The 115,343-nt window shown below is 55.4% G+C and carries 101 protein-coding genes, 1 tRNA gene and 9 pseudogenes (2 of these 111 only partly in view); 47 read left to right on the forward strand and 64 right to left on the reverse strand.

The genetic code is table 11. From position 1 onward, the window contains the following. The 8 genes from A0U92_RS13515 to A0U92_RS13545 form a co-directional block, all read left to right on the forward strand. On the forward strand, positions 1-168 hold the end of the coding sequence (locus A0U92_RS13515; RefSeq protein ID WP_077813654.1) for an aspartate-semialdehyde dehydrogenase. Its footprint begins 855 nt before the window's first position; only the last 168 of its 1,023 coding nucleotides appear in the window; its start codon lies off the left edge, out of view; it ends in the stop codon at positions 166-168. Positions 169-435: 267 nt separating this feature from the next. Continuing rightward, the gene (gene sdhC, locus A0U92_RS13520; protein ID WP_077813655.1) at positions 436-912 is read left to right on the forward strand and encodes a succinate dehydrogenase, cytochrome b556 subunit; all 477 of its coding nucleotides are present in this window, start codon (positions 436-438) and stop codon (positions 910-912) included. Between the two features lies 1 nt (position 913). Continuing rightward, complete coding sequence (sdhD, locus tag A0U92_RS13525; protein WP_077813656.1) at positions 914-1,333, forward strand: succinate dehydrogenase, hydrophobic membrane anchor protein; 420 nt, start codon at positions 914-916, stop codon at positions 1,331-1,333. 84 nt (positions 1,334-1,417) lie between these two features. After that, positions 1,418-3,229: a succinate dehydrogenase flavoprotein subunit gene (gene sdhA, locus A0U92_RS13530; RefSeq protein ID WP_077813657.1), complete on the forward strand. Its 1,812-nt coding sequence runs from the start codon at positions 1,418-1,420 to the stop codon at positions 3,227-3,229. 27 nt (positions 3,230-3,256) lie between these two features. Continuing rightward, entirely contained in the window at positions 3,257-4,039 is a 783-nt protein-coding gene (locus A0U92_RS13535) for a succinate dehydrogenase iron-sulfur subunit (protein WP_077813658.1), read from the forward strand. Between the two features lie 76 nt (positions 4,040-4,115). Further along, positions 4,116-4,286 (forward strand): hypothetical protein, encoded by a 171-nt coding sequence (locus A0U92_RS18350; protein ID WP_236748149.1) that lies wholly within the window; start codon positions 4,116-4,118, stop codon positions 4,284-4,286. Next, positions 4,255-4,584, forward strand: coding sequence for a hypothetical protein (locus A0U92_RS13540; RefSeq protein WP_236748150.1), 330 nt, complete (start codon positions 4,255-4,257; stop codon positions 4,582-4,584). Before A0U92_RS18350 ends, A0U92_RS13540 begins: the two co-directional genes overlap by 32 nt. 348 nt (positions 4,585-4,932) lie before the next feature. Next, positions 4,933-6,033 (forward strand): acyltransferase family protein, encoded by a 1,101-nt coding sequence (locus A0U92_RS13545; RefSeq protein ID WP_077813659.1) that lies wholly within the window; start codon positions 4,933-4,935, stop codon positions 6,031-6,033. 48 nt (positions 6,034-6,081) lie between these two features. Here the strand turns inward: A0U92_RS13545 and A0U92_RS13550 are convergent, their stop codons facing one another. Together A0U92_RS13550 and A0U92_RS13555 are read right to left on the reverse strand one after the other, a co-directional pair. Next, on the reverse strand, positions 6,082-6,429 hold the full coding sequence (locus A0U92_RS13550; RefSeq protein WP_077813660.1) for a zinc ribbon domain-containing protein YjdM: 348 nt from the start codon (positions 6,427-6,429) through the stop codon (positions 6,082-6,084). 126 nt (positions 6,430-6,555) lie between these two features. Continuing rightward, on the reverse strand, positions 6,556-7,671 hold the full coding sequence (locus A0U92_RS13555; protein WP_077814466.1) for a THUMP domain-containing class I SAM-dependent RNA methyltransferase: 1,116 nt from the start codon (positions 7,669-7,671) through the stop codon (positions 6,556-6,558). Between the two features lie 253 nt (positions 7,672-7,924). Here A0U92_RS13555 and A0U92_RS13560 point away from each other — a divergent pair, with 253 nt between their 5' ends. Both A0U92_RS13560 and A0U92_RS13565 read left to right on the forward strand, forming a co-directional pair. Next, positions 7,925-9,313 (forward strand): sensor histidine kinase, encoded by a 1,389-nt coding sequence (locus A0U92_RS13560; protein WP_077813661.1) that lies wholly within the window; start codon positions 7,925-7,927, stop codon positions 9,311-9,313. 265 nt (positions 9,314-9,578) lie between these two features. Next, entirely contained in the window at positions 9,579-10,241 is a 663-nt protein-coding gene (locus tag A0U92_RS13565; protein ID WP_077813662.1) for a protein-tyrosine phosphatase family protein, read from the forward strand. A gap of 192 nt (positions 10,242-10,433) precedes the next feature. Here A0U92_RS13565 and A0U92_RS13570 read toward each other — a convergent pair whose 3' ends face one another. Beyond that, positions 10,434-12,056, reverse strand: a complete 1,623-nt coding sequence (locus A0U92_RS13570) for an ABC-F family ATP-binding cassette domain-containing protein (protein WP_077813663.1) — start codon at positions 12,054-12,056, stop codon at positions 10,434-10,436. A gap of 364 nt (positions 12,057-12,420) precedes the next feature. On the opposite strand from A0U92_RS13570, the gene glf reads away from it, so the two are divergent. Beyond that, complete coding sequence (glf, locus tag A0U92_RS13580; RefSeq protein WP_077813665.1) at positions 12,421-13,569, forward strand: UDP-galactopyranose mutase; 1,149 nt, start codon at positions 12,421-12,423, stop codon at positions 13,567-13,569. Between the two features lie 153 nt (positions 13,570-13,722). Here glf and A0U92_RS13585 read toward each other — a convergent pair whose 3' ends face one another. Further along, positions 13,723-15,039, reverse strand: a complete 1,317-nt coding sequence (locus A0U92_RS13585; protein WP_077813666.1) for an AI-2E family transporter — start codon at positions 15,037-15,039, stop codon at positions 13,723-13,725. Between the two features lie 192 nt (positions 15,040-15,231). Then, on the reverse strand, positions 15,232-15,837 hold the full coding sequence (locus A0U92_RS13590; RefSeq protein WP_077813667.1) for an NUDIX domain-containing protein: 606 nt from the start codon (positions 15,835-15,837) through the stop codon (positions 15,232-15,234). 149 nt (positions 15,838-15,986) lie between these two features. Between A0U92_RS13590 and A0U92_RS13595 the strand changes: the two genes are divergently transcribed. From A0U92_RS13595 to A0U92_RS13610, 3 genes are all read left to right on the forward strand, one after another. Continuing rightward, complete coding sequence (locus A0U92_RS13595) at positions 15,987-17,195, forward strand: MFS transporter (RefSeq protein WP_077813668.1); 1,209 nt, start codon at positions 15,987-15,989, stop codon at positions 17,193-17,195. Between the two features lie 380 nt (positions 17,196-17,575). After that, positions 17,576-19,009 (forward strand): cryptochrome/photolyase family protein, encoded by a 1,434-nt coding sequence (locus A0U92_RS13605; protein ID WP_077813670.1) that lies wholly within the window; start codon positions 17,576-17,578, stop codon positions 19,007-19,009. 138 nt (positions 19,010-19,147) lie between these two features. Next, positions 19,148-19,849: a pirin family protein gene (locus A0U92_RS13610; protein ID WP_077813671.1), complete on the forward strand. Its 702-nt coding sequence runs from the start codon at positions 19,148-19,150 to the stop codon at positions 19,847-19,849. A 258-nt stretch (positions 19,850-20,107) separates the two neighbouring features. On the opposite strand, the gene A0U92_RS13615 is transcribed toward A0U92_RS13610, so the two are convergent. After that, complete coding sequence (locus tag A0U92_RS13615) at positions 20,108-21,544, reverse strand: glycosyltransferase family 2 protein (protein ID WP_077813672.1); 1,437 nt, start codon at positions 21,542-21,544, stop codon at positions 20,108-20,110. A 309-nt stretch (positions 21,545-21,853) separates the two neighbouring features. On the opposite strand from A0U92_RS13615, the gene A0U92_RS13620 reads away from it, so the two are divergent. Beyond that, positions 21,854-22,660, forward strand: a complete 807-nt coding sequence (locus tag A0U92_RS13620; protein ID WP_077813673.1) for a creatininase family protein — start codon at positions 21,854-21,856, stop codon at positions 22,658-22,660. A 16-nt stretch (positions 22,661-22,676) separates the two neighbouring features. Here A0U92_RS13620 and A0U92_RS13625 read toward each other — a convergent pair whose 3' ends face one another. The 6 genes from A0U92_RS13625 to A0U92_RS13650 all read right to left on the reverse strand — a co-directional run bounded on the left by A0U92_RS13625 (position 22,677) and on the right by A0U92_RS13650 (position 28,596). Beyond that, positions 22,677-22,940 carry a hypothetical protein gene (locus A0U92_RS13625; protein WP_077813674.1) on the reverse strand — a complete coding sequence of 88 codons (264 nt, stop codon included), beginning with the start codon at positions 22,938-22,940 and terminating at the stop codon, positions 22,677-22,679. A gap of 115 nt (positions 22,941-23,055) precedes the next feature. Then, the gene (locus tag A0U92_RS13630) at positions 23,056-24,525 is read right to left on the reverse strand and encodes an efflux transporter outer membrane subunit (RefSeq protein ID WP_187668959.1); all 1,470 of its coding nucleotides are present in this window, start codon (positions 24,523-24,525) and stop codon (positions 23,056-23,058) included. A 127-nt stretch (positions 24,526-24,652) separates the two neighbouring features. Continuing rightward, positions 24,653-25,564 carry an HlyD family secretion protein gene (locus A0U92_RS13635; RefSeq protein WP_077813675.1) on the reverse strand — a complete coding sequence of 304 codons (912 nt, stop codon included), beginning with the start codon at positions 25,562-25,564 and terminating at the stop codon, positions 24,653-24,655. 46 nt (positions 25,565-25,610) lie between these two features. Continuing rightward, positions 25,611-25,805 (reverse strand): DUF1656 domain-containing protein, encoded by a 195-nt coding sequence (locus A0U92_RS13640; protein ID WP_077813676.1) that lies wholly within the window; start codon positions 25,803-25,805, stop codon positions 25,611-25,613. Continuing rightward, positions 25,805-28,042 carry an FUSC family protein gene (locus tag A0U92_RS13645; protein ID WP_236748379.1) on the reverse strand — a complete coding sequence of 746 codons (2,238 nt, stop codon included), beginning with the start codon at positions 28,040-28,042 and terminating at the stop codon, positions 25,805-25,807. Before A0U92_RS13645 ends, A0U92_RS13640 begins: the two co-directional genes overlap by 1 nt. Before the next feature lie 26 nt (positions 28,043-28,068). Next, entirely contained in the window at positions 28,069-28,596 is a 528-nt protein-coding gene (locus A0U92_RS13650; RefSeq protein ID WP_077813678.1) for a MarR family winged helix-turn-helix transcriptional regulator, read from the reverse strand. 255 nt (positions 28,597-28,851) lie between these two features. Here A0U92_RS13650 and A0U92_RS13655 point away from each other — a divergent pair. Beyond that, positions 28,852-29,282, forward strand: a pseudogene (locus A0U92_RS13655) (transposase); the annotation flags it as partial. 150 nt (positions 29,283-29,432) lie between these two features. On the opposite strand, the gene A0U92_RS13660 reads toward A0U92_RS13655, so the two are convergent. The 4 genes from A0U92_RS13660 to A0U92_RS13675 all read right to left on the reverse strand — a co-directional run bounded on the left by A0U92_RS13660 (position 29,433) and on the right by A0U92_RS13675 (position 33,913). Continuing rightward, a complete protein-coding gene (locus tag A0U92_RS13660) occupies positions 29,433-29,882 on the reverse strand; it encodes a cupin domain-containing protein (protein ID WP_077814468.1) in 450 nt (149 codons plus the stop codon). A 125-nt stretch (positions 29,883-30,007) separates the two neighbouring features. Continuing rightward, positions 30,008-31,156 carry a GNAT family N-acetyltransferase gene (locus A0U92_RS13665; protein WP_077813679.1) on the reverse strand — a complete coding sequence of 383 codons (1,149 nt, stop codon included), beginning with the start codon at positions 31,154-31,156 and terminating at the stop codon, positions 30,008-30,010. After that, positions 31,156-31,620: a RidA family protein gene (locus A0U92_RS13670; protein ID WP_077813680.1), complete on the reverse strand. Its 465-nt coding sequence runs from the start codon at positions 31,618-31,620 to the stop codon at positions 31,156-31,158. The genes A0U92_RS13665 and A0U92_RS13670 overlap by 1 nt, the downstream gene beginning before the upstream one ends. A 304-nt stretch (positions 31,621-31,924) precedes the next feature. Further along, on the reverse strand, positions 31,925-33,913 hold the full coding sequence (locus tag A0U92_RS13675) for a S9 family peptidase (RefSeq protein WP_236748151.1): 1,989 nt from the start codon (positions 33,911-33,913) through the stop codon (positions 31,925-31,927). A 78-nt stretch (positions 33,914-33,991) separates the two neighbouring features. Here A0U92_RS13675 and A0U92_RS13680 point away from each other — a divergent pair, with 78 nt between their 5' ends. The 3 genes from A0U92_RS13680 (at position 33,992) to A0U92_RS13690 (ending at position 36,968) form a co-directional block, all read left to right on the forward strand. Further along, complete coding sequence (locus A0U92_RS13680) at positions 33,992-34,711, forward strand: DedA family protein (RefSeq protein WP_077813682.1); 720 nt, start codon at positions 33,992-33,994, stop codon at positions 34,709-34,711. Further along, entirely contained in the window at positions 34,701-35,666 is a 966-nt protein-coding gene (locus A0U92_RS13685) for an SDR family oxidoreductase (RefSeq protein WP_077814469.1), read from the forward strand. The genes A0U92_RS13680 and A0U92_RS13685 overlap by 11 nt, the downstream gene beginning before the upstream one ends. A 294-nt stretch (positions 35,667-35,960) precedes the next feature. Continuing rightward, positions 35,961-36,968, forward strand: coding sequence for an LLM class flavin-dependent oxidoreductase (locus A0U92_RS13690; RefSeq protein WP_077813683.1), 1,008 nt, complete (start codon positions 35,961-35,963; stop codon positions 36,966-36,968). Positions 36,969-37,120: 152 nt separating this feature from the next. Here the strand turns inward: A0U92_RS13690 and A0U92_RS13695 are convergent, their stop codons facing one another. The 8 genes from A0U92_RS13695 to A0U92_RS13730 all read right to left on the reverse strand — a co-directional run bounded on the left by A0U92_RS13695 (position 37,121) and on the right by A0U92_RS13730 (position 44,396). After that, a complete protein-coding gene (locus A0U92_RS13695) occupies positions 37,121-37,498 on the reverse strand; it encodes a histidine triad nucleotide-binding protein (RefSeq protein WP_077813684.1) in 378 nt (125 codons plus the stop codon). 36 nt (positions 37,499-37,534) lie between these two features. Next, the gene (locus A0U92_RS13700; RefSeq protein WP_077813685.1) at positions 37,535-38,050 is read right to left on the reverse strand and encodes a phosphoribosyl-ATP diphosphatase; all 516 of its coding nucleotides are present in this window, start codon (positions 38,048-38,050) and stop codon (positions 37,535-37,537) included. Positions 38,051-38,061: 11 nt separating this feature from the next. Further along, positions 38,062-38,844 (reverse strand): imidazole glycerol phosphate synthase subunit HisF, encoded by a 783-nt coding sequence (gene hisF, locus A0U92_RS13705; RefSeq protein WP_077813686.1) that lies wholly within the window; start codon positions 38,842-38,844, stop codon positions 38,062-38,064. After that, positions 38,844-40,184, reverse strand: coding sequence for a 1-(5-phosphoribosyl)-5-[(5-phosphoribosylamino)methylideneamino]imidazole-4-carboxamide isomerase (gene hisA, locus A0U92_RS13710; RefSeq protein ID WP_077813687.1), 1,341 nt, complete (start codon positions 40,182-40,184; stop codon positions 38,844-38,846). Before hisA ends, hisF begins: the two co-directional genes overlap by 1 nt. Continuing rightward, positions 40,184-40,846 (reverse strand): imidazole glycerol phosphate synthase subunit HisH, encoded by a 663-nt coding sequence (gene hisH / locus A0U92_RS13715; RefSeq protein ID WP_077814470.1) that lies wholly within the window; start codon positions 40,844-40,846, stop codon positions 40,184-40,186. Before hisH ends, hisA begins: the two co-directional genes overlap by 1 nt. Positions 40,847-40,854: 8 nt before the next feature. Beyond that, positions 40,855-41,298, reverse strand: coding sequence for a hypothetical protein (locus A0U92_RS13720; protein WP_077813688.1), 444 nt, complete (start codon positions 41,296-41,298; stop codon positions 40,855-40,857). Beyond that, complete coding sequence (hisB, locus tag A0U92_RS13725) at positions 41,295-41,891, reverse strand: imidazoleglycerol-phosphate dehydratase HisB (RefSeq protein ID WP_077814471.1); 597 nt, start codon at positions 41,889-41,891, stop codon at positions 41,295-41,297. The genes A0U92_RS13720 and hisB overlap by 4 nt, the downstream gene beginning before the upstream one ends. A 117-nt stretch (positions 41,892-42,008) precedes the next feature. Then, complete coding sequence (locus A0U92_RS13730) at positions 42,009-44,396, reverse strand: putative bifunctional diguanylate cyclase/phosphodiesterase (RefSeq protein ID WP_077813689.1); 2,388 nt, start codon at positions 44,394-44,396, stop codon at positions 42,009-42,011. Between the two features lie 284 nt (positions 44,397-44,680). On the opposite strand from A0U92_RS13730, the gene A0U92_RS13735 reads away from it, so the two are divergent. Then, positions 44,681-45,046, forward strand: a complete 366-nt coding sequence (locus A0U92_RS13735; protein WP_077813690.1) for a hypothetical protein — start codon at positions 44,681-44,683, stop codon at positions 45,044-45,046. A 758-nt stretch (positions 45,047-45,804) separates the two neighbouring features. Continuing rightward, positions 45,805-48,207, forward strand: a complete 2,403-nt coding sequence (locus A0U92_RS13745) for a TonB-dependent siderophore receptor (RefSeq protein WP_077813692.1) — start codon at positions 45,805-45,807, stop codon at positions 48,205-48,207. 157 nt (positions 48,208-48,364) lie between these two features. On the opposite strand, the pseudogene A0U92_RS13750 reads toward A0U92_RS13745, so the two are convergent. The 3 genes and pseudogenes from A0U92_RS13750 to A0U92_RS13760 all read right to left on the reverse strand — a co-directional run. Further along, positions 48,365-48,902, reverse strand: a pseudogene (locus tag A0U92_RS13750) (IS5 family transposase); the annotation flags it as partial. Then, a complete protein-coding gene (locus A0U92_RS13755; RefSeq protein ID WP_077813694.1) occupies positions 48,895-50,055 on the reverse strand; it encodes a glycosyltransferase family 4 protein in 1,161 nt (386 codons plus the stop codon). The pseudogene A0U92_RS13750 and the gene A0U92_RS13755, both read right to left, overlap by 8 nt. Then, positions 50,052-51,304 (reverse strand): annotated as a pseudogene (locus tag A0U92_RS13760) (glycosyltransferase family 4 protein). The gene A0U92_RS13755 and the pseudogene A0U92_RS13760 overlap by 4 nt, the downstream one beginning before the upstream one ends. Positions 51,305-51,468: 164 nt before the next feature. Here A0U92_RS13760 and argE point away from each other — a divergent pair. Together argE and A0U92_RS13770 are read left to right on the forward strand one after the other, a co-directional pair. Beyond that, on the forward strand, positions 51,469-52,692 hold the full coding sequence (gene argE, locus A0U92_RS13765) for an acetylornithine deacetylase (RefSeq protein WP_077813695.1): 1,224 nt from the start codon (positions 51,469-51,471) through the stop codon (positions 52,690-52,692). A gap of 19 nt (positions 52,693-52,711) precedes the next feature. Then, a complete protein-coding gene (locus tag A0U92_RS13770; protein WP_236748153.1) occupies positions 52,712-53,743 on the forward strand; it encodes a M14 family metallopeptidase in 1,032 nt (343 codons plus the stop codon). Positions 53,744-53,832: 89 nt separating this feature from the next. On the opposite strand, the gene A0U92_RS13775 is transcribed toward A0U92_RS13770, so the two are convergent. The 4 genes from A0U92_RS13775 to A0U92_RS13790 form a co-directional block, all read right to left on the reverse strand. After that, positions 53,833-55,425, reverse strand: coding sequence for an efflux transporter outer membrane subunit (locus tag A0U92_RS13775; protein WP_077813696.1), 1,593 nt, complete (start codon positions 55,423-55,425; stop codon positions 53,833-53,835). Next, positions 55,422-56,606, reverse strand: coding sequence for an efflux RND transporter periplasmic adaptor subunit (locus A0U92_RS13780; protein WP_077813697.1), 1,185 nt, complete (start codon positions 56,604-56,606; stop codon positions 55,422-55,424). Before A0U92_RS13780 ends, A0U92_RS13775 begins: the two co-directional genes overlap by 4 nt. Beyond that, positions 56,606-59,779, reverse strand: a complete 3,174-nt coding sequence (locus A0U92_RS13785; protein WP_077813698.1) for an efflux RND transporter permease subunit — start codon at positions 59,777-59,779, stop codon at positions 56,606-56,608. Before A0U92_RS13785 ends, A0U92_RS13780 begins: the two co-directional genes overlap by 1 nt. Before the next feature lie 232 nt (positions 59,780-60,011). After that, positions 60,012-60,599 (reverse strand): TetR/AcrR family transcriptional regulator, encoded by a 588-nt coding sequence (locus A0U92_RS13790; RefSeq protein ID WP_077813699.1) that lies wholly within the window; start codon positions 60,597-60,599, stop codon positions 60,012-60,014. Positions 60,600-60,744: 145 nt separating this feature from the next. Between A0U92_RS13790 and A0U92_RS13795 the strand changes: the two genes are divergently transcribed. After that, positions 60,745-60,981 carry a YiaA/YiaB family inner membrane protein gene (locus tag A0U92_RS13795; protein WP_077813700.1) on the forward strand — a complete coding sequence of 79 codons (237 nt, stop codon included), beginning with the start codon at positions 60,745-60,747 and terminating at the stop codon, positions 60,979-60,981. A gap of 210 nt (positions 60,982-61,191) precedes the next feature. Here A0U92_RS13795 and glyA read toward each other — a convergent pair whose 3' ends face one another. Further along, positions 61,192-62,481, reverse strand: a complete 1,290-nt coding sequence (glyA, locus tag A0U92_RS13800; RefSeq protein ID WP_077813701.1) for a serine hydroxymethyltransferase — start codon at positions 62,479-62,481, stop codon at positions 61,192-61,194. A gap of 171 nt (positions 62,482-62,652) precedes the next feature. Here glyA and A0U92_RS13805 point away from each other — a divergent pair, with 171 nt between their 5' ends. From A0U92_RS13805 to A0U92_RS17425, 3 genes and pseudogenes are all read left to right on the forward strand, one after another. Further along, positions 62,653-64,110 (forward strand): amino acid permease, encoded by a 1,458-nt coding sequence (locus tag A0U92_RS13805; RefSeq protein ID WP_077813702.1) that lies wholly within the window; start codon positions 62,653-62,655, stop codon positions 64,108-64,110. A 302-nt stretch (positions 64,111-64,412) separates the two neighbouring features. Next, on the forward strand, positions 64,413-65,729 hold the full coding sequence (locus A0U92_RS13810; RefSeq protein WP_077813703.1) for a hemolysin family protein: 1,317 nt from the start codon (positions 64,413-64,415) through the stop codon (positions 65,727-65,729). Between the two features lie 46 nt (positions 65,730-65,775). Next, positions 65,776-65,859 (forward strand): annotated as a pseudogene (locus A0U92_RS17425) (IS5/IS1182 family transposase); the annotation flags it as partial. Here the strand turns inward: A0U92_RS17425 and A0U92_RS13815 are convergent. Both A0U92_RS13815 and A0U92_RS18035 read right to left on the reverse strand, forming a co-directional pair. Further along, positions 65,852-66,439 (reverse strand): annotated as a pseudogene (locus tag A0U92_RS13815) (DDE-type integrase/transposase/recombinase); the annotation flags it as partial. The pseudogenes A0U92_RS17425 and A0U92_RS13815 sit on opposite strands and share 8 nt — an antisense overlap. A gap of 3 nt (positions 66,440-66,442) precedes the next feature. Beyond that, on the reverse strand, positions 66,443-66,610 hold the full coding sequence (locus tag A0U92_RS18035; protein ID WP_222927825.1) for a hypothetical protein: 168 nt from the start codon (positions 66,608-66,610) through the stop codon (positions 66,443-66,445). Between the two features lie 87 nt (positions 66,611-66,697). On the opposite strand from A0U92_RS18035, the pseudogene A0U92_RS13820 reads away from it, so the two are divergent. Then, positions 66,698-67,077 (forward strand): annotated as a pseudogene (locus A0U92_RS13820) (transposase); the annotation flags it as partial. Between the two features lie 15 nt (positions 67,078-67,092). Here the strand turns inward: A0U92_RS13820 and A0U92_RS13825 are convergent. After that, positions 67,093-67,545, reverse strand: a pseudogene (locus tag A0U92_RS13825) (transposase); the annotation flags it as partial. 95 nt (positions 67,546-67,640) lie between these two features. On the opposite strand from A0U92_RS13825, the pseudogene A0U92_RS13830 reads away from it, so the two are divergent. After that, positions 67,641-67,931, forward strand: a pseudogene (locus A0U92_RS13830) (IS3 family transposase); the annotation flags it as partial. 242 nt (positions 67,932-68,173) lie between these two features. Here the strand turns inward: A0U92_RS13830 and A0U92_RS17835 are convergent. The 16 genes from A0U92_RS17835 to A0U92_RS13880 all read right to left on the reverse strand — a co-directional run bounded on the left by A0U92_RS17835 (position 68,174) and on the right by A0U92_RS13880 (position 82,203). Further along, positions 68,174-69,067, reverse strand: coding sequence for a hypothetical protein (locus tag A0U92_RS17835; RefSeq protein WP_187668773.1), 894 nt, complete (start codon positions 69,065-69,067; stop codon positions 68,174-68,176). Next, positions 69,067-69,942: a hypothetical protein gene (locus tag A0U92_RS17440; RefSeq protein WP_149026478.1), complete on the reverse strand. Its 876-nt coding sequence runs from the start codon at positions 69,940-69,942 to the stop codon at positions 69,067-69,069. Before A0U92_RS17440 ends, A0U92_RS17835 begins: the two co-directional genes overlap by 1 nt. Positions 69,943-70,078: 136 nt before the next feature. Further along, positions 70,079-70,396 (reverse strand): hypothetical protein, encoded by a 318-nt coding sequence (locus tag A0U92_RS13840; protein WP_077813705.1) that lies wholly within the window; start codon positions 70,394-70,396, stop codon positions 70,079-70,081. A 2-nt stretch (positions 70,397-70,398) separates the two neighbouring features. Further along, on the reverse strand, positions 70,399-70,824 hold the full coding sequence (locus tag A0U92_RS13845; RefSeq protein ID WP_149026479.1) for a hypothetical protein: 426 nt from the start codon (positions 70,822-70,824) through the stop codon (positions 70,399-70,401). Further along, positions 70,824-72,386 carry a hypothetical protein gene (locus tag A0U92_RS13850; protein ID WP_077813707.1) on the reverse strand — a complete coding sequence of 521 codons (1,563 nt, stop codon included), beginning with the start codon at positions 72,384-72,386 and terminating at the stop codon, positions 70,824-70,826. The genes A0U92_RS13845 and A0U92_RS13850 overlap by 1 nt, the downstream gene beginning before the upstream one ends. 25 nt (positions 72,387-72,411) lie before the next feature. Beyond that, positions 72,412-73,281, reverse strand: a complete 870-nt coding sequence (locus A0U92_RS17445) for a hypothetical protein (RefSeq protein ID WP_149026480.1) — start codon at positions 73,279-73,281, stop codon at positions 72,412-72,414. Further along, positions 73,281-73,961 carry a hypothetical protein gene (locus A0U92_RS17450; protein WP_149026481.1) on the reverse strand — a complete coding sequence of 227 codons (681 nt, stop codon included), beginning with the start codon at positions 73,959-73,961 and terminating at the stop codon, positions 73,281-73,283. The genes A0U92_RS17445 and A0U92_RS17450 overlap by 1 nt, the downstream gene beginning before the upstream one ends. After that, a complete protein-coding gene (locus A0U92_RS13855) occupies positions 73,961-74,344 on the reverse strand; it encodes a hypothetical protein (RefSeq protein ID WP_077813708.1) in 384 nt (127 codons plus the stop codon). Before A0U92_RS13855 ends, A0U92_RS17450 begins: the two co-directional genes overlap by 1 nt. Before the next feature lie 55 nt (positions 74,345-74,399). Continuing rightward, a complete protein-coding gene (locus A0U92_RS13860) occupies positions 74,400-75,767 on the reverse strand; it encodes a DUF4043 domain-containing protein (protein ID WP_077813709.1) in 1,368 nt (455 codons plus the stop codon). Positions 75,768-75,778: 11 nt separating this feature from the next. Next, entirely contained in the window at positions 75,779-76,345 is a 567-nt protein-coding gene (locus tag A0U92_RS17455; protein WP_149026482.1) for a phage scaffolding protein, read from the reverse strand. A 26-nt stretch (positions 76,346-76,371) separates the two neighbouring features. After that, positions 76,372-77,826, reverse strand: a complete 1,455-nt coding sequence (locus A0U92_RS13865; RefSeq protein ID WP_236748154.1) for a phage portal protein — start codon at positions 77,824-77,826, stop codon at positions 76,372-76,374. 9 nt (positions 77,827-77,835) lie between these two features. Further along, entirely contained in the window at positions 77,836-78,723 is an 888-nt protein-coding gene (locus A0U92_RS17460) for a hypothetical protein (RefSeq protein WP_149026483.1), read from the reverse strand. 53 nt (positions 78,724-78,776) lie between these two features. Next, on the reverse strand, positions 78,777-79,169 hold the full coding sequence (locus tag A0U92_RS13875; protein WP_077813711.1) for a Terminase-like domain protein: 393 nt from the start codon (positions 79,167-79,169) through the stop codon (positions 78,777-78,779). After that, positions 79,159-79,653 (reverse strand): hypothetical protein, encoded by a 495-nt coding sequence (locus tag A0U92_RS17465; RefSeq protein WP_149026484.1) that lies wholly within the window; start codon positions 79,651-79,653, stop codon positions 79,159-79,161. Before A0U92_RS17465 ends, A0U92_RS13875 begins: the two co-directional genes overlap by 11 nt. Further along, positions 79,654-79,947 carry a hypothetical protein gene (locus tag A0U92_RS17470; RefSeq protein ID WP_149026485.1) on the reverse strand — a complete coding sequence of 98 codons (294 nt, stop codon included), beginning with the start codon at positions 79,945-79,947 and terminating at the stop codon, positions 79,654-79,656. It abuts the gene before it with no gap. A 30-nt stretch (positions 79,948-79,977) separates the two neighbouring features. Beyond that, positions 79,978-82,203, reverse strand: a complete 2,226-nt coding sequence (locus A0U92_RS13880; protein WP_236748155.1) for a hypothetical protein — start codon at positions 82,201-82,203, stop codon at positions 79,978-79,980. 209 nt (positions 82,204-82,412) lie between these two features. Here A0U92_RS13880 and pheS point away from each other — a divergent pair, with 209 nt between their 5' ends. The 7 genes from pheS to A0U92_RS13915 all read left to right on the forward strand — a co-directional run bounded on the left by pheS (position 82,413) and on the right by A0U92_RS13915 (position 92,488). After that, on the forward strand, positions 82,413-83,480 hold the full coding sequence (gene pheS / locus A0U92_RS13885; RefSeq protein WP_077813712.1) for a phenylalanine--tRNA ligase subunit alpha: 1,068 nt from the start codon (positions 82,413-82,415) through the stop codon (positions 83,478-83,480). 3 nt (positions 83,481-83,483) lie between these two features. After that, complete coding sequence (pheT, locus tag A0U92_RS13890) at positions 83,484-85,946, forward strand: phenylalanine--tRNA ligase subunit beta (protein WP_077813713.1); 2,463 nt, start codon at positions 83,484-83,486, stop codon at positions 85,944-85,946. Between the two features lie 49 nt (positions 85,947-85,995). Then, positions 85,996-87,144 (forward strand): ATP phosphoribosyltransferase regulatory subunit, encoded by a 1,149-nt coding sequence (locus A0U92_RS13895; RefSeq protein ID WP_077813714.1) that lies wholly within the window; start codon positions 85,996-85,998, stop codon positions 87,142-87,144. Positions 87,145-87,224: 80 nt separating this feature from the next. Then, positions 87,225-88,514, forward strand: coding sequence for an adenylosuccinate synthase (locus A0U92_RS13900; protein ID WP_077813715.1), 1,290 nt, complete (start codon positions 87,225-87,227; stop codon positions 88,512-88,514). A gap of 74 nt (positions 88,515-88,588) precedes the next feature. Next, positions 88,589-90,568: a serine/threonine-protein kinase gene (locus A0U92_RS13905; RefSeq protein WP_222927826.1), complete on the forward strand. Its 1,980-nt coding sequence runs from the start codon at positions 88,589-88,591 to the stop codon at positions 90,566-90,568. Beyond that, complete coding sequence (locus A0U92_RS13910) at positions 90,565-91,035, forward strand: hypothetical protein (protein WP_077813717.1); 471 nt, start codon at positions 90,565-90,567, stop codon at positions 91,033-91,035. Before A0U92_RS13905 ends, A0U92_RS13910 begins: the two co-directional genes overlap by 4 nt. Positions 91,036-91,420: 385 nt before the next feature. After that, positions 91,421-92,488, forward strand: coding sequence for an acyltransferase family protein (locus A0U92_RS13915; RefSeq protein ID WP_187668774.1), 1,068 nt, complete (start codon positions 91,421-91,423; stop codon positions 92,486-92,488). Positions 92,489-93,830: 1,342 nt separating this feature from the next. Here A0U92_RS13915 and A0U92_RS13925 read toward each other — a convergent pair. Further along, a complete protein-coding gene (locus tag A0U92_RS13925; RefSeq protein WP_077813720.1) occupies positions 93,831-94,046 on the reverse strand; it encodes a hypothetical protein in 216 nt (71 codons plus the stop codon). A gap of 293 nt (positions 94,047-94,339) precedes the next feature. Here A0U92_RS13925 and A0U92_RS13930 point away from each other — a divergent pair, with 293 nt between their 5' ends. From A0U92_RS13930 to A0U92_RS13940, 3 genes are all read left to right on the forward strand, one after another. Beyond that, the gene (locus tag A0U92_RS13930) at positions 94,340-95,224 is read left to right on the forward strand and encodes a hypothetical protein (protein WP_077813721.1); all 885 of its coding nucleotides are present in this window, start codon (positions 94,340-94,342) and stop codon (positions 95,222-95,224) included. 186 nt (positions 95,225-95,410) lie between these two features. Further along, entirely contained in the window at positions 95,411-97,189 is a 1,779-nt protein-coding gene (locus A0U92_RS13935; protein WP_408736125.1) for a M24 family metallopeptidase, read from the forward strand. Positions 97,190-97,259: 70 nt separating this feature from the next. After that, a complete protein-coding gene (locus A0U92_RS13940; RefSeq protein ID WP_077814476.1) occupies positions 97,260-98,291 on the forward strand; it encodes an isocitrate/isopropylmalate dehydrogenase family protein in 1,032 nt (343 codons plus the stop codon). Positions 98,292-98,692: 401 nt separating this feature from the next. On the opposite strand, the gene A0U92_RS13945 is transcribed toward A0U92_RS13940, so the two are convergent. The 4 genes from A0U92_RS13945 to A0U92_RS13955 form a co-directional block, all read right to left on the reverse strand. After that, a tRNA-Pro gene (locus A0U92_RS13945) sits at positions 98,693-98,769 on the reverse strand. 101 nt (positions 98,770-98,870) lie between these two features. Continuing rightward, entirely contained in the window at positions 98,871-99,467 is a 597-nt protein-coding gene (locus A0U92_RS13950) for an LOG family protein (RefSeq protein WP_077813722.1), read from the reverse strand. Positions 99,468-99,862: 395 nt separating this feature from the next. Beyond that, on the reverse strand, positions 99,863-100,048 hold the full coding sequence (locus A0U92_RS17475; protein ID WP_257788150.1) for a DNA adenine methylase: 186 nt from the start codon (positions 100,046-100,048) through the stop codon (positions 99,863-99,865). A 42-nt stretch (positions 100,049-100,090) separates the two neighbouring features. Next, complete coding sequence (locus tag A0U92_RS13955) at positions 100,091-100,381, reverse strand: hypothetical protein (protein WP_077813723.1); 291 nt, start codon at positions 100,379-100,381, stop codon at positions 100,091-100,093. Positions 100,382-100,699: 318 nt separating this feature from the next. On the opposite strand from A0U92_RS13955, the pseudogene A0U92_RS18530 reads away from it, so the two are divergent. Continuing rightward, a pseudogene (locus A0U92_RS18530) lies at positions 100,700-100,900 on the forward strand (hypothetical protein); the annotation flags it as partial. A 134-nt stretch (positions 100,901-101,034) separates the two neighbouring features. Here A0U92_RS18530 and A0U92_RS13970 read toward each other — a convergent pair. From A0U92_RS13970 to A0U92_RS13995, 6 genes are read right to left on the reverse strand one after another with little or no spacing between them, the layout of a single operon-like run. Further along, a complete protein-coding gene (locus A0U92_RS13970) occupies positions 101,035-102,558 on the reverse strand; it encodes an aldehyde dehydrogenase (RefSeq protein WP_236748157.1) in 1,524 nt (507 codons plus the stop codon). Then, the gene (locus A0U92_RS13975; RefSeq protein WP_077813725.1) at positions 102,558-103,373 is read right to left on the reverse strand and encodes an aspartate dehydrogenase; all 816 of its coding nucleotides are present in this window, start codon (positions 103,371-103,373) and stop codon (positions 102,558-102,560) included. Before A0U92_RS13975 ends, A0U92_RS13970 begins: the two co-directional genes overlap by 1 nt. Further along, positions 103,370-105,061 carry a thiamine pyrophosphate-binding protein gene (locus tag A0U92_RS13980; protein WP_222927827.1) on the reverse strand — a complete coding sequence of 564 codons (1,692 nt, stop codon included), beginning with the start codon at positions 105,059-105,061 and terminating at the stop codon, positions 103,370-103,372. Before A0U92_RS13980 ends, A0U92_RS13975 begins: the two co-directional genes overlap by 4 nt. 13 nt (positions 105,062-105,074) lie before the next feature. Continuing rightward, entirely contained in the window at positions 105,075-105,857 is a 783-nt protein-coding gene (locus tag A0U92_RS13985) for an SDR family oxidoreductase (protein ID WP_077813726.1), read from the reverse strand. Positions 105,858-105,866: 9 nt separating this feature from the next. Continuing rightward, on the reverse strand, positions 105,867-106,691 hold the full coding sequence (locus A0U92_RS13990) for an IclR family transcriptional regulator (RefSeq protein WP_187668775.1): 825 nt from the start codon (positions 106,689-106,691) through the stop codon (positions 105,867-105,869). A 24-nt stretch (positions 106,692-106,715) separates the two neighbouring features. Beyond that, positions 106,716-107,477, reverse strand: a complete 762-nt coding sequence (locus A0U92_RS13995; protein WP_077814479.1) for an SDR family oxidoreductase — start codon at positions 107,475-107,477, stop codon at positions 106,716-106,718. 189 nt (positions 107,478-107,666) lie between these two features. On the opposite strand from A0U92_RS13995, the gene A0U92_RS14000 reads away from it, so the two are divergent. Then, on the forward strand, positions 107,667-108,923 hold the full coding sequence (locus A0U92_RS14000; protein ID WP_077813728.1) for an MFS transporter: 1,257 nt from the start codon (positions 107,667-107,669) through the stop codon (positions 108,921-108,923). 97 nt (positions 108,924-109,020) lie between these two features. On the opposite strand, the gene A0U92_RS14005 is transcribed toward A0U92_RS14000, so the two are convergent. Beyond that, positions 109,021-109,965, reverse strand: coding sequence for a VOC family protein (locus tag A0U92_RS14005; RefSeq protein WP_077813729.1), 945 nt, complete (start codon positions 109,963-109,965; stop codon positions 109,021-109,023). 197 nt (positions 109,966-110,162) lie between these two features. On the opposite strand from A0U92_RS14005, the gene A0U92_RS14010 reads away from it, so the two are divergent. Together A0U92_RS14010 and A0U92_RS14015 are read left to right on the forward strand one after the other, a co-directional pair. Then, a complete protein-coding gene (locus A0U92_RS14010) occupies positions 110,163-111,116 on the forward strand; it encodes a cupin domain-containing protein (protein ID WP_077813730.1) in 954 nt (317 codons plus the stop codon). After that, complete coding sequence (locus A0U92_RS14015; RefSeq protein WP_077813731.1) at positions 111,113-111,937, forward strand: alpha/beta fold hydrolase; 825 nt, start codon at positions 111,113-111,115, stop codon at positions 111,935-111,937. Before A0U92_RS14010 ends, A0U92_RS14015 begins: the two co-directional genes overlap by 4 nt. 7 nt (positions 111,938-111,944) lie before the next feature. Here A0U92_RS14015 and A0U92_RS14020 read toward each other — a convergent pair whose 3' ends face one another. Further along, a complete protein-coding gene (locus A0U92_RS14020; protein WP_187668776.1) occupies positions 111,945-112,766 on the reverse strand; it encodes an IclR family transcriptional regulator in 822 nt (273 codons plus the stop codon). A 185-nt stretch (positions 112,767-112,951) separates the two neighbouring features. On the opposite strand from A0U92_RS14020, the gene A0U92_RS14025 reads away from it, so the two are divergent. The 4 genes in view from A0U92_RS14025 to A0U92_RS14040 are tightly spaced (at most 29 nt apart) and all read left to right on the forward strand, a layout consistent with a single transcriptional unit that may run on beyond the window. Then, positions 112,952-113,179: a recombinase-like helix-turn-helix domain-containing protein gene (locus tag A0U92_RS14025; RefSeq protein WP_077814480.1), complete on the forward strand. Its 228-nt coding sequence runs from the start codon at positions 112,952-112,954 to the stop codon at positions 113,177-113,179. 27 nt (positions 113,180-113,206) lie between these two features. After that, complete coding sequence (locus A0U92_RS14030; protein WP_077813733.1) at positions 113,207-114,223, forward strand: aromatic ring-hydroxylating oxygenase subunit alpha; 1,017 nt, start codon at positions 113,207-113,209, stop codon at positions 114,221-114,223. After that, a complete protein-coding gene (locus A0U92_RS14035) occupies positions 114,216-115,163 on the forward strand; it encodes a PDR/VanB family oxidoreductase (RefSeq protein ID WP_077813734.1) in 948 nt (315 codons plus the stop codon). Before A0U92_RS14030 ends, A0U92_RS14035 begins: the two co-directional genes overlap by 8 nt. A gap of 29 nt (positions 115,164-115,192) precedes the next feature. Further along, positions 115,193-115,343: the start of a glycoside hydrolase family 1 protein gene (locus tag A0U92_RS14040; RefSeq protein ID WP_077813735.1), read on the forward strand. The gene runs 1,166 nt beyond the window's last position; only the first 151 of its 1,317 coding nucleotides appear in the window; its start codon is at positions 115,193-115,195; its stop codon lies off the right edge, out of view.

Consider the following 115,343-nt stretch of genomic DNA (forward strand, 5'->3'; position numbering starts at 1 on the left):
GTGGGCGAAGACGCAACCTACGTCTCCCGTCTGCGAATCGACCCGACCGTGCCGAATGGCCTGGCCTTCTGGTGCGTGTCAGACAATCTGCGCAAGGGCGCTGCCCTGAACGCCGTGCAGATCGCCGAGACGATGATTGCTCTCGATCTGTTGCCTCATCGCAACTAAGACACCGACTGGTCACGTGTGATTGATGTGACCAGTCAATCAAACGACTGTTTGATGCGATTTATGCCTGCTGAAACAGTTCAGGCGTCATCTGCCACGGAGCAGTCATGCTGCTGGCGGACGTTTCTTCTCCCAAAACAGGAGCCTCCCTCTCGGTCTCGTGTTTCCGCGTTGAATTGACCCCGAAAATCCTGCGGCGTAGGACCGGTTGTGGAATAGCGCCGCCTTTCGTGCGGCGTTTTACGTGGACAAGATGACGAGGCGACGATGCAGGATGTCCGGGAAGCGCTCTATGTCGGGAGCCGAAGTGACGGCGCTCTAATCCGACGACCGATGTCACCGCATCTTCAGGTCTATAAAATGCGCCTGTCGATGTTTCTTTCCATTTCGAACCGAATTACGGGTGTGGTGGCAACCGGCGGTTCAGCACTGGGCGTCTTCTGGCTGGCGGCTCTGGCGAAAGGACCGAAGTCCTTTGCAAGCGCCCGCAAGGTGACAGGCAATCCGCTGGGACAGTTCGTGCTGTTCGGATGGATCTTCTCGCTGGTGTGGCACACGGTCGGTGGTCTTCGCCACTTCATCTGGGATGCCGGTCATCGCTACGACAAGAAGGAACTGAACGAGGACGGTCCGGTGGCGCTGGGCGTCATCGCCGGCGTGGGCGTCACGCTCGCAACCTCCCTTCTCGGCATTTCCTGCTGTCGTGCACGTCGTCGCGCCAAGCTGCTGAAAAAGGCTTCCTGAGATGAATGCAACGTCTCCCACGCATCATACCGTGATGCGCTCACAGCTCGGTCGCGCCCGCGGCCTCGGCTCGGGTCATTCCGGCACCGATCACTGGATTGTGGAACGCGTTTCAGCAGCAAGCCTGCTGCCGCTCACCGGCTGGTTTGTCATCCAGATGTTTCGCCTCGGCGGCGAAGACTATGAAAAAGTCGCCAAATGGGGTGGCAAGCCGGTCAATGCCACGCTTCTCGCCGCTCTCGTCGCCACCAGCTTCTATCACGCGGAAGTCGGCTTGCAGGTGATTGTGGACGATTACGTGCATGGCAAGGCTCACGCCCCCACCAAACTGCTCGTCAAGATCGGCACAGGACTTCTTGGTCTGCTCGGCATTGTCTCGGTGCTGAAACTGGCCCTTGGTCGCCCTGCCTCCAAAGGCTGATCGCCGCTGACCGACGAGGCCAGCAGGCTCCGCCGGTTCTTATGTTGAAATGACTGGTCGCAAGACAACGGGAGCGCCGTCACCATGAACGCTAATTCCTCTCCTTCCCGGGGGGCCTACCGCATTGTCGATCACGCCTATGACGTGGTCGTGGTCGGCGCCGGCGGGTCGGGTCTCCGTGCAACGCTGGGTATGGGCGCCGCTGGCCTGTCCACTGCCTGCGTCACGAAAGTTTTCCCCACACGCAGCCATACGGTCGCAGCACAGGGCGGCATTGGCGCCTCCCTTGGCAACATGGCCGAGGATAACTGGCGCTGGCACATGTACGACACCGTGAAGGGGTCGGACTGGCTGGGCGATCAGGACGCGATCGAGTTCATGTGCCGCGAGGCGGTCCCCGCCGTGCATGAACTCGAACATTTCGGCGTGCCGTTCTCCCGCACCGAACAGGGCAAGATCTATCAGCGCCCCTTCGGTGGTCACATGAGCGACTTCGGCAAGGCTCCGGTGCCCCGCGCCTGCGCCGCCGCCGACCGCACGGGCCATGCGATCCTGCACACGCTGTATCAGCAGTGCCTGAAGCATAACGTCGAGTTCTTCGTCGAATATTTCGCCATCGACCTCATCATGGATGAGGAAGGCGCGTGTCGCGGCGTGATGGCATGGTGTCAGGACGACGGCACAATCCATCGCTTCAACGCGAAGATGGTCGTTCTGGCGACCGGCGGCTACGGTCGCGCCTGGCAGTCCTGCACCTCGGCCCACACCTGCACGGGTGACGGCGGCGGCATGGTCATGCGCGCTGGTCTCCCGACACAGGATATGGAGTTCGTGCAGTTCCATCCTACCGGCATCTATCCGGCGGGCTGCCTGCTGACCGAAGGCTGCCGTGGTGAAGGCGCCTATCTGACCAACTCCGAAGGTGAGCGCTTCATGGAGCGTTATGCGCCGACGGCGAAGGATCTGGCGTCCCGTGACGTGGTCTCCCGCGCCATGACGGTCGAGATCAAGGAAGGGCGTGGTTGCGGCACGAAAAAAGACCACATCATGATGCATCTGGAGCATCTCGGCTCCGATCTGCTGCATGAGCGTCTGCCGGGCATCATCGAAACGTCACGCATCTTTGCCGGTGTGGACGTGACGAAGGAGCCGGTACCGGTTCTGCCGACCGTTCACTACAACATGGGCGGTATCCCGACGAACATTCACGGTGAAGTGGTCCGTCCGACGGACGACAACCCGGATGCCGTCGTTCCCGGCCTGATGGCCGTGGGTGAAGCGGCGTGCGTGTCCGTGCATGGCGCGAACCGTCTTGGCACCAACTCGCTGCTCGATCTGATCGTCTTTGGTCGCGCCGCCGCCAAGCGCGCCGCCGAGATCGTCAAGCCGGCTGATTTCGTGAAGCCGCTGCCTGCCGGCGCCGGCGAGTATGCGCTGGATCGTCTCGATCGCATCCGTTACGCGAAAGGCGACACACGCGTCTCCGAGCTGCGTGACCGTCTCCAGCGCGACATGCAGACCCATGCCGCCGTGTTCCGCACGGAAGAGAGCATGAAGGAAGGCTGTGACAAGATTCAGGAAATCTGGAAGGCCAAGGACGACATGTCCGTCGCCGACCGTTCCCTGATCTGGAACAGTGACCTGATGGAAGCCCTCGAGTTCGAGAACCTTCTTGGCAACGCGACGGCGACGCTGGAAAGCGGACTGGTCCGTCACGAAAGCCGTGGCGCCCATGCCCGTGACGATTATCCGGACCGTGACGACAAGGAATGGATGAAGCACAGCGTATCGTGGCTGGACGACAAGGGCGGCACGAAGATGACCTATCGCCCCGTGCACATGAAGACCCTCACCGACGAGGTTCAGGTCTTCCCGCCCAAGAAGCGCGTCTACTAACCCGCCGTCAGAAAAGGGAGACTGAAGATGGTCGAACTGAGACTTCCGCGTAACAGCACGGTGGGCAAGGGGCAGCTCTTTCCTGCCCCCGCCGGCTCCAAGAATGTGCGGACTTTCAAGATCTATCGCTGGACGCCGGATGACGACAGCAATCCGGTGATGGACACCTATGAGATCGACATCGACACCATCGGCCCGATGGTTCTCGATGCGCTGATCCACATCAAGAACGACGTCGATCCGACGCTGACGTTCCGCCGCTCCTGCCGTGAAGGCATCTGTGGTTCCTGCGCGATGAATATCGACGGCGAGAATACGCTCGCGTGCCTCAAACCGATCAAGGACATGCAGGGGGATATCATTATCAATCCCCTCCCCCACATGCCCATCGTGAAGGATCTGGTGTCCAACCTCGACGGTGCGTATGCCCAGTTGCGCTCCATTGAGCCGTGGATGAAGGCCGACAGCGCGCCACCGCCGGATGGCGAGCGTCTCCAGTCACCCGAAGAGCGCGCCAAGCTGGACGGCATGTGGGAGTGCATCCTGTGCTTCTGCTGCACGACCTCCTGCCCGTCCTACTGGTGGAACGGCGACCGTTACCTTGGTCCGGCCACGCTGCTCGCGGCCTATCGCTGGATCGCGGACAGCCGTGACGAGCATCAGGGCGACCGTCTCGACTCGCTGGAAGACACCTTCAAGCTCTATGCGTGCCGCACGATCATGAACTGCACGCAGACCTGCCCGAAAGGTCTCAATCCCGCCAAAGCCATTGGCCGGATCAAGGAGCTACAGGTCGAGCGCAAGCTCTGATCTGCTGATCGAACGCTGCATCAAGAACGCCGGGAGGGGAACCTTCCGGCGTTTTTTGTTGGGCTGAAGGTATTTTATGAACAGACCCGCGCCTGTGAATGCCTGCGCCTCAGAACTTCTGCTCCGCATCAGTTCACAGATGCGGAGCAGAAGGCGTTCGGAACTGGCTGGCATCACGCTGGTCATCGCAGCGGGCTCCGGGATTATCGCCTGCGATGCCGGGGGCGATCCGGCATCCAGCGGGTGATCTGGTTTTCTTCCATGCCATCACGCCGGAGACGGATCACAGCACCCATTATTTTTCCGGGATCATGCGGAATTTTTCGCTCGACAGTGAACTCGTTTCCAACAGCCACACAGAACGCAATGATCAGGTTGTGAATGAGGACATCAGGATTCTGGAAGCGATAGAACCCTGTCTGGCAGGCGCGGATGCAACCGGTGAACCAAATTTCGTGACTGATGCCGCCGCAGCGCGTGTGCGACGGCGCATTGAAGCCCTTATGGAAAACAGGTCCGTCGCAGCATGTCATCCAGACGAGTAACGCGACCGGACAGACAAGGTGATTTTATAAGACCGTGAATAAATCTGAAAGAAATCGATTACACAAAATCTTCGAAAAGACGATGTGATTTGAATTTTTTGAAAAAAATATTTGTCAAAATGTTTGTATTATTGCTCAGATAGTCGTTAGGAAATCTTTTCCAGAAGTCACGATCGCTCTGCCTGCTCCTGATTGACCCGGGAAACTTTAACCACAGGCCAATTCCTGCCATTGAAAAACATGTTTATACCTGTTTTGCTGGCCTGAAGATGTCTCTTCATCCAACGAACAGGGCGCGAAAACAGAAATGCAGCTTTCATCATCACGATTTTCACCTCACACGCAGCGATGAAAAACGTGCGCTTTGACGCCCTTCAGTCCGTCCGTGGACTGGCGGCGCTTGTCGTGGTGCTGAGGCACGTTATGGCCTGCTACCCTCTGTCGAGCCATTCCGCCACGGTCATCATCTTTTTTCTTTTCAACTCCCCGGCTGCTGTCACGCTTTTTTTCGTTCTCAGCGGATTTGTCCTGACACATTCCCTCGTGGGGCAGAGTTTTTCGTTACCAACCGTTCTGACATTCTGGACACGTCGCGTCTTTCGCATTCTGCCTGCTCTGATGGCCATCACGCTGCTTTCAGCGCTTTTCACGCGGACACCTTTTGCCGCCTGGCCTCTGGCAGGAAACGATCCGTCGATGGAAGGACTTCTCCCCCATGACATACCCCTGTCGCCCGCGCTGCTGACCAAATGTCTTTTCTCGATTTCCGGCGCATTGGTGCCCCAGAACTGGACCGTCGCGGTTGAACTGATTGCTGCTGTCTTTTTCCCTTTTCTGTGGGTGGCCAGCCGAAATGAAAGCCGGATTTTCCTTCCCGTCGTGCTGTTGACTCTGGCCCTGTCCATCTGTGCGCCGTCAGGAGGCAAGGGTCTTCCCTTCATTTATGGCTTCAGTTTCGTGGTGGGAGTCATCGCGTATCGAGGATGGCAGAACACAACCATCATACTCACTTCATTCGGGATACTGCTCGCTGCCGTGGGCGCGTCGCTTCCCACGACGCTTCTCACCGAACCCGAGACGCTGGGGGCTGTTTTCAACGACCCTAAACTGACGATTCCGGAAGCAATCTGCGCGGGTTTTGTGCTGTTCGGACTGGCGCGCAATGGCAGGATAGCGAACCTGCTTACACACAGGGCGCTCCTCTGGCTGGGTGATATCTCATTCAGCCTGTATCTCGTGCATTTTCTGATCATCGCCATTGCAGGACGACTGCTTGCCCCCATCCTTCCCGCGTTTTCGATGCCTGTGCGGGAAGCTATGGTTTTCTGCCTGACCCTGCTGATCGCGCTGCCGCTAAGTCATTTTCTGTACGAAAAAGTGGAAAGACCGGCCAACCGGCTGGGATACCGTCTTTCCTCGCTTTTCCAGCCCTCGCGAAAGGCTCTCTAAACCGGCCCGTTTCGTCAATTCATCAGATGGACACGCGCCTTCTGGAAATCAGACTTTCTTCACAAACTCGGATTTCAGGTTCATCGCGCCAAAACCGGGGATCTTGCAGGCAATGTCGTGGCCGTCCGCGCCATCGACAAGGCGGATTCCCTTGACCTTGGTGCCGCCTTTTACAACCTGCGAGGAACCCTTGATCTTGAGGTCCTTGATGACGCTGACCGTATCGCCATCCGCCAGCACATTACCGTTGGCGTCGTGGATCACACGCTCACCTGCCTCACCGGCCTCCGGGGCGCTGCCGGTCCACTCATGAGCGCATTCCGGGCAGATCCAGAGAGGACCGTCCTGATACACATGCTCCGATCCGCATTCCGGGCATTTCAGGGCTTCACTCATCTCGCACACTCTCCGTTGCTGTCAGACGCAGGGTGCGCCGTCGTGAAGGCAGGCATGGCAAACACGCGCCTTTCGCACAAGTCCGGGCCATGCTCCCGATAGTAGAAAGGCTTCAAAAAAGGTCGCTCAGGGAAGCGGGGCCGTGTGAAACAGCGTCACACGCAGTCCACCATGAGGGACAGGTGCGGTTGTCGGCAGAAACGGCAGTCCGGCGGCGTGAGCCAGCGCTGTTTCCGTCGTGACGATCCCCACGCGCCAGCCCGAAAACCGGCTCATCAGGGTCTGGCCAAAGGCGCGATAAAGAGGGATCAACGCTTTCCTGTCACCGATGCGTGTTCCATAGGGCGGGTTGGCGATCACCAGACCGGGCGGTCCCTCCGGTGGCTGGAGTTCACTGATCGTCGCCTGCTGAAGCGTCACATACTCACTGACGCCTGCCCGCTCCAGATTGGCGAGGCTCATGGTGATAGCGCCGGCATCCCGATCACTGCCGTAAAACCGGACAGAAGGCGTGCGTCCGCTCTTTACCGAACGCATCTGTTCCCATGCCTCGGGATCAAACGTCGCGAGTTCCTCAAAAGCGAAGTGACGGGAGCGTCCCGGATTGAGGCGGGCAGCGATTTCAGCCGCTTCCAGCAGAAACGTGCCTGAGCCGCACATGGGGTCCACAACGGGCTCGTTACCTGAGTAGCCGCATTGCCGCAGGAAAAGGGAGGCCATGGTCTCGCGCATGGGAGCCCGGTTGACGGCCTCCTTGTGACCGCGCCTATGAAGAAGAACGCCGGACGTATCGATACTGATGGTGCAGACATCCCGTTCAATGCGCGCCCGCACCAGAACACCGCCCTCCTCCGCCTCCGGCGCTCCCAGTGTTTCACGGATGGCGCGGGTGATACGTTCGGAGACGGCTCCCTCGTGATAGATTTTCGATGTCGTGCAGGCCGCCTCGACACGAAACGGAATGTCCGGACGCAGCACATCGGCCCAGGGCGCGCGGCGGATACGCTGATCGAGATGCGCCAGATGCGTCACGTGAAAACTGTCGATCCGCGCCAGAACCCGGCTTGCTCCACGGATCCAGAGATTGGCCCGCCAGACCTCCGGCCACCCCCCCATAATCGTGACGCCCCCGGGAACGGCGGCGGGGCGTTTGAAACCTTTAAGGCGCACTTCATCGCACAGGACGGTTTCCAGTCCGGGAATGGTTGCCAGAAATATCTCGAAGGGGCGCGTTCCAGTCATCGGGCCTCCATGACAGGAAGCGCGCCGCTCAGCAAACAGGTATTTCCAGAGAGCCGATCTGAAAACGCTCCCGATCCCTGATGACTGCATGCTGCATGCCGGTTTTGATCACCATTTTCTGTATCGGGTTTTTCCATATTTTGACAAAAAAAGCTCGCCCGGTGTTTCATGAAGTGTATATTTTATGAGAAATCCAGTCTTTGTCCGGCACTGAGACAGCACGTGCAGATTTTTCTGACCATCCGGGACCGCAATGGACATCGCCTCAGCTGTCATTCCGCCCTCAGCGCATGTCACTCTCGACCTTCTTCCCGATCTGATCAGTGTGATCAGCCCGGAAGGGCGGAATGATTATTTCAACAAGGCATGGCGCGACCACGCGAATGGACCGGAGCCTAATTTTGCATCCGCCTCCTGGATTGACTGGGTAATTGTCGAAGACCGGGGAAAGATCGCACAGGCTATCCGTCTCTCCCTGGACACCAGTCATCAGCAGATGACTGAATGCCGCCTGAGCGGCAGCGCAGCCCCTAGCCCGCAGCACGCCGGTCGGTGGTTCCTGTTTCGCGCCGTCCCGCACAAGGATGGCAACAACAGGGTTCTGTTCTGGTTTCACATATTGACCGATGTTCATGAGCAGAAGCTGCGTGAGCAGAAAACCAGCCATAATGCCCGCATGCGCATGGCCATGCTCAATGTCAGTTCAGACTGCATCAAGGTGATCAATACCGACGGCTCGCTGGCTCATATGAATGAAGCGGGTTGTGTCGCGCTGAATGTCGATCCGAATTCGGGTTTCGGCATGAAGTGGATTGCCCTTCTCCCTCAGGAAGCATGGGAGGCCGGTGAAAAAGCACTGGAAGAAGCCAGAAGCGGAGAGAGTGCGAGATTTGGCGGTCTCAGCCAGATACCGGGCCAGCCACCGCGTTACTGGGATAATGTCCTGACCCCGCTACTCAACCTGAATGGCACTGTGGAAGCAATCCTCTGTGTCTCTCGTGATGTGACGGAAGTAAAGGAGAACGAAGCTCGGATCGGCATGCTTCTGCGTGAGGTCACGCACCGCTCCCGCAATATGCTGACGGTGGTGCGGGCCATGCTCAGACGCACTGTTCCGGACCCGCGCGCGCAGTTTGTGACTGCGCTCGATCAGCGCATTACAGCCATTGCCCGCAGTCTGGACCTGCTGGTGAGGGAACAATGGACCGGCGCCCCAATTGAGGATGTCGTGACGACGCAGACAGCGTCAACTGGCGAGACATGGCTCAACCGGCTCCGCATCAACGGCGCGCCTCATCTCCGTTTACGCTCGGAAGCCGTGGAAAAAATAGGATTGGCCATCCATGAACTGGCGACAAATGCAACGCATTACGGCGCGTTTTCCAATGCGACCGGCACAGTCACCGTCACATGGGGCGTTGACGAGACTGGCGATGACGCACTGTTCCGGCTGCAATGGAAGGAGCATGGCGGCCCCCCGGTTACAGAACCTTTGTCAAAAGGCTTCGGTGCTGCGGTGATCGAGCGCAATCCACGCGGAATAGAGGGCGCCAATGTCACCTTTCGCTATGAAGAGGATGGCGTGTTCTGGGAGTTCACAGCACCGGCAGGCAGGGTACTGACCGGTTTCAAGACATCCTGAACCTTCCTGTATTGCCTCCTCAATCGCTTCACAGCGCCCGGAATCCCTTTCTCTCGCGCCGTCAGGTAGACATTCGATCCTCGATGCGATCGTCACGGAACCATATCGGGGTTTGCCACAGAGCCTGTAATTATGAACCTTTTTCGCATTAGCCGGAATTCCGGCAACCGTTGATGGAATGTCATCAGCGACCGCTCAGCAGACCAGTTTGGAGAGAGGCAGCACTCTGCCTATACTCCGACCCCCAACAAACAGGAGCACCCTTGTGTTCGAAGGAAGTCTGGCCTCGCCGAGCGGCCGTCGCAAAGCCTGGATGGACAGCCTGTTCGTGGATCATGCTGTTTTCAGGCTCATCTGGACCAATTTCCACACGGTCGTTCCCGGCAAGGTCTATCGCTGCAACCATCCGACCCCTGCCCGTCTCGCCGCCGCCAAACGTCGCTTCCACCTGAAAACGCTGGTCAATCTGCGTGGCCACCGGAAATGCGGCTCCGATGCGCTGTCACGTAACGCGGCGAAACAGCAGGGACTGATCCATGTGGATATGGCGTTTGAGAGCCGGGGCGCGCCACACCGCGATCGCATCCTGCGGTTTGCGTCGCTCTATCGCTCGCTTGAGTTCCCGATGCTGATGCACTGCAAGTCCGGCGCGGATCGTGCGGGGCTTGCCTCTGGTCTTGTGGTGATGTTCGAGGGCGGCACGACTGATGACGCGCTTCGCCAGCTGTCATGGCGCTTCGGGCATTTCAACAGTTCCCGAACCGGCATTCTGGATGCCTTCTTCTGGCGTTATCGCACGGAAGCCGAAGGTCGCATTCCGTTTCTGGAGTGGGTCGAACATCACTATGACGAAGTCGCCCTCAAGCGTGATTTCGTTGCGGGTAAGCTGGCGTCGTTCGTCACGGACAAGGTGTTGCGGCGGGAGTAATATCAACAACGCTATGGATTGATCGTTTGCGGGCTCTGTCCGCACCCGCAAGGAGGCACAGCCCCCTGATCTCAATTGATGAACAACAAAACCGGTTTCCAAAGACACCGCCTTTGGCGGGATTCGGGGCCGTGCCCCCGAAACCTCTCCAGAATCAGGGGCAGTCCATAAAACCGTTGGTATAATTCATCCTTATGCGTGCAGACCGGGCGCTTCCCGGCCTGTGCGGGCGACATATTCCGAATAGCCACCATCATAGGGATGGAGACCTTCCGGCGTCAGTTCCAGCACCCTGTTGGAAAGCGCCGCGAGGAAGTGCCGGTCATGCGAGACGAACAGCATGGTGCCTTCATATTTCGACAGGGCATTGATGAGCATTTCCTTTGTGCCGATATCAAGATGGTTGGTCGGCTCATCGAGGACAAGGAAATTCGGTGGATCGAACAGCATCAGCGCCAGCACAAGGCGCGCCTTCTCGCCGCCTGACAGAACACGGCAGGGCTTGTCGATATCGTCGCCGGAAAAACCGAAGCCACCAGCCAGTGCCCGAAGCGCGCCCTGATTGGCGAGCGGGAAACTGTCCTCCAGCGTCTCGAAGATCGTGCGGTCGCCATCGAGCAGATCCATGGCGTGCTGGGCGAAGTACCCCATCTTCACACTGCCGCCGATCGTGACCGTGCCGGCGTCCGGTTCCGTCGTGCCAGTGACGAGTTTCAGCAGTGTGGACTTACCCGCGCCGTTCACACCAAGAACGCAGCACCGCTCCTGACGACGGATCATCAGGTCGAGACCTTCATAGATCACCTTGCTGCCGTATTTCTTGTCCACGCCTTTCAGGGTCGCAACGACATCGCCTGAACGGGGTGCGGGTGGAAATTCGAAAGATAGGGTCTGGCGGCGCTTCGGTGGCTCGACACGGTCGATCTTGTCCAGTTTCTTCACACGACTCTGGACCTGCGCCGCATGGGAGGCGCGGGCCTTGAAGCGGTCGATAAAGGCGATTTCCTTGGCGAGCATGGCCTGCTGACGCTCGAACTGGGCCTGCTGCTGCTTTTCGTTCTGGGCGCGCTGCTGTTCGTAAAATTCGTAGTCGCCCGAGAAGCTGGTCAGGTTGCCGCCGTCAATCTCGATGACCTTGTTGATGATGCGGTTCATAAAGGCGCGGTCATGCGAAGTCATGAGCAAGGCGCCATCGTAGTTCGCAAGGAACTGTTCGAGCCAGATCAGACTTTCGAGGTCGAGATGGTTGCTCGGTTCGTCAAGAAGCATGGCGTCGGGGCGCATGAGCAGGATGCGCGCCAGAGCGACGCGCATCTTCCACCCGCCGGACAGCTTGCCGACATCGCCGTCCATCATTTCCTGACTGAATCCGAGGCCGTCCAGCACCTCGCGCGCCTTTCCGTCCAGCGCGTAGCCACCCAGTTCCTCAAAACGCGCCTGCACTTCCCCGAAGCGCTCCAGAATGGCGTCCATCTGATCCATCTGCTCGGGATCAGCCAGAGCCAGTTCCAGTCTGGCCAGTTCCGCCGCCACGGTGGAAACTTCGCCCACGCCGTCCATGACTTCGGCGACGGCGCTTCGGCCTTCCATTTCGCCGACGTCCTGACTGAAGAACCCGATGGTCAGCCCCTTGTCCGTGACGACAGTTCCCTCGTCAGGCTCTTCCTGTTTGGTGATGAGGCGGAACAGGGTTGTCTTGCCCGCGCCATTGGGGCCGACGAGGCCGATCTTTTCACCTTTCTGGAGTGAAGCAGACGCCTCGATGAAGATGACACGCTTGCCGTTGTGCTTGCTGATATTGTCGAGACGGATCATGGGGGTTCAGGAGTCCTCGGGCGGGCTGACGGAAGCCGCCGGGTTACTATCAACCGCAGTCCGGTGCAAACCGGGATCGGCACTTCGGAAAATCCGGGACGATCAGGAGTGGACCGCTTTCACGGAGAGACCGCGAGAGATCCCTGCGGCATTCATCATGCGGGTTCGAATGCTATTTGCCTGCACCATCACAGGCTGCGCCTTTAATGCGCATGAGACTGGCTTGAATTTCGAAATACAGTGAATCTGCATTATGAAATTATAAACTTTACTCCCACAAAACAGGGCGTGTAGAGACTTTGATAAAATATGCGACAGAGTCTTTGGCGCATATGACCCGAAACAGAAATTTGAGTTGTGATATATGAAAGTCTGCATCGTCGGAGCGGGTTTCAGTGGCGCCATTGTCGCCCGTCATCTGGCCCGGAAAGGCCACGAGGTGATTCTGCTGGATGAACGCCCTCATGCTGGCGGCAACTGCCACACGGAGCGCGACGCCGCGACCGGCATCATGGTGCACCGTTATGGCCCGCACATCTTCCACACAGCCGATCAGCGGGCATGGGACTACATCAACCAGTTCGGAAAATTCCGTCCGTATGTGAACCGGGTCAAGGCGATTTCACAGGGCAAGGTCTATACGCTTCCTGTCAATCTCCTGACGATCAACCAGTTTTTCGGTACGACCCTCAGCCCGAAAGAAGCACGGGCTTTCATTGAGGCAAAAGCGGACAAATCCATCACTGATCCGCAGAATTTTGAAGAACAGGCGCTGTCCATGATCGGGCCGGACCTGTATCGGGCCTTTTTTCACGGCTATACCTGCAAGCAGTGGGGCATGGAGCCGACGGAACTGCCGGCGTCCATTCTGAAGCGCCTGCCTCTCCGCTTCAACTATGACGACAATTACTTCAACCATCCGTATCAGGGCATGCCCGAGGATGGTTATACGGCTATTATCGAAAATATTCTGAAAAATGACCGTATTGAAGTCCGGCTTGGCGCCTCCTTTGAGGCGGTCGCTGAAGAATTCGACCATGTTTTCTATACCGGTCCGATTGACCGTTATTTTGGATTCAAGCTTGGACGACTGGGCTATCGGACGCTGGATTTCGAGCGGATCGAGGATGAAGGCGACTATCAGGGCACAGCCGTCATCAATTACTGCGACCAGTCAGTCCCCTTTACGCGCATCTCGGAACACAAGCATTTCGCGCCGTGGGAAGCCGACAGGTTCTCACACACGGTCTGCTTCAAGGAATACAGCCGACTGGCCGGGGAGAAGGACATTCCCTACTATCCCATCCGTCAGGTCCATGAAAAACGCATGCTGGAAAGCTATATCGAGCTGGCCAGAACGGAAAAGAACATCTCTTTCATGGGGCGTCTCGGAACCTACAGATATCTCGATATGGATGTGACCATCTCCGAAGCTCTGGCTGCCTGCGACCGTATCGACCAGTTGATTGCAGCCGGAGAAGCTCTGCCCGCTTTCTTCGTCGATCCCACGTAAGCCGGCGTTCCGGGATCGTTTATCGGTCGTCAGAACCAGCGCTTCGGGGTGTGGCCTTCCAGAAGAGGACCGTCCCGGAGCGTATCGAAAACAACAGAAACGCTGACCCCTCAGGGCTTCTCGTCCTGACAAAAACTCCGCTGATGCTTCGTCTTATGAGCTGACGCGGGCTCCGGGATGCCGTTCAGCGCCTGCGTGATGAAGGTCATGATCATGTCTGTCGGGCATGGCGCCCGGTCCGCCGATCATGTGGCCAATGGGTGTCAGATAATCGACGTGATCGCAGATGATCTTGAACACGGCCAGCATCGGCACGGACAGAAACGCGCCTGCAATGCCCCACATCCAGTCCCAGAACAGCAGGGACGCCATCACCAGCACCGGATTCAGCGTAAAACGCCGGGCCAGCAACATTGGGGTAATGGTCTCGCCTTCGAGCAGGTGAATGCAAAGGTAAACTGCTGGAGGCAGCAGCGCCTGCACAGCGGTCGGGAAGGTCAGAAGACCCACACAGAAATAGATGATCATGCCGGTGAACGGCCCGATGATGGGGATGTAGTTCAGCGCGAACGCCACCACCCCCCACAACAGGGGCGTCGGCATGCCCAGCATCCAGCACTGGAGTGTGTTGGCGATTCCCACGAACACATTCATCATGGTGATGGTCGCCAGATAGAGCGAAATGTTCCGCTCGATGTGCGACGAAATCTGAACGGCGCGACGCTTGTCGTTGAAGGTCGGCATGATCTCGACAAAACGCCGCAACAGGCTGTCTCCCTGCGCGAGCAGAAAGAACAGCATGATGAAGAAGGTGAAAAGCTGCCCCATGAACGCCTGGGTACCGAGCAGAAGCGACGAACCAAGCGGCATGATGCCGGACGCGACACCCGGCGCATGTGGATCGGTCGGCACGCCCAGCAGCTTCTGTATTCTCTGGCCGGTGCTTTCCAGAAAATGGAGAGGATCATTCAGAATGGCCAGGTGCGACTGAACGAGGGTGATCTCCTGCGGCAACTGTGAGAGCCACCCGGCGGCAGGCACCGAAACAGCCATTCCAACCGCTGCGAACCCTCCGAATACGCTGCCGATCAGCAGGAATGCGATGATTGGCCGGGGCAGCTTCACCCAGTGCGAGATGACGCGCATCGGTGTCACCAGCATCAGGTTCGTCACCACGGCCATCACCATCGGCAGCACGATCGAGGCGGCGAGTTTCAGGGTGTAGAGCATGGCCAGAACGGTCAGGATGATCAGGCAGACCTGATTGACGCTCAGCCGCGCGCGTCGCACCGCTTCATGCATACGGGCCTGCTGGGCGCGTTCCGCCGCAGCTTCCTCATCGGGTTCACTCACCAGAACGGATGGAGGAAGGGTTGCGCGTGTTGCTCCATTCTCAGGGTCGGCTGAAGGCTGTGGCCCTGCTTTCGGCAACGCCTCTGGAGAAACGGCCTCATCCATGTCGTGCGGCATGCCCCGGACTCCCTTTGCCCTCAGCGGCGTGTCTTTTACCGCTGCGTATCCGGAACGGTGGGAGACAGGTCTTGAATTCTGACATTGCTACAGACTGTGGAAGACAAGTCTCTGTCAATTCCTTATTGTCAGAGTACTGCTTTGCCGACAGTCCAGCCATACGGACACGTCCCCGTATGGCCCGGCGTCTGTTCAGACCAGTCCGTGAGAGCGGACCATGGCGAATGCGGCGAGCGTCACCATGCAGGTGATTTCATTATCCCGGACCATCCGCTCGAATTCGGCCAGCGGAAGCGTGTGGCAGGTAATATCCTGCTCCGTTTCCTCAAGCGCGCTTTCCCCCGCCGTCAGGTCGGTCGCGAGGTAGACATGGCCGCGCTGGGTTGAATAGCCCGCGCCCTGGTAGACAACGCCGACATGCTGCATCCGTGCGGCGGACAGGCCGGTTTCTTCCCGAAGCTCTCCGGCGGCGACGGCGTCCGGATCGGCGTCGGGCTTCGTCTCCCACATCCCCATGGGAAACTCCCACATCCGGCGCTGCACCGGATAGCGAAACTGCTGGATGAGCGTCACGGTCCTCCCGCTGCCCTCGCCGCCCACAGGCATGATGACGACGAAGTCTCCGCGCTCGACAACCCCGTAAAGACCATCCTTCCCGTTCGGTCGACGAATGATGTCCTCACGCACTCGTGTCCACGGATTCTCATAGGCGATGCGGGAGGAAAGCGTGACATATCCTCCATCATCGGGTGTATCTGTAAACTGATTGATATTCTCTGCTGACGGCATGGTCGTCATGACGGATTACCTCCCTTCTGGGGTGGAAATTCATGTCGAGGCGTCTGAAACGTCCCTGTTTCCCAGACGTTGCAGGCTAGACCGCCTGCTCTCACGCAGAAACCCCTGCCCCTGCATTGACTGCCCTGACCACTGTCACCGGATGCTGCATGATCTCCTCTTCTCCTCATTCTTCATCCGTAATCGCACGCACCTATCCCGTCCTGCTGTTCACACTGGCCTGCTACACGGTGATCGGCCTTCAGATGGCGGTCGTGCCGCTTTTCGTGCATCTCACACTGGGATACAGCGCGGCTCTCGCGGGATTTGCGGTCTCCGCGCAGTATCTGGCGACGCTGGCGACCAGAACCTGGGCAGGAAACCGGCTCGACACCAACGGCGCCCGCCCCGTGGTCACCACCGGTCTGGCTGTCGGTGCTTTTTCCGGCGTCATGCTTGCCGCATCGGCGCTGTGCGCGTCGGAAACACCGCTGTCCCTTGGTCTGCTCCTCTTCGGACGTGTCCTTCTCGGCTTTAGCGAAAGCTGGGTGGCGGTCGGCGTCATCATCTGGAACATGCAAAGGGCGGGCCCAGAGAATGCGGCGGCTGTCATTTCATGGAACGGCGTGTGCTCCTATGGCGGCATTGCTCTTGGTGCGCCGATCGCGGCCATGATCTTTTCGTCGCACGCAATGTTTGGCGGTCTTGCGGGCGTGGGGCTTCTGTCAACGCTCCTGTTTGCAGTCTGCATTCCACACGCCCTCCGACAGGAAACCACCCGTCCGGCTCCACAGACTGGCCCGAAACCCGGTTTCGCCACCATTTTCCGCGCCATCATGCCATATGGCTTTGCGCTTGGAGCAGGCTCGGTCGGGTTTGGTGCGATCGTTTCCTGCCTGACGCTCTATTTCAATAATCAGAACTGGAGCGGTGCGGCGATTGCGCTTGCCGTCTTCGGAGGTTTCTTCGTCCTGACGCGATTTGTTTTCTCATCCATGATCAGGAAAATCGGCGGAGAAAGAGTGGCGTTAATCTCCATGGCGGTGGAAACGCTCGGTCTGCTGATCATCGCAGGCGGTCCATCTCCCATTCTGGCCAATGTGGGGGCAGCCCTGACAGGCGTGGGGTTTTCACTGGTTTTCCCGGCTTTGGGAGTGCTGGCCATCGAGCGGCTGGGCGCGGAAAATCGTGGCGTGGCGCTGGGTGGGTTTTCCGTGTTTCTGGATCTCGCCATCGGGGCGTCCGGTCCGGGGCTGGGGATGATCATTCCCGTCTGGGGCTTCCCGACACTGTTTGTGGTGGCGGCAGCGTTCTGCGCGGCTGGTTTTTTCCTGACCATGACCCTGCCCAAAAACAGCCGTCCCGCTTCTGTCCGATGAGGGAGCGTCGTTGTTCACCGCCTGTGCCGTTTAAATGAATTGACTGACACTTCCTGCGGCAGGATTCTGTTGTAGCAGGAGACGCACAGGCAAATAGCCTCAACAAAACGGTGCAGACAGGACGAAGCGTTATATCACCATGCCCGGTGTCGCTGCTGCTCTGCGTGGAACTCTGGAAGAGCCTATTTCCGGATGACAATCAGGCGAATGAAACGTCAGCCGGACCTCTGGCAACCGGGTTTGGTCTATCTGGGACCGAATGCGATCTGTCCGCCGCTGCATTTTCCCTTCTATCACGCGCCAACCGCCCGGTGACCGGTCGCCAGCATCGGCAGGAGACCGTCCTCGACTCACGTCTTTAACAACGATAGCCAAACGTCATGTCCATCGCCCCCGTCATCGTCTGGTTTCGTGAAGACTTCCGCCTCTCCGACAATGCTGCGCTTTCCGCCGCAGCCAGAGACGGCGCGCCGATCCTGTGCATCACCATTCTCGAGCCAGAACCCCGGCAGGGAGCCGCCCATGACTGGTGGCGCGATGGGGCCATCCGTGCTCTGGAGGCTGCCCTGCAGGAAAAAGGGGGACGGCTGCATGTCCTGCGCGGCAAGGCGGAAGACATTGTTCCGGCGCTCGCGAAAGCCTGCAAAGCCGCCAGCGTGCACTGGAACCGTCGCTACGATCCGGCAGGCCGCGCCATAGACACGACCATCAAAACCCAACTGAAATCCACAGGAACAGAAGCGCACAGTTTCCCCGGCGCACTCCTTCATGAACCGTGGACCATCAGGACACAGGCGGACAAACCATTTCAGGTCTTCACTCCGTTCTGGCGAGCTGCCCGCAAATATGGAGACCCGCGTCCTTCCCTCCCTGCTCCAGACACACTGACATTCGCTCCTCTTCCGAAAACAGACCAGTTTCACTGCCTGAATCAGGATGAGTTTGGCCTTCTGCCAGTAGCGCCGGACTGGGCCACTGGTTTTCGGGAAACATGGAAACCGGGCGAGAAAGCCGCGCACGAGCATCTCTCGCTTTTTGTCGAAGATACTCTTCGCGGCTACAGCGAGGAGCGTGACTATCCAGCCGCCGAAGCCTGTTCCCGACTTTCGCCTTACCTGCGCTTTGGTCATGTCACGCCCGCCCAACTCTGGCACGCCGCCATGCAGGCGGATGCACCCGCCCAGAACAGGGACAAATTCCTCGCCGAGCTGGGATGGCGGGAGTTTGCCTGGTCGATCCTGTTCGAGCAGGCAAACGTCGCAACCCGGTCACTCCGACCGGAATTCGATGCGCTGCCGTGGCGCACCGACCCCAAAGGTCTGAAAGCCTGGCAGAGTGGCCGCACCGGCTATCCGCTTGTTGATGCCGGAATGCGTGAACTCTGGCATACCGGCTGGACGCACAACCGCGTTCGCATGGTCGTGGCGTCCTTTCTGGTGAAACATCTGTTACTTGACTGGCGGGAAGGCGAACGCTGGTTCGCGGACACGCTGGTGGACCATGACCCGGCCAGCAACCCGATGAACTGGCAGTGGAACGCCGGCACCGGCGTCGATGCCGCGCCGTTCTTCCGCATCATGAACCCTGTTCTGCAGTCCGAGAAATTCGACGCGGACGGCGAGTATATCCGTCGCTGGGTGCCGGAACTTCATCGCGTCCCGGCGGGTATGATCCATGCGCCATGGGCTGCGGATCAGGAAACACTGAAAGGGTGCGGCGTGGTTCTGGGACGCAACTATCCTCACCCCATCATTGAGCATAAACTCGCGCGGGAGCGTGCCCTGTCCGTGTGGAAAACCTTTCGCGGCGCCTGACGACCTGACGCCTCACTTTCGGAAACGATCTCTTTCCATCCCTTCTCTTTGAGAAAGCGCCATAAAGCGCCATGTCCTGTTGCAGACAGGCGCACCAACCGGTGACGCCTCCCACTCCTCGGAAAGGGAGAGTTGACCATGATCGAAGTCAGACCATTCGCCGGACTGGGCGCCGCCAACCATGGGTGGCTGGATGCTCACCATCACTTCTCTTTCGCCAGCTATCATGACCCCGAGCGCGTTCACTGGGGTGCGCTGCGGGTCTGGAACGATGACGTCATCGCCGGAAATACCGGCTTCCCGCCTCATCCGCACCGTGACATGGAAATCATCACCTATGTCCGGACAGGGGCCATCACGCACGAGGACAGCCTCGGCAACAAGGGACGGACGGAAGCCGGCGACGTGCAGGTCATGTCCGCAGGCACCGGCATCACCCACGCGGAATATAACCGTGAGGATGAACCGACCACCCTGTTCCAGATCTGGATCATGCCGACGGCGCGTGGTCACAAGCCGCGCTGGGGTTCCCGTCCCTTCCCGAAGGACGATCGCGCCGGTCAGTTCATCACGCTGGCGTCTGGCAAGGAAGGCGATGGTGAGGCGCTCTGGATCGGCGCCGATGCCCGCGTGCTGGGCGCGACCCTGAAGAGGGGCGAAAGCGTCACTTATGAGACCAGTAAGGAGCGTTATCTTTATCTGGTCTCGGCAAAGGGCGCGATCACGGTAAACGGTGTGGCCGCTGCTGCCCGCGACGGTGTGGCGATCCATGATGAGGACCGCATCACTGTCCACGCAGTAGAGGACGCGGAACTGGTGCTGGTAGACAGCGCAGCCTGATTATTTCTTTGCTGATGGTCTCCAAAGATCATCAGCATTTCACACGCTTCATGAGACAAGACACTATTTAACACATTTCCCGCTTTACTACAGGCTTAATTGCAAATGAACCATTGCCGTTCAATAATAAAAAAAATACCTGCACATTACCATTGTGAAGATAGCATTCTCCTCAAGGAGCTTACCTCCTTGCCCACAAAGAGTTCTTCAGAAATTCCAGAGAACACAGTTCATAATCTTTAAATCGAATAAATAATTTCATGAAAGGTCCGACAAGCCATAAACTTCAATCTGATCAAGATTGAGATAACTTGGCTCTCCATTTACAACTACACGCATAAAGCGTGCTTCCAACCCGGAGTCAGAAAGCCAGATGAAAGGCGTTCCATCAATTCCACCAAATATTTCATTGGAATTTTGATAATAAAACTCATTCCAGTTCTCTCCATCAAGAGATGAAAAAAGACTGAAGTGACACATACGGTCCAGAGCCACATCAAGGCGATTAAAAATCCTGATTTCCTGTATACGATTTAAAGACCCAAAATCAATTTGCCACCATGGATTCTGTTCTTTTTCAGTGTGAGCCTGCGATCGACTATTGGGCCGCCGGTTAATAAGATTTTGGGAATCCGCATCAGCTCCCCATGGATGAGCTGATGAACTTTGTGAGGTCTGGCAGTTCGTTGAGATCAGTGGCCATTTTGGAGCTGGAAAAGGAGAAGTTTTCCATGCTCTCTCGGAGAGGTATGTATGCCAGTAATCATGAAGACCCCTGTCCTCTACAGCATTTGTTAAAAGATGAAAATCTTCTTTTTCACTTTCAGACTTGTCTCCCCACATTTTTTCTGCGGCAAAATCTCCATGCAAGCCACGCTTTACACGGAGATCGAAATCCTCATCGGATTTAATATTGAAATGCGCAATAAACGCCACATCAAGAATACGAGTTTTCCTGCCGCCTTCATTCAGAAACCCCCATGCGTTCCAAGGAAAATTATCATAATAACCTGACATCCGCTCCCCTAAGGCATTATAAGAAATCAGTTCTCTTTTTATACTATCGTAATCATGATGCACCGGATGGCCATTATTTTCAAAAAACTCTTTATATGGAAATTTATTTGATTTTATAAAAACTTTTGTAAAAGGAGTGGCGGTCTCCTCTCTCCTTGTGTAGTTAAGAAGGACACTTCCAATTGGCCTCGTTTTGTGTCCATTACTACCAAAACTACACCAATTAAAATAAAGAGCATCCATATCAGATGGAAACCCCTGAACAAATCGATTTATATATTCCTTTGATCGTATGAATAAAAACTCGTCTACATCAAGAAACATCATCCATTCCGTTTCGTGGATATAGTTTCGTGCAAAATGAAAATACATCTGAAACTGAAGACCGGGAAACGGATAATGAACAAATGTCACAAAAGGCTCATTCCCATTTAAAAAAGGCAAAACTGCCTGATATAATTCAGAGGGGTCATCATCATTGCAATAAAGATAAACATGATCGATCCCGATGGATCGATGATAGGAAAGCCATTCGCTTATATAGCGGGCTTCCCATCGTGCGCATGCCGCCAATGAAAAGCGATATTTGGGTGCAGGCCATTGGCCATGATTTTCCGCCACGGCGCGAGGAAGAAAAGGATATGAACCAAGATTGTTTTTATCTATAAATGCATTCATGATGACCTCTTAACCTTAACCCTCAAACCAATCTCAACACTATACAAGATAGAAACAAGGAAAATATTTTCCTATACATCTCGAAAAGATATTACTTTTATTTCCATTCCATCCATAGAAAAATTGTTCATTTTTTAATGATTGATTTAATGTTTTCTTTTCATACCAACATCCCGAGATAAATTTTTCGGCTAGCAAAGCCTTTCACTGATAACTCTATTTCTCCAAAGAGCGCTACAGGTATCGCCAAAGACTTGCGACCTGCGACCAACCACGATACCGCAGGACACCGTTATCCGTGGAGACTCCATGTTCCTTTCCCGCTTTCGCGCCCTCACTGCCTGTGCGGTTCTCATCGCCCTGACCGGAACCGCCGAAGCCGTACCGCAGGTCGAATTGCAACGCCTGACATGGACAGAAATCCGCGATGCGCTGAATGCAGGCTACAACACCATCATCGTGCCGGTTGGGGGCACGGAACAGAGCGGTCCCTACATTGCGGTCGGCAAGCATAACGTCCGGGCGCAGGCTCTTGCGGACCGGATTGCGCACCAGCTCGGAAACACGCTGGTCGCGCCGGTCATCGCGTATGTTCCGGAGGGCAGCACCTCGCCCCGCACCTCGCATATGCGCTTTCCCGGCACAATCAGCGTCACACCCGCTGTATTTGACGGTCTGCTGAAATCGGCTGCCGAGAGCTTTCGGGTTCAGGGTTTCCGGATTGTCGCGTTTATCGGCGATCATGGGGGATACCGCGCTGAAATGTGCAAGACCGCGGCGCAGATCAACCAGAGCTGGTCCGGCACCGGAGCGCATGCGGCCTGCATCAACAGCTATTACACCGTCATAGCCGGAGCCTATGACGATGCTCTCCGTCAGAAGGGACTGGAAGCGGCGGTCGGCACTCATGCCGATCTGAGCGACACATCCCTCATGCTGGCCATTGATCCGTCAATGGTCCGGACCACTGCTCTGCGAAACGCGCCCAAGCCCACCACAACAGACGGCGTCTATGGCGGCGACCCGCGTGGCGCGACGGCAGAACTGGGAGAGATCGGCGTTGACATGCAGGTCAAGGCGGCTGTGGAGGAGATCAGGGCGCTCCAGCATCCCTGAGACCACAGGCTGGCGGTCAGGCGCCATCCATATTTTCGAGATCGTCGGCCGGTAGATCGGGGTCATTCTCCACCGGCTTGCGCAGCAGAAAAAATGCACCTGCTATACACACGATACCGATGAGCAGGGGTAGACGGCGTGACAGCCAGACGGGCCATGAATCAGCGTCTCCGGGATCAATGATCAAAGTCCATCCATCCACAATGATCAGCGTAAAGCCACCGAGAAAACCCGCGCCGATCAGCATGAGGCGTCTGAGATAGTTGGGTTGACCTGCCATCGGTGCATGACCTCCGTAGTGTCCTGTCTCTCTCAGAACGCCGAAGCGCGTCCTGGGAGGACATGCGTTGAACAACTGTTCCTTCTGCTGCAACAGCACACCAGAAGATTACAGCTTACTGCTGGAACGCTCGCGCCCAGATATTCTGTTTCTCCAGAGAAACCGGCAGCGTCGAGTTGGTCAGAGCGTTTCCGCGCCAACCGGCGCCAATGGCCGTGTAGAGATTGACAGCATCCCTCAGCCGTTCAAGCCGCGAAAGCGCCTCGGCGTTCTGCGCGTTCAGCGTCGCTCTTTCTTCCGTCAGCACGTCAAGGAAGCCGATCAGACCAGCACCATACAGCTTGCGGGCACGGTCACGAGCCAGTGCACTGTCCTGAGCCGCCTTTTCCAGTTTTTCCTGATATTCGACGTCGTCATGCCAGGCGGCCATGGCGTCCTCGACTTCCTGAAAGCCCTTGAGCACCGTCTGACGATAATGTAGACGCGACGCTTCCGCCGCAGCCTGCGCCGCACGGATGGTGGACGTATATTTTCCACCATGCATCAGCGGCAGACTGGCCATCATCAGGAACTGCCAGCTCATGCCATTGACCTGAAAAGCCTGATACATCGCCGACGCATTCGGATTGAAGGTCAGCGGCACGACAAAATGCGGGTACAGGTCAGCCACAGCCACACCGACCTCCGCCGTCGCCACCGCATATTCCTTTTCCGCCATGCGGATATCAGGACGATTGGCAATGACAATAGACGGCAGCGTCGCCGGGAAAGAAGGCACAACCGGCAGGGGCCTGACGACCTTCAGCTCTTCTTCCAGTTCGCCCGGCATCTTGCCCGTCAGAACGGAGATGGCGTGCGACACCTGTGACACGCGTGTCTTGAGCGGTTCGCGGGCAGCGATCTGGGAATCCAGTTCCGCCTGCGCCTGCGCCGTCTGAAGCGTGTTGCCCACACCTTCCAGATACAGACGATTGGTCAGATCAAGGTTTTCCCTGGCCACCTTGATATTGTCCGTCGCGATCTGAATCTGGAGCTGAGTCACACGCAGCAGCATGTAGTCGTTGGCCAGTTCGGAGAGCAGCACCATAAGCAGCGCGCGGCGCCCTTCCACGGAAGCCTCGACCGCATGCTCATGCGCTTCCACCCCACGCCGGATACGTCCGAACACATCGAACTCCCATGTCGCGGAAGCGCCATAGGTCAGCATTGACGCCTGCGGCTGATTCGCCGGATTCCCCGGACGGATCGGCCAGTTATCGATGTTGATCGAATACCGGACGTCGCCGCCACCCATATTGGCGTCCATCTGGGGATACCACGCAGCCGCAGCTTTATCGCGCAGGGCCCGCTCGGCCAGAATCCGCTGACCGGCTTCCTGCAGGTCATAGTTTCCCTTGATCGTATCCTCGACGAGCTTCGTCAGGATGGGATCATTGAACTTCGCCCACCACTCGGTCATCTCCCGGTTGGTGCGCTCGATCTCTTCCGGCGACGCAGGCTTTTCTTCCGCCGTCTCAGCAAAACCGGCAGGCAGTTTCATCCGGTCCGGCTGGAAATTCGGACCGACCGTGCAGCCCGCCAGCATGGACCCGCTGACCAGAACTGTCAGCAACCGCCGCCAGGTGCTCCGCCTGCCGCCATTTTTCGCGCAACCGGATGAAACCGGTACGGTTTCAGAAGCCATCATTGTCCCCATGATCCCGTCTTACGCCTTACAGGTGGTCTTGCAGCCAGGTGGTCAGCTTGCCGCGACGGCTCTGCGATTCAGGCCCGACGCTGATTGTCGCCGTCATGCCCGCCGCCAGCGTCACGCCTTCAGGCACATAGTCGAGATGCACACGAACCGGGATACGCTGCGCCAGCCGCACCCATGTGAAGATCGGATTGACATCCTGCAGGCCGAGCTTGTCCGGGTTGCCGTTGGTGTCGTTGATACCGCGGGCGATCGACACGACATGGCCGGGGATGATCTGCTTGTAGCCCATCAGCTTGACGCGGGCGACATCGCCGACATGCACGCCCCACATCTTCGTTTCCTCGAAATAGCCATAGACCCAGTAGGAGTCGGAATCGATCACGGCCAGACGGGCCTGACCGGCTGTGGCGTAATCACCCACCCGCAGGTTCAGGTTGGTGATGAAACCGTTCACAGGCGAGTAGAGCACTGAACGCTGAAGATTCAGTTTCGCCACATCAAGCGCCGCACGGGCCGCATCCACCGCCGCGACCTGCGTCGCCACATTGGAGTTGAAGACCTCCTGCTCTTCCGCCGAGACGATGCCACCAAGACCCATACGACGCTTCGCATCGTTCTGCTTGAGCTTCAGGTCTTCGAGAGTACCGTCCAGACGGGCCTGCGCCTCGCGGATGGCAAGACGGAAACGCACGGGATCGAGCACATAGAGCGGATCACCCTTGTGGACATACTGGTTATCCACCACGGGAACCTGCACCACCGTTCCGGAAACTTCAGGCGCCACATCCACAACGTAAACACGCACGCGGCCGTCACGGGTCCATGGAGCGATCATGTAGGTGTTCCACAAGGTCACCCCGAGCACTATGGCCAGCGAGACGACTGCCAGGGTCAGGATCACTCGGATCAGTGTGCGAAGCAGTGGCATGGCTGTGACCTGAAAACCTTATATTCGTGGAAGTGAGGCGAGTGGATCAGACGTAGAGGATGAGCAGGCAGAGTACACAGGTGTACAGGGCGACCTCGAAAAGGGCGAAGTGCCAGAACCAGCGCATGATTCCGGTCCACCAGAGAAGGAACCGGATAAACATTGTGACAGGCAGGGCCACCAGTGCGTAAACCACGATCGGCGCCATAAAAACACCGAACAGATTAAACTCGGTCAGCATCAGGCAGTTCTCGAAGCAGGTCGTTTTACACGAGGCGTGGTCAAGTGGCGCAAATCCGCGTGAGCGTACGGATGGTCCGCCGCTTGTTGCATTGGGCCACCCTTATGAAAGAAACCGGGCGCGGCGTCGATAAGCTGGGCAGCCTGTACAAGACAGGCAGCCATGCGTCTGAGAGTGCTCAGCCCCTCTCCGGCAGGCCGCGTTTCCCGGTTTTCAGCGGAAACAGCGCTTTCCCCGACAACGGGCAGCTCCGGCAGAAGCTGAGTGGCGGCGGCTCGGAGTGCGGCGGCTGTGGCCAATGGGTCACGCCTCAGCCCCTTTAACGACGCCAGAGCATTTTCCACGATTCGCTCCTGTGGTGCCGTGACGCTCCCTTCCTCACGCAGCAACCAGCGCAACCGCATCACCGTTCTGCCCAGCGCCACAGCCGCCAGCGCCGCATCCGTCACCTGAAACACCCGCGCGCTTCCCTCTACGAAAGACAGTCTCTGAGTCATGCGCAACACACGCTGCATCTGCCGGTATTCCCAACTGGGCCAACTGACCTTGTAGCGTAGGGGGAGTGCTGCGAATCTCTGCACGGAACGGCAGAGCGCCGAGATCAGACGGCCGACATCCAGCCGCTGGTCCGCCGGCAGCACGACGCGAAAAACCAGCACCAGCCCGACACAGCCGATCAACGTGGCGAACCAGGCGTTCATCATGGGAACATCATGATACGGCACAGGGTTATCAACCTGAACGATCACGTTGAAAAACACCGCGTAGCCGAATCCGAGCACGGCATAGCGCGGGTGAAACTGGATCCAGATCCCCGGCAGCAGGCACAGGAACAGGGAGAGCCAGAGCATTGGAAACCCATCCGTCTGCGGCAGCATGAAGGTGCGAAAGATATAGCAGGCCGGAATCGCCATTGCTGTTCCGGAGGCCAGAAGCCAGGACGCCTTTGTCGCTGACGGCGCTGTTGAAATCAGGCAGGACGCGCAGATCAGATAGACCAGCGCGCTCGGTCCCGCAGACCAGCGCAGGATGTACCACGTCAGGCACCCCATCATCGTGACCAGCGCGCCTCGTGCGAGGTTCCTGAGTGCGGCGGGCCACTCGACAGGCGGCAGCAGACGGACCCCTTTCTCGTGCCAGGCCACATCGGAAAGATTGTCCACGGCCTGTCCAAGCTGGACGACGATATCGCGCTCCGTATCAACCGCCGCCAGACCAGCCAGATCAGGCGCTTCCCGCGCCAGAGCCTCCAGTTGCCCGATCGCCTGCCTGATCCGATTACGAATCAGAGCCGCATCACCATGAAGCAGGTCTTCCATCGGCATGTCGGCCAGTTCACCGATCAGGCGTCCGGAGATATGACGGGAAGCCCGCACAGGCCCGGCATCATCGGGTGGAATGGCGCGCAGGGCGGTGTGATGGGCGCTGAGCAGCCCCATCAGGCGACCGACCCCTTCATGCAGCGCCGCCGCGCGACGGTTTACCTGATAATCGACCGAGGAAGCGTAATCGATCGCCTCGATGACAGCGCCTGCCTGCGCCAGCAGCCGCGCTCGCTCGCTATACGGCGACATGTCCATCTCGCGGAACGCGCCGACCTGCCCTGCGTCGTCGGGTCGCGGTTCATTGCTCTGCAATTCCGTCCTGGACAGCCGGACAAACTGCCCGAGTACGTCGCGCAGAAACTGTTCGATGCGGTCTGTCGCGGTATTCTGGCTTCTCAGCGTGGTGATCTGAAACACGAAGGCTGTGCTGACAATGCCGATGACCACAACCGATAACCGCGACATCGCGCTTTCAAAAATACGATCCGGATCGACAAATGCGCTCGTCGAGATGATGATGATCGTATAGCCGGTCAGAACGGCGGCGTAGGCCCGATAGAAGCGAAGGAGTGTGGCTACGCAGCACGCCATGCCGATCAGCAGGGAGAGACCGCCGAAGAACAGCATCGGCTGCTGCGGGAAAGAGGCCATCAACGCTATGCCTAACGTCGTCCCCGCCAGAGTCCCGGCGATACGCCAGATACTTTTGGAAATCAGGGCGCCCGGCGTCGGGTTGGCCACGATCAGCACCGTGGTCACGGCGGAAATCGGATTTTCCAGCATGAGAAAACCAGCCAGCCACAAGGCCAGTCCGATCGCAAAGAAAACCCGTGTCGCATACAGGACTGTCGGGCTGAGGCGGCTCCATTCCTGACGCCATTCGCGCAGCAGATCGCTTCGCAAGCTCCTCACGTCCCTACGGGCGGAAGCTGCCACGCTCACGGTTTACCTGCCACCAGACCCTGAGATTGTGAGGTTTCCTCTGTCGGAGCGCGATCATGCCCCCTGCCCGACCAGACCTGATCGAAGACGGCTTCACACTCTTTCAGGGCCTCATCCGAGACGCCGTCCAGAAAACGGACCGCAACATCGTCCGCCACACCCAGAACCGTCTCTCCCATTGCGACGCCCGCATCGGTCAGCGACACAAGCTTGGAGCGCCGGTCATCCGGATCCGTATCACGATGGATCAGACCTTGACGCTCAAGAACGTCCAGCAGCCTGACAAGCGACTGGGCCTCGACCAGCATGGCGCGCGCCAGATCTGTCTGATGGACAGGCGCGGGCAGAATCCGCAGATAATAGAGAGGCCGCCAGGTTGCGTCAGTCAGATCGAACTGACGCAGATCCAGATCGATCTCCCGTCTCCACTGCGTCGCCAGCCGGACCAGCCGGTAACTGAACCGGCGACGGAGAAGCCGAGTGGTCTCATCGGTATCATTGCCCTTCTGCGCTTGTTCCGACACCGGTGGCTTTTCCGATCAGCTAATTTGAACACACACACTGATTAGTTCGCATGCTTACTATCCAATGACGAAAACAGGAACCCACCACCAATGCCCAGGCAGCATAGGAGGGTTGCATATGACGCCAGCGAAGGCATCATCTGAAAAGAGGCGACATTTTCGATAAGCTCCTTCATCTGCCTGAATTCTGCTTGGATTCAATTTTTCGGAATCGGGAGACTTTACAAACATACCGTCTGGACAGTCTGTTTTTTTGAGCAGGACGGGCCAGACGCCATGCCTTCAGTGGGCATTATCGACAGCCGGTCGTTTGAAACCGCTGGAAATGGCGGCCCACGCGGTTATGACGCGAGGAAGAAGATCTGGGGCCGCAAGCGGCATATCGCGACCGACACGCTGGGTCATATCGTGGTGGCTGCCGGTTACATCCCGCCGACGTTCAGGTTTGTGATGGCGCGCCGGCTGAACCTGGCCGATGGATGATCGAGATCGTCAAACGTAGCGATCGGGCCGAAGGCTTCGTCGTCCTGCCCAAAGACTGGATCATGGAGCGTAGCCTTGCATGGCTCGGACGCTGCCGTCGCCTCACAAAGGATGTCGAGGCAACAATCCCGTCATTCCACGCGTGCTTGATGATCGCCCATATCCGCAGGGTTCTGCAAAAAATCAACCAAACCGATTTCTGAGCCATATTCTGAAAATATGATATTTCAGAAGAAGATTTTTATATATGAATTTCAAAAGGCGATATCAAAGACCTTGTACCATTACCAATGAATTTTTCATCCTCGATTTCTCGACCTGCTTATCTACAGGCAAAAAACAAAGACAAATTCTCAATATTCCTTTTGCTGTCCGGGCAACGGCACCGAGGTGGGCTGCCCTTTGATCCCGGCGTAAACGAGTAACACCACCGTTTTTTCGTCTCCGGCAACCCCACGATGCGCATCGTCAACAGATTCGGTGAAGGCTTCTCCTGCATGGAAAGTCTTGTGAACACCGCTCTCCTTATCCTGAATGGTCAGAGATCCTTCCAGCACATACCCGGCATTTGGATAGGGGTGTCTGTGCCAGGGAAGTGCTGTTTTGGGCGCAATCGTCAATTTCAGAACTGTCAGCTCCGGTGTGCCGTTTGCATAAGGCGTATAGGGTTTTCCATTCCAGGAAGCGGTCGATTTGACAAGAATATCCGCTGATCCGCTTTTTGCTGCCTGAGCATGCAGCGGTACAGCAGCTGTTACTGAAGCGCCGACCAGAATGAACAGAGACACCAGAAAACGCTTCATCAGATCTTCACCCTTCGGAATATTTTCCAGACCCGCGAGACTGCACAAAAAGAAACGACACAGTCATACAGCTTTCATAACACCGACAGCCAAGAAACAGTCGGGCACGAATGCGTTCCCGTTCTTCACGTTTTCTCGACGCGATAAGGTGACAGTTCACCGAGAGACGCCACCTCGTGCAGCACACCCGCACGTTCCATCTCCAGAAACTCGGAAACAGCATGCCTCAGGCCCGTGTGTTGTATATGGTGGGCGGAATAGGTCAGGCTCGGCACATAACCGCGCTGGATCTTGTGCTCGCCCTGCGCGCCGGCCTCCACGCGTGAAAGACCATGCTCAATAGCAAAATCAATTGCTCTGTAATAACAGAGTTCAAAATGCAGAAATGGCCACTCTCCGACACATCCCCAGTTGCGGCCATAGAGCGTGTCAGCACCCAGCAGATTGAGCGCTCCCGCGACGGGTTGACCTTCCTCCTCGGCAAGCATCAGCACAACCCGATCGCCCAGACGCTCTGACAGAAGAGAGAAAAACTTCCGTGTCAGATAGGCGCTGCCCCATTTTTTATCGACCGTAGACTGATAAAAAACGAAAAAGGCATCCCACACCGTCTCAGTTATCTCGCTGCCGCGCACTGTGCGGAACACGAGACCACTGGCGTTGGCATCCCGCCTTTCCCGCCGGATCACCTTGCGCTTGCGTGATGAGAGCGCCTCAAGAAAGTTCTCAAAATCCTGATAGCCACGATTATGCCAGTGATACTGCATACCAAGCCGCCGCAACCAGCCGTCCCTGCCCAGCGTTTCGTATTCCTGCTCCGTACAGAAGGTAACATGGGCAGACGACAGATCCATCTCACCACAGACCTGAGCAATCGCCTGAGCCAGCACGGAACGTGTCTGTTCCGGCGCATCCGGTTTTACGAGAAGCCGCGCTCCCGGAACCGGAGAAAACGGAACGGCCACCTGTAATTTCGGATAGTAGCGGCCCCCGGCCGCCTCAAAAGCTCTCGCCCAGCCATGGTCGAAGACATACTCACCATAGGAGTGCGCCTTCAGATAGGCCGGCGCCACGGCGAGCAGACGTCCGGTTTCGTCATTCAGCGCGACATGCCGCGGCAGCCAGCCGGTAGAGGGCGTGGCCGAACCACTATCCTCCACGGCTGACAGAAAGGCATGGCTGATAAACGGATTCCCCTCGCCTGCGCAGGCATCCCATTCTTCAGCCGGGATGGATGCGATCCGGTCATGCAGGGAAACCGTCCATCCAGACATCAGACAACCTCGAACAATCCTTCGACTTCGACCGGCGCATCCAGCGGCAGGGATGGTACGCCGACTGTTGAACGCGCATGACGCCCAGCGTCCCCAAACACGGCGACCGCCAGATCTGACGCCCCGTTCATGACGCCAGCGTGGGCCGTAAATTCAGGCGCACAGGAGATGAAGCCACCCAGACGCACCACGCGCTTCACTTTCGACAGATCGCCGATTTCCGCCCTGAGCTGCGCAAGGACATTAATCAGACAGTATTTCGCCGCTTCCGTGCCGACATCCAGCGAAACAGCTGCGCCGAGCTTCCCCGTGGCGAGCAGCTTGCCATCCTTCAGTGGCAACTGACCGGATACGACGACCAGCGAACCCGTGCGGACCGTGGCTACATAATTCGCAACAGGCGCGGCAGGCGTGGGAAGCTCGATGCCAAGCGCGGCAAGACGGGATTCCGGAGTGTCACTCATGGTATGGTCCTTTATTTTACGAATGATCCTTGCAAAACGCAGGGTGCCGTTCATGGGAACGCAGGGCAAGAGGGGTACAACACTCAACGCACTCTTCAAAAATTATTGCGATGGATTCACCCTGTCCTCAAATAAGCAAAACTGAAGTTCGTTTATTTTTAAGTCAGCATATCGCAGGCAGCGAGCGACCTCCTCCTTCCGGACCAAGCCGCGCCCCCTGTAGCTGCTCCACTCATCACAGTGCTCAGATCACAATGCTCAGCGCGACATCACTGGCGATGAAGCGCGCCGAAATCTGAAGATTTCAGGCCACCGGACCAAAAGCTCCATCCAGCGCAGCCTCATCCTCAACCGACAACTGAACGTCCGCGGGGACAAAACCAAACACGCGTCCATAAAACGCCAGCTCAATCTGGAAAGCCCGCTGCAATGTCTCCTCACCACGGAAACCATGCCCCTCACCCTCAAATTCCACCAGCGGACACACGACGCCGTTCCGCTTCAGCGCGGCGACCATCGAACGCGCCTGTTCCGGCGGAACCACCGCGTCATCCAGACCTTGCAGGAAGAGCACAGGCACATGAATCCTGTCCGCCATGAAAAGCGGCGAACGCGCCCGGTAGACAGCTTCGGCCTCCGGCCATGGGCCGACAAGACTATCGAGATAACGCGCCTCGAACTTGTGCGTCTCTTCCGCCAGAGTGCGCAGGTCCGTCACACCGTAAAGACTTGTACCCGCTGCAAAAATATCCGAACTGGCGAGCGCCGACAGTACGGTCAGTCCACCCGCGCTGGAACCACGGATGACAATCCGCTTCGGGTCAACACGACCGCTGGCCGCCATGTGGGAGGCCGCAGCAATGCAGTCCTCCACATCCCGCACACCCCATTGACCATCCAGCCGCTCGCGATAGGCGCGCCCGAAACCGGTTGAGCCGCTGTAGTTCACATCCAGAACGGCAAAGCCGCGACTGGTCCACCACTGCACCTTGAACGAGAACCCTTCTGACGCACGCGCGGTCGGACCCCCATGAGCCGTCACGATCATCGGCGGCAGTTCTCCCTCCGGCACGCAACACTGTGCGCTGGCGGGCGGGTAGAAGAACGCCTGCCCCTCTGCGCCATCGGCAAGCGGAAACCGCACGCTCTCCGGCTGGGCGATATCGTCCTGTCCGAATGGCAGCACCGTGGCGGCGCGCAGCACGTGAGGCGACTGTCCCGGCGCACCCACAACGACCGCAGAGGCCCGATCCGGCGAACCATCCAGCCAGGCGAACTGATCCCCAAACGCAAGCGGGCATTGTTCAGGCAGCCCCAGACTGACGGGCGTGACCTCGTAACCAGCCCCGGCGCACGGTGTCAGCAGAAGCATCTGCGTCTGACCGGCTTTCACCGCCAGCGCGAGGATGCGGCCATCCGCCAACAGGCTGTAGCTGCGTTGACCGAAAACCCAGTGAGGCTGGCCGATTTCAGCCTCGACCTTACAGACTGGCTCAGCCTCGCCGCTGGAAAGAGCGAAACGCCACACTGTCCACCAGCCTCCACGATCCGAGATGGCGAAAAGCGTATGATCGTCGGCCCACTGCGGTTCCGTCAGAGACTCAGGCTTCCCGCTTGCAGAGCCATTCCCGCCAGCAAGCACGGTTCTGGAATTCGGATCATCCAGCCGCATGACGCACAGTCGCGAACTGGTCCAGGGCATGGCGGGATGGTCCCACTCGATCCATGCAAGCTGCTTGCCGTCGGGGGACGGCGTCGGAGTGGAATAGAAATCCGCTCCCTGCGCGATGATGGCCTCAGATGCGCCCTCCAGAGAACCGTGCAGAGAAATGGCGACCAGGGTGTTTACAGGCTCGCCCTCTCCACGATGATCTTCCCGGACAGCGTAAACGCGCTGACCATCCGGAGCGAAGGCGAAGCTAGCGTATCGCAGCCCCCCGGAAAGAGCGAGGCAGCGCGGCTCCGCAGTATCGTCATCAAGGTCGAATGCATACACACCCCCGTCGCGCCGATTGCTGACAACGACGACACGGCCAGCCACAGCAAAGGCTCCGCCACCATATTCATGAACTCTGGTCGCCACATCGAGACCGGGAGGCGTCACATCGCATGACTCAGTTCCCTGCCGCCACGCAACCAGCGCTGTACGCCCCTTCTCTGAAGGTCGTCTTTCAAGCCACAGCACCGTCTCATCGCTCACGGCGACACCGGAAAGGGTCACGGTCCTGCCTGCGGTGAGCGATGCCGTCACAGGAGAGGGCCATGTTCCGCACGGGACAGGTTGATGGGGCACGAAAACCTCCATGAAGCAAAGACGTATTCAACGATACTGATGTGCAGGGTTGACAGGAGCCTGTCCAGACGGTTCCTGATGCGTTTCTGCAAGCTCTCGGGATATTTCGCCCTGTTACATTATCTTGATACGCTGCTGTCCCATTACGGTTATGGCGTCATCGGCGTGGTCGTCATGCTGGAAAGCATGGGATTGCCCCTGCCAGCGGAAAGCCTGCTCATCACGGCGTCTCTGCTCAGTGCGACCACACACAAGCTCAGTATCTGGGGGATCGTGATCGCGGGGGTCAGCGGTGCGATCATGGGGGATAATCTCGGCTATCTGATCGGCAGGGAACTCGGCTTTCGTGTCCTGCATCGTTATGGGAAATATGTCGGTCTTTCTTCGGACCGTATCCTGCTGGGCCGATATATTTTTCGCCAGCATGGTGGAACGGTCGTGTTTTTCGGGCGGTTCATCGCCCTTCTGCGAGTTTTCATCGCCTTGCTGGCCGGAGCGAACCGGATGCACTGGCGCACGTTTCTTTTCCATAATGCCCTTGGGGGTCTGTGTTGGGCGGGCGGCTACTCGCTGGGAGCATACTATCTCGGACATGAAGCCATGAAGATTTCCGGGCCTGTGGCCTGGGTCATTGCGGGAGTGACCGTGCTCGTTGGCCTGAGTATGTTTCTTTTTCTCAAGAAAAATGAACACCGTCTGATCGCGCAGGCCATGGAAGCCGCGAAGCATGACCGGGAACTCACCTTCGGCATGGAAAAGGAACTGGAACATGACGGTGAGCGCCACAATGACACATGACAGGATCGAGCAGCACACGGCCTTTCTCAACACGCTGAACCGTCTGGACGGACGGACGGCGGTGGTGACGGGCGCCAACAGCGGCCTTGGACTGGAAACGGCCTGCGGTCTGGCGAGCCTCGGCGCCAAAATCATTCTCGCGTCCCGGTCCGAGGACCGCAATCTCGCGGCTCTGGCGCTCCTGCAGGAACGGGTGCCAGAGGCCACCACCGCCGAGGCCATGCAGCTTGATCTGGCTTCTCTTGCCTCCATCGAGAGGTTTGCCAACGACCTGCGCGGCCGGCTCTCGACACTCGATCTTCTGGTCAACAATGCCGGCGTCATGGCCCCTCCTGTCAGAGGAGAGACGGCGGATGGGTTCGAGATGCAGTTTGGCGTGAACCATCTCGGCCATTTTGCCCTGACAGGTCGCCTGAAGCCTTTACTGGAGGCTTCCGCCACAGGTGGCGTGGTGGTGGCCGTCGCCAGTCTGGCGGCATGGAAAGCCCGCATCCGTTTTGACGATCTCCAGTCCCGCTATCGTTATTCTCCTTTTGACGCCTATCGTCAGAGCAAACTGTCGAACCTGCTGTTCGGGCAGGAACTGGCCCGTCGTTCCAGAGCCGCACGATGGAACCTGCATGGCCGCATCGCTCACCCCGGATGGGCACGGACACAGCTCGTCGTGAACGGTCCGGGCGGTGGAAAGAAAACTCCGGCGTCATGGATCGTGGAGACGGGCGCCAATCTGGCCTTCCGCTGGTTCGGACAATCCGCCGCCTGTGGAGCGGAACCCTTTCTCTACGCCTCAGCGTCACAGCTGGCTCATGACGGATGCTATTATGGTCCGGGCGGCTCAGGAGAGCGCACAGGGAAAACCGAGCTCGCCATCGTGCCGCAGTCCGCACAGGATCCCCAGATTGCCCGTCGTTTATGGGAGGTTTCCGAACGTCTGACGGGTGTGACATTCGAGTAGGCCCCGTCGAGCAGGACTGGTTGAACAGGGTTGGCCGCCCGTCATGGCCCTCCGCGGTCATTCACCGGCAATGCCGGAGATACGCGGGCAGAGCCTGAGCCGGCCTTCACAGGCCGTTTCAAGGCAGCTTTGATCGCAGAGAGAATACTGGGTCATCTTGATGAAAGAGATTAAGTTTCCAAAGGTTTTTCGAAAAAGCTTCACTGGACATTTCTTTGTGCCCTGCAGAACATTTGATGGGCACCTCCCGCTTTCGCGTCGCGCAAACGTAAATCCGAACAGTCAGGAGAAATCATGATTCCCTTCTCAGTGCTTGATCTGTCCCTCATCACGCAAGGGGCGACGCCGGCGGATGCCTACCGCAACACCATGGACCTTGCCCGACTGGCGGACGAACTCCGGTTCAAACGCTACTGGCTGGCCGAGCATCACTCCATGCCGGGGATCGCCTCCGCCGCGACAGCCATTCTTATCGGGCAGGTCGCCGGAGTCACCCGCCATATCCGGGTCGGTTCCGGGGGCATCATGCTGCCCAACCACTCTCCACTCGTGGTGGCGGAACAGTTCGGCACGCTTGAAACGCTGTTTCCCGGACGGATTGATCTTGGCCTCGGGCGCGCGCCCGGCGCGGACCAGCGCACAGCCATGGCGTTGCGCCGTGATCCGCACGCACCGGATCGTTTTCCCGAAGATGTTGTCGAGCTTCTGCATTATTTCGAACCGGCAGACAGCGCCGCCCCGCATGACGTGCGCGCCATCCCCGGACACGGCCTGCGCGTGCCGGTCTGGATTCTTGGCTCGTCCCTGTTTTCAGCGGTTCTCGCCGCCCGGCTGGGTCTGCCCTACGCCTTCGCTTCCCACTTCGCTCCCGGTCAGATGGAGGAAGCCATTGCGCTCTACAGGCAGCGTTTCGAACCATCACAACGCTGCGCCAGTCCTCATGTCATGCTGACGGTCAACATGGTTCTGGCGGATGAGGACGCGAAAGCGGAAGTTCTGGCGACATCACTGTATCAGTATTTTCTGGCGTTACGGCGAGGCCATCCTACGACTTTTCCACCGCCGGACGCCGGGATGGGAGCCCGCCTGCTCCCACAGGAACAGGCGATGCTTCAGCATACCCTGTCCTGCACTTTTGCCGGCTCGCAGAGCACAATCCTGCCAAGGCTGACAGAATTTCTCCAGCGGCACCGCCCCGATGAACTGATGATGGCTTTTCCGCTTTATGACCATGCGGCCCGTCGACGTTCGATGGAACTGGCGGCGGGGCTGTCGCCTCCTGTCTCTGCTGGATCGGAGTAAAGCAGCCGAGATTTTTCACGCCTGTTTTCTGAGGGGTTTTGAAAAATGCCTCAGAAAACACTTTATCATTTGAAGGCGGGTGTCATGAGAAAGGGGAACAGTTCCCCCTCCCAGAACCTGTCGGGAAAGAACATACCCCGAATGGAAGCTGATTACTCGACCAGCATGGCTCCAAGGGGACGCCCACCCAACAGATGCACATGGTAATGCGGCACTTCCTGGCCGGCATTCTCACCGACATTCCCGATCAGGCGATAGCCCGGCGCGTCAAGGTCAAACGTCCGGGCGATATCACCGATCGCCCGATTGAAAGCGACAATTTCCCTGTCACTGGCGCGCTGACTGAAATCGGCGAAGGAAATATAAGGGCCTTTTGGAATCACCAGCACATGCACCGGTGCTTTCGGAGCGATGTCGTGAAAAGCCAGCACCATATCGTTCTCGAACACCTTCCTGCAGGGAATGTCCCCACGCAGGATCTTCGCGAAGATATTGTCGGGGTCATAGTGCCCGATACCGCTTACTGCCATGTGCGCCTCCACAATTCTTTCACGATTTCACCCGTGTCACTGACGCGGACGGGATGCCTTTTCCGCAATGCCGCTCGTGCCTTCGCGGCGCTGCAGTTCCGCCCAGACCTGAGCAGGCGTTACACCCGCGTCAACCCACAGGACAATCAGGTGATAAAGCACATCCGCGCTCTCTCCGATAAGCTCCTGCGTACGTCCTGCGACAGCTTCAATCAGACATTCGACCGCTTCTTCGCCGAATTTCTGCGCCACCTTGCTTGTGCCACGTGACATCAGACGAGCAGAGTGACTTGTCGAGGGATCCATACCGCGACGACTGAGCACCACATCAAAAAGTCTGTCGAGTACGGACGCGTCAATCTGTCCGATTTCCGGCATCGGAAAATCCGTCTTCGTCGCAGTCTGCCTTCTTGACGACTTTTTCGCCTGACCATCCTTGAGGGCCGTAGCGATGATACTGTTCTTCGGAACCGCGCCTGATTTGTTCGCCGCCCGCTGTTTCTTTGCGGTCGTATCTTTGGTCACGTTTTTCTTGGTCGGTGTCTTTGCCATGGTCTTCCCGGTCAGTAGCCGAAGTCGAGTGTTTCAAGGGGTGGGCGCACAGGCAGCCCGGCGTCAGCCAGAGCCTGCTTCACCTGCGGAACGGTGAACTGCCCGAAATGAAAGACACTGGCCGCCAGCAACCCTGTCGCACCGGCCCGCGCACCCTCCACGAAATGTTCAAGCGCCCCAACGCCGCCGGACGCCACAACCGGCAGTCGGACAGCCGCATTCACCGCCCGCAGCAGGTCGAGATCAAAGCCCGAGCGTGTGCCGTCGCGATCCATTGACGTCAAAAGGATTTCGCCCGCACCACGAGCCGCCACGTCCCTGCACCAGTCCACCACATCAAGGCCGGTCGGAGTGCGACCGCCATGGGTATAGACCTCCCAGCCGCCCTTGCCGTCCGAACGCGCGTCAACGCCAACGACCACACACTGGCTGCCAAACTTGTTGGCGGCCTCATTGACCAGTTCAGGACGCTTCACCGCCGCCGAGTTCATGGCGCATTTGTCAGCGCCCGCCAGCAGCAGCCGTCGCATATCGCCCGTCGTGCGCACACCGCCGCCGACTGTCAGCGGCAGAAAGATACGCTCCGCCGTGCGGCTCACCACGTCCAGAATGGTGTCACGGTCCTCGTGGCTGGCCGTGATGTCGAGAAACGTCAGTTCATCCGCGCCCGCCGCGTCATAGACGGCAGCCTGCTCGACAGGATCGCCGGCATCGCGCAGCGAGACGAAGTTGACGCCCTTCACCACACGCCCGTTCTTCACGTCCAGACAGGGGATGACACGCAGTTTCAGCATCAGGACAGAACTCTCAGCGCATCCGCAGGAGAAATCCGTCCATCATAAAGCGCGCGCCCGACGATCACGCCCTCGATCCCCGGCACGTCAGCCGCCACACGGCGCAGCGCCGCAAGATCATCAAGAGAGCCGACGCCGCCGCTGGCGATCACGGGGACCGAGACTGTCCGCGCCAGACCAGCCGTCTGCTCAAGATCCAGCCCCTGCAACATGCCGTCACGGGTAATCTCGGTGAAAATGATCGCCGCCACCCCGGCATCCTGCATGCGCAGACCAAGATCCGTCGCCTGCATGTCAGACACTTCGGCCCAGCCCTCTGTCGCGACCAGCCCCATACGCGCATCAATCCCGGCAACGATCCGTCCTGGGAACAGGCGACAGGCTTCCTTGACCAGATCAGGGTTTTTCACTGCCACCGAACCCAGGATCACACGGGAAATTCCGGCTTCCAGCCAGCTTTCGATGCCAGCCAGATCACGGAGACCGCCACCAAGCTGCACCGGCACCTTCGCATTCGCCACAATCTGCTTCACGGCGTCGTTGTTGGCTGAACGACCTGCGAACGCACCGTTCAGATCCACGACATGCAGCCAGTTGAAGCCCGCGGCACACCAGGCCCGTGCCTGCGCCCCCGGATCGTCCGAATAGACCGTTGCATCATCCATCTCGCCCCGGCGCAGACGCACGCAGGCGCCGTCCTTGAGATCAATCGCGGGATAGAGGGTAAGAGCGCGGGCGGTCATGTCGGCAGACTTTCCATGATCGGTTTCAGAGGACGCTCCGTTTTGCAGGAGGCGGCTGTTTTCCTGAAGGCGTTTTACGAAATAATGGCCACGCAGCATCTGGCCGTCACCCAGCGCGTAATAGGGGTTGGTCCCCCATTTCTCGAAACCAAGGGTCTGGAACAGCGCGATCGCTCTCCCCTGGGACTCCCGCACGTCCAGATTGAGGAACTGATAGCCCATCGCCCGGGCGCCCTTGATGATTTCCTCGATCAGGAGGCGGCCAAGACCAATGCCGCGGGCATAAGGCGCAATATGGAACTGCGTGACGCTGGCGGTCATCGCCTGCGCCTCGTTGCTGCGGGACGGCCTGACCAGCTGCGCCGATCCCACGATGATTCCATCCTGCCGCGCCACGAACAGCAGGCGTTCCGGCACCAGCAGAATACCCCGGAAATAGCGCTCGAGAACGGACCGCCCCTGCGGCCTGACCCAGGCGAAACCGCCGCCTTCAAGAATGGACGCATCGACGCATTCACACAGCGCCTGCAGATCATCCTCGCTCAGCGTCTGGACGCGCTCGGCGATCAGACCCGGTGTGCCAGTCTCACCGCTCATCAGAGCGATCCCTCCGGTGTCCAGTGCAGAAAATTGGCCAGAATACGCAATCCGACTGTCTGGCTTTTCTCTACATGGAACTGCGTGCCGGCCCTGTTGCCCTGCGCCACAATCGCCGGAACCGCGCCGCCGTAATCGGTAGTCGCCAGCAGTTCTTCCTGCCGGGTCCCCGTCAGAGCATAGGAATGCACAAAGTAACCGTGTGGCCGGTCACCCAGCCCCTCCGTCAGCGGATGCGACCGGGACAGGATCAGTTCGTTCCAGCCCATCTGGGGCAGCCGCAGATCCGGCGCCTCCATGGGGGCGATCTCTCCTCCAATCCAGCCAAGCCCGTCCGTCACGCCATGTTCGAGGCCACGCTCCGCCATCAACTGCATGCCCACGCAGATTCCAAGGAATGGCGCACCTCTGCCTACAGCCGTGTCCAGAGCATCCCTGAGGCCATCGACAGCCGCCAGCCCACGAGCGCAATCCGCGAAAGCGCCCTGTCCAGGCAACACGATCCGATCGGCGTCCAGCACTTTTACGGGATCATTCGTGATCACGACGGTTGCCGCCAGCCCCGACAGGCGCGCGGCTTCTTCCAGAGCACGCGCAGCCGAGGCCAGATTACCGCCGTCATAATCAATGACGACAACAGACTGAGCGCTCTGCGGTGACATCGCCACGATCAGACTCTCCTCGTGAAGGCGACGGCGAACGGATCTGGGATACGCTCATCAGACCCAGCGGGCGATCCAACGCGATCCACCGCACGATCCATATACCGCAGCAGCGCCGTCTCCCGGTTTGGTCCGACGACGAGGCCGTCCGCGCCATACCCTTTCAGCCGCAGTTCCCATTCCATCACTTCCGCGCTGAACGCCGCCAGAGCGAAACGGGCGGCCAGCATCAGGGCAGGCGCGATCCACAGCTTCGCCAGCAGGGTCGCCGCGATAATGGACGCAGCGAGAAAAAGGCTGCCAGAGATCCAGGCTCCCGACCATATCAGGGCGACGCCCCCGAACAGCAGCGCACTCCATCGAAACGTCTGAGGCACCAGCACCGGCAACTGATCCTTTTTCCGTTTCGCTGAAATGTCCTCTTCAGGCAACCAGACTGAAAAAGCCTTCACAGGACCCCCTTGGTGGACGGAATGACGCCTGCCGCCCGCTCATCGTATTCGACTGCCATCCGCAGCGCCCGCGCTGTCGCCTTGTAGGCGCTCTCGGCGATGTGGTGGCTGTTACGGCCCGTTTTCTGCGTCACATGTAATGTAATCATGGAAGCCATGGCGAACGCCCGGAAAAATTCCTCGAACAGTTCGGTGTCCATGACCCCGATCTTTTCGGTTGGGAACACGACCGACCAAGCCAGGAACGGGCGTCCGGACAGATCCACCACCACCTCCGACAGCGCCTCATCCAGAGGCACCAGCGCATGACCGAACCGGCGCACGCCACGCTTGTCTCCAAGCGCCTGCCGCACAGCCTGCCCCAGTGCGATGCCGACATCTTCCACGGTATGGTGGAAATCCACTTCCAGATCGCCCTTTGCGACAATCTCGATATCCAGCATCCCGTGCCGCGCCAGAGCCGTCAGCATATGGTCAAAAAAACCAATGCCGGTGCTGATCGAGGCTTCACCCTTACCGTCCAGATTGACGGCGACACGGATATCAGTCTCGGTTGTTACGCGGTGGAGGGCGGCGGTACGGATTTCGTTCATGGGCGCTACTGATACAGGAGGAAGGCGAGAAACGCTATTGGTTCCCACCTGTTTCATGGGCGCCGTGCGACGCTCCATTCCGCACATCCGGACATGATCCGCGAACCTATGAAGCTTTCAGCTGACGGAATGCAGGTTCTTGAGAGATTCAATCAGGCTGGACGCCTGACTTTCCGGCATCGGACGTCCGAGAAGAAAGCCCTGCATCTCGTCACATCCATGCTCTGCCAGCAGGGAAAGCTGCGCGCCTGTCTCGATGCCCTCTGCGGTCACCCGCAGCTTGAGCTTGTGACTCATCACGATGATGGACTCAACAATCGTCCAGGCATTCGGGTCATTGGTGATCTTGTTGATGAACGACCTGTCTACCTTCACCTTGTCGAACGGAAAATTGTGCAGATAGGCAAGACTTGAATAGCCGGTCCCAAAATCGTCAAGCGCCACGCGAACCCCGAGCGCCCGCAGGTCACGGACCAGAGCCAATGCCTTGGGCACGTCTTCCATCAGCAGGGTTTCCGTCACCTCAAGCTCAAGACGGGAAGGCTGCAACCCTGTTTCTTCAAGAGTCTTCATGACGGTATTCACCAGATCCACACGCCGGAACTGGGTTGGGGACAGATTGACGGCAATACTCACATCAGACTGCCATCCGGCCGCTACCCCGCAGGCGGTTTTCAGGACCCACTCTCCCAGCGGCACGATGAGACCGGTTTCCTCGGCCAGTGGAATGAAACGATCCGGAGGAATCATCCCACGTGTAGGGTGCGGCCAACGCGCCAGCGCTTCGAATCCCGTGATGACCCCGGAAACATCGAACAGCGGCTGATAATAGATCCGCAATTCACTCCGCCCCAGCGCGGCACGCAGATCAAGCTCCAGATCATGCCGCTCCTGCACAGCCGTCTCCATACCGGCCTGAAACTCGTAGACCTGCCCCTTGCCTTTGATTTTCGCCTGATACATGGCGATATCGGCGTTTTTCAGAACCATCTGGGTGTTGTCGCCATCACGTGGACAAAGGGCGACACCAATACTGACCCCCACATAGACGTCATGCCCGCCCAGCGCGAAGGGCTGCCACAGACAGGCAATCAGTCTTTTCGCCAGATGAATGGCGTCATCTATGTCTGCTACCGAACGCAGGACGATCACAAACTCATCACCCCCCAGACGAGCGATGTAGTCGGTGTCTCGAAGCTGCGCCTGAAAACGAACGGCGACTTCCTTGAGAAGCTTGTCGCCGGCGTGATGTCCGAGAGAGTCGTTGACGGCCTTGAATCCATCCAGATCCAGGCCGAGCACGGCGGCCATTGTTCCATGCTGGAGCGCGTGCTCGATAACCTGACCAAGAACACTCTCCAGCCCCCGACGGTTGGGAAGCGCCGTCAATGTGTCATGCATCGCAAGATAACGAATATAATCTTCTGCGGCCTTACGTTCCGTCACGTCACGAATGGCGACCACAGTGGCCTGCCCATCAACGTAAGGCACTTCGCGCGACAGAACCTCAACAGGGATTCGTCGGCCGCCCGGCCCCAGCAATTCAAGCTGTTCAGGCGCGCCAATCCGGCCGGTCAGAACGGACGCCATGTCTTTCTGCGCGCCAAAACCACCAGAAAACAGATCAGGCACCCTCAGCAGCTTGATGTCATTCAGCTCCAGTCCCGTCATCTCGAGAATGCTCAGGTTGGCGTCCATCACCACGTCATCGCGACTGATCAGAATGCCCTCGAACGTGCCATCGGCGAGATGGCGCATCCTGTCTCCTTCCCGCTGCTGGGATGTCGCAACACGGATATCGAGCAGAGATGCAACACAAAGAAGAAACACCATCGCCAGCCCGCCCGACAGACACAGGACGGACAGGGGAGAGAACAGGGCGCTATCGGGTGTCTGGATAACCGTCAGCCACTGATCAAATGGCAGGATGGACCCCATCGATCCAAGCGGCAGCAGAGCCAGGGCGAACGCCAGAAGAATGCTTGCGACCAGCCGGGGGCGGGCCGCCAGGGCGCTTCCAAGCTCCCAGAAGGCAAAAGCGCACAGGGTGGCACCTATGACGAGTACAATCAGGACGGCGGAAAGATCATACGCAAGTGTGGCGGGACTGACAGTCGCGACAAGAATGTCAAAAGCCGAAAAGGCCATACCGAACGACAGCAGGGCTCCAGACATAATGGCCGTTTTGATGGAGCGTCTGACATTCAGATAAAAATAGGCCGCACCCACGGCGAAGCAGAAGGTCAGCAGACCCGTGATTTCGGTCGTGGGCTGAGGGAAATTCCAGAGCAGATTGGGATAGGTCGACCAGAATGTATCGAAAAAGATTGTCAGGTCGGCGATGGAAACAAGCAGGGCAAACAGCACGATCCGAAGCGGGATCGACCATTTGTTTCTGGACAGGAAAAAGATGGCCAGCGCCGCGAAAAGAAACGCCTGCAGAACCACTGTCACATGCGAACGGAGATGCTGTTCACTGAGAAGAAATGTAAACAGCCGTTCCATACAAGAATCATTCCGTTCAGGGACACATCAACTTTCTCCTGACTCTCGCACGTACTTCTTAATGATCGTATAAAGTCAATAGATGCTCGAGTTAAAAAAGAGACAGCCACTCGAAAAAGATTTCCAGGCGGACATGCGGTCCCTCGGCCGTACACCTGCTCCGGCATGATCCCGCCCATCAACACAAGATTCCCCCGGACCTGAACAGTGCAGCCAGCGGCTCCTGAAGGACACGTCTGACACCAGCCCTGAGGCTGGCGTCACCACAGGAGGCGTATCGACACTTGCCGAAACCACGTGATCTTACGGCACTTCAGATTATGCCTCCCCACCTGAGCCTGTCAGATGAGGAGAAATCTTCTATCCAGAGCGACGGCATCCGCCGACGGCGCATCGCCATCCTGCTGCCCGGCTATCGCGCGGCGGCTATGCGGGCAGATGGAGTTTTCGAAAGGGGAGCACAGGCGCTGCGACTTCAGGAGAGGCTGGAACTCCAGGATTTCACGGGGCGCAGGATATCTTCCGAGCCGTCCGGATACGATGCCGCGATCTGCGCTTTGGGTTCAACACCCCTCCCCTGCGCTGCTCTGCCTCTCAGGGCCTGCAAATCCCACGGAACACACAACTCGCCGGATGAAAGCATCTCGTGAAAGTATTTATACTACCATTTTTCATGGATAGAAATAAGATTTTCAGAAAGCTGACACCCAGACATTGACAGAAAACGGTATCGTTTTTTCTGACACCATTCCCTGTCGCATTTGAAAAAACAAAAGATACACAGATATCAATGGCAACCCGCCACTCGTCATATGTGCATCACGACTTTCATGCAGGCTCTGACCACGGAATTTTCTCTTGGCTGCAAAGATGATTTTTCTTTCCTGCATGGAATGTCATACTGAATTCCGGATTCATTTTCAGATCTCTGGATTTATTTATTTTCACTGAAATCTTATGATATAATCATAAATAATTATCATTACTGTAGAAACTCACCCAATATCACCAATAACATACTGCATATCGGGCGCGAACGGGACTTCCTTTGTCTGGACGCACTTACGCATTTCGCCCGCACAAACAACGGATTCCGCATGCCCTCCGCACCTCAGGGGACGGCTGAGATGCCAGTCGGACGTTGTCTCTGCAAACCTGACATCATGGAGGCCAACAAATGCTGCTCGGATATAATGCTGATTGCGTCATGATATATACCGACGACACCTCACAGTCCGATCACCACACGATCAAAGATGATTCGTAGCTGTATTATTCTGGCAACACTACCTCACAATCGTCCGCCATTTGGATGTCTAGATACCGCCGTATATAGACATCCTCACGCCTGAAGGGGAATAAAGGGCTTGCACCATATCCCTGCTCATATTCCGGACGCACCCGCCCCATGTCTTGCCGCTTCCCTACTGTTTTTATTGCCGGAACGTTTTCATCAGTTCTGCTGACAACTTCGGCGCTGGCCACCACGGCCGAGCCGTTGCAGGAAGGCAAGGCCAGCAGACAGACACCAGCAAAAACCCGGACAGCCAGAGCGCCTGTTACCGGAATCCCCGTCAAAAAAGCAGCAACCCGCACCACACTTTCCAGAGCCGCTCCCATTGCCGGAATACTGGATGGTTCCAATGGCGAAACAGTCACCGTACATGGTCATCACGCCGCTGACGGTACTGGCGCCAAATACATGAACAAGACTGTCTATCTCGGACCGCTGGGCAATCGGGATACGCTGGACACGCCTTATTCCATCATGGGCGTTCCGCATGATGTCATCGTCAATCAGCAGATCCGCAACCTCAACGATCTGGCGCAGTATCTGCCTTCCGTACAGCTGGAAGTTCGCGGCGACCCCAACACGTCCCGCCCACAGTCACGCGGTTTCGAGGCGGATGTGATTTCCAACTCTCGTCTGGACGGCCTGAACGTGGTCTCCACCACGCCTTATCCGGCGGAATGGGTGGACAATCTCCAGGTTCTGAATGGTCTGGCTGGCGCGATGTACGGGCCACAGAACCCGGCAGGTGTCTTTGAATATACCCTCAAGCGCCCGACTGACCGACGTACGGAACGATTGTCTGTCGGTGTGGATTCCGTCGGCACACCGACCGTAAACGGCGATATTTCCGGTCGTCTTGGTCATAATGGCTGGTTCGGCTATCGTCTGAATATGCTGCACGCCGACGGTACGGCCTACACGCAGGGCAGTTCGGTACGTCGCGAGATGGTCAGCGGTGACTTCGACATCCATCTGGATGACAAAACAGTCATCGAACTTGACGCCAGCCATTACACGTACGATCAGCGCGGCACAGCGCCCGGTTTCGGTATTCTGGCGACCGGTGTTGGCGGCGACAAGCTGCCCGAAGCGCCGGACCTGAGCAAGCGTCTGGCTCCCCAGTGGAGCGGCTACAACATGGAAACCAACACTTTTCTTGCCAAGATCAGGCACCAGATCAACGAAGACTGGAGCTTTACTCTCGGCGGCCTGTATCAGGATGCTGCGCGGCAGGCTTTCGGTGTGACTGATACGCTCTGCGACGGCGGCAAGTCCTGCGGTGGAAAGACCGGCAGTGACGGCTGGTACAGCTCGAAGGCGACAGCCACGACCACGGCTGACGATTTTCGTGTCGGCAGCAACATGGCCTATTTCAACGGGCGTGTTTACACCGGCCCGATCCGGCATGATCTGGTCATCGGCACCAACGGCTACATGATGGGTAACTACAACCCTGTCGCTGCCGTGACGAGCGCCCAGAATCTCGGCGTCATGAATATGTATGGCCCTTCCCCCGATGGCGGCACGCAGCCCTATTACCGCGGCCGCTACAAATCCAGCAGTGTGACCAGTCAGGCCTTCATCATTGGTGATACGCTGAAAATCAACGAGCACTGGTCGATCATGGGAACACTGGCCTGGAGCTGGATCAATCAGGAAGGCGCGCTGAACGCCACCAGTCCGCTTGTGAAAAGATTCAGCAAATCGGCGGCTTTCAGCCCGACGACAAGCATCATGTACAAGCCAACCGAAAATCAGACGATCTACTTCACATATGGCCGGTCGGTTGAAGCAGGCCCTGTCACCCCCAACAGCGCCAGCTATACCAATACAAATATCGCACTCCCGATCGCGCATTCCGAGGAATATGAAGTCGGCTACAAGCTGCGCTTTCTCCAGAAAATGCAGTTCAACGTGGCCGGTTTCAGAATCACCTCGCCTTACGCCCTGTATGTCGCCGCTGCGAATCCCTCACAGGGCTGTTCGGCCGGAACCAACTGCCAGACCTATCAGTATGGCGGAACGCAGCGGAATTACGGTGTTGAAGCGCAGATTTCTGGTGAAGTCCTGCCCAACCTGTCCGTTCTTGCTGGTATGACCTGGCTTGATGCGGAACTGGTCCACGCGGCCTCTCCCACACTCAACAAGAAGGAAATCGTCGGCGCGGCGCCTCTTCAGGCCAGCCTCCTGCTTGATTATCGCCTGTCGGCGTCGCTTGGGTCCTTCGCCTCGGGCTTCGCCTTCAATGCCGGCGTGCATTACATGGGCAACCGTGCGGCCAATGTCACCAACACGCTGCATACCGGTTCCTACACCACTCTTGAACTCGGCACGCGCTACGCCTTCCATGTCGCCAGATTTCCATGGGTTGCGCGGTTCGGCGTCAGCAATGTGACAAACGAACGCTACTGGGCGTCCGTTTATACCGGTTCGCCCAGCGGCACATCAGGCGCGGCGTCCAGCCTGTATGCCGGACTGCCCCGCGTCTATCACTTCACCCTGTCGGCAGAGTTCTGATCCGCTTTCACGAAAATCCGCTTGTTTGCAGCGCCTCGGGCCAAAGCGACAAGCGGATCAATTCCAACGAGCTGAATGAAAGACGGTAATTTTTCCGATATTTTTCCTGATGTTCATTGAACATCTTTTGAATAGAAAAATGTTCCGGGGCGTGTCGTCAGTTAGGCAGGATGATGATTGAGGCGAACTGAACGGCTGCGAGAAAGGTAGATTTGAGTTTATCGTATCGGGTTGCGAGAGCGCGGAACTGTTTGAGTTTATTGAGGAGCCGCTCGATAAGGTTTCTCTCCCTGTAGAGGGCGAAGTCTGTTTTTCGTTGTGTCGTTCTGTTCCGTTTTGGTGGAATGATCGAGATAATCCGGCGCTCTGTCAGCCGATCGATCAACCTGTCCGCATCATACGCCCTGTCGGCAAGGAGAACCTCCGGGTCGATGTTTTCCAGAAGTGGTTTTGCCTGAGCAATATCGGCATCCTGACCCGGCGTCATGTCGAGTTCCACCAAATTACCCAGCATATCGCAGATGGCATGGATATTCGTGGTCAGTCCGCCTCGTGAGCGTCCGATGGCCTGATCCGCGCCTCTTTTTGAGGGCTCCGGCACTGTGCTGGTGCGCCCGGACAATCGTGCTGTCGATCATCAGATACGCGTTGTCGCGATCGGCGATCGTCGACAAAATTTTCATAATCTCATGAAAATGGCGTCACAACCGCCCTCTCCTGCCTCGCCACCTGAAGACGCCTGCATTTTTCAACATCCGCCAGCATGTTCGCCGCCATTCTCTCCCAAAGAATATCGGTCTGTCTTGCCGGTCTTGCCGGCAGTGCCGGTCCCGCAGCAATCAGGGTTTCCAGCGCGCCCGCCAGAGCCGACACATTCACATCGCACAGAACAACACCGGGAAGTCCGGAAAACTGCTCCTCCAGACCACCCACACACGTGGCCAGCACCTGTTTTCCGGCGGCAATGGCAACAGCCCCGACACCGCTCTGACTGGCCTCCCGATAGGGCAGCACCATCACATCCGCCCAGCCGATAACACTGGCGATCCCATCTTCCTCCACCCAGCGATTTTCCACCGAAACATGCGGGAGAGCCGACAGTTTTCGCAATTCGTCCGAGTCCGGGCCGCTGCCGACAATGCGGAATTCAAACTCGAGAACCGGCGGCAGACGTTTCAGGGCTTCAAGAAGCAGATCCAGCCCCTTATAGGCCAGAAGCCGTCCGAACATGAGCAGTCGCACAGGACCAGGCTGTCGTTCGACGGGCTGCATTCCGCTGCCATTCCGCTGCACGGTCGGATAATCGAATGGCGGCAGGCTCGCGACCATGATCTCGCGTTCCCGCAGTCCCACCTGCTCCCGCAACTGAGTGGCGACATGGTGCGTCAGGGCCACGATCCCCTGCGCCTGCCGGATCAGGAGAGCCTGCAATGTATGCTGGAGAGGAAAACCATCACCCGGATGCGGCACGGCATCGTGCACGACCACGATCAACGGGACACCGGCGCACCGCAGGGCACACGCCATCAGCAGATCCAGAGGGCCAGTCATGGCGCAGATTGCCAGGTCAGGCTTCCAGAGTCGTATTCTTTTCAGCAGGCGCAGGATAATGACAGGAGCACCGAGCAGCCGGACCAGCAGTCCCCCCAGGCTCCCGTAAGTTTCCACCTGCCACACCGTCATCCTGTCACGAGGAAAGCCGGGCGCCGTAAGAATTTCGGCACGGCGGGAAAGACACAGCATGACCTCACGTCCCGGGAGACGGTCGACCGCCTGAGCGAGGTTGAGCCCGAAACGTGGCCCACCACCGCGCCGCCCCCATTGCCAGACAAGAACGCGCTTTATCATGCCGGCACTCGCCGCATGTCTTCGCGTGACGCTTCGGAACGTGTCATCGCCCAATGAGCCGCCAACAATTCACTGCCCGAAAACCGCTCGCGTGCGACACGCGCTGCCCGCGCGCCCAGTCTCTGACGCAGCACCACATCATCAGCAGCGCGGGACAAGTTTGCGACCGCTGATCCGATGTCCGCCTCGGCCCAGACAGCTCCTTCAGCTTCAAAAACTCCCCGTGGATCGCGAGCAGGCACCAGACGGCAAGAAACAGGCACGCCACACTCATCATTCAGGAATTCCGACGTCGCCGACCAGTCGGTCGCCACCACTGTGCGTCCCAGAAGCATGGCTTCTGCCGGAACGAGTCCGAAACCCTCACTGCGATGCAGCGAGAGCACGATATCGGCGCACTGGATCAGAGCCTGAGAATCCTCCTCCGGAAACAGTCGCTCCTCGATGCGGATATTTCCGGCTCCGGCAATGGCAGCCCTCAGGCGCTCCATGTCTTCCCGGTAGCGCCCGGCGTGTGACACTTTCAGCAGCAGGAACCGGTCGCGGCGCTCACCGAACGCCATGCGAAAAGCCTGAATCGCCGCCAGCGGATTCTTGCGCTCAAAACTGGAAGCCAGACTGAAAGAGACCAGCACGACCACCGCGTCTTCCGGCAGGCCAAAGGCACCCCGCCCCAGATGAGAGGGACGGAGCGGGCCAGCCGCCAGAGCATGGGGCACAACCCTCACGCGGCCCGGCATGATCGTTTCAAGCGCCCGGGCGGAAAACAGCGACGGCGTCCAGACCTCGTGAACGCAGTCCACAGCCATCTTCCAGAGTGGGGGAAGAACCGGCAGTTCCCATGCCCAGTATCCGATGATCCGGCGGTGACGCAGAAATCCGCGCCCCAGCTTCAACAGCACCGCAGGGAGAGAGGGAGCGTTGACGTGCAGCACCAGAGGAGACCGGGTCAGCCCGTCTTCTTCCGGCGGCGATGATGTTCCTTCGAACAGGCTGGCCTGAAAACCGCTGGCCGGAATACCCAGCGCCCGGCAAGCCCGCAGCATGATGCGTGCGCCCTCGCCCAGACCAGAGGCTCTGCTGATTTCGCCCCGACGAGCATCTGGCCACCAGCGGAAGGTGCCGGGTGATGCGCTTTCGGCGCCAGCCACGCCGTCAGCCCTGCCGCGCCACGCCTGCGCGGCTCGGCGGGCAGTTTGCGCCAGAGGCTGTGTAAAGGATGAAACTCTTTATCAGAGAGGGGATTCAAATCCAGAAAATCCGCATAATCTAAAAAATTATTCAAATCTTTCAAAGACTTGAACAGTTCATTACCCGTGCCGTAAAAGCGGCGGCACGTCCAGTAAACATATACGGTCAACAGTGGATGATCCGGGATTGCAGCCAGCGCCCAGACGTGAATACTCTCTCCCCATGGATGACGTCCGCGCCCCTTCCCCGGCACCACACCCCGGCTCGACCGACAGCGTCGCCATGCTGGCCCACATCATCGCTTTCAATACGACCAGCAACCTCACCGATCTCCCGCTCATCAGATGGATAGGCGAGTGGATGGATGCGCACGATGTCTCCTGGTCACTCAGCTACAATCCGGAAGAAACCAAGGCCAACCTTCACGCCATCATCGGTCCGCACCGGACGGGCGGCCTCGCTTTTGCCGGGCATGTCGACACCGTGCCTGTGGATGGACAGACCTGGTCATCCGATCCGTTTCAGCTCCACGAAAACGGCAGCCGGCTGACGGCGCGCGGGACCGCCGACATGAAGGGCTTTGTGGCCTGCATGCTGGCAGCCGTGCCCGATCTGGCGGCCATGGATCTGAAGCGTCCCGTCCACATGCTCTTTACCCACGATGAAGAGGTCACCTGCAACGGCGCGCGGATCGCCATGCAGCACGCTCAGGCCAACAATATCCTGCCATCATGGTGTGTCGTCGGAGAGCCGACTCTCATGCTACCGGTCATCGGGCACAAGGGACGTCTGTCCGTCCGGCTGACCGCACGTGGCAAGGCGGGTCACTCGGCCTATCCGGCGGACGGCGTGAATGCTCTTCATGCGCTTGGAGAAGCCATGGCGTGGGTTGCCGGGGAAGCTCGCCGTTTTGCGTTCGAAGGCAGGCAGGTTGAGGGATTTCATCCGCCGCATTCCACGATCCAGATCGGGCTGGCCAGCGGTGGTGTAGCGCTCAACATCATCCCCGAACATGCGGAAGCGGAAATCGAATGGCGCACGGTTCCCGGTGATGACGCGCATGAGCTGCTCGACCGCATGAAGCAGGCGCTGGCCGGAACTGACCGCTGGATGAAAGACACGTCGCCGGACTGCGGGCTGACCTTCGAGGTCATCAACGAACTGCCACCCCTGGCCCTTCCGAATAACGACCCTCTGGCCACGGTAGTGCGCCAAAGCGTCGGGACGAACGCCGAGGGGTTTATCTCTTACGGAACGGAAGCCGGGATCTATCAGCAGGCGGGAATGACCAGCATCGTGTGTGGTCCCGGCAGCATCGAACAGGCTCATCGTCCCGATGAATGGATCGAACGTAGCCAGCTTACGGCATGTGACCACTTCCTGCGTGACATGACCCGCCGTGTCTGCGGTGCTGACACACCGCCTCTCCTCACCCACAAGACGTAAAGGCGGCCAGCCACACGTCATGGATACTCCCACCCCCTCCGGCGAAGATTATTCTGTCCGCACGACACCCACACGCCGACTGTCCGATCAGTTGCCGCCTTCCTTACCCAACCTTCCCTCGTTGCCGCTTGAACTGACCCAGCCGGATCTCTCGCCCTGGCGGGAGGGGAATGTCGGCATTCCCGGCGTGCATCGTCTTTCCGGTCCATTGCCGGGTCCCCATGTCGCCGTCACCGCCCTCATGCACGGGAACGAATATGCAGGCGCCATCGTTCTGGCTGATCTGCTCAGGCAAGGCTTTGTTCCCCGACGCGGCACGCTGTCGCTGATTTTTCTGAATCTGTCGGCTTTCGCGCGCTTCTCTCCACAAAACCCGATCATGTCCCGGTTTGTGGATGAAGACATGAACCGGTTATGGGACACCGATTCCGCAACGTCAGTCCCGCGCTCCAGCGAACGGGCCCGTGTCCGTCAGCTGCTGCCCTATATCAGCACGGTCGACAGACTTCTCGATCTGCATTCCATGCTATGGCCAGCCGATCCACTCATACTGGCAGGACCATCAGAAAAAGGCGTTTCACTGGCGGAATCTATCGGCACTCCTTCTCTGATTGTCGTGGATGACGGACATCGCGCCGGCCCCAGACTGATCGACCTGCAACACTTCAGCCATCCGGAGTCTGCTGCACAGGCCTGCCTTCTGGAGGCAGGTCAGCACTGGACATGGGCCTCTCTGAGAACCACTCAACAGAGTGTCCGGCGGTTTCTGTCGATTTCAGAAACGGAAAAAGAAATCCAAAAGTCGGACGCTCTCCTGAAAGTTGCAGACGTCACGCACCGGATCACCGCGCACACAGGGCATTTCACGTTTACAGAACTTTTTCCAAGCGGTGCTCTCATCCCCCATCGGGGAACGCTGATTGCTCGTGATGGGCATGACGAAATCCGGACGCCTTACGATAACTGCCTTCTGGTGATGCCGAATTTTAGAGCCGCACGACACCATACAGCAGTGCGTCTTGCCCGCATCAGGCCGGCAAAGGCGGTCTGAACGACAGACTGCTGTCATTCAGACCAACCAGTTACCTGAAGCGTTTTGCAAAAAGCCTCATAGGCGGAATTATGCAACGGTCTCGGGGACTAAGGCGCTCCAGGCTGAACAGCATGACCTGTCACGAGATTTTCGAACTGCTCGGGCGTCTGCGCTGCAATGCCACCTGCTGGCTTGGGATAATGCAGTTTATCATACTGCAAGACATCAAAGGTCATTGTCTGGTCAGGGGTCGGCAGCAACCTGTCAGTCCAGCCTCCTCCTGTGGACCGGATCAGACCAACGAGCGCCTGCTCAGCCCTGACCGCCACCTGCACTTCCGCGATACTCGCATCCAGAGCCGCTTCCTGCGCCACGATCGCATCGAGGTAATTCGACAATCCTCCTTTATACAGCGTCATCGTCATGCTCTGCATGTCCATCGCTGTGTTGACCGCCCCTTTGAGGCGCGTATCTTCCTGACGCAGCAGCCTGACCCGTGACTGCTCATCCTCCACTTCCCTGAATGCGCTGAGTATTGTGGAACGATAGGAATCACGTGTCTCACGGTAGACAGACCAGGAGTACTGAAGCGCCGCACGACGCAGGCCGCCTTCAAAAATCGGCATCGAAGCGGACGCGCCATAACTCCACATGCTGTTCGCCAGCTTTGCAAGATCGAAACCGTTGGCGTTGAAACCACCATTGGCCCGCAAGGAGATGTGCGGATAAAAGGCCGCTCTTGCAACTCCGATGGAGCGATTGGCCTGAGCCATCACCCGTTCTGCCGCTGCAATATCAGGCCGTCGCTGCAGAAGCTCTGAGGGAACACCAACGGAGACATCAACTTTTCGGAACGAGAAGACATTCCGTGGCGCGATGTGAAAACTTTCAGGAGCGGTGTTCGTCAGAATGGCGATCGCATGCTCCGTGACCTCCCGCTGCGCCTGAACATCGAGTTCGGCCGCCTGCGCCACGTAAAGCCTGTTCTGCGCCCTTGCGAGATCAAGCCGAGGCGCCGCCTGATTATCAAGCTGCGTGCGGGTCATATCGACGGCTTTGGCATAATAGGCAATGGACTGACGATAGATGGCGTCCTGCGCGTCATACCCCCTGAGAGCAATATAATCCGACGCCAGATCCGCTTCCATACTCAAGCGAACCGCCGCAAAATCAGCGGCTTTTTCCTGAGCCGCAAATTTCTGCATCCTGACCTGATTACGGATCTCTGACCAGAAATCCGGCTCCCATGAGGCCAGTCCCCCATAAAATTCATCAGTCGCCGTTGTGGCTCCCTTGTAGCGGAACAATTCATCTGCTGACTGTTTATTGTCAGAAGCTCCAAAGGCCAGTCCGAAATGAGGCAGAAGATCCGCACGCGCTTTCATGACAAGGGAACGCGCCTGCACAAATCGTTCGGCGGCCGCCTGCAGGTCCGCGTTTTGTTCAAGAGTGCGCTGCTCAAGATCATCCAGAACCGGATCACCAAGCAATGTCCACCAGTTGGAGGGAATCTGCAATTCTGCGGGTGTCGCCTTCGCAAAGGGTACTTGTCCGGTCCAGCTATCCGGAACGACAAAGTGTGGCGCCTCATAGCGGGGTGCGAGATCGCACCCGGACAAGGCCACGACAGAGAGACAGGCGAACGTCCCGGTCAGAAAGCGTTTCAGACAGTATGACGATGCCATCGAAAGCTGTGTCATCCTTCGATCTCCGCATCTTCACGCTCGTATCCCTTCGCAGGCGTGACCACCCGTACTTCCTGATTTTCCAGAAGGTCAGCAGGCGGGTTACGGATGATCCGGTCTCCCGGCTGCAAGCCTGAAATCACGTCTGTGCGTGTATCCGCCATCCGCCCCACCACAATGGAACGGAAATGCGCATGGTTGTCGCTACCCACAACAGCGACCTGCATCCCGGCTTCCTGAAAAACCAGCGTTGACGTCGGGATCTGCCAGATCCCGCCTTCTGCGGGCGCTTTCAGGTGAACGGAGGCAAATGTTCCCGGCCAGAGCAGGTGATCCGGATTTTCAATCGTAAATTCCGTGACAGCCGTTCGTGTGTTGGGATCATAGCCTTTGGCGACAGTCAGGAACTGCGCCTCAAAGACCTTGTTGGGAAACTGGGGAACCGACACCGTAGCCGTGAGACCCGGTTTAAGCATGTAGGAAAAGACTTCAGGAACGGAAACAAACAGCCGCATCCGGTGCATATCGGAAACGACGAACATCTGGTTGGCGTCACCGCTGGCAGAGTGCTCGCCGCCACCGGCGCTGACGTAATCTCCCACGTTGATATCACGGGAAGTCACGACCCCATCGAACGGAGACACGACTGTCTTGAATTTTTCCAGAGCAGCAAAGCGATCCAGATTATGCTCGGATGCCTGCATTTCCGCATAGCCGGACTTACGGTTTGCATCCGCCACTGACACGGACTGGCCTGACACAGCCTGTGACTGCGCCATCGCATGCCAGCGGTTCGCGCTGACAACCGTCAGGTTATATTTCGCTGACTGGGCCTCCAGATCTGCTTTGGCCTGCGCATACTGGGCATCCAGGCCAGGCGCATTGATTTCCGCGAGGACATCGCCCGCTTTCACATCGGATCCGAAATCCTTATACCACATTTTCACATAACCGGACGCCTGCGGATAGATCGGCGCCTGATACCAAGCGTCGATCGTGCCCGGCAGTGTCAGCGCCAGCATTTTCGCCCCGGGCTCAGGTGTGACAACTTCCACATCAGGAACAGCACTGTGTTCGGTGACAAGCTTCACCTCGTGAGCAGAGTGCATCCTTTCGACAATCACATACCCTGAGGCCAGCACAAGCACGCCGGCAACCAGAAACAATCCGGAATATTGACGGATCGAGCGCGCCATCACACGGCCTCCTTACGAGAAGATTTTCGGCTGTAGAAAATTGCATAGACACATGGAACAAAAAGGAGAGTCGAAACCGTCGCCACCAGAAGACCGCCGATGACAGCCTTGCCCAGCGGCGCATTCTGGGAGTTGCTGATCGACATGGGCACCATACCGACAATCATCGCGCTCGCGGTCATGATTACCGGACGGATACGACCGTAACCCGCTTCCAGCGCCGCCCTGAGCGGCTCTCCATGTAAGCTGAGCCGTTCTCTTGCGTAATCAACGACGAGAATGGAGTTGGCGGTGGCTGTTCCCATGCACATGATCGCACCCGTCAATGCCGGGACAGAAAGATGCGTCCTGGTCAGGAACAGGCTCCATGCAATACCTGCCAGCGCCCCCGGCAGGGCCGAGATGATGATGAAAGGATCAAGCCAGGACTGAAAGTTCACGACAATCAGAAGATAGATCAGCACAATGGAGACCATCAGACCCGCAACCAGCTCCACATAAGCAGTGCTCATGGTCGTGGCCTGACCTTCAATATCGACAGCAGCACCACGCGGTACATCCTTGCTTGTCGCAGCCACTTCACGCTTCACGCCCTTCAGAACCGATCCAAGATCCGTTCCTTCTGCCGACACATAGATGTCGAAGGCAGGCATGGAGTTGTAGTGAGAAACTTCGCCAGGCGTACCGATAGCATTGATTTTGCTCATTGCTCCGAGAAGCTGCATGGATTTTCCTGAAGGATCACCGTCACCTTTGTCCACCGGAATGGTCAGAAGATCATTGTAGTGCGCCAGCTGATCTTGCGAGACGTAGGTATTCAGAGTGAATGTCACACCCATTTTCGGATCAAACCAGTATTGCGGGTCGACCTGAGAGCTTCCGGACAATGTCATCAGTTCGTTGTCGGCAAGATTGCCTTCATCGATTCCGGTTGCCTGTTCGAACGTACGATCACCCTGCACGAAAAGAGTCGGCGTGCGCATGGTCTGCTGCAACGATACATCCGCAGCACCCGATACTTTCCGAATTCTGTTAGCCAGCGCGACAGCATATTTATAGCTTGCCTGCAGATCCGGACCGGTCACTTTCACATCGATTGGCGAAGGTGAACCAAAGTTCAGAATTTTTGCTGTCAGGTCAGCCGGCTGGAATGTAAAGACTGTTCCCGGGAAGCTCGCAGAAAGGCCGCGACGCAGGATGGCGCGGTAGTCCCAAACAGGTGACGCTTCATCCTTCAGTGTGATCGTCAGATCGCAATCCTGCGAACCAAGCGTCGGTGTCGGAATAAAGGCCTGGTTATGCGGTCCTTCCGGCAGACCACAGTTACTGACTACATCCTCAACCTTTCCATCCAGAAGCTCGTGAATACGATCACTGACCAGAGTGGCGGTGCGGCTGGCGACTTCAATACGTGACCCAAGCGGCGCACGCATGTGCATCTGCAACTGATCAGATTTGATTTCCGGAAAGAAGTCCTGCCCGGCGACCGCGTAGAGACCACAGGAGAGAACGGACGCGCCAAGAAACACCGTGACGAATGAGCGCCGATTGGCAATCAGACGCTCAAGCAGTGATCCATATCCTTCACGGAAAGCCGTGAATTTCCGCTCAAATCCTTTCTGGAAACGAGTGAATGCATTGTGCCCATGCGGCAGAGCTTCATGTTCCTGACCGTGAGCGCCAACATGTACATGACCTGCCAGAAGAAACTTCGCCATGGTCGGAACAAGCGTACGCGAGAGGATGAAAGACGCGATCATCGCGAAGATGATGGCTTCAGCCATCGGCATGAACAGCCAGCCGGCGACGCCATCCAACTCGAAAAGAGGCAGCCAGACAATGCAGATACAGGTCGTGGACACGAAGGTCGGGATCACGATCTGATTGGCTGCATCGATAATCGCTTCTTCCAGCTCCTTACCCATCTCCAGATGTGTATCGATGTTCTCGATCATCACTGTGGCGTCATCCACGAGGATACCCACTGCGAGAGCAAGGCCACCAAGTGTCATGACATTGATGGTTTGTCCGGCCCAGCCGAGTCCGATGATGGAGCAGAGAATGGCAAGAGGAATGGAGGTGGCGATAATGACAGTCGGACGCCATGACCCGAGGAAAAGCAGCACGACAAGTCCGGTCAAGGCAGCAGCTGTTGCCATTTCCCTGAGCACGTCCGTGATGGAGTCCTTCACGAAACCGGAAGCATCATTCAGGATGCTGAGTTTTACCGCAGAAGGCAGGACAGCCTGAAGGCGCGGCATCATTTTCCGGACGCCATCCACAACGCTGAGAGTCGATGCCTCACCGCTCTTCATGACGACCATGATAACAGCCTGCCGTCCCTTGACGATCACACTGTTTGTCTGTGGATGTCCGCCGCGATAGACTTCACCAACATCATGAATATAGACCACGGCGTTCCCAACACGCTTGATCGGAATATCGGCGATATCCTCCAGCGTTCGCGGCGTCGCATTGGTCTGCACCATCCAGTCGGTCGCACCAATCTTCTGGTCACCAGCCGGACGCACGACGTTCTGTCGGTCAAGGGCGTTCTGCACATCCATCGCGGAAAGGTGGTGTGCCTGCAACTCCTTCTGATTGAGCGCAATCATCACGAAACTGTCCATGCCGCCATAAGGATGCGGCACGACGGCTCCAGGCACCGTAACAAGCAGGGATCGCACACGGATAAAGGCCAGCTTGAACAGATCCGATGGTGTCATCGTATCGGATGTCAGCTTCAGCGTGATGACCGGCACCGATGATGCTTCAAGCCGCATGATCATCGGCGCAGCGATATGTTCCGGCAACTGCTGGAGGACCGTCTGCGAGATGGCGGTCACGTCCGCTTCGGCGGCCCCGATATCAGTTCCGGGCTGGAAGTAGATCTTGACGATTCCTCGCCCATAGAAGGAATCGGCTTCCATATGCTCGATTCCCTCCACAGTGGAGGTCACACCTTGCTCGAAGTTGTACATGATACGGCCAGCGAACTCTTCGGGGAGCATCCCCGAATAGGACCAGACGACTGCGATGGCCGGGATTCTGATGTTCGGAAAAACGTCAGTCGGGGTCTTTTTGATAGAAAGAAACCCGAACATGACAATCAGAATCGAGAGAACAACAAAGGTGTAAGGCCGCCGCAGAGCGGTGACGACGATTGCATTCATCGAACTGCCTTGCGTTAAGTGAGCAGGGTCCTGCCACCGCTCCGGAAAAGAAGCAGCGCACATGACGGGCTATCCGGTCGCAGCAGCACTGCATCCAGACATTTTTTGACATATCCATCTTTGCGGAATGACTGATATAAAATTCTTTTTTAAATAGAATCCTGCTTCTTCCCCTTGCCGAGGAGCTGTCGTTCATCCTGATCACACCCGATCAGGACATTTTCTGTTTTTTTCAGATCTGAATGAGCATTTTTCCGACCAGAAGCCTGATCCGTCCCTCAACATCCTCGTGACTGCCGCCAAGCCTGCGATCAAGACCCAGAACGACGATGCCATGGACGGCTTCGTACATCGTACGGGCGAGTACGGACCGTTCCGGCACCGTGAGAGGCATATCCTCCGCGAAAAGCGTGGCGATGCGATCCAGAAGATTGCCGCGCAGGGCGAGATAATCAGATGGCAGCGCTTCCTGAGCGGCCCAGCGCAAGGCAAACAGCGCCTCCCAGCGGTTCAGATGATCACGGGCATATCTGAAGTATCCCAGGGCCAGCGCTTCCAGCTTTTTCGATGTGGAGCCTGACATTTTTTCCGCTTCGGCAAACATGAAGTTTCCCATCTCCAGAAGCGTGCGGGCGTTCACCTCCAGAATCACATTGTCCAGTCCGCCGAAAAGGTAACCGAGAGAGCCCAGCGCACAGCCTGCCTTTCCTGTCACGGCACGTGCGGAGCAGGCCCGAAACCCTTCCTGGATGATGATCTGTTCCGCCGCATCCGTGATGGCGCTTCTGAGCGCTTCCGGGTCCTTGCCTTTTCGCGCCACGTTTCACTCTCCCGTGCGTCTTGCCTCTCCCCATTATGACAGGAACGGCAAAAAAGTGAACGATGTTCATTTTCTCACTTGCATTGCTGAACAGCGTTCATTATGAACAATGTTCAGTAACAACACATCAACAAGGTCACAAACCATGAGCGCATCTCGTTCCAACACCAGCATCACCGTTTCCTCAAGCTGGGTCATGTTCACCTGGATCAGCTTTGTTGTCGCCCTGCTCTCCATGGCGATTGCCGTCATCTACATGCCGATGGAAAGCTGGCTGCGAGCCTATCTGGGTCTTTCAGGACTGTTTCTGGTGCAGTCGTCCATTTCCCTGTCACGCACCCTGCGCGATCAGGCGGAAGTTGAAGCGGCTAAAAACTCTTAGAACATAAGAGGGTTTTTCCGGATTGAGACTGAGGCATCCAGTTCTGTCGGCCAACTGAGCGAGGTCGACAGAATCTGAAGCATTTATAGTGTGGGGGAAAATACCAAGGAGAAAAAGCGGACCTTTCCCACAACACGTTATAATCGCAAACAAAAAAAAGAGAGGCGCAATGGCCTCTCTTTCTCACAAACCCTACAGGCGGAAATCGAATTACCGCTTATAGATCGGGAACTGAGCACAGAGCGCCTTGACGCGTTCGTGTACGGCGTTCTCGACGGCGGCGTCCCCCTCGCCGCCGGACGCGGCCAGCGCGGTCAGAACCTCGTCGATCATCTCGCCCACCTGACGGAACTCGGCCTCGCGGAAACCACGCGCCGTCGCCGCCGGGCTGCCCAGACGGATGCCTGACGTGATCGCAGGTTTCTCCGGGTCGAACGGCACGGCGTTCTTGTTCGCCGTGATGCCCGCGCGCTCCAGAGCCTTCTCCGCGATCTTGCCCGTCACCTTCTTCGGACGCAGATCAACCAGCAGCAGATGGCTGTCCGTGCCGCCGGTCACGAGGTCGAAGCCACGCGCCACCAGCGTCTCGCCCAGCACCTTCGCGTTGGCGGCGACGGCCTTCTGATACTCGGCAAACTCCGGCTTCAGCGCCTCGCCGAACGCGACGGCCTTGGCGGCGATCACGTGCATCAGCGGGCCGCCCTGCAGGCCGGGGAACACGGCGGAGTTGATCTTCTTGGCCAGCGCCTCGTCGTTCGTCAGGATCAGGCCGCCGCGCGGACCGCGCAGGGTCTTGTGCGTCGTGGTCGTGACGATGTCGGCGTGCGGGATCGGGCTCGGATACAGGCCGGCCGCCACCAGACCGGCGAAGTGCGCCATATCGACCATCAGGAAAGCGCCGACCTCGTCAGCGATCCTGCGGAAGCGGGCGAAGTCGATGATCCGCGGATAGGCGGAGCTGCCGGCGACGATCAGCTTCGGCTTGTGCTCGCGGGCGAGGGATTCCATCTCTTCGTAGTCGAGATGGCCGTCCTGCTGGCGCACGCCATACTGCACGGCGTTGAACCATTTGCCGGAATAGTTCGGGGCCGCGCCGTGTGTGAGATGGCCACCGGCGGCGAGGCTCATGCCCAGCACCGTGTCGCCCGGCGCCACGACGGCCATGAAGGCCGCCTGGTTGGCGTTGGCGCCCGAGTGCGGCTGCACGTTGGCGAAGCCCGCGCCGAACATCTTCCTGGCGCGTTCGATGGCCAGCGTCTCGACCTTATCGACCTCGGAGCAGCCGCCATAGTAGCGGCGACCCGGGTAACCCTCGGCGTATTTGTTCGTCAGAACGCTGCCCTGAGCCTGAAGAACAGCCTCCGACACCATGTTCTCCGACGCAATCAGCTCGATCCCGTCGCGCTGACGCTCGAACTCGCTCGCAATCGCCGACGCAACTTCCGCGTCAACAGATGCCAGCGAAGATTGAAAAAAGCGATGCAGATCCGTCTCGCTCATTTGAAACTCCCTGTCCCAGAGCCACTCATCACAAAAGCAGGCCGCGCCGGAACCGGACACCCAACCCGAAACGTACCTTGCTGTTGGCGCGATTGTAGCCTTTTCATGGACGGAAAACCACACCTCGCGCATAGATGCTCTGCATAGAGAGTTTCAAGGACAGCCTTACCCATGCCTCAACCGCCCCGGCCCGGCGCATCCTCCCTGTTCCGCCGCAAATCCATCACTGCCACTCCTGAGAAGAGCGGCCTCAAACGCGTGCTGGGTCCGGCCACCCTTGTCGCTCTTGGCGTGGGCGCCACCATCGGCGCGGGACTGTTCTCGCTGACGGGCATTGCGGCTGGCGACAATGCGGGACCAGCCGTAACCCTGTCCTACATCATCGCCGCCATCGCCTGCGGGTTTGCCGGTCTCTGCTACAGCGAGCTGGCGGGCATGATCCCGGTGGCCGGAAGCGCCTACTCCTACGCCTATGTGACGATGGGTGAACTGGTCGCGTGGATCATCGGCTGGGATCTGGTTCTGGAATATGCCGTCGGGGCCGCGACCGTCTCGGTCAGTTGGTCGGGCTATGTGACTTCACTCCTCGCCGGGTGGGGAATCCGTCTTCCAGCACGACTGACCGCCTCACCGTTTCAGACCGTCCATCTGGCGGATGGCGGCACCGCCAGCGGCATAGCCAACATACCGGCGGCCTTCATCATCATTCTCGTCTCCCTGCTGCTGATCCGGGGCACCTCCGCCTCGGCGAGATTCAATGCGGTCATCGTCGTCCTCAAGCTCTCGGTCATCGCCGCCTTCATCGGCTTCGGCATCCCCTGGATCGACACAGCCAACTATCACCCCTTCATTCCGCCCAACGAAGGAACGTTCGGTCATTTCGGCGTGTCAGGCGTCATGCGGGCGGCAGGCACCATTTTCTTCGCCTATATCGGCTTCGATGCGCTTTCGACCGCCGCGCAGGAGACCAGAAATCCCAAGCGTGATATCCCCATCGGCATTCTCGGCAGTCTGGCGATCTGCGCGCTGGCTTATGTCAGTTTTTCCTTTGTGCTGACCGGAATCGTGAACTACGCCGATATGGCCGGAGATCCTGCGCCTGTCGCCACGGCCATCGACCGGACGCACATCGCGTGGCTCCAGCTTGCCGTCAAATTCGGCATCATCTGTGGTTTCACATCCGTACTTCTGATGCTGCTGCTCGGACAGAGCCGCGTGTTTTTCGCGATGTCCCGTGACGGTCTCCTGCCCGCGCTGTTCAGCCGGACCCATGCCCGCTTTCACACACCATGGCTGTCCAACCTGTTCTTCATGGTGCTGACGGGACTGCTGGCCGCCTTCCTGCCGATTGCCGAACTGGGCCACATGACGTCCATCGGCACGCTGCTTGCCTTCATCATTGTCTGTGTCGGCGTACTTGTGCTGCGCCGTCAGGCTCCTGACGCTGAACGCAAGTTTCGCGTGGCGGGCGGTCCGGTCATTCCGCTGGCTGGTATCCTGTCCTGTCTGGTTGTCATGATGTCTCTGGACGCCCTGACCTGGCTTCGGCTCGTCGTGTGGCTCGGGATCGGTCTGGGAGTTTATTTTCTGTATGGACGCAGGAAAAGCAGATTGGCCGGAGCCGACTGAGAACCGGCATGCTTGAATCGGCAAATCATGATCCGGTATTGAAACGGTCATATTTTGAAAAGGCAGGTGGCTGCCATCTTTCTTACTGGACCATTTCCGCTTTTTGAGTGAGAAAGACTGCCATCACAGGATGTATTCCCGGAGCAACAACATTACCGACAGGTAAACAGCTACCCGTCATTGCGCAAAAACGACATTGCCTTTGAAAGTATGCTGGAACTTTTCTGTGCCGACGCGATATACACCTGCATCAGGCCGCGCTTGACCAAAGCACGGCTCCCATAAAAACATCGGTTGATCCCGTGCTGCTTCTCCTGATGGGCGTCCTTGCGGTCGTCCTGCTGATTGCCATCAATATCCTCATTTCTCTCTCGGAAATTTCGTTCGCCGCCGCGCGCGATGTCAGACTGCGATCCCGCGCCGAAGCAGGAGACGAACGGGCGACAGCCTTCCTCGCCATGCGCCGCAACAGCGGACAGGTGATGACAGTGCTTCAGATTCTTTTGAACGCGGTGGGCATCCTCGGCGGTATCGTCAGTTCCGACATGCTCACCCCACCCCTGTCAGAGATTTTCCGAGGCTGGGGACTCAGCAATGCGTCCGCCGACAGTCTGGGAGCGACAGCCAGTTTCGTGTTCATCACGGGCACATTTGTCGTTTTCGCCGATCTGCTCCCCAAACGCATCGCCATGAACGCGCCGGACCGGATCGGCCTCGCCATCGGGTGGTTTCCCTCCACGGCGCTGCATCTGCTCTATCCGTTTGTCTGGGTCTTCTCCAAAATCTCTGACGCGCTGCTTCGCGCCCTGAAAATACCGGCCGCCTCCGCTGTTGAGCCGGTCACCCCGGAAGATCTGCGCGCCATTCTTGCGGCGGGCACCGCTTCCGGTGTGCTGCTGGAGCAGGAACATCTGATGATCCAGAACGTGCTGGGTCTTCAGGACCGCGCCGTCAGTTCAGCCATGACGCCGCGTGATGAAATCGTCTTTCTCGACGTGCAGGAAACCCCGGACACGCTGCGCAACAAGGTCCGTCAGGATTCCTATTCACGCTATCCGCTCTGCAATGGTGGCCTTGACCATGTCATCGGCTCGGTGCGGATCGAGGATATTTTTGTCGCCTCCGCCGACGAGAAAGGCGCTCTTCCCCTTGGCCGCCTGCGCCGCGACGTGCTGTCCGTCCCGGAGACGCTCAATCTGTGGGACACGCTGGCCCAGTTCGACGCCCATGGCGCGGGCTTTGCGCTGGTGATCAGCGAATACGGACTTGTCGTCGGTCTGATCACCTTCAAGGACATCATGGGCGCGTTGATGGACGGGCTCGCAACCCCGTTCGAGGAGCAGCTTATCGTTCAGCGTGACGAGAATTCATGGCTGATCGACGGGGCTGCGCCGATCGGCGATGTCATCCGTGAACTCGGTATCGCTGATCTTCCTGACAGCAACTCCTTCGACACGATTGCAGGCTTTGTCATGCATCGTCTACGCCGTATGGCCCGCAAGGCCGATCACACGGATGCTGCCGGCTTCCGTTTTGAAGTGGTCGATGTCGAAGGCTTCCGTATCAACCAGCTACTGATCACGCGTCGGAGCAAAACGGATGACGCCGAAGCAGCCTGAACGACAGCCCTCGCAAACCTTTACACTTTCTGTCTAGTCTTGGTGTTTGCCTGAAGCGGGCCGCACGGGTCGTCCGCGCGAGATCGAATTCCGCGAAGTGATCAACGCGGTGCGTTACCTGGTTCGAGCCTTCGGGCGAAATTGTAGGCAGTGACAAAGTCCGCGAGGTTCCGACGGAGCTGGTCATGCGTCTCGTAGTAGAAGCGCTTGACGGTTGCTTCCTTGATGGTCCGGTTCATCCGCTCAAACTGGCCGTTGGTCCATGGATGCTTCACCTTTGTCAGCCGATGCTCGATGCCGTTTTCATCGCAGACCCGATCGAAGATATGATGAAAAGCGTATTTGCACCGTGCCTGATTGGTGAACTGGATGCCGTTGTCGGTCAGAACCGTGTGAATTCTATAGGGAACGGCCTCGATCAGGCACCGAAGGAACTGCGCCGCGACCATCTTGCCAGCCTGCTGATACAGCTCGACATAGACAAGCCTGCTGGTCCGGTCGATGGCGACAAACAGACGCAGCTTGCCCTCGGCGGTCTGAACCTCGGCAATATCAATGTGAAAATAGCCGATCGGGTAGGCTTTGAACGTGCGCCTGGGCTCTTTGTCTCCCGTAACCTCGGGCAGTCGGCTGATCCCGTGCCGCTGCAGGCAGCGATGCAGAGATGAGCGCGTCAGATGCGGGATCGTCACCTGGAGCGCGTAGAGGCAACATTATCTGCGCGCCCGCTCGTTCGATGGTTTTTCGCGCGCCCGGCATCTTATGAGCACCACCATCTCGTTGAGCGTGATATCTTTTTGCGCTTCGATCATGCCAACGATAAAGGCTTCATGTCCGTCCAGCCTCGAACCACGCGACTGCCCCCGAACCAGTCTCACCACTGAACGGGCTGCCCCCCTGCAGATCCTGACGTTGCCCCATGGAATGCCCTCGAATTGAAGTAAGATCTGTCCAACTGGAGACAGGCAATGAAGAGATCACGTTTTACGCAGGACCAGATCATCGGGCTCCTGAAGGAGCATCAGGCGGGTGCGTCGGCGGTCGATCTGTGCCGCAGGCACGGGATCAGCGATGCGACGTTCTACACCTGGCGGTCGAAATACGGCGGGATGGAGGTGTCGGAAGCGCGGCGGCTCAAGGCTCTTGAAGACGAGAACGCGAAGCTGAAGCGGCTTCTGGCGGAGAGCGTGATGGACGTCTCGACGCTGAAAGAGCTCCTGGCAAAAAACTCGTGACGCCCGGTTTGCGGCGGGAAGCCGTAACCTGGGCGATTACGGAGCGGGATTACTCGCAGCGGCGGGCCTGCCGGCTGATCGGCATGGAGCCGAAGACCTGGCGCTATGCGTCATACCAACGGTTATGGTCATCGACCTGTGTGAGCCCACGTTCTGAGACCGATGGATCGGATGGTTTGAGGCATGGCGGCAAGGTTGTTCCAGACTGAGCAGGCGGCATCGATGATATGCTTGATGCCGTCGAAGACGGTATTGGACAGCCAGTTGGCGCGCAGGAACTGCCAGATATTCTCGACCGGGTTCAGTTCGGGGGCGCGCGACGGCAGAAAGATCAGGCTGACGTTGCGCGGCATTCTGAGCCTGGGGGTGGTGTGCCATCCTGCTCGATCGAGCAGTACGACAGCGTGGGCGCCTCGTGCCACGCACCGCGAGATTTCCTCGATATGCAGTTGCATGCCGGCCGTGCCGGTAAACGGGAGGGCCCGGCCAGCGGCTTTGCCGCGCGCCGGGCAGATCGCCCCGAACAGCCAGGCATTGTCGTAGCTCTGGTCAGCCGGCTGGCGTGGCCGCGTGCCTCGCCGCCGCCGTCATCAGCCAGATCCTCCTCCAAAAAAGAGAATCAGAACTGACGCACTACGTCACTTCACATACGAGTCAGTCGCTACATCATTTGGTATCACGCCGCCCGGATGATGCCGCACTGCGTGGGCGACTGCGCGAACTGGCTGGGGAGCGACGGCGATTTGGCTACCGGCGGCTGCATATCCTGCTCGGCCAGGAAGGAATGGCGATGAACCACAAGAAGCTGTTCCGGCTGTATCGCGAGGAAGGGCTGTCGGTCCGCAAGCGTGGCGGTCGGAAACGGGCGATGGGCACGCGCTCGCCGATGATGCTGCCCGACGGGCCGAACCAGCGCTGGAGCCTGGATTTCGTGTCGGACGCGCTGAACAACGGACGACGATTCCGGTCCAAAAGAGCTTTTAGAGCAGATTATGCTCTAATTGTTGATTCCCCCTCCCTGACTTAAATCATAAGCCGGGAGGATGAGAGTCGTAATTCCCAAAATCCACGTATCCGTAAGGCCATTAAGGGACATAATTCTGTTTGCTTGTGTTGCATCACCCAAATATTGAGCAGCGATATGCCACAATGAAATATCACTAGCACTTACGATTATTGTTTTTCCTGATTTCATTTCAATTTCATGGTTTATGTATTGGAAAGAGAGATATTATCGGATGCTCTTGTGAGATAAGAATTGTTAAGAGATGTTGTCGCTAAAATACCGGAATGTGCGGTCGCCGCCATCAAAGCTGAGGCTCCGGAAACTAGGTTGTCTCCAGAATTAGAAGCTATAGATGATATTTCAGTATTTGAAGCATTGAAGACAGAAGAATTTAAATCGATAGATGAGGAAAGTCCGCTCTGCAAATTTGAGAAATCCAGATTTGAACTTAAAGACGAAAGAGCACCTGCTTGAGTGGAAAGGCCGGATAACTTGCTATTTAAGAAGGATACTTCTCCACCAGCACCAACCAAATTGGCTAAAGGAGTTATTTGTCCTGCATATGAACTCGAAAAGCTTGTGAGATAATCGACATAAGAACTGGTATCTGCAAGTATGCCTGTTGTTGTGGAGAAAGCACTTGCGATATCAGAGTTGAGTAAACCAACGAGAGAGGATACGGTCGAAGTTGAGACCGAAACAACCTGAGGAATCACTTCACAAAAAATTTTATAGGGAATAACCGTTCCGCAATTGGTGTAGGACGCCTGAAAGGCTGTGATAACAACCTTTCGTGTAATTCCGCCGCCAGAAAAACTATAGGCGTTACCGCTGCGCGCCATGGCGTCAAGTGTTCGTGCTTTCTGAAGAGCCAGACTACCACGAAAAATACCATTCCAGGTTAAAGGCTGATCATAATATCCATTGAGGACTATGACTTTTGCACCGCCAACTTGACGAAAAATCTCGGTTGCCTGATAACCACCCCAAAATAATTCAGAAGGTACTTCAGTATCCTGGAAAACAATGGAACCCAATGTAAAATTTTGAATACCAAGAGCCGATTCAATTGAAGAAACAATGCCAAGAAAACTCATTAAATATGTAACCCTGGATGACTGGGAACACTTTGCACCCATGACATGAGTGCTCCCGCAGGAGGAGAACGAAGTGATTGATTGAGTTCAGCTTCAACGAAGCTCATTATTTCATGAAAATCTATGTTTTTTTCTGAATAAATATCTTTTTCTTGTTTGTTAGAATCAAAATTATGTACATCTGTGTGAATATTTTTATTTTTTTGTAAGAAATTATTTTTATAAAAAGAATTTTTTTCGTTATAATTTCTATTTGTTATATTTTTTAATATATTATTCTTATTTATTTCTCTTTTTATATTTCTGTATATTCTATATTGATCTTTTAAATTTTCTTTATTTAAAAATATTTTTTCATTTTTAAATACAAAATTTTTATTTGGTTTTTTATTATTTTGAATATTATTGAAATTAAATTTTTTACCATAAATAGGCATTGGTTGAGATAGAAATTGATAATTTACTGTTTTTGATGCATGTGATCTTGTCGTATTTGTATAATAAAAATTTTTACCTAAAAAATTTATTTTATTTATATTTTTTTCGTATTTATTAGTATTATGTGATAAGAATTTTCTTGTATTTTTTAAGTTTATATTTTTTGAATTAATGATTGTATTATGTATTTTTGGTGTAGTTAAATTTTTTATATTGTTTAAATTTTGATAATTTATGTTTCTATATTTTTTATATAAATTATTTTTAAGTAAATTTAAAATATTTTTATAATTATTAAAGTTTATTGTAAAGTTTTTTTTTAGTGTAAATTGATTTAATTTTATATGGTTATTGTTTATAAATAAATTTTTTAAGCTCTTTTTTTTATTATATACATCTAGTCTGAAGGTTGCTCCAACCATTGTAGGCGCTCCCATGAAAATTCCCCCCCATCCATTTGTCCGATAACCACAACAGCTGCAGCTCTTAAACGCCAGTCCCATTTCATGATTAAATCATAAGGGATATTTGCTTTTAACAGGATTATGATCATTGATAAAGATGAGGAGGATACTAGTTTTTTATTAGATCTATATCATTATTATCCTCTGCTTCTGTGGAAAGAAGATAATTTTCAATGGCTTTGATCCCATCTGCACCTATGTCGTTTGCTAATGTATTGAGCATATGTTTATTTTTAGGAAACGGTACTGGTACGTTGTTTATGTATCTAATTGAACACCATTGTTGAACTATATTCATGTAGGTATCATTTCTAGATCCTTCTGCCCCACAAATTAGAATAAGATCAAGCATTTCACTTGGAATAATCTCTTTATAAATAAGCTCCTTCCCAGAATCGCAGATCAATTTAATCTGGTTATCTTGCATTTTCAGATTGCCCTACGCTGACTAGCAAAAAATGTTACAGACTGGGATACAACACTTTCAGCCGTAAATTTACCAGCATTCGAAAATGCCAATGTGAGACCACTATATTCAAACTTGGAAGTGCTTCCATTACTCTCCTGAATATAACAATATAAAACGCCTGATGAAATTGTATTGGAATTCCAGAAAGCAAGCTCATCTGTATTAAATAAATCGTCCAGGGCAGAATTTCCTCTATCGATCGTAAATGATCCCCGCCAACCTGCTGGCGTATTAAACTCAACAGGAGGCTTGTTAAGAGGAGAAACTTTTTGAGCTCGAATTTCTTGATGAACACTAAAATCAGTGACATCCTGAATATCGATTCTGTTTCCATTCCATATTAGAATGATAGAGCCTTGTCGGCCAAGTGTATATGAAGTAGCCATTAGTTGCTTGAGACCGTGACACCGGCCCCTCCAGTAATATTTACAATAAACTTTTTATTAATACCAAAATAGGTTATACTTATATCCGCTTGTAGAAATCCTAAAGAAGTCCTGGATTGCGGATTGTTTGCTGTTGAACATATGACAGAGTAGGGGGTGGTGCCTGAGCCGGTACCTATCACGCCCTGCTGTTCCAGATCCGAAAGAAAGCCGGTTAATGTAGCTTCAACATCAGTGAACAGACTAGGTGAAATAGGTTGCCCGATATAGATCCCCATTCCTCCGGCAAGAGTTTCACTAATAAAATTTGTGACTCTAGTATATTCGTCTCCGTTGTTTTGTGAATTGCTGGATATATTAATCCCAGCTCTCACCGTCCAGTAGCTTCCTCCTGGAGCTGGATTGCAAATAACATCAATCCCATTCGTAAAAAGAGATGTTAATTCAGCTGAGGAATACGTTAAATTCTGTCCTGAACTGACAAGACCTGATTTTTGACTGCCTATAACCCCGTATATCTGCTTGTTAAGGCTTGGCAGTTGCGGAGACAGCGCACCTAAACGACCTGCCACGAAACCAGTGGGAGGGACAAGTCTGGTGAGAGAGTTCTCGCTATCGTACCAATACAGCCAATCACCCAGCATGGCCTTCAGGCTATAGCTATCTACTCCAACAGCACTGCGTTTTGCAGAAGCTGCTTCAATAGTCTCACTGGGCGCTCCGGAGGTAATCATATAAATACCTTCTGACACACCAAATTCAGCCTGAGCAGACCATGTTGTATCATCGGTAACTCCGGCGAGAACGCCCAAGCTACATTTTTGACCTCTTAGTGAATACATGCCCGTACGAGTTACACCATCTGAGCCCAAAAGTAAGCTGGCTGTTACCCCACTATTACCATCTGTGCCGCCTGCTAATTGCGTTGTACTCATGGAAGCGGGAGAAACATCAACGGCAGTGCCTAATGTTGCATTGATTATTTCGCTCGGCCCACGAATAGATGACTGACCATTATTTATTGCTGAAACAAAATTCTCCCAAAATGTAACATTTGTTGGTTGTTCAAGAATATTGTCAAAAATTTCTGGTAAATAATTTGGCATATTTATTGTTATTTTCCAGCTTTTGGGTGCCGACCCAGCGGAAATATTGAAAGTGATGTTGTTGGAACTTGATCCAGTATATTTTGAATTTATTAAAACTGGATAAGTTGCGTTGTCATTTTGCGACAAGATTTCTGCAGATGCAGCCGTATCTGTGCCATCGGTAACTCTTACGCCGACGAAATTAGATGCTCCTTGTAAAATGGCTGTGGAAGCGATAGTTGCCATATCAAATGTACTATCCTGCATTGAACCAAAATAGGTGCTTCGTTCAGCTGACGTTCCAAAAACTAAAGGTGTGTTTTTTGGACCCCACGAAGCAGTGCCAACGATCCCGATAATGTCGGTTTGAGCACCGGACAACGAGGTTGTGCCACTTGTTTGAATTTGAATATAAAGATCTGGAACAGCAAGTGAACTGGTGTTCAATGTTCCCGATTGACTTATAACAGCCATTATTTTTTCCTATATTTTTATTTTACTATAAATTTGAAGAATCTTCATAATCTATAATACCAATTCTTGAAGTTTTATTTATATCTATGCTTGGCCACAACATGGGCGGATAGGATGCCATTGATATAATAGAAAACTCTATCGTCCATAAAAGATCAACACGATATAAATTAGCATTTAGATTATTATCATATATCTTCCTATCTTTAAAAAATATTGCTCCACGATCAAATGTTGGATTAGATAATAAATCTGATGATAATAATGAAATTGTCACAGCGTTTTCGACATTATCTCTTTCAATAATTGATGGAGAAAATATGGAAGTACAAAAAGTTTCTTCTAATCGACTTAACTCTTGATACATAGTTATATTTTTTCCACAAAATCCAGTTATCCTTAAATCCGACGATGATAGAGTGGATGCCGAAATTTCTATACTATCAGAATATGTTTTTTTAATTATATTATATATATTTTCTGAAACAGTTTCGGAGCTTTGTGCGGATGTAACTATAACTGGATATGAAACTTCACCTATCACAACTCCAGCCAGTCCATTTTGCAAAGCTGACCCAATAAACTCAACTTTATAGAGAGAATCTATGACGTTATTTACAGATAATCCAAAAGAACTATTTGAATCAATAGGTTTCCATTGTCTTCCGTAACGTGTTTTGTTTTTTGTCTGGTCTGGTTGTTGATTTACAGTTATCCAGGAAATGCCAGCTTCAGACATTAAATCCTCTGATAGTTCTACTTCCTGTGGCCATCCACGGCAAATTTTTACATCTTGATTGATAATTGATTTGAGAATACCTAGAGAATTTTGCGGATAAATATAATCATATATTGCCTGTGCAATCTGTTGTTCAATACCCGAAACTGTGGCCATTATGCTTGATCGACTTTTGCAATTAGGCGTAATCCAAAATCAGTTTCTTCCACAGTTAAAATATGATAGCAATTCTGATTAGTATCTTTGATTCTTAACCCTTGGTATAATGTAATAGTAGGAATTTTAGGCATAAATATTTCCCAAATGCCCAAAGGGAGATCCGTGCCTAAACCTGTAGGTGATCGTCCTGATGCTGACATTTCTAGCATAGATACCCGATAGTCAGACGCTAATTCAATATCATTTTTCCACACAGGCCCGGAAGGAGATCTCAAGCCAATGGTATTATTGTCACTTGAAATGTCCGACTCATAAAATGAAATAGACTTATTTGTTTGCACTATAAGTAAAGGTTTCCAAGGTTCAAATCGAGAGACAAAGTATATGTCTGCCTGTAAATTTTCTATATTGGAATCCGTTTGTGTTTCAAGATAGTCTCCTACTTGAATGTTTGTTGTATTGATAGCGGCAAATAAAAATTTATGCCCCCATAAAAGTGGTGATATTCCAGTAAAGGATGCTGATGGATCAACAAGACATCTCAAAGTTGCGATTTTATCTGTGGATAAAGGCATTGATGAATTTTGTGGGCGCATTTGTATAACGGAAAATCCCACAATATTAGCAGCTTTTCCAAATCCATAAGCTGCTTTTTTTTGTAATTTGTCTATATCCATTAGACTGAAAGTTTTACAGAAAAATTATTGAAACCAGGGCCGGGCTCAATGCCTATAAATTTGACGATCTCAAGTCGCTGTTGTCTGAATAGATTGACTCTATCTGATACTTCATTTTTATTATGAGTCCAGATAGCTGCTTTATCAGTGTCCAGATTATCAGAAGATGAAGCAGGTCCTTGCTCGAGAAGAGCTAGTGTTGCCAACATAGAGCGCATAACACTTATTTCTTCTTGAGAAAAATTTTCCAGTCTATATTCTAAAATTCCGTAATGAGAGAAATATAACCAACTTCCCGAAATATTACTATTTCCATGAGCTGGATACCAGCAATAACGTCGTATATTGACTTTTTCTATTTCACTCAAAACATCTTCTGACATCGATACAAACTTTCAAAAGTTTGACCCAGAACATATCTGGGCCATTCTTATATTTTCAAAGACTTTCGATAACAACACCACGTTTCAAGTAGCTATTGGTCGATGTAGGAATAATAGAAGGATTTACGGTGGCATCGGTTGGAAGGGCAAATCCACCGATCCAATACCAGGACTGAGCAATAATCTGTTTCAGGCGATCCAATGGTTCGCGAGTAATCATCATGATGCCGTCAACATTGTCTACTAGAGCTCGCTCACTGTCTGGAATATCAACCGATCCGTTGTAGTCGCCCTCAATCAAGGCACCCTGACCGCAAACGATCGCTCTATGAATAATTCCGCTGCCAAGAGACGCCTGTAAAGGTGCTTCGGTGGTAGGAATGAAGCGTACACCTAAGAGCTCAACGACAGAGCCGGAACGATAAGTTTCGCTACCATAGGCACCTCGATATAAGTACTTAAAGTCACCATCACGGAAGAGACCAAGCATCTGCTGATCATCGAGATAGCAGTGATAGGCACCATCAATAGTTGGAACATTGTTCATTCGTAAAGCAGCAACTGCTGCGAGAACAGTCTGAATTCCCAATGTATCGCCGGTGATATAGTTATTTGAGCCGTAATTACCTTCTGGCGCTACCAACTGTGCCGTTGTGAGGCGATTATTAGGACGAAGAACAAGAGGCGCAGTTGAGGCTACGACTGGATTGCCCTCAGTGCCGTCACTAACTGATACTGCAGTTGAGAACGTCAGTACGCCAGATGCACCTAAAGGGGTAGTAGAGGTGTTTACAGAATCGTACGTAACGCTAATTAGAGTATATGCATTACTACCAATTGTCACAGTCATTCCTGATGACTGAGCAACAGATACAACTTGCCCTGTTGCATTAAGAACTCTTTCGAAGCCGCGCACATCATCCACAGAAACTTGTGTACTGGAAGCGCTGATGGAAGTTGTGACTCGGGTATTACCACCCATATAACCTCCCACTCCTCCTGCTGGACCAGAAAAAAGAGTGTTGCGTGCAATGCGGTCAAGAGACTGTAACGCCTGAATGCCGTTAGTGTTAGCATTTGCCAGGAACTGATTGCTAATTCCCACTCCTTCACTGACGACATTCAAGTCGATAGTATCGCCATACTGATTAATCGTTAATGTATACTGCTCAACTGACCATGTTGAGGGAGTAAGACCATTATCAAAATTCGTATTTTGTGACGGATTCATAGGGACTGTGACGGGTGCTTTTAGTCCCTTTCTTGTCTTTGTTATGCTTTCACCAATTCTATTCGGAAAAATTTCTCTATCTGCAATGGCGCGGAAAGCAATTCGAGACTGCAAGCCAGCAGAGAACTCACGGGCAAGGTAGCCCTCCTGGATAATGGGCTGAAGTTGAGCTGGAAAATTATCAATAGCCATTAATCTAAACCTTAATTATACCGACGGGAGTAGGAAGGAGCTAATTTTTTTAAAGAACGTTTATATTCTGATTCTGACATGTCTTTAACTGGCGTGTAAGTATTCGATTTTGCTTTGGGAGTGGGTGTAGATCGAGCCGCAATACTTGTTTTTACATTATTGTTATTATCTGAAAAAAGAAATGGCTTTTTTGTCTTCAGATCGGATAGAGCAGAGTCTACTCCAATAATATTTCCATTCTGATCTAACGTAATTCCTGAAGAATCTAAAAGTGGCAGACAATCCAGATCAAGAAGACCAGAGGAGATAGCAAGTGACTTAATTTCAGATTCAATTTTTATTTTAGCAATTGCCTGAGATTGCTGCTCTACCATTGCAGCTGATTCAGATTTTATTTTAATTAATTCCTCTTCAACAGATAGAGCATATGCTTTGGATGCAGCCAGATCAGCCTGAACCTGAGCAAGTTGATTGGAAAATGCGTTAGCTACACTATCAGCTGCTGACCTAGATGTATTGGATACTCCATCTGATGAATTATTTTCTCTGTTTTCAGATGAATTAGGGTTTAGTTCCATTTATTCTCCGCAGCGATATTGATTTCTTATCTTTGAGAAAAATCATTATCGTTCAATATTTTCTTTATTTCTTCAGCAACATGCTGAATATGTGTTGCAGGCTTCATCATCCTGACTGCGGTATCCATCGACACAACCCCGGAAGATTTTGCTGACTGCACCGCATTGGCTATAGTTTGCATGTCTCCAAAGGTAGGTTCAAACCATGCTGGCCAAACCAGAGAGATATTTTTTGTCTGAAGTGATCCGTAGTTATGTCCCGCAATCTCCAAGTCAGGAAATTTTTGAGTAATCAGAGAAATTAATTTAATAACTGATATAAGACCGCAATCACCATAAGATCTTCTTAAACGCCCAACCAACCAGGTTAAACCCAGACACATAAGTTCCATCGCTCTTCCTGATTGTGCAGCACTGACTCGGTCTCCATGGGCGCGATTCCCGTGCATTGCCTCTAACGACAGAGAGCGTAAGGCTTGCCACATATTAAGTGCCGCCGCCGCTCCGGTACCGTTAATTTCGAGAAGTTTCGCATCACTGCCCTGAGGTAGGGCAATAGCATGAGAGGCATCTTTCGTTAACGAAGCATTCAGGCCATTCGAGAGCTGATATTCATCAACGGAAAGGACCATGGTTGGATCTGATGAATAACGTAACCCTCTGACTGTTTGGGACAGCAAGTAGTCGGCATCAATCATCGCATCAATTCCAGCGTTAAAAGTGCATTTTCCATCCGGAGCATTAGGATCCGCGGCAGGCAGATTTTTGATCCACACGATAGGAACGACACCTAATCCATGTTGATTACTACGAGCTTCATCTCTAACCAGCGCTAGATTTTTTTCTTTACTGAACTCTACAGGAATTGGGTCATACCAGACCGTTTCCGACTCAGTGAAATCTCTGGTGAACCAATAGTTACCATCTGGAAAATCACCAAAACCGGCTTTTTTTAATCCATCAGCATCAACTATATACTGCTCCCGCACATGAACCAGTTTTCGTGGATCAAGAAGTGAAAAAGTTGGTTCTAAAAAGCATGTACGTTTTATTTCAATTACAAGCTCATTTTCTATTGCCTGAACAAGAATTGCAACTGAGCCTACAGAGCCCATTACCGCAGCCTGCTCCATGAGGGATGGCAGATTGAGATCAAAGCAAATTTTTCTTATTTTTGCTTCTATATCACAATCCTCGTTTTCATTTTCTTTTTGAATATGAATAGATGGCCAATGAGATGCACTGAAAAGTAGAGAAACGGAATCATCTACTACAATATTACATAGATGAGTTCTAACAGAAGGACGACGTTTATTGATTGGAATATAGGATCCATCACCACTGCATGTCTTGAAAAACGGATAAAATATATGATCGTAAAGACTTCCATCTAAAATCTTCTCTAATGCGAGAAGATTTTTTGTTCTGCTAGAGTATTGGAATGGAAAATTCATGCTTTTTTTTAATTCGTGCCAATCCATTTTTTTTCCTTACCGATCGAGTATCTTGTTAGCGTCAATATCAAAAACATTTTCAGAAAATCTAAAATAAAGATAATAACCACTTGCATCGACAAGGTGATCGTATCCATTTTTTTTATCCGGCTCTGAAGTTCCTGTTATGAAGGCGTATCGTTCGTAACTTTCAATACTTTTTACACACCTGGGAGAAACGAAAGCTCTTCTTTGCTTTGATGAATTCTCGAACATTGAATTCATAAAATTAAGTCTGTCACGTATTCGTGGCGACTGTTTCCTGGTTTTTATGTTTATTCCATAAGATAACAGGATAGATATGTCTGTTTTTCCTGCGGCTGATGTCTTTCTAGCTTGTCCGGCAGGATCTGGATAAACAGTAATGTGTTGTGCTGAGTATTTTTCAATTCCTGAAAAATCCACTTCCTTTTTTCCGTAACGCTTTAAAATCTCTTTCGACATTTCATCAGTATTGGACGTTTGTATAATTATCTCATCTATTTGTACGGTTGTAGAAATCCCATCCTTATCAGTTTCCTCTTGCCAGACAGTGCCTGACATAGGGTTTATGTTGAAATCAACTCCAATATGGACTGGTTTGTTTTCGTCGTATGCAATGTTCTTGACGGAGTGTTGTCTTGAAAATGCATATAGACAGCGACCACAGAATGTCTCAAAAGATGCTTCATATTCTTGTCGATAGGTTCGCTGATCAAGACTTTTCCTGGCAGCTTCTATCTCTTCATGCGAAACGTTTCCTCCTTCAAAGGTTGTGTAGGAGCAGGACCACCATCCTTTTTCATGTGTATTACCACTTTGACCTTTTAAAAATAGATCGTAAAAATGATCCTTTCCCTTGGGAGTACCGATAAAAAGAGCATGACCTTCACATGTCGATAACATTGGACGAATGACTTCTGTCCATGCCTGAGGAGAAGTGTCCGCCCATTCATCGCCTAAAAAAAAAATAAACCACTTCCCCGCAATGAATCGTAATTCTCAAGTCCTACAATACGTACGATATGTCGTTGAGGACCCACTTCCAGAGAAAGTTCTGACTCCCGTGGAGGACGATTAAGCCATTGCTGAGGAATGGTTGCTTTCAGTCTCGGCCAGAATATTTTTTTGGCCTGTTTGTAGGTGGGAGCCGCATACCATATTTCATTATCAGGCGTAATATTTCTTGTGACGGCCATTTTTATAGCCCGACGAATCTCTTCTGCTGCTTCAAATGTTTTTCCGAATCGTCTTCCGCAGGCAGCCACACGAAATCTTGCTGTTTTTCTCCATCCTTCCCGATATATATTCATTTGCGGAGGAGTTAATGATATTCTATCTTTACTCCTCATGGGTATATTTATTTTTCAACACCGTCTCCTTGGGTGGTGGATCTGAAGCTATTTCATTTCTGATTTGAGTCATTTTGTCTTCTGCTGAAATATGTGTGGCATTTGAAAGATCAGCTTTTTCTGCGCGAGCCAGTCGACTTGAATGATCTCTCAGAAGTGTGGTGATTAGGCGGGTATCCGGAATTCTGTCTATGACCGGTTTCCCTCTCTCATCTATAACAATTTTTCCTTTTTCTGTTCGCCTTATTTGTGGAATTCCACCAAAAGCAAGATCATGAACGGCCGCTGTCATTTCATCGTGAAAAAAAGTTCGTGCTATTGTTAGTCGTTGACGTTCATCCGGATTTTTTTTTAAGTAACAATATAAATCACTGAGTGGACGATTGGCCAGCTTCATACAGTTGGAGCTGTTTCCTGTTTTAGAAACGCAATCACAGATAGAGATAAAGTCAGCCCTTGTCATTGGCTTTTGTTTTTTTGTCATTTAATTTTCGTTTAAATTGTATGTTTTTCTTTTATTGTTCGATCTTAGCTCTATGGCCTCCCAGGAGATTGGATTGCCTGGCGATAACGGTTCCCATCCCGCTTCTTTTCGTCGTTCACTGGCCTTCTGCATTGAACCAGAAGAAAGTGCTATCTTTATCGATAGTCGATGTATGTAACTACGACTCGCTCCTGTTATTTTTGCTATATTTCTTATTGATAAACCTTTTTTCTGATACTCTAATATTTTTCCGTAAACTTCTTTACTGTATTTTTCGTCGAATTTTTTTGCCATTTATTCTTCGTTTATATTACATAATTAACATTAATATTTAACTGCTGCACCAAGTGAATCTGTCCAGGCAGAGCCATTCCACCAGACGGGTATGCCTTTCAGAGCTGAACTGGAAGAGCTGGAATAGCAATTTGAGCAGTAACGTTGATCACCAGTTGTTAAATTTGCTGTAGGTAGTGCACTATAAATATTATTGGGTGCATTTATTGATCCATTGGATTTCAGGGCAGCATCAATAATGAATGAACTTCCTGTTGGCCCGTTTGCGCCCAGCACATGAATGTTGCCATCCGTGTTGCCATAAATATAACCGGCAAGAACATTGGTTGCATTCATTAACAGAAGAGATTTTCCACTATTAATGATGAGATTATCATCGGCTTCCGGTGTACCCTGCCTGTTGACGGAGAAGCCACAACCTGCATACCCACATAGGGTAATTCCATTGGGATAATTGGCGGAATTGAATTCAAGATGTTCCTGTACAGTCCCATCCATGGAAAGCTGATGAACATCGTTGTGGCCATCAACCTGTATACCCATGCTTGTGGTAATATCGTTATAATCATTTTGATTGCTGGTATCATCTGAATTGCGTGTGTTCCAGATCGATAGTCGCATATTGTGTGAATACGCAGGCCACGCGCTATCCGCATCCCAGCCAGGTCGATTGGATTGCGCGAAATCGGCAACGACTTTCTGAGAGCCCTTTGTATATGCAGGCCCACCATATCCGGCTGAAGCGAAAGAATGAGAGGCGACGTTCATGGAATACCATTCGCCCGACAGAATCAGCGTGTTTGCGTTGCCACCAGCCAGATTCATGTCATAACTGTCTGCGCTTGGAGATGCGCCACCGCTATAAGCTACAGTTATTCCACGTATGTATGCACTCTCTCCCGAAGTGTCGTCGTTCCAGAGATCATATTCAATACCTTCACAACTGCGCAGTTGATTATTGATTTTTCCCGTTGGGTCATTAATGTCTCCCGGTGTTGCGTGGGGTGTTGGGCCAGGAAGATAACAGATGACATTGTTATCAAATGCCTTGGTATAGACACCGAACATGATCGCAGGGTCACCAAAATCCGACCACACGGTGTCAATAGCCGGTGTGGTGCCGTCCAGTGTGGTTGTCCCCGGGGTTTCAGTGGTGATATTTGTGCTGGGGAAGTTTTGCGTCTGATTGAAAATGCGCCATCCATCCGTCGCGATGCTCACGACCAAGCCCGAGGCATTTGTGGTATAGCCCGACATTTCACCAACGAAAGTTGCGTTCTTGTAAGTCGCAGGATTAACGCCAATCTCGTTGGTAATCATACGCGCATGTGCGTGTGATTTAATCCAGTCCGACCATACCTGAGGGAGGGGATTGGCAAAAGATGCACCACTTGCGGAAAATGTTGGAATATGAGTCAGACCGTCAGGAGCTGTTACGGCAGTACCAGTTGTCGTGAAAACTGGTGATGTTGGGCCAGCAAATGTATAGCGGGCGACAGCATCATAATTGTCATACTGCGCAGCGCCGCTGGCGTAACTTGGGCCAACGCCGGCAATTGATCCCCGCATATTTTCGGACTGCATGAAGACGCCTTCGACAATCCCCATGTTTCCGCTTGAATACGGTATATTGTGAATGAAGAGAGGGACGCCATCGAACTCCTGTGATCCGCCCAGCCGCAGATGAGTGGGGGGCATGTAGTCATCCACGTAACTGTTGCCCGATGAGTCGTAACCCATGATCCATCGATGATTGAATGCGATTTTGGGGTTGCCGTACTGGGTTGCTGTGCCTGAATTTGTGGACCAGGTGAGCGGATCATTCCATCCAACTGTAGAATAATCGCTCGCAGTAGATTCAGTTGTTGCAACTGGTGAGGTGACGTTTCCACTTGAATCGAGTACTGCCAGACCGCCAGCCACTCCCATCAGGGAGGATTGGATCGCACCGACCGCAAGGGAATACGCCGAACTTGCCGTTGACGTGGTGGATGCAAGCGAATTCGTATTTTTTTGTGTGCTTGTGGCGAGCTGTGCAAGTGTTTTTCCGGTACCGGTGACAACAGCGCCGCCATTGATCTGTGTGACCTGAAGCGTGCTGTCGGCGTAGGCAGCCGATGTCGCCGTTACCAGCAGGAAGATAAGCCAGGGCAGGGTTGAGCAATGATGCGTGCGGAAATGCCAGCATCGCGAAACATCGAAAATCTTCGAATGGGGAAATGTCATTTTATCTCGATTGGTGAAAGCATAGGGCAATGAAGAGATCTTGAGCGTGTGAAAATGCAGCAGGCTCGAATGACGCAGATATTAACGTGTCTCTACTTGCCGCGCTTTACCGGGACACATCGCCCTTCCCCGGTTTTCTGCTCTTCGGGCTTTTCTCCACCGGCCAAAGCGGGTATCCGCGCCCTGAGCAAACAGTTCCGCCCCGCAACCCGAGGGGCACGAGACGCGGACGAGGTCACATGAGCGACGATGTTGATACACTCCGGCAGGACTGCCTCGCGGCCCTTGCGGAAGCCACAGACCAGCGTGCCTGGGACGCCATCCGTGTCTCGTTTCTCGGAAAGTCGGGCCGACTGACCGGCCTGCTCAAGCAACTCGGGCGTATGGACGCCGAAGAACGCAAGGTGCGTGGCGCCCAGCTTAATCGTCTCCGTGATGAACTGACCCGCGCCATCGAGGACCGTGGGCGCGAGATCGAGACTGCTGCACTCGACGCACGCCTCGCCGCCGAACGGGTTGATATCTCCGTGCCGGTCGTCGAAGCCGCACGCGGCGGGCTCCACCCCGTCAGTCAGGCCGTCGAGGAGATCACCGCCATCTTCGGCGCGATGGGCTTCACCGTCGCCGAGGGTCCGGACATTGAAACCGACTGGCACAACTTCTCCGCGCTCAATACGCCGGAACACCACGCCGCCCGTACCGACCACGACACGTTCTACCTGCCGCCCGAAGGCGATGACCGGAACCGCGTTCTGCGCACCCAGACCTCCGGCGTGCAGATCCGCACAATGCTCGGCCAGAAGCCGCCGATCCGTATCATTGCGCCGGGCCGCACCTACCGAGCCGACCACGACGCCACCCACTCACCGATGTTCCATCAGTGCGAAGGGCTGGTCATCGATCAGGGCATCACCCTCGGCCACCTGAAAGGCACGCTGATCGAGTTCCTGCGCGTCTTTTTCGGCAAGCCCGATCTGCCCGTGCGGTTCCGCGCCTCCTATTTTCCCTTCACCGAGCCTTCAATGGAGGTCGATATCGGCTGGTCCCGCAAGACCGGCGAAATCGGAGGCGGAGAGGACTGGCTGGAAGTCCTCGGCTCCGGCATGGTCCACCCGCGCGTGCTGGCCAATTGCGGTCTGAACCCCGAGGAATGGCAGGGCTTCGCCTTCGGTATGGGCATTGAACGCCTCTCCATGCTCAAGAACGGTATCCCCGACCTTCGCTCTTTCTATGAAAGCGATGTCCGCTGGCTTACCCACTACGGGACCGATCCGCTCGCGCCCGCCCTGCTGCACGAGGGAATCTGATCCATGAAGTTCACGCTCTCCTGGCTTCACGACCATCTGGAAACCTCCGCCACGCTGGAGGAAATCTGCGCCGCCCTGAACCGCATCGGCCTTGAGGTCGAAGGCGTCGAGCAGCGCGGTGCGGCCGTCGCGCCATTCCTCACGGCCCGCATCCTCTCCGCTGTCCAGCATCCGAACGCCGACCGCCTGCGCGTCTGCCGCGTCGATGCCGGTCCGGGCTTCAACGATGTGCAGGTCGTCTGCGGCGCACCGAACGCCCGTGAAGGCATTTCCGTCATCTTCGCGCCGCCGGGCACTTACATTCCGGGTCTCGACATCACCATCAAGGCGGGCAAGATCCGTGGCGAGGCCAGCGGCGGCATGCTCTGCTCGCTGCGTGAACTCGGGCTTGGCGCTGAATCCGACGGCATCGCCGAACTGCCGGAAGACACGTTTCCCGGCCAGTCCTACGCCGACTTCGCAGGCCTCGAAGACACCGTCATCGAGATCGCCATCACCCCGAACCGCGGTGACGCGCTGGCCGTGTATGGCATCGCCCGCGACCTCGCGGCCACCGGTCTCGGCAAGCTGAAGCCGTTCCTCGCCGATACGGTCGATGGCACTTTCCCGTCACCGATCAAATGGGACGACACCTACACGGAAGCCTGCCCGTGGGTGCTCGGACGCACCATCAAGGGTGTGAAAAACGGTCCCAGCCCGCAATGGCTGCGGGACAGGCTGGAAGCCATTGGCCTGCGTTCGATTTCCACACTGGTCGATATCACCAACCTGTTCACCATCGACCTCGGCCGTCCGCTGCATGTTTTCGACGCCGCCCGTATCAAGGGCGACACGCTGACCGTCTGCCGTGGCGGCAACGAGACGATCCGCGCGCTCGACGGCAAGGATTATATCGTCACATCCGAGGACTGCGTGATCGCGGATGGTGCAGGTGTCCAGTCCATCGCCGGCATCATGGGCGGCGAAGCGACCGAGGTCACGGACGCCACCACTGACGTGTTTATCGAGTGCGCCCTGTTCGACCCGATCCGCATTGCGCTGACAGGCCGTCGCCTCGGCATCAATTCCGACGCCCGCTACCGTTTCGAGCGTGGTGTTGATCAGGCCATGCCCGTCATGGCGCTTGAAGCCGCGACCCGCCTGATCATGGAACTGTGCGGCGGTGAGGCAAGTGAAGTCGTCTCCGCTGGCGCCCGGCCGCACTGGCAGCGTAAGGCAAAACTACGCTTCAAGCGTGTCGCTTCCTTCGGCGGCCTCGATGTGCCTGCCGATGAATGCATGACCATCCTTGGCCATCTCGGCTTCGAGACAACGACCCGCGATGAGCACAGTGTCACCGTTGCGGTTCCTTCATGGCGCAACGATGTGGCCCAGCCGGTCGTGCTCGACCCGTCCTCCGATATTCCGGCCGATCGCTGCATGGAACTGGAAAACGCGGTCTCCCGTATCGAGCCGGAGTGTGACCTGATCGAGGAGATCCTTCGCATCAAAGGGCTGGATCAGGTCCAGCCCGTGCCGCTGCCGACGCGTTCCGTCGTGCCCGGCACGGCGCTCACACCGGGGCGCACACGTCTGGCCCGCGCCCGTCGCGTCATGACGGCGCGCGGCCTGATGGAGACAGTCGGTTTCTCTTTCATCGCTTATGATGAGGCCCACAAGTTCGGGGATGCTCCGGAAAGCCTGCGTCTGCTGAACCCCATCGCCGCCGACCTCGACCAGATGCGCCCGACGCCCGTGCCGAACCTGCTCGCCGCCGCCCGTCGCAATGCAGTCCGGGGCTGGCCCGATCTGGGACTGTGCGAGATCGGTGCGGCTTTCAGCGCCGAAGGACAGACGACGATCGCCGCCGGTCTCCGGGCTGGCCGCACATCGCGGCAACCGGGTGTGACAGCGGTCCCCATGACCTTCGCCGCTTCCAAAGCTGATGCGCTCGACGTGCTGACCTCGCTCGGCGTGCCGTCTGACGCCCTGACCGCCACGCCTGACGCGCCCTGCTACTACCATCCGGGCCGTTCTGGCGTGCTCCGGCAGGGACCGAAGAACGTGCTGGCCCATTTCGGCGAACTGCATCCCTCCATATTGCAGGAAGCCGGGTTCGACTCACCGGTCGTGGTGTTCGAAGTGTTCCTCGACCGTATCCCCGAGCCGAAGCGTCGCAAGAAGTCTGCTCCCGACCTGTCGCCGTTCCAGCCGGTAAGACGTGATTTCGCTTTCCTCGCTGCTCACGATGTACCGGTGGAGACGATCCTTCGTGCTGCCAGAGGAGCCGAGCGCAACCTGATCACCGACGTATCGCTTTTCGATATCTATGCGGGCGACAAGCTGCCGGAAGGTCAGAAATCGGTTGGTATCGAGGTTGTCATCCAGCCTAAGGAGGCCAGCCTGACGGATGCACAGCTTGAAGCTTTGTCCGAGAAGGTCATCGCAGCGGTCGCCAAGGCCACCGGCGCCTCCCTGCGGTCGTGAGGGAGAAACTCCACATGACGTGGAACCGCCGTGATGATATGAGCGCAGCATGACCTGCGATCAGCTCCCCTCTCCGGCTCTCCTGCCGCCGGGCTTCATCGACCTCCTCGCGGCGGATGCCCAGACAGAGGCCAACGGCACTCAGGCTCTTCTGTCCGTGTTTGCAAGTCATGGATATGAACGGGTCGCACCGCCGTTGCTGGAGTTTGAAGACACGCTGCTCGGCGGAGCAGGAGCCGCACTGGCGGAGCAGGCTTTTCGCCTGATGGACCCCGATACCCGTCGGATGATGGCATTGCGTCCGGACATTACACCGCAGATCGCGCGTATCGCGGCGACCCGTCTGCATGATGCGCCGCGTCCCCTACGCCTTTCCTATGCAGGGCAGGCTGTGCTGATCGGCAACGGCACGGCAGGACAGAATGAACGCCAGATCGGACAGGCGGGCATTGAACTGATCGGTCCCGACAGCGCGCAGGCGGATGCTGAAGTGATCGCGATCGCCGCCGAGGCTCTGGCCCGTGTCGGCATCTCCGATCTGTCCTTCGATCTCACCATGCCGCTTCTGGCGCCGTCACTGATTGAGCAGGCTGGTCTGTCCGCTGCGACGACAACAGCCCTGATGCACGCCCTTGATCGCAAGGACGCCGCCGCCGTCGCCGAACATGGCGGCCCGATCGCGGATGTGCTGATCCGGCTGCTTCATGCTGCTGGTGAAGCCGATCAGGCGCTCGCCGCCCTGCGGGACGTCAACCTGCCTGAAAAGACACGCGCCTTCAGTGAGCGTCTGATGGAATCCACCGCCGCCATCCGCGCCCGCGTGCCGGGCTGTCAGGTGACAGTGGACCCGGTCGAGTTCCGTGGATGGAAGTATCACACGGGTGTCTGTGTATCGGTTTACGCGCTGGGCTCGTCCGAAGAACTCGGGCGGGGGGGGCGTTATCTGTGCAATGACAACGAACCTGCCTGTGGCCTGACCCTGCGGCCCAACGCCGTTTTTCGTGTCGCGCCGCGCAGGGCGCCGCCGCAGCGCGTCTATCTCCCTTTCGGTGCGGACGAGACCGTCGGTCGCATTCTCCGTGACAAGGGGCATGTGACCGTTGCAGGTCTCGCTCCAGCCATACAGGAAGAGGAAGAGGCCCGCCGTCTCGCCTGTTCTTTTGTCAGCCGCGATGGCACGCTCGTACCTGTCGGCTGATTACCTGATTTCCATCGGGGCGCTTCCGCTGGAAATAGCCCCCTGCGTTCATCTTCATTTATCATCGGAGTAGCTGCGTCATGTCGAATGTCACCGTGATCGGGGCCCAGTGGGGCGACGAGGGCAAAGGCAAGATCGTCGACTGGCTGGCCAGCCGCGCCGATGTCGTCGTTCGTTTTCAGGGCGGTCACAACGCCGGACACACGCTGGTCGTCGGGGAGCAGGTCTACAAGCTTTCCCTGCTGCCATCCGGTCTCGTGCGCGGCAAGCTTGGCATCATCGGCAATGGTGTTGTCGTTGATCCGCAGGCGCTGCTGGCGGAAATCGCTCGTGTTGTGGCCCAGGGCCTGCCAGTGTCTCCTGACACCCTGAAAATCGCCGAAAATGTTCCGCTGATCCTGCCTGTGCATGGCGCTCTCGATCGGGCCCGTGAGGCCGCGCGCGGCGATCGCAAGATCGGCACGACCGGACGGGGCATCGGTCCTGCGTATGAAGACAAGGTCGCCCGCCGCGCCATCCGTCTGTGTGATCTCGCCGAGCCGGAGACGCTCGACTGGAAGCTCGACGAACTTCTGCTGCACCATAATACCCTGCTTGCCGGCCACGGCGCCGAGACCTTCGAGAAAGCTGATCTGCTGGCGTTCCTGAACGACATTGCGCCGAAAGTTCTGCCTTACATGGCCCCCGTCGCGGATCTGCTGGAAGCCGAGCGCAAGGGCGGCAGCAAGATCCTGTTCGAAGGCGCTCAGGCGGTCATGCTGGATGTGGATCACGGCACATACCCCTTCGTGACCAGTTCCAACACCGTCGCTTCCAACGCAGGCACCGGTTCAGGCATGGGACCAGCCGCAGCGGGTTTCGTACTCGGCATCGCCAAGGCGTACACCACGCGCGTCGGTGAGGGACCGTTCCCGAGCGAACTGTTTGACGAGACAGGCCGTGTCCTCGGTGAGCGCGGGCACGAGTTCGGAACAGTCACGGGCCGTCCACGCCGTTGTGGCTGGTTTGATGCCGTGCTGGTGCGCCACGCCGTGCAGGTGGCCGGCGTCAATGGTCTGGCGCTGACCAAGCTCGACGTGCTCGATGGTCTTGATGAAATCCGGGTCTGCGTCGGTTATGATCTTGATGGAGAAACGATCAGACGTTTCCCTGCGGGGCCGGCCGCCCAGAGCCGTGTCAAACCGGTCTATGAGACGCTTGAGGGGTGGAAGGAATCCACCAGGGGCGCTCGTAGCTGGGCGGAACTGCCGGCGCAGGCCATCAAGTATGTCCGTCGGATTGAAGAGCTGGTCGAAGCACCCGTGACGCTGCTTTCAACCAGCCCGGAACGTGACGACACCATCCTCGTGCGTGACCCGTTCGATTCCTGAACGAATCACGTTCTTTTATAACAGTCCGTTAAGGGCTGCCCGTTACCCTTTGCGTATTCTGGAATGCGTAAAGGGTGAGCATGGCCGAGACAGACGAATTCGGGCAACCTGAGGCAGGGAATGGCCAAGGTCTGACGATTGAAGGTCGATATGTCATCGACCTCGACCACAAGCTTGCCGATTTCGTCAATTGTCCTGCCTACCACGTCAAGGATACGGTCTCTCCGACAGCGGAAATCGTTGCGCTGGCCCCTCCGGCGTTATTGCCTCCGCAGGCCAGCGCGGCAGTTATCGCCAAAATACGCGCGCCCAATCTGCTCCCTGTCCGATCGTTCAGTGATGCAGCCGGTTCTCTGTGGATCCTGTGCGATGCACCTCCCGGCACGGCGCTGATCGATGGTGGCAACTGGACAGAGACCTCCGTGATCGAGCGTGTCATCGTTCCGATCGCAGGTATTCTTCACGCCTATAACGAGGCAGGCGTCACCCACCGGGCGATCCGGCCAGATAATGTATTCGATTCGGGTGGAAGGACCGCGGTATGCCTTGGTCCCGCGATCACTGCCCCTCCGGCCTATTTCCAGCCGGACCGCTTTGAACCCCTGACATCCGCCATATGCGAGCCCGCTGCGCGCGGGGGCGGTACGATCGCCGACGATGTCTTCGCTCTTGGTGCGCTCGCGGTCTGGTTGCTGGGGGGCTGCGTGCCTTATCGGGACGATGTTCCCGGTAGCCGATTGGAAGAGCGGTTCCAGAAAGGCAGCTTTGCCGTTCTGGCGGGACATCTGTCTCTTTCCCAGGATGTGGCTTCTCTGCTTGCGACCATGCTGTCAGACGACCCGGTCGCGAGACCCTCGCCAAGAGATCTTCTGAATGCAGCGGATCACAAGGGCTATGTTGTTCGCCGGACACCTGTCGCCACGGCTCCAATCGTACTTGGAGCTGTCAGGGTCAGAACGGCGCGGGCGTTGGCATGGTATGCCGCACGGTACAGAAAGGAATTCGCGAGCCTTCTGGTCAGGGGCGTGATCGAGCGATGGATGTCCTATGAACTTGGGATGACACAGGCCGCAGGGAGGCTGGCTCTTCTGGCGAAGGACGCCACTCTGGCTGAAGACGGGACGCTCGCATCTTCAGCAACCCTGATGGAAATCATCTCCATTATTGATCCGGCCATGCCTCTGTGCTGGACCGGCATATGGTTCTGGCCGGATGCTATCGGTCAGTTGCTGACGGTCTCCCTGGCGGGGAAAAGCGCGGCTTCCATTGATCCCTCAACGGCTGTTTTCGAACTGATCCGTAGCAGCCGGCTGGACAAGTTCGCACTTGTCACGACGATTCCCATGCAAACCGCAGCCTGTGCCGTCGTTCAGAAGGCCGCCAGGCAGGTTGCGGTTGAAACCCTGTCAGACATTGACAGGCTGCCCTACGCCCTCAACCCCTATCTCCCCTGCCTGTCGCCCCGCTGTCAGAATGATAGGCTGATTGCAACATGGGCGCTTCTGCAGTGGCTTAACACCGCACAGGACATGGAAGCCTCCGGTGCGACTGCGTTGCTGGACCGGCACATGGCTATATTCATGGCCGTTGCCGCCCTCAGAAGCCGCCTGGTGGAGACATACAGTGATCTGGCTATATCGAAAAACAGCTGGTCGCTTGATCTGGCGCTGCTTGCGAGGGTGCAGCATCTTTATATGACGGGACCTCTGAAAGGGGTTGGCCGCAAGCTGCTGCCGCATCTGACGCCCGAACTGAAGCGCTGGCGCAGTCGGAGCACCCGGACTGCGCGGGGAGAGCAACTTGCTCTTGCCGCCAGCGAGGGTGATCTCGGCCTCATGCAGAAAATTCTGGCAGATCCACTGGTTGCGCGGAAGGATCAGGCGGCATATGCCGCTGCCCGGCAACAGGAGAGCAAGTTGCAGGCGGAGCGTGACCATCTCGATCATACAGATACCGATGTGCCGTCGTCCATGAGGAACGAGATGATCCGTCTGGCTACCGCTGTTGGCGTTGTCTGCGCCATAGGATCTCTTTGTGCGGAGATTGTGCTGTGACGGCCGCTGCCGCCAAAGCCCAGCGTGGCTCCATGTCGAAATGGATGAGTGGTCTGGCCTGTGGGGCCGCTCTGGCATGGCTTCCGGGATATTCCATACTGATTGGTGTCCTGCTGATCCCCATGATGGCGGTCTACATGCTGGACAGCAATCGGGGAGAGGTCATGGCCAGAATGATGATGCCGTATGCTTTTGCGGCTCTCGTGCATCCGTTTCACATGCTCTGGGATGTGGATGGCTCTATGGAAGCCGCGATTACGCTGCTGATGAATCCCATGACCAGTGTCGTAGGATGGTGTGCGGCGGGAGGAGGCTGGTTCGTATTTGAACTGTCCATTATGGGTGTCAAATTCACCCGGCAGCTACAGGTTCGTCAACGTAAAATCGCCATTACAAAAGAGCTGACAGCGATTGCAGAAGAATGGGATGAACAGGCAGAAGATAACCAGAAGGCTGATATTCCATGATATAAAATTTAATAAATTGGATATTTCAGCTATAATTTTGTATAATATATATTATAAACATTTCATATTGATATTATACTAAAATAAATCAACTTAAATATAGCGCCACTCCCTTCTGACGTCTTTATTCGACCAGATAGCCGTTCCCCGCCATTGAATCTCTATCAAGTTGTCGATTCTTTTTTGACGTAACATCGTCCAATACGATCAGCATAGAATTTCATCGCAAGGTTCTGAACAATCAGAAACCATGCTTCCTCACCGATGTCAGCCTGTCAATCTGGAGACTATTGCCATTCACTCAGCCATCAAGCATGAAAGCGCCAATCTTTCCTTTTGAAGGTAATGAGAAAGGAAAACCGGCTGGTCAAAAAAGGGTATGAATGTGAAAAGGATACGAGGTCTCGAAGGCATTCGGGGACTGCTTGCCCTGGCTGTAGCGTATCAACATACATTCGGCATCATGATAGGGTGGCAGTCCGGACGCTCTCTGATCACCAATGCCCCTTTTGCTGTTGATGTTTTCTTTGCCTTATCCGCATTTGTTCTCATCAAATCCTATGATGAGAAATTTTCTCGCATCAATATCAAGGAAGCCATCAACTTTTTCTGGGCGCGATTCCTGCGGCTCTACCCACTTCATTTCTTCATGCTATCGATAGTGGTGGGTATTTTCTACGGAATGGTCAATGGCATTCCCTCCTACTTCAGCAATAATATAAAGCGTGATCTTATCAGTAATTATCTGATGACGCAGTCTCTTGTCACCTCTCAGTCGTTTTCTATCAATCTGCCTTCATGGTCTATATCTCTGGAGTTTTATCTTGGCTCCCTGACAGTGCTTCTGGCTGTCTTCTGTCGACCCCTATTCTACGCTGTATTTGTATTTTTTCTTTTCATTGCAGAACGTCATGGCTTCCGGGTCGCAGGCAATAATGATCCGGTGTTTCACGGTGTGAGCGCAGGAATGCTGAGGCTTGTGCTCAGTATGGGTATCATGGTTCTTGTAATGGACATCGTAAAACGCTTGCCAGTCAAGGAGAGTGTTGCAGAAACACTCTGTGCTGCAGGCGTCTTCGCCATTGCTGTATCAACCATCTGCCTGCCACCACCTTTCCATCCGGTGCCCATCTATCTGGTTTCAGTGCTGTTCGCTGCTATTGCTATAGCATTGATGGACAAGGCCGATTTTACCGACAAAGTATTGGGTAATCCGATATTCTTCACGCTGGGCAAGCTGTCCTATAGCATTTACCTTGTTCATTTTCCTGTCAGCATGTTTCTGGTATACCTGCTCCATATTGATCTGTCTTATGATGCCGGCAACTGGATCGTGCATTTCTCGATTTTGATGACGCTTCTGGTGTCGTGTCTGACATACGAATTTGTAGAAAAACCCTTTATTCTCATAGGACGCAAAGTCCGCCTCTTTGGACGGACCACATCTTCATAATGCCTGTTGAGGCATGACACTGCTCCCGCGCAGACGAAACTGACGTCTCGGTCATTTTCTGGTTTAAGACGCTTCTGGTGTCGTGTCTGACATACGAATTTGTAGAAAAACCCTTTATTCTCATAGGACGCAAAGTCCGCCTCTTTGGACGGACCACATCTTCATAATGCCTGTTGAGGCATGACACTGCTCCCGCGCAGACGAAACCGACGTCTCGGTCATTTTCTGGTTTAAAGGGATGAGAGGTCACAGCCTCAAGGATGATAGGGTCTTATATAAGATTACTGCATAACAGGATACCCACGAAAATGAAGCCGGAGGCAGCGCGGAGCCTCCGCAGCGTCCTCCCGACGACAGTAAAGGTGCTGAAGATCAGACCACGACTTTCCACCAGACAAGAACGCGTCGTCATTTTTGTCGTTCTGAGAACAGAAGCTTTCCTGTCGATCAAGATGCTACTCGCGTGTGCGGGACCGCAGGTCGCTACACCAGGCCTGTAAGCAGCTTGCGACTGCTGCTCTGGGTGTCTGGATCGTCTCCACAATCCTCTGCCTTCGCTGACGACATGGCCTGATCCTGTTCTTTCAAGCATCCACCATAGCTTCCCGTGATTTCATTTGAACGGGATCTGTTTTAGACAGAGGACAGGGCAGCCAGTGGTTTCTGCCTGCAATCAGAGTCCGAGAACCATGACTTTTACAGCTTCCTTTCGCGTTCTGACGATGGCATTGACGGTATGCCTGCTCACGGCCTGCTCAGGGTCCACCCGACTGTCTCCCCATCAGGAAGCCCGGCGAGATCAGAAAAAACTCCACAGTTGCAACGAAATTTCGGATAAAACTTCGCGAGGACGGTGTCTCATGGCTGAATCCAGGCGCCATTATCTATATCAGCACCAGAAAAATCAGAGTAACCGGAGCCACTAACCACTCTGGACACAAGTGTTTTCTTCTCGGAACTTTTTTGTGGATTGATCTCTGACACCAAAAGCGATCCACAAAAATGTGCATAATTTTTATATTTTCACTAATTAAAGAAGTCTCCAGAAGCTGCTCGTTCTGAATCTCTCTGAAGAGAGAAATTCTGCGCGCTACAAGATGTAAATGCTGGATCTGGTACTCATTGTTCCCCGGGATCTTTCCGAAGACGGGAAGCATTCCCAAAAGGAGGGAACCCTTGTCAGGTTTGCCGTATTCAAGGAGCTTCTGCTGGATTTGAATAGTGTTAATTAGATAATGCCGCAGTGCACGTTATTGCGAATAGTTTATGGTTGTGAACGATTTTTCTACAATATATTTTAAATATTAAAATATTTTCCATACATACAGATCGAATTTAAATATTATTTCTCATCCTGATCGTTCTTATTTTGTCCAATATTTCCCGATGGGCTCTTGGGCGGCCCGGCGGCATCTTCATCAAGATTAATTTCTTTTTCAACCTCTTCCGTATGCGGGGAGTTATGAGTCTGGATTATGTGTCTCTCGGCTGAACAGGCGACCAGCCCAGAGCAGAGACAGGCAGCGACAAATCCCCGGACGGCGAAAAACCGCGACATGACACGCTCCTGATTTTGGGTCACAGTTCCAGACAGTGAAATCAGAGTAAAGCTGAATGAAGCGCCATGTCGATATTGATGCGTCATAATGTTGTTTGGCGACAGAGCGTCGCCGCGAGGATCTGAACTGCTATTCTATCTCGATATGACAGAAATCACTCGAAATCTGTCCGCATATTTTTCCCGGAAAATCGCCAGAAATCCGGTCTTTTGCCCCGTTCCCTCTTGCTCTTGTGCTCTGTCTCTGGTCCAACCCGTGATCAGGAGAACACGCTCAGGAGAACGAGTGCGCCATGCGGACTGGACAGATTGCGGCCATGTTGCTGACCGCATTGGCGCTTGAAGGCTGTTACGCGCAGTACAATTACCGTCCCTCCGGTTACACCGAGGCATGGTCGATGGGGCATCATGACGGCCATCTCGGCTGGTATGACGGGCATGGCCATTGGCAGGGCTGGTTCGATGGCGCGGCCTGGCATGATGCCCATGAGGCTACTCAGCATGGTGCGTCCACTCCGCTTTCCGACAGATCGGCAATGGGTTCCGTGAAAAGCCAGCCAGCCCTGCGTAGGCCGGTCCCGACTGTAGCGCAACCAGTCCTGCCTCGGGAAGAAGCGCCCTCTGCGGTTAACCCAGTCCCGGAGCCAGCACAGGCGCCTGTTTTCACCCCGCTCCCCACGCCGACTTCACCATCCGTGCCTTCTGTTGAAGTCCCGAAAGCGTCCGTGGCGGCTCCGCCTGTCCCGGCTACCATTCCTGCGTCCCGGACATCAGTGCCGGCAAAAGCGCCGACGCCTCAGGCGATCGAGCCCGCAGCGCCGCCCCAACCCGCTGCGGCCAAGGTTCCAGCCGTCCAGAGCTCCCCTGTCCAGCCTGCGCCACAACCTGCACAGGAGCCCGCCCCAAGCCCCGCCCCAAGCGTCGAACAACCCTTGCCAGTGCAGCCGTCCGCTGCTGATGAAGCTCCTGCATCACCCCCGACGACGCCCCAGCCTCTCTTCAAAATCAAACCAGGCACATCCATGCCCGATGGTCCGGACGAGTCCACATCGGCGGCGTCGCAGGTGCTGCCCGCCTGGCTCAGCCCATCTCCTGATCCGGTCCCGACCTCGCAACCCACCCCGGCACGCTCTTCGGGAAGAGCGGCGAGCAGAACGACACGAAAGACGACGCCGTAAAATGGTCCAGCCGCATGATGGCGATCATGCGTACGCTTGCTTGCTGTCGATGACGTTCTGGAAACAATACTGGCTACGGCAGGGAAATCATGCCCCAGAGGGTATCATCAAGGGGATGTAGCAACGCATCCTGTATAAGGAAGTGAAACAGAGGAGAGCCCGTTGCCAGAGACCACGACCAGTTCCGTGCCCGGAAAGATGAGCGACCGTCTTGAGGCCCTGCGTGCCGTCCTGACGGAAACGAGTCTGGACGGGCTGATCATTCCACGTAGCGATGAATATCTTGGCGAATACGTGCCTGCCTGCGCCGAACGGCTGGCATGGATCAGCGGTTTCACAGGAAGTGCCGGACTGGCCGTCGCTCTCGCCGGGAAGGCCGCCGTTTTCTCCGATGGCCGTTACATCACCCAGATGGATGATCAGGTCGATGGCGCACTATGGGAGCGCCATCACATCACGGAAGCGCCTCCACGCCTCTGGCTTGAAAAGAATGCTCCCGAAAAAGCCCGTATCGGCTACGACCCGCGCATCATCAGTCGTTCCGCGTTGAATGCCCTGCATACGGACGCCGTGATATTTGTTCCGACCCCATTCAATCCTGTTGATGCCGTATGGACCGATCGTCCGGGTCCGCCTTCCGCCCCAGCGCGGGTTCATCCGCTGGAATTCACCGGACAGAGCAGTGAGGAAAAACGCCACGCGCTCGGTGCGCAACTGCTGGAAAAAGGATGGCAGGCCGCGATCATCACCGACTGCACGTCCGTCGCATGGTTGCTGAACATCCGCGGAACTGATGTGCCTCACACGCCTGTGGTGCTCTCTTTTGCCATTCTGCACAGCAACGCGCAGGTCGATCTGTTCGTAGACGACGCGAAGATCACGCCTGAAGTCCGGAACTGGCTTGGCGACGATGTGACCATCCTGCCCCCTGACCAGTTGGAAGCAGCACTTCGAGCATTGAAGGGCCAGAAAGTAGCAGTCGATCCTTCCGCCACACCGGTCTGGTTCAGCCAGACGCTCGACGCAGCCGGAGCGACCGTTGTGGAAGCGGCTGATCCCTGTGCGCTGCCCCGCGCGAGGAAGAATGCTATCGAGCAGCAGGGCGCGCGGGCCGCCCATCTGCGTGACGCTGTGGCCATCTGCCGCTTCCTGCACTGGCTGGATACTCATGCCGCCGGTTCAACGGAACTGGAACTGGTGGAGCGCCTGCAGGCTTTCCGGGCAGAAGCACCGGAATATCGCGACGATTCCTTTGACACGATCTCCGGGGCCGGGCCGAACGGGGCCATCATCCATTACCGTGTCACGCCGGAGACCAGCCGTCTTCTTGGCGCGAACACGGTCTATCTGGTGGATAGCGGCGCGCAGTATCCCGACGGCACCACGGACATCACCCGCACCATCTGGACAGGACCGGATGAACCTTCCGTCGAGATCAGGGAAGCCTTCAGCCGTGTGTTGAAGGGCAACCTGCTGCTGGGACGTACACGTTTTCCCGGCGGCACGACCGGCAGCGCACTGGATGTGGTGGCCCGCTATGCGCTGTGGCAGGGGGGGCTGGATTTCGACCACGGCACCGGCCACGGCGTGGGCAGCTACCTGTCCGTGCATGAGGGGCCGCAGCGCATCTCGAAGCTGCCGGGCACGGTGCCTCTGGAAGCAGGCATGATTCTGTCCAACGAGCCGGGTTATTACCAACCCGGATCGTTCGGGATCCGGCTGGAGACTCTGGAGATGGTCAGAGCCTCTGACGTCGGACAGGACGGACGAAACTTTCTTGAGTTTGAAACGCTGACTCTCGCTCCTTTCGACCGCCATCTGGTTGACCCGGCGGTTATGGGGCCGGAAGCCTTGGATTTGCTTGATTTTTATCACGCCACAGTGCTTGCGGAGGTTGGCCCCCTGCTCTCCGGGGAGACAGCAACGTGGCTGGCGCATGCCTGCTCTCCCATCAAGAGGAAGTGACAACACGCAATTGCGTATCGCGCTAGCTCTCAATGCGAGGCAGAAGGGGCAGCGGATGTATAGGGAGTTCATGATGACGAACAGCAAAACTATCCCCGCCACCCTTATTCCGGGCGATGGTATCGGCCCCGAGATTATGGACTCGGTGGTCGAAATCCTCGATGCCGTTGGTGCTCCGTTTGCGTGGGAACGCCACATTGCTGGCATGGCCGGGGTTGATGCGGTCAACGATCCTCTTCCGAAAGACACTCTTGAGAGCATCCGCAGAACCGGTCTTGCTCTCAAAGGCCCGCTGACCACGCCGAGCGGCGGCGGCTTCAAGTCCATCAATGTCACGATGCGTCAGGAATTCGGCCTCTACGCGAACCTCCGTCCGACCAAGACAATCATTCCTGGAGGTCGCTACGAAGATATCGATCTGGTCATCGTCCGCGAAAACCTCGAAGGTTATTATGCCGCTATGGAACATATCGTTCCATGCGACGGCGACCCGAAAGGCATGGCGATCAGTGGTGGCTACGTGTCCCGCAAGGAGTGCGCACGCATCGTTCGCTTCGCGTTCGACTACGCCGTGAAGAACGGTCGCAAGAAAGTGACGCTGGTTCACAAGGCCAACATCATCAAGCTGATGAGCGGCATGTTCCTTGAGGAGGGCCGCAAGGTCGCAAAGGAATATGAAGGCCGGGTCGCAGTGGATGAGAGCATCGTCGACGCCGCCGCCATGCGTCTGGTGACCAATCCCTGGCAGTTCGACGTGATCGTCACGACCAACCTGTTCGGCGACATTCTCTCCGATCAGGCAGCCGGTCTTGTCGGCGGTCTGGGTCTCGCTCCGGGCGCGAACATCGGTGAGAAGGCCGCGATCTTTGAAGCGGTGCATGGCTCCGCTCCAGACATCGCAGGCAAGAACCTCGCCAACCCGCTGGCTCTGCTGCTGGCCGCGGTGATGATGCTGCGTCACGTCCGTCGTGACGATCTGGCCGACCGGATCGACACAGCCATCAAGAACCTGATCACCAGCGGCAAGGTTCGCACCCGTGATATGGGTGGCGAAGCTGGCACGAAGGAACTGACGGCTGCACTGAAGCAGGCTCTCGTCTGATTCTTCCAAAGGTTACGGTACAGGCTGGAAACTCCGGTTTCCGGCTTATGTCACTGAAGGCTCTGCCGTTTGCGGCAGGGCCTTTTTTTTATGGCGTCCTGATACGTTGCAAACACATCAGGGAGAGAAGATACCCAGCTAACTGCGGAAGCAGGACGGTTTTGTGAAGAACCGCTTGATGCCAAAGCTGCTCATTTTCGCAAATTAACCATAACGGGCAGGGCGTAGTCAGACAGACCAGTTACGGCTGCTGCACGAAAGGCGCCTCATTATTGCTGGAGATCTCTTTCAAAGACGGGCGCAGCGTAATTTTGCGGGAAAGAAGGATACGTCTGCTGAAGCGCGGGAATTGTTCTGTGTTCATCCCGAACAACAGAACATATATGACGCTTTCAAACCCCTGGTCGGAGTGAGAGGATTCGAACCTCCGGCCCCTGCGTCCCGAACACAGTGCTCTACCAGGCTGAGCTACACTCCGATTGGGTGCGGGCCTAATAGCGCTCCTGCTTCATGACTGCAAGAGCCGAATGCTCACACACCTGCCAGGAATCCATTTATTTTCTGCTGCAGGGCGGAAAATCACATTCTGGCGGCAGCTTCAGCGTCGTCGCGGTTATGCGATGGAGAAACGGTTTCCAGTCGGCGCAGGGCCGCTGCTGCATCAGGCACGACTTCAATCAGCGCACGCGCTTCCGGAGAGGCAAACCCCTGGCTGACCGCCTCATCCAGCATCGCCAGCACGGCCTGCGCCCAGTTCGCGATATTGACGAAAAGAATGGGCTTGGAGTGCAGTTGCAACTGCTTCCAGGTCAGAATTTCCATCAGTTCATCAAATGTCCCAAACCCACCGGGAAGAATGAGAAAAGCGTCAGCCAGCGAAAACATTTTCTGTTTGCGCGTATGCATGGAATCCGTAACGATCAGTTCGGTCACGCCGCGATGCATGACTTCACGCGATTCCAGAAACTCGGGAATGATGCCCGTGACGCGACCACCTGCCTGTATGGCGGAGTCTGCCACCGCACCCATCAGACCGACATAGCCGCCGCCGTAAACGAGATGAATGCCAGCCTGAGCAAGTCCGGCTCCCACGGCTTCAGCCGTTTCCTTATAGGCGGACATATTTCCGAAACGGGAACCGCAAAATACGGCAGCGGCATTAATGCGGGCAGACATGCAGTCAACTCTCCATAGGCTTGTCGGGTGTCTTCTCTCCGGCTCCGTCGTCAGTCAGTGGAGACCGTTTTTCTCATAAGAGCATGATACAGCTTCATACCCTCCCGCCAAGTCACCTTATGTCGCATCCTCTTCGATCTTTTCTTCCGGAAAGACTTTCTGTGTACGGTAACACCCGCTCTTTAAGCCGGTCAGAAGCACTCGCCGAGAGGCTGCCGGTCAGTTCGTGACGGTAGTGATATCCGGTTACATACGATCGTGGAGATTCCAGGTGGCAGCGTGAAAGTGTCACCGCCCTTCATGTTCCCCGCATCAGCCCTGACTATCTCGAAGACATGAAATCCGAATATGGGCCGATGACCATCGCCACAATCGACCGGGCAACAGCGTGGCCGTCACAGTCGGGAAGAAGCAGCGCAACAGGGTGGCGGCTCAGCACGAGAGAACGGCGCGTCGTAATACGCTTCAGTGCCCCAGTAGGGCGGGTCGAGGTAAAACAGAACGTCCGGACCGTCATACCGCGTCAGAATGTCCTCATACGGCCTGCATTCGATCGTCACCGATGACAGCCGCTCATGCACAGCCTCCAGCCGAAACTGGTTTCACAGACCGCTTTACCGCCATCACGCAGCCTCCATGATCTGGTCGCAGCTGATGATGCCCGCCGTCACCAGTTCATCGAGAAAAACCCGCCGCGCTGGGGCTTCCATTTTCAGAACCCGCGTGGCTTCCTTGCGTCCAAGCGCCAGCCACTTCTCGTCATTGGCGACAGGAGCCACACTTTCCGTCACCAGTTCGGACGGCTTTCTGCCCTCCGCGAGTGCCTTTTTGACTCTCTCGACTTGTAGAACCGGCTCTTTAATGCCGCCGATAAACAGCAGCTCCGCACGGTCAGACGCCGATCTGCGCATCATTGGCCGCGTGGCAGGTGCTCCCATATAAACGTCTAAACGCCCTCTTAAGGGTCTCTCAGCATCCGATCATCACCTGCCACGCATGAGAGGCCGATGTGCAGAACCTTTTGTCCGAACCCGGCAAAATGCTCGCGCAAGTCCAAAACCTTGCGTCTCTGCGCGGCGCACGGTTCTTTGTGGATTGTTTGTGGATAATTTCCCACGAAGAACCGCCGACAAAAAAATCTCCATCCCACGTGGTCCCCGGTTGTCCCACGGAATCCCGGCCTGTCCGATACCTTGTGTCCCCTGACAACCGTCATGTTCTGGTTATGAGTCCTGAGCCTGGACAGCACCGGAATCAAGGTCAAAGGAAAGGGAGAAGGTTAATGGCATACGCGCAAACATGACGGTCCGAAACGCTGGATATGGCGTAAACTCACTATCGGGATCGACGAAAGATCGCTGGAAATCAGGATTTCGAACGTCAGATCACCGAAATTCACGTCCGTTGCGCCATCCTCAATCGGTTCATCCCCGGAACAGCGCTCACTCACGCCGTCAGGTAAAGAAAGTGACGATCAAAGCTCTCACAACGACCAATCAACCAATTATGCAACAGAGCGGGGAGGCGAACCCTCCACATGGCAGCCCATCGCTCTCTTTGACGACTATTATGATGAGGCACCCAGAGCGCTCAGTGCCCATGGTATTTTTACACCGGGGTCGCTGATGTAATACGATTTCTGCCGCATATATGCTCGAAGACCCTCAAGTCCCTTTTCCCGACCGATACCGCTTTCCTTGTCGGCTCCAAAAGGAGTCGAAATAGAAAACTGTTTATAGGTATTGATCCAGACGGTGCCAGCAGTAATCGCTTTGCCCACGGCCATGGCGCGTCCCAGATCCCGTGACCAGACCCCGCAGGCCAGACCGTACTGGTTGTCGTTGGACATGGCGATCACATCATTCTCGTCGTCAAATGGCATGGCGACAAGAACAGGGCCAAATACCTCCTCCCGACATATTGTCGCTGTATTATCGACCCCGTCTATGATTGTCGGCAGATAGTAATAGCCGCCTTTATACGCTTCTCCGTCTGGGGCCATGCCCCCCGCGAGAATCCGACCACCTTCTGCGCGCGCAATATCCACCCACCGTGCGACATTGGCGACATGTGCAGGATGGATCAGTGGAGCGACCTGTGTGTCGGGATCAAAAGGATGACCTACCTTCAACGCTTTTGTTGCGGAAACTAGCCGCGTAAGAAATTCATTGTAGATGGAACGATGAATGAACAGACGAGACCCTGCAATACAGGACTGACCGGAAGACGAGAACATACCATACAGGATACCGGCGAGCGCCTGATCGATATCGGCATCAGGAAAAACGATGGTTGGAGATTTCCCACCGAGTTCAAGCGATACAGGCACGAGGCGTTCGGCTGCTTTGGACGCGATTGCGTGACCGACCTTGGTGCCGCCTGTAAAGGATATCCGTCCTATTGCCGGGTGACTGACGAGACGATCGCCGATGGTCTGTCCACCACCGGGGAGAACGGACAGCAGTCCCGCCGGTAGACCGGATTCCGCAACAATCCGCGCAAACTCCAGTCCTACAAGGGGACTCCAGGTGGCCGGCTTCAGGATCACTGCATTTCCGGCTGCGAGTGCGGGAGCGACCTTCTGGGCATCGCTGGCGATCGGTGAGTTCCAGGGTGTGATGGCTGCGACAACACCGAGCGGCTCATATCGGGAGAGTGTCATCCACGGCCCCCGTGACGGCGTGATGGCCTCTTCCATTGTTTCCAGAGCCGCTGCAAAATAACGGAAAGTGCTCGCTGCGCTCATGGCCAATGCATGAGTTTCCCGAAACGTTTTTCCCGTATCACGGCTTTGGATATAGGCGATCCGGTCGGCGTTTGCCGTGATGCCCTGGCTGATGCGGTAGAGATAATCGGCTCGACGGTGTGGCAAGAGGTCTCGCCAAGCCGGATCAGCAGCAGCTTTCTGTGCGGCGCTCACGGATTCATCAAGATCTTCCGGACCAGCCTCCCGCATGACCCTGTTCAGGCTGTCATCCGCTGGAAAACGGGATTCGATTTGAGGCCCCCGACCTTCCCGGAAAGTCCCTGCCACGAAAATGCGGCCATCAGGAAGATCGGCTGTCGTAAAATCCATGGCAGAGACAGACATCACACTACATTCCTTGCGATTGTCTGAAGCACGGGTCTAATCGCGTTCAGAATGACATTTGCGACACTGTACCCTGCTGTAAGCGAGGTTTTGGGGTTATCCGGAGATGGCACGCCTTCCATGCGGAAATTGCCGCGCGCGCATCCTGAAACAAAGGAAATTTCATGAACATTATTGGAACATTCAGGGTCTGCTATCAGGAGGACCTGTGTACGATCAAAACCGATCCCGGCCAGAGCAACTGTAGCCGCCACATTGGCATTTTTCGGAAATTGCAAAGCGGCTTCCCGTGCGCTTCCCTTGAAGATTATGGCGTAGTCCGTCCCGCCTCCCGGCCAGGAGGAAGGCGGCTTTCTTCCTGTATAGACCACTTCGGTCAATCCGGAGAGGCGTGCGGCTGAGAGGCCATCCATGCCGGCAACGGCGCCTGTTGCAATATGAAATTTTTCTGATCTGATCTGATAAAGAGATGCAAGGATATCCGGGTCTGCCAGAGCGCCGACAGACGCAATCACTGTTTCGATTCCGGCAGCGAGAAGACTCGGAACACAGGAGGCGACAGCCTGCTGCGACGCACATTCACCAACAATGTCTGGCTCCAAAGCGATTAATTCTTCTACAGAACTGATGACTCTACTTACAGCACCACCAGTTTTCCATTCTGTGATCGCATCCTCTCCGGCTGCCTCACGACCCGGTCGCACCAGAACCGAGAGACGTTCTATTCGAACACCTGCATCAGTCAGTGCCGCCACCACAGTCGCAGCCATGGAGCCGGAGCCGATCAGGCCCAAATGCAGACCTTCTTTTGTCATGATACAGGCTTTCCTGCTGCACCTGCGGGCGGACCGGCAAAACTTCTTGCAAAAGGACCAATCCTGGTCATGTCAATTTCGAGAAGAACAGGTCCCTCTGCATCAAGTGCAGCAGTGAACTCATCACGAAATACCGAGATGTCCGAAATGCAACGATGAGGCAGTCCAACAGCAGCAGCAATCTGGCCAAAATCAGGAATTGTCGAAAGAGTGTAGCAATGTCGTCCTCCGTATTGCGCATCCTGAATGTTTCTAATGACCCCATAGCCACAGTCATTCATCAGAACGAAGACGATATCGGCATTTTCCTCAACTGCGGTAGCCAGTTCACCTATATAAAGCATCGCGCCTCCGTCTCCCACGAGACAGACAGTGCGGGGAGCAGCACCGGAAAGCGCCGCGCCGATAGCCATGGCGATGCCTTGACCGATACCTCCACCAAGAGCGTGGACGCCAAGATTGGGTGCGGCAAGACTGACATAGCGGTTACCGAATGTGGAATTGGAGATGGTCACATCACGGACAAACGCCAGCCTGCGTTCAAAAACAAATTCCCTGAGTGTGTCGGCTACTATTGCATAGGGTCCAAGACCCTGCCGCAAGGACTCCTCGCTCTTTGCGCGCGCGTTGCTGATATCCTCAGAAAGTGTCGTGTCAACGTCGAGATGTTCTGGAAGTTTTTCCAGAAGCAGGGAAAGTGTTGCGGACGCATCGCCGTGGATGAAAAGATCAACCGGGTAGTTCCGCGCGCCCTGACTGGCATCTGCGTCAATCTGCACGAGTATACGGCCAAGCTGCATTTCATTGTTGCGGGTTTCATTCCCTCTGAGACGTGAGCCCACAACCACCATGAGATCTGATGATTCGTAAAGGGCCTGAGCCTCCGGGGTCATGTTGAAAGCACCGAGTGAACCTGGGGCATTTTCCGGGATGACTGCACGGCCATTCGTGCTGGTCACCGTCCCGACACCGCGTTGCAGCAGCGCAGCGGCCTGTGCTGTTGCCTTACGGGCGCCTCCTCCAAACCAGAAAACAGGTCGTCGGGCTTTCCTGACCAATTCAGCGAGGCAGTCCACAGCCGTTTCATCCGGCGTAACACCAGCTTTGCGGGGCTTTGGCCAGACGAGAGGGATACGCGCCTCCTCCCTTTGCACATCGATTGGAATCTCGACCGAAACCGGGCCGGACGGGGCGGTCAGGGCAGCCGAAGCGCCTGCCGCCAGCGTTGTGATAACAGAGGCTGCCGACCATGCGCGCAATACGTCCTTTGAGACACCGCGCAGCATTTCAGGCTGACGGGGTACATCATGAATTGGCGCGCGGTCGCGATCAACGAAAGGCCTGTCGATCTGCGTGGTGATATGCAGCACCGGAGAGCAGGCTGTCAGAGCTTCAACCTGGCTGCCTGCTGCGTTTCCTGCTGCGGTGCCGGTGCTGGTGAAGACGACCCCCAGTCCACCAGACGTCCGGGCATAGGCATCCGCCATGTTCATGGCGCCCGCCTCACCACGCGCCGGCACGAAACGGATGCGCCCCTGACGTGAAATAGCGTCGAGCATCGGCATGTTGTGGATGGAAATTACACCGAAAACGACTTTTACGCCTATTTCGGCAAGCCAACTGGCGACAAGATCCCCGACCGGCATCATCGTTGGTGTCATGCCGTTCTGTTTCGTATCATGAATCATGCTGTGCATTCCGTCAGATATGGCGAGAGAGGCCGCCGGAAATTTCGATCTGTGAGCCTGTCGTGTAGGAGGCTACCGGGGACCCGAGGAAGGCGATCGCGTTGGCGACTTCTTCCGGAAGCCCAAGCCGCGCCAGGGGAATATTCTTTTTCCGGGCGAGATCGGAAAACCATGTGTCGCGGTCGTTGGATTTGTCTTCACGCGCCGCAAAGCGACGATCCCACTGTCCTGATTCAATCAGGCCTACGACAACTGAATTGACCCGGATAACCGGCGCGAGCTCTCCGGCAAGAGATTTCAGCAGGTTCTGCACACCGGCCCGGGCAGCTGATGTGCACACCATATGTGGTTCCGGCTGGTAGGCCAGCAGAGAGTTGACCGCGACGATAGCGCCTTGTCCGGAGGCTCTCAGCATCGCCTCAAAAGCACGAATCGTGTTGATCTGACTAAAAAATTTAAGAGTCAGCTCCTCATGCCAGGCTTCATCCGTCGTGTCTGCGAATGTCGACACACGGCCCTGCCCGGCATTGTTGACGAGGAGGTCACATGCACCGCGCCAGACGGTGACGGCATGACACAGCGCCAGGACATTCGCCTTGTCCAGAATATCGCATTGCTGCGCGAGTACATCTCCGTGACTGGAAAGCGACGCCCGCGCCTGTTCTAGCCTGACTGGATCACGGCCACAGATCGCAACCGCCATACCTTCACCAAGAAGCCTGCGGGCGGTCGCGAGACCTATTCCTGAACTTCCTCCCGTGACAACAGCAACTTTTCCCCTCAGGCCGAGATCCATTTTGTTCTCCTATGAGATGCTGTAAGATTTATCTGAAGCATTTTCACGCCATCCAAGACGCACTGAAATTTCTCTGGCGGCATCCAGAACAGACCCGACAATTTTTTTGCGGCGACTATCACTCATTTCAAAAAGTGTTGTCGGTCCGGTTACATTGACGGAGGCGATCACACGATCCGATTCATCGAAGATCGGAGCGGCAATGGAGCTTACGCCGTCTGAATACAGCCCGTCGCTTTCGGAATATCCGATCTGTTGTTCACGATGCAGGGTCTCCTGAAGTGCGGTCCACGAAGAGGGCGTACGGTTCGTGTACCGACCGAGAGGCCGGTCTTCATAAAGTTTTCTGACTTCGGCAGGATCCATCCATGCGAGAATAGCCCGCCCGAGCGTGGTGGCGTGTGCGCCGACACGCGATCCGACCGAGATGTTGCTTGCCAGCGGCACATTTGGCACACGGCGAGCCAGATAGACAGCCTCACGTCCGTCAAGGACCCCGAGATGCGCAGACAGACCCGTTTTTTCAGCGAGTTTTGCAACAACGGGCAAAGCGATACGGACAAGATCCTGACCGAACGCGCTTTCTCCAACCAGACTGACAAGGCCGATGCCGATCTGGTATTCACCTTCACGCACAGGTTCGATGAAGCGTTCTGTCTCCAGCGTGTGCAGCAGACGGAGAAGAGTGGTCCTGCTGATGCCCAGTGTTGAGGCAGCTGAGCGGATATTGGCCAAAGAGCCTCCTTCCCCGATATAACGGAGAAGTTTGGCCGCACGTTGAACGGGCGGCGAAATATAGCTGCTTTCGTCGGTGTTGTGTTCTGGATCGGACATGCTGATGTGACCTTCCGTCGTCATTCAGGTGAAAACAAAACCTGCGTTGACCGGAAGAGCCTGTCCGGTCAACGACAGAGCAGGTTCAGTCAACAGGAAGGCAACGACGCCGACAATGTCTTCAGGATACTGTGGGCCTGGTACAGCCCTGCCAGTTTCATAAAGATCATGACGCTCCTGTGGGACGTATTCGGTTGCTTCGGTCCGCATGATACCCGGTGCGACGGCGCTTACGCCTATTCCACGGGGACCAAGTTCGCGTGCAAGGGAGCGAGTCATGGCGATGACCGCGCCTTTACTGGCGATATAGGCCAGCAGACGCGGTGCGCCCCAAAGGGCAGTGTCGGAGGCGATATTGACGATCCGGCCACGGGTGGAAAATAGCGGGCTTAATGCGCGGGTCATAAGCCATGTTCCGCGTACATTGACCGTTTGCACCCTGTCCCAGAGTTCGATTTCGATATCCTCGAAATTCTTACCTCCAACATTGGTTGCAATGGCGCCGTTGTTTACCAACCCGTCAATGCTGTCCCATTTGCCTCTCACCGTTTCTGCAAATGTCGCAATTGATTCGGGTGCGGCCAGATCGACACATGAGAAACTGACCGGAACCTCATACTTTGCCGCAATCCGGTCAGCGGTTTTTCCGCCTTCTTCAAGAATATCAGCCAGCCACAACTCGGCTCCGGCTGCAGCGCAGGCTTCCGCGATGATTTCGCCCAGGCCGCGCGCACCGCCGGTAATCACAACACGATGCCCGGCAAGACTGGATAATGAGACATGCATGAAAGCAGTTCCTTTACGCCGGACCGATCTGATTTCGATTACAATATGATCATATATGGGCATATGATCCTTATTTGGGTTACTGAATCGTTTCGGTTGTGTCAAATGATCTGTGCATTGACAGTGCGACCATGACAGGCACTGATCGCGATATCGAACCGGATTCGAAACAATAAGGATTGAGGCACCATGCAGAGCGCTGATTCGGATGTCAGGAACGAGGCTTTCCGTGCGACGGATACATCTTTTTCAAAGATCCCTGCTCTGCTGCCGGTTATTGCGCTGATGGCGATCACCTATGTTTTCTATGGCTGGGACCGTCTTGTCATGCCGGTCGAGCTTGTGGAATTGAGGAAAGCGCTGAATCTCGACCAGCGGACAGCCGGGTTGATGGCAAGTATTTTCACACTTGGCATTGCGGTATTGTCTCTTCCTGCTGGTCTTCTCGTTTCACGTCTTGGACTGCGCCGCGCCCTTGGATTCAGCACCCTTCTGTTTTCAGCAGGGACGCTGCTTTCCGGAATTGCCTCGAATATCCAGACTCTCTTGATAGGGCGTCTTGCAACCGGTGCTGGCGAATCGGTTTTCAGCATCGCGTTGTTCATGTTCATTGTCGCGCTGTTCCCGCGCTGGCGTGGAACCGCGATTGGAGGCGCTACTACGATTTTTGGTCTCAGCATGTTTGTGGGGCCACGCGTCGTGCTTTTTCTTCAGCATCTTGGTGGTGGGGACTGGCGGTTTCCATTCAAGCTGATGGGGATGTTCGGAGTCGTCGCCGGATTCTGCCTGCTGTTTTTGGTTCCCAGACGCTTGCAGGCGGACCCGCTGGAAACTGCTACAGAGAAAGAATGGTCATGGCTGTTTACGCCAGGGTTGCTGTCGACCTATGGGCTGGCAGTTGTGAATGGCCTGTGTTGCTACGCTTATATGTCGCTGTTTCAGACTTATGGACGTATTGGACATCACCTGACTCCTGAGCAGGCTTCAGTGGCTTTCGGCTGCTTCGGCATCGGTAATATTCTTGGTGGCATCCCGATCGGCCTGCTGCTGGATCGTACAGACCGGCGTGCGGGGGTGGGAATCCTGTCCGTTCTAACCGGTGTGGCCGGCGCCGTCCTGTTCCTCTGGTCCCTGCACCCCCTGAGTGCGATTATCCTCTCTTTGATCTATGGCATCGGTGTGGGCGGAGTGTACGGCAACTGTTACGCCCTTTCACGTGAGCAGGCTCCGGCGGCCAGAGCTTCTCTCGCTATCGGTGTGCTGCTCACGGTCTATTATATTGGAGCGTCCGTCTCGGGGTATATCTTTGTCGCTGTAATGGGGGATGATTTCTCTTCCCACATGCGCGGGGCTGTGCTGATGTTTCTGGCGCCCTACCTTCTGGCGGGACTGGTGATGCTGCTCGTTCGTTATCGGGCCGGTGAGACTGATCTGGCCGGAGACTGATAGACAGACCCGGCTACGGCAACAATAATGAATCCCCGAGAGCCATCTGGATGGACAAAGAGGTAACAGCCCTTTGTCCAGCCTGGATGGTTTTATGTTATTTGTGCCCCCGAGTGCTGTCCTCGGCTTTTATCTTCTGACGGCGCGTGGCGCCATCGATGCCGCCGGCAACAGCCCATTCTGCGAAATTTTCCGGACGGCGTTCCCATATCCGCGGTTCCCAGGCTTCGGTGCAGTAATCTTCATCGGCATAATATTCGAGCGGTGCTGCCAGAGGGTTCTCGAAATACCAGAAATAGGCTGATGAAATCGGGTGCCGTCCCGGTCCGATTTCGGTGTTCCAGCCTTTGCGGGACATTGCGAGACCACCCCCAACAACTTCATGAATGTCGTTTAAAGTGAAGGCGACATGATTGATGCCTGCCTTGCCCGGACGGTTCAGAATGAAAAGATTATGATGGCCACCCCGAATCTGACAGCGCATGAAGCAACCGTGATTCGGATATTCGTCGCTCACAACAAAACCGAGCTGTTCTGTGTAGAATGCCCGCATGGCTGCGAAATCGGCGGCGAACAGTACGATGTGGCCAATCTGGATCGGATCGGCCTGCGTAATAACCGGTCCGCGTTTATCGATCCGGTGATAGGCTCCGGGAGCATTCGGCATTGTCGGTGCGCCTGTCACGGGACGACGCTGCGTTACCCTGAACGCAAGAGACAGACCATTCGGGTCGGAAACGCGAGGCAGTCCATCAGTGCCGATGGAGACAGCATCACCAAGACGCACCAACGTTTCATCAAGTCCTTTTTGATCGCGGGCACCCCAGATGACTTCCCGCACTGTATTGCCGCCTTCGATCGCGGCGGGAAGGTCCGGCGAGTCAGCTGGTTTTACGATGACCGCACAACCATCGCGCGTTTCAAAAACGAGCTGATCTGGTGATATTGATCTTTCATGCAGTCCCCAGTCGCGCATGAAGCGCAATGAGGCGTCCATATCCTGCACACCGAAGATTACGGCGTCGATGCCATATAAAGCCATAACGATCCTCTTGTGTTTCATATATAAAACAAATGAAGGGTTTTTCTCTGGTATTTTTTGATCTTACACTGATTACAGCGAAAATAATCGATATTACAGTTATATTTTTTCTTGAATCGCCACAAATGTTTGTAATATGAAATGATCATTGCGAATAAAATATGGCGTGCGATGCGCCATCTCATCAGGAGTTTTCCATGTCGGGGCTTACAGAAAACAACTCCTCACTCAATCAGGATTTTCGTCGTCATCTCCTGAAATTTACGGAAAAAACTTTTGACTGGGATGCGTTTCCGTCCAATCGTGGTTTTGCTGACCTCGAACGGGCGCAGATGCGGTTTATCGGGTCAGGCGGTTCGCCGAAAGTCAATGACAGTGAAACGCTCAAGCCGGAACACTTTACGCTGAGCCTGATCTACAAACATCCCGGTAAATATGCGGCATGTCACGCGCACGAAATCGAGGAAGCCTTTCTCGTGCTGGATGGCGTGCTCACCGTAGGGTGGGAAGAAGACGGGGTCGTGGTGGAAGCGCCGCTCGGCCCTAAGGACATGATCCTGAATGCGCGTGAGATTCCGCATGGGTTTCGCAATGCTGGTGTTACGCCGGTTACCATGTCGGTCCTGGTCGGGGTCGGCAAGCCTCTGCCGCCACGCTATCTTTATCATCCCAAGGACGTGGATGCAGATCTTGCGGCTTCCTTTGGCGCACGGGATGGTCAGGTTCTGAGGGTCGATCCGGAAGGGCAACATCCTCTCCAGCGCATGATGGCGCATTATGTTGTGCGTTATGACGAACAGCCCACTGAGTGGACGGCCGCCGGTTTTGGTAGAAAAATCTATGTTGGAGAGGGAGGCGCACCTCCCTCCACAGCCCGGAAAGAGATGTTTCTGATCCCGCCCGGCACCGGTGTGAAACCCTATACCCGTACCTGCGAGGAAGCGTGGCTGGTGCTTGACGGCCATATCACCGTCGGCTGGGAAGAAGACGGCAAGACGATCGAACGTCAAATCGGACCAAAAGACGTGTTCGTTTCTCCTGCTGGCAGAACGCGTTATTTCCGGAACGATGAGGCGAACGCGGCAACCGTTTTCGTCGCCATAGGGTCGCCTCTTGCGGGTGATCCGGACTACCAGCCGATCACGACATGACAGTTCCGCATTGTTCCGTCATATCGCACACGACCCCGTCCGGCGGTTCCCTGACCTGGCTGGAGGCAGGTGATCCTGATGCGCCTGCTCTGGTTCTGCTGCACGGGATCGGGTCGGATGCCCTGCTCTGGCAAAAGCAGATCGCCGCCTTTGCGCCCCACAGGCATGTTCTGGCCTGGAACGCGCCGGGTTATGCGGAAAGCTCACCATTATCGGATGATGTTTTCCCGGGCGATGCGGGTATCTGGGCTGATCAGCTGGCGCAAGGACTGGATGCGTTTGGTGTCGATCGGTGTGTAATGGTGGGGCATTCTCTTGGAGCGATCACGGCGGCCCGCTTTGCTGCCACGTCGCCCGAACGGGTCAGCACTCTCGTGATTTCCAGTCCGGCGCGCGGGTATGGGCAGGAGCGGGGCGCTGATCTGCTGCCCGCCCTCCAGGCACGAATTGACGATATTCGTCAGTTCGGATCAGCAGGAATGGCTGCCCGCCGCGCTCCACGGACTCTGACTCCACAGGCATCTCAAGAGATGCTCGCAGAAGCCGAAGCTGCGATGGCGCGGGTCTCGGTCGAGGGATATTGTGACGCCGTGCATCTTCTTGCCTGTGGACGTCTCGTTGAAGATCTTGCCCGCTGGACGGGGCCACTTCATCTGATAGGCGCTGAGGAAGACATCATCGTTCCACTCAAAATCGTTCAGCAACTGGCAACAGCTTTTCCGCAGGCCCGGCTTCATGTCATCAAGGACGCGGGACATGCTTCCTATCTGCAGGCCCCGGAACAATTTCAGGCCGCACTGGCCGATGCATTGTCTGCATGAAGCTGTCTCATCCCTGATATCCCAGCGCCACCGAAATTTCTTCGGCGGCGTTTTCTACGCGGACACGCACGACGTCCTCAAGCGCAGCCCGATCGTAAGCGTCCAGCGAGCAGATGGCGTTGACAGCAGCTTCGGCAATTCCCGCGCGATTCCGGACAGGAGCGGCGATACTCGCGACATCAGGTTCGAAATAGCCCCAGCTCGCCAGACTGCGCTGGGGACGGTCCGCTTCAAGTTGCGCCACCAACTCTCCCAGATCGGCGGGGGTCGCATCCGTATAGGTGGGAAAATCATAACCATCGTAAAGCCGTACCACGTCCGGCAGAGGCATGTGAGAGAGCAAGGTGCGGCCAATGACTGTCGCATGAGCCGGAAGTCGTGTGCCGACGCCGATCAGACTGTCTACACGTGTCGCTCCCAGACAACGGGCGATATAGACTACATCCGTTCCTTCCCGCACGACCAGATGAGTCGTGCAGCCCGTCTCATCACGGAGTCGTTCGAGAATAGGAGTGGCAATATCTCTCAGGCTACGGCCGGAAAGGGCGTTGTAGCCCAATCGCAGCACGCGGTTCCCAAGCCGGAATGTTTTACGTGCGGGGTTGCGTTCCAGATACCCGGCGACTTCCAGGGTATGGAGGATTCGGAAAACCGTCGCGCGGGGAAGACCTGTATCGCGCGCGATGGCGGCAAGACTCTGTTCCGGATTGTTTTGCGAAAAACCTTCGAGGATCGCAAGGCCCCGGATCAGGCCGGGCACAATGTAACGATCTCCATCCGGTGTTTCATCAGGGGATGCGTTGCTGAGGTCAGGAATCATGGCGTTCATTCTACGCAGGGATTTCCATTCAGGAAAAGATTGCGTGACGTCGCAAAGGCTGCAGACGACTCTTGCCTTTTCCATTATGGTATCGTAATAATGACCTATATTGATCATGTAGACCATATATGGTCAAAAAGGTGTTCATGCTCGGTGGAGCAGGCCGGGATTACCCCGCTCAGGAGGACCGTACGATGAAAAAGCCTTTTGTTCCTTACAATGAAACCTGGCAGACGCGTACACACGAGCCGGATCCGTATGAAAACATGCTTGGTGACGTGCTGGAGAGCGCCTTTGCCCGCGGGGCGACGACGCTTTCCGAGATTATCTCTGTCATGACCGAACGCGATATCCCGGCGCCCGATGGTGGAAGCTGGACTGAGCGTTCCCTTGCCGATGAACTTGCCCGACTCGCGGACTGAAGCCCAATTCAGGAACAGGAACCCGTCATGACCATTTCCGCTGACGCACTTGAAACCAGACTGCGCACCGGTCTGCGAAACCAGTGGTATGCCGTTCTGCCGTCAAATCAGGTGACGGCAACACCCGTTTCCATCTATCGCTGTGGTTTTCGCATTGTACTCTGGCGGGATCATACCGGACGAGCCTACGCTCTGGAAGATCACTGCCCGCATCGTGGCGCACCTCTTTCTCAGGGCACGCCGCTCGGTAATAAAATCGCATGTCCCTATCATGGTGTGCAGGTTGATGCGGATGATGTCGCCGTCAAGGTGCCCGGCGCTCCCGGCTGCCGTCTGGAGGGGATGCACGCGACGCGATCCTTCCCGCTTGAGGAGCGTGGTGGCGCGGTTTTCCTGTTTGTCGGAGAAACAAAGGATACGCCTCCGACCCCGCTGCGTGTACCGCCGGAACTGGAAGATCCTGAATACAGTCATTTCGTGTGCTATACGGAATGGGGCGGCGATTATCGTTATGTAATCGATAATGTCATGGACCCGATGCACGGTACTTTTCTGCACCATCATTCTCACTCGATGTCGGAGGGCGAGGCGACCGCCAATTTCCAGATCGTTGAAACGGAACATGGATTTGTTTTTGAGAAAGAAGGCCAGCGTGACGTCAATTTTGACTGGACCGAGTTCATCGATATCGGTTCCATGTGGCTCAAGCTTGAGATCCCTTATCCGAAAACAGGCGGTCCCGGCGGAAATTTCATGATTCTGGGAAGCTGCTCTCCCATGCAGGACGGATGGAGTGCGGTTTTCTTCTGGCGACTACGAAAGGTTTCGGGTTGGCAGCGTGATGCCTGGCGTTTCCTCTATCGGAACAGGCTGGAGGGAAGGCACTGGCATGTGCTTGAGCAGGACCGCGTTCTGATTGAGGATTATGAACCAGGCGCGAACCAGCGGGAGATTCTTTATCAGCATGATGCAGGTCTTGTCCGTTTGCGCCGGTATCTCAAACAGAAAGCTGAAAAACAGCTTGAGACATTAGCTCATGCCTGATCTTCTTCGTGTTCGGGCGTGTGTGCTGAAGTGGGAGGCAAAGGATATTGTCTCCCTTGAACTCCGTGCGCTGGATGGAGGCCCTCTGCCCCGCTTTACAGCAGGCAGTCATATTGACCTTCATCTTCCGGGAGGCATTGTCCGCAGCTATTCGCTGAGTAATGATCCGGCGGAAACTGATCGCTATGTTGTCGGTATTGCAAGGGATGCTGCAAGTCGCGGTGGATCGCGCTATATTCACGAGACACTACGGATTGGCGCCGAATTCGATATTGGCAAACCACGCAACAACTTTGAACTGAATGAAACCTCACAGGATCATGTTCTGATCGCAGGCGGCATCGGCATCACTCCCATGATGTCGATGATGCATCGCCTACATACACTTGGTCGTCGGCCAGTGCTTTATTACGCCGTACGCGACCATTCCCGCCTTGCTTTCTCTCGTGAGATCAATGCGATAAGTCGTGAACACGTCTATCATATTGATAGCGAAACTGGTGCCCCTCTCGATATCGCCTCCATTATCGGCGCTCATCCTGACGCGGATTTTTATTGCTGTGGTCCGGCTCCGATGTTGTCCGCTTTTGAAGATGCGACAGCTCATTTGCCTGAGGAACGGGTCCATTTTGAACGTTTTGCTGCGGTTGCCGTTGCCAAACCGGATACTGAAGCTGCTTTTGAAGTCGAATGCGTGAAATCTCATAAGGTTTTTGCAATTCCTCCTGACGAAAGCATTGGTGATGTGCTGGAGGCCGCAGGGATTCCGGTTGATCTTTCATGCCGCGAAGGAATTTGCGGGAGTTGTGAGACACGAGTTTTATCGGGTGTTCCGGAACACAGGGACAGTGTGCTGAGCAAAAGCGAAAAAGAAAGCCACAAGACCATGATGATCTGCGTTTCACGCTGTCGTTCCGGCAAACTCTTGCTTGATCTTTAAACATTCCATGGGGACAGGGGAGAGACGCATTGTCAGCACTGACACGCCGTAGTTTTCTGTCCGGAACAGCTTCTGGTCTGCTTGCCCGAACTTCTTCCGCCTGCGCTGAATCTCGTTCCGCCAATCTGACACTTCCTTTTCTCTGGGGGGCGGCAACAGCTGGCTATCAGACGGAAGGTA

This window comes from Acetobacter aceti (assembly GCF_002005445.1).
GTDB classification, from domain to species: Bacteria; Pseudomonadota; Alphaproteobacteria; order Acetobacterales; family Acetobacteraceae; genus Acetobacter; species Acetobacter aceti_B.

Coding starts and splice junctions, on each gene's coding strand:
- sdhC (WP_077813655.1), top strand. CDS start 436: ATGCAGGATGTCCGGGAAGCGCTCTATGTCGGGAGCCGAAGTGACGGC.
- sdhD (WP_077813656.1), top strand. CDS start 914: ATGAATGCAACGTCTCCCACGCATCATACCGTGATGCGCTCACAGCTC.
- sdhA (WP_077813657.1), top strand. CDS start 1,418: ATGAACGCTAATTCCTCTCCTTCCCGGGGGGCCTACCGCATTGTCGAT.
- A0U92_RS13535 (WP_077813658.1), top strand. CDS start 3,257: ATGGTCGAACTGAGACTTCCGCGTAACAGCACGGTGGGCAAGGGGCAG.
- A0U92_RS18350 (WP_236748149.1), top strand. CDS start 4,116: ATGAACAGACCCGCGCCTGTGAATGCCTGCGCCTCAGAACTTCTGCTC.
- A0U92_RS13540 (WP_236748150.1), top strand. CDS start 4,255: ATGCCGGGGGCGATCCGGCATCCAGCGGGTGATCTGGTTTTCTTCCAT.
- A0U92_RS13545 (WP_077813659.1), top strand. CDS start 4,933: ATGAAAAACGTGCGCTTTGACGCCCTTCAGTCCGTCCGTGGACTGGCG.
- A0U92_RS13550 (WP_077813660.1), bottom strand. CDS start 6,429: ATGAGTGAAGCCCTGAAATGCCCGGAATGCGGATCGGAGCATGTGTAT.
- A0U92_RS13555 (WP_077814466.1), bottom strand. CDS start 7,671: ATGACTGGAACGCGCCCCTTCGAGATATTTCTGGCAACCATTCCCGGA.
- A0U92_RS13560 (WP_077813661.1), top strand. CDS start 7,925: ATGGACATCGCCTCAGCTGTCATTCCGCCCTCAGCGCATGTCACTCTC.
- A0U92_RS13570 (WP_077813663.1), bottom strand. CDS start 12,056: ATGATCCGTCTCGACAATATCAGCAAGCACAACGGCAAGCGTGTCATC.
- glf (WP_077813665.1), top strand. CDS start 12,421: ATGAAAGTCTGCATCGTCGGAGCGGGTTTCAGTGGCGCCATTGTCGCC.
- A0U92_RS13585 (WP_077813666.1), bottom strand. CDS start 15,039: ATGCCGCACGACATGGATGAGGCCGTTTCTCCAGAGGCGTTGCCGAAA.
- A0U92_RS13590 (WP_077813667.1), bottom strand. CDS start 15,837: ATGACGACCATGCCGTCAGCAGAGAATATCAATCAGTTTACAGATACA.
- A0U92_RS13595 (WP_077813668.1), top strand. CDS start 15,987: ATGATCTCCTCTTCTCCTCATTCTTCATCCGTAATCGCACGCACCTAT.
- A0U92_RS13605 (WP_077813670.1), top strand. CDS start 17,576: ATGTCCATCGCCCCCGTCATCGTCTGGTTTCGTGAAGACTTCCGCCTC.
- A0U92_RS13610 (WP_077813671.1), top strand. CDS start 19,148: ATGATCGAAGTCAGACCATTCGCCGGACTGGGCGCCGCCAACCATGGG.
- A0U92_RS13615 (WP_077813672.1), bottom strand. CDS start 21,544: ATGAATGCATTTATAGATAAAAACAATCTTGGTTCATATCCTTTTCTT.
- A0U92_RS13620 (WP_077813673.1), top strand. CDS start 21,854: ATGTTCCTTTCCCGCTTTCGCGCCCTCACTGCCTGTGCGGTTCTCATC.
- A0U92_RS13625 (WP_077813674.1), bottom strand. CDS start 22,940: ATGGCAGGTCAACCCAACTATCTCAGACGCCTCATGCTGATCGGCGCG.
- A0U92_RS13630 (WP_187668959.1), bottom strand. CDS start 24,525: ATGCTGGCGGGCTGCACGGTCGGTCCGAATTTCCAGCCGGACCGGATG.
- A0U92_RS13635 (WP_077813675.1), bottom strand. CDS start 25,564: ATGCCACTGCTTCGCACACTGATCCGAGTGATCCTGACCCTGGCAGTC.
- A0U92_RS13640 (WP_077813676.1), bottom strand. CDS start 25,805: ATGCTGACCGAGTTTAATCTGTTCGGTGTTTTTATGGCGCCGATCGTG.
- A0U92_RS13660 (WP_077814468.1), bottom strand. CDS start 29,882: ATGAAGCGTTTTCTGGTGTCTCTGTTCATTCTGGTCGGCGCTTCAGTA.
- A0U92_RS13665 (WP_077813679.1), bottom strand. CDS start 31,156: ATGTCTGGATGGACGGTTTCCCTGCATGACCGGATCGCATCCATCCCG.
- A0U92_RS13670 (WP_077813680.1), bottom strand. CDS start 31,620: ATGAGTGACACTCCGGAATCCCGTCTTGCCGCGCTTGGCATCGAGCTT.
- A0U92_RS13680 (WP_077813682.1), top strand. CDS start 33,992: ATGCGTTTCTGCAAGCTCTCGGGATATTTCGCCCTGTTACATTATCTT.
- A0U92_RS13685 (WP_077814469.1), top strand. CDS start 34,701: ATGACACATGACAGGATCGAGCAGCACACGGCCTTTCTCAACACGCTG.
- A0U92_RS13690 (WP_077813683.1), top strand. CDS start 35,961: ATGATTCCCTTCTCAGTGCTTGATCTGTCCCTCATCACGCAAGGGGCG.
- A0U92_RS13695 (WP_077813684.1), bottom strand. CDS start 37,498: ATGGCAGTAAGCGGTATCGGGCACTATGACCCCGACAATATCTTCGCG.
- A0U92_RS13700 (WP_077813685.1), bottom strand. CDS start 38,050: ATGGCAAAGACACCGACCAAGAAAAACGTGACCAAAGATACGACCGCA.
- hisF (WP_077813686.1), bottom strand. CDS start 38,844: ATGCTGAAACTGCGTGTCATCCCCTGTCTGGACGTGAAGAACGGGCGT.
- hisA (WP_077813687.1), bottom strand. CDS start 40,184: ATGAGCGGTGAGACTGGCACACCGGGTCTGATCGCCGAGCGCGTCCAG.
- hisH (WP_077814470.1), bottom strand. CDS start 40,846: ATGTCACCGCAGAGCGCTCAGTCTGTTGTCGTCATTGATTATGACGGC.
- hisB (WP_077814471.1), bottom strand. CDS start 41,891: ATGAACGAAATCCGTACCGCCGCCCTCCACCGCGTAACAACCGAGACT.
- A0U92_RS13730 (WP_077813689.1), bottom strand. CDS start 44,396: ATGGAACGGCTGTTTACATTTCTTCTCAGTGAACAGCATCTCCGTTCG.
- A0U92_RS13745 (WP_077813692.1), top strand. CDS start 45,805: ATGTCTTGCCGCTTCCCTACTGTTTTTATTGCCGGAACGTTTTCATCA.
- A0U92_RS13755 (WP_077813694.1), bottom strand. CDS start 50,055: ATGATAAAGCGCGTTCTTGTCTGGCAATGGGGGCGGCGCGGTGGTGGG.
- argE (WP_077813695.1), top strand. CDS start 51,469: ATGGATGACGTCCGCGCCCCTTCCCCGGCACCACACCCCGGCTCGACC.
- A0U92_RS13770 (WP_236748153.1), top strand. CDS start 52,712: ATGGATACTCCCACCCCCTCCGGCGAAGATTATTCTGTCCGCACGACA.
- A0U92_RS13775 (WP_077813696.1), bottom strand. CDS start 55,425: ATGACACAGCTTTCGATGGCATCGTCATACTGTCTGAAACGCTTTCTG.
- A0U92_RS13780 (WP_077813697.1), bottom strand. CDS start 56,606: ATGGCGCGCTCGATCCGTCAATATTCCGGATTGTTTCTGGTTGCCGGC.
- A0U92_RS13785 (WP_077813698.1), bottom strand. CDS start 59,779: ATGAATGCAATCGTCGTCACCGCTCTGCGGCGGCCTTACACCTTTGTT.
- A0U92_RS13795 (WP_077813700.1), top strand. CDS start 60,745: ATGAGCGCATCTCGTTCCAACACCAGCATCACCGTTTCCTCAAGCTGG.
- glyA (WP_077813701.1), bottom strand. CDS start 62,481: ATGAGCGAGACGGATCTGCATCGCTTTTTTCAATCTTCGCTGGCATCT.
- A0U92_RS13805 (WP_077813702.1), top strand. CDS start 62,653: ATGCCTCAACCGCCCCGGCCCGGCGCATCCTCCCTGTTCCGCCGCAAA.
- A0U92_RS17835 (WP_187668773.1), bottom strand. CDS start 69,067: ATGAGTTTTCTTGGCATTGTTTCTTCAATTGAATCGGCTCTTGGTATT.
- A0U92_RS17440 (WP_149026478.1), bottom strand. CDS start 69,942: ATGGGAGCGCCTACAATGGTTGGAGCAACCTTCAGACTAGATGTATAT.
- A0U92_RS13840 (WP_077813705.1), bottom strand. CDS start 70,396: ATGCAAGATAACCAGATTAAATTGATCTGCGATTCTGGGAAGGAGCTT.
- A0U92_RS13845 (WP_149026479.1), bottom strand. CDS start 70,824: ATGGCTACTTCATATACACTTGGCCGACAAGGCTCTATCATTCTAATA.
- A0U92_RS13850 (WP_077813707.1), bottom strand. CDS start 72,386: ATGGCTGTTATAAGTCAATCGGGAACATTGAACACCAGTTCACTTGCT.
- A0U92_RS17445 (WP_149026480.1), bottom strand. CDS start 73,281: ATGGCCACAGTTTCGGGTATTGAACAACAGATTGCACAGGCAATATAT.
- A0U92_RS17450 (WP_149026481.1), bottom strand. CDS start 73,961: ATGGATATAGACAAATTACAAAAAAAAGCAGCTTATGGATTTGGAAAA.
- A0U92_RS13855 (WP_077813708.1), bottom strand. CDS start 74,344: ATGTCAGAAGATGTTTTGAGTGAAATAGAAAAAGTCAATATACGACGT.
- A0U92_RS13860 (WP_077813709.1), bottom strand. CDS start 75,767: ATGGCTATTGATAATTTTCCAGCTCAACTTCAGCCCATTATCCAGGAG.
- A0U92_RS17455 (WP_149026482.1), bottom strand. CDS start 76,345: ATGGAACTAAACCCTAATTCATCTGAAAACAGAGAAAATAATTCATCA.
- A0U92_RS13865 (WP_236748154.1), bottom strand. CDS start 77,826: ATGGATTGGCACGAATTAAAAAAAAGCATGAATTTTCCATTCCAATAC.
- A0U92_RS17460 (WP_149026483.1), bottom strand. CDS start 78,723: ATGTTATCGACATGTGAAGGTCATGCTCTTTTTATCGGTACTCCCAAG.
- A0U92_RS13875 (WP_077813711.1), bottom strand. CDS start 79,169: ATGAGGAGTAAAGATAGAATATCATTAACTCCTCCGCAAATGAATATA.
- A0U92_RS17465 (WP_149026484.1), bottom strand. CDS start 79,653: ATGACAAAAAAACAAAAGCCAATGACAAGGGCTGACTTTATCTCTATC.
- A0U92_RS17470 (WP_149026485.1), bottom strand. CDS start 79,947: ATGGCAAAAAAATTCGACGAAAAATACAGTAAAGAAGTTTACGGAAAA.
- pheS (WP_077813712.1), top strand. CDS start 82,413: ATGAGCGACGATGTTGATACACTCCGGCAGGACTGCCTCGCGGCCCTT.
- pheT (WP_077813713.1), top strand. CDS start 83,484: ATGAAGTTCACGCTCTCCTGGCTTCACGACCATCTGGAAACCTCCGCC.
- A0U92_RS13895 (WP_077813714.1), top strand. CDS start 85,996: ATGACCTGCGATCAGCTCCCCTCTCCGGCTCTCCTGCCGCCGGGCTTC.
- A0U92_RS13900 (WP_077813715.1), top strand. CDS start 87,225: ATGTCGAATGTCACCGTGATCGGGGCCCAGTGGGGCGACGAGGGCAAA.
- A0U92_RS13925 (WP_077813720.1), bottom strand. CDS start 94,046: ATGTCGCGGTTTTTCGCCGTCCGGGGATTTGTCGCTGCCTGTCTCTGC.
- A0U92_RS13930 (WP_077813721.1), top strand. CDS start 94,340: ATGCGGACTGGACAGATTGCGGCCATGTTGCTGACCGCATTGGCGCTT.
- A0U92_RS13940 (WP_077814476.1), top strand. CDS start 97,260: ATGATGACGAACAGCAAAACTATCCCCGCCACCCTTATTCCGGGCGAT.
- A0U92_RS13950 (WP_077813722.1), bottom strand. CDS start 99,467: ATGTCTGCCCGCATTAATGCCGCTGCCGTATTTTGCGGTTCCCGTTTC.
- A0U92_RS13955 (WP_077813723.1), bottom strand. CDS start 100,381: ATGATGCGCAGATCGGCGTCTGACCGTGCGGAGCTGCTGTTTATCGGC.
- A0U92_RS13970 (WP_236748157.1), bottom strand. CDS start 102,558: ATGTCTGTCTCTGCCATGGATTTTACGACAGCCGATCTTCCTGATGGC.
- A0U92_RS13975 (WP_077813725.1), bottom strand. CDS start 103,373: ATGACAAAAGAAGGTCTGCATTTGGGCCTGATCGGCTCCGGCTCCATG.
- A0U92_RS13980 (WP_222927827.1), bottom strand. CDS start 105,061: ATGATTCATGATACGAAACAGAACGGCATGACACCAACGATGATGCCG.
- A0U92_RS13985 (WP_077813726.1), bottom strand. CDS start 105,857: ATGGATCTCGGCCTGAGGGGAAAAGTTGCTGTTGTCACGGGAGGAAGT.
- A0U92_RS13990 (WP_187668775.1), bottom strand. CDS start 106,691: ATGTCCGATCCAGAACACAACACCGACGAAAGCAGCTATATTTCGCCG.
- A0U92_RS13995 (WP_077814479.1), bottom strand. CDS start 107,477: ATGCATGTCTCATTATCCAGTCTTGCCGGGCATCGTGTTGTGATTACC.
- A0U92_RS14000 (WP_077813728.1), top strand. CDS start 107,667: ATGCAGAGCGCTGATTCGGATGTCAGGAACGAGGCTTTCCGTGCGACG.
- A0U92_RS14005 (WP_077813729.1), bottom strand. CDS start 109,965: ATGGCTTTATATGGCATCGACGCCGTAATCTTCGGTGTGCAGGATATG.
- A0U92_RS14010 (WP_077813730.1), top strand. CDS start 110,163: ATGTCGGGGCTTACAGAAAACAACTCCTCACTCAATCAGGATTTTCGT.
- A0U92_RS14015 (WP_077813731.1), top strand. CDS start 111,113: ATGACAGTTCCGCATTGTTCCGTCATATCGCACACGACCCCGTCCGGC.
- A0U92_RS14020 (WP_187668776.1), bottom strand. CDS start 112,766: ATGAACGCCATGATTCCTGACCTCAGCAACGCATCCCCTGATGAAACA.
- A0U92_RS14025 (WP_077814480.1), top strand. CDS start 112,952: ATGAAAAAGCCTTTTGTTCCTTACAATGAAACCTGGCAGACGCGTACA.
- A0U92_RS14030 (WP_077813733.1), top strand. CDS start 113,207: ATGACCATTTCCGCTGACGCACTTGAAACCAGACTGCGCACCGGTCTG.
- A0U92_RS14035 (WP_077813734.1), top strand. CDS start 114,216: ATGCCTGATCTTCTTCGTGTTCGGGCGTGTGTGCTGAAGTGGGAGGCA.